The 111,245-nt window shown below is 69.1% G+C and carries 113 protein-coding genes (1 of these 113 running past the window's edge); 77 read left to right on the plus strand and 36 right to left on the minus strand.

Features of this window, described 5'->3' with window-relative positions:
* Window positions 1-512: 512 nt before the first annotated feature.
* Window positions 513-995, plus strand: a complete 483-nt coding sequence (locus ACIBL3_RS36450; RefSeq protein ID WP_396358453.1) for a GNAT family N-acetyltransferase — start codon at window positions 513-515, stop codon at window positions 993-995.
* A gap of 4 nt (window positions 996-999) precedes the next feature.
* On the opposite strand, the gene ACIBL3_RS36455 is transcribed toward ACIBL3_RS36450, so the two are convergent.
* Window positions 1,000-2,574, minus strand: coding sequence for a GxGYxYP domain-containing protein (locus ACIBL3_RS36455; RefSeq protein WP_396358454.1), 1,575 nt, complete (start codon window positions 2,572-2,574; stop codon window positions 1,000-1,002).
* A 76-nt stretch (window positions 2,575-2,650) separates the two neighbouring features.
* Complete coding sequence (locus ACIBL3_RS36460; protein ID WP_396358455.1) at window positions 2,651-3,250, minus strand: HAD family hydrolase; 600 nt, start codon at window positions 3,248-3,250, stop codon at window positions 2,651-2,653.
* A 152-nt stretch (window positions 3,251-3,402) separates the two neighbouring features.
* Here ACIBL3_RS36460 and ACIBL3_RS36465 point away from each other — a divergent pair, with 152 nt between their 5' ends.
* The 5 genes from ACIBL3_RS36465 to rpmB all read left to right on the plus strand — a co-directional run bounded on the left by ACIBL3_RS36465 (window position 3,403) and on the right by rpmB (window position 8,828).
* Complete coding sequence (locus ACIBL3_RS36465) at window positions 3,403-4,680, plus strand: ABC transporter substrate-binding protein (RefSeq protein WP_396358456.1); 1,278 nt, start codon at window positions 3,403-3,405, stop codon at window positions 4,678-4,680.
* A 1-nt stretch (window position 4,681) separates the two neighbouring features.
* Window positions 4,682-5,674: a carbohydrate ABC transporter permease gene (locus ACIBL3_RS36470; protein ID WP_396358457.1), complete on the plus strand. Its 993-nt coding sequence runs from the start codon at window positions 4,682-4,684 to the stop codon at window positions 5,672-5,674.
* Window positions 5,664-6,491: a carbohydrate ABC transporter permease gene (locus tag ACIBL3_RS36475; protein ID WP_396358458.1), complete on the plus strand. Its 828-nt coding sequence runs from the start codon at window positions 5,664-5,666 to the stop codon at window positions 6,489-6,491. Before ACIBL3_RS36470 ends, ACIBL3_RS36475 begins: the two co-directional genes overlap by 11 nt.
* Window positions 6,492-6,515: 24 nt before the next feature.
* The gene (locus ACIBL3_RS36480) at window positions 6,516-8,498 is read left to right on the plus strand and encodes an aldo/keto reductase (RefSeq protein ID WP_396358459.1); all 1,983 of its coding nucleotides are present in this window, start codon (window positions 6,516-6,518) and stop codon (window positions 8,496-8,498) included.
* Window positions 8,499-8,606: 108 nt separating this feature from the next.
* The gene (rpmB, locus tag ACIBL3_RS36485) at window positions 8,607-8,828 is read left to right on the plus strand and encodes a 50S ribosomal protein L28 (RefSeq protein ID WP_131355194.1); all 222 of its coding nucleotides are present in this window, start codon (window positions 8,607-8,609) and stop codon (window positions 8,826-8,828) included.
* A 55-nt stretch (window positions 8,829-8,883) separates the two neighbouring features.
* On the opposite strand, the gene ACIBL3_RS36490 is transcribed toward rpmB, so the two are convergent.
* Window positions 8,884-9,879: an SAM-dependent methyltransferase gene (locus tag ACIBL3_RS36490; RefSeq protein WP_396358460.1), complete on the minus strand. Its 996-nt coding sequence runs from the start codon at window positions 9,877-9,879 to the stop codon at window positions 8,884-8,886.
* A 35-nt stretch (window positions 9,880-9,914) separates the two neighbouring features.
* Here ACIBL3_RS36490 and ACIBL3_RS36495 point away from each other — a divergent pair, with 35 nt between their 5' ends.
* The 10 genes from ACIBL3_RS36495 (at window position 9,915) to smc (ending at window position 21,488) form a co-directional block, all read left to right on the plus strand.
* A complete protein-coding gene (locus ACIBL3_RS36495) occupies window positions 9,915-11,537 on the plus strand; it encodes a DAK2 domain-containing protein (protein ID WP_396358462.1) in 1,623 nt (540 codons plus the stop codon).
* Window positions 11,534-13,780 carry an ATP-dependent DNA helicase RecG gene (gene recG / locus ACIBL3_RS36500; protein WP_396358463.1) on the plus strand — a complete coding sequence of 749 codons (2,247 nt, stop codon included), beginning with the start codon at window positions 11,534-11,536 and terminating at the stop codon, window positions 13,778-13,780. The genes ACIBL3_RS36495 and recG overlap by 4 nt, the downstream gene beginning before the upstream one ends.
* Entirely contained in the window at window positions 13,777-14,361 is a 585-nt protein-coding gene (gene rsmD / locus ACIBL3_RS36505) for a 16S rRNA (guanine(966)-N(2))-methyltransferase RsmD (RefSeq protein WP_396358464.1), read from the plus strand. The genes recG and rsmD overlap by 4 nt, the downstream gene beginning before the upstream one ends.
* The gene (gene coaD / locus ACIBL3_RS36510) at window positions 14,330-14,800 is read left to right on the plus strand and encodes a pantetheine-phosphate adenylyltransferase (RefSeq protein ID WP_396358465.1); all 471 of its coding nucleotides are present in this window, start codon (window positions 14,330-14,332) and stop codon (window positions 14,798-14,800) included. The genes rsmD and coaD overlap by 32 nt, the downstream gene beginning before the upstream one ends.
* A gap of 130 nt (window positions 14,801-14,930) precedes the next feature.
* Window positions 14,931-15,452 (plus strand): YceD family protein, encoded by a 522-nt coding sequence (locus ACIBL3_RS36515; protein WP_396358466.1) that lies wholly within the window; start codon window positions 14,931-14,933, stop codon window positions 15,450-15,452.
* 68 nt (window positions 15,453-15,520) lie between these two features.
* Complete coding sequence (gene rpmF / locus ACIBL3_RS36520) at window positions 15,521-15,712, plus strand: 50S ribosomal protein L32 (protein ID WP_396358467.1); 192 nt, start codon at window positions 15,521-15,523, stop codon at window positions 15,710-15,712.
* A gap of 14 nt (window positions 15,713-15,726) precedes the next feature.
* Window positions 15,727-16,455 (plus strand): ribonuclease III, encoded by a 729-nt coding sequence (gene rnc, locus ACIBL3_RS36525; protein WP_396358468.1) that lies wholly within the window; start codon window positions 15,727-15,729, stop codon window positions 16,453-16,455.
* A gap of 1 nt (window position 16,456) precedes the next feature.
* Window positions 16,457-17,311: a bifunctional DNA-formamidopyrimidine glycosylase/DNA-(apurinic or apyrimidinic site) lyase gene (gene mutM, locus ACIBL3_RS36530; protein WP_396358469.1), complete on the plus strand. Its 855-nt coding sequence runs from the start codon at window positions 16,457-16,459 to the stop codon at window positions 17,309-17,311.
* Between the two features lie 188 nt (window positions 17,312-17,499).
* Window positions 17,500-17,655 carry a hypothetical protein gene (locus tag ACIBL3_RS36535; protein ID WP_233712037.1) on the plus strand — a complete coding sequence of 52 codons (156 nt, stop codon included), beginning with the start codon at window positions 17,500-17,502 and terminating at the stop codon, window positions 17,653-17,655.
* A 272-nt stretch (window positions 17,656-17,927) separates the two neighbouring features.
* Window positions 17,928-21,488 carry a chromosome segregation protein SMC gene (gene smc, locus ACIBL3_RS36540; protein WP_396358616.1) on the plus strand — a complete coding sequence of 1,187 codons (3,561 nt, stop codon included), beginning with the start codon at window positions 17,928-17,930 and terminating at the stop codon, window positions 21,486-21,488.
* A gap of 4 nt (window positions 21,489-21,492) precedes the next feature.
* On the opposite strand, the gene ACIBL3_RS36545 is transcribed toward smc, so the two are convergent.
* Window positions 21,493-22,365, minus strand: coding sequence for a hypothetical protein (locus ACIBL3_RS36545; protein ID WP_396358470.1), 873 nt, complete (start codon window positions 22,363-22,365; stop codon window positions 21,493-21,495).
* 99 nt (window positions 22,366-22,464) lie between these two features.
* Here ACIBL3_RS36545 and ACIBL3_RS36550 point away from each other — a divergent pair, with 99 nt between their 5' ends.
* The 6 genes from ACIBL3_RS36550 to ACIBL3_RS36575 all read left to right on the plus strand — a co-directional run bounded on the left by ACIBL3_RS36550 (window position 22,465) and on the right by ACIBL3_RS36575 (window position 26,202).
* Complete coding sequence (locus ACIBL3_RS36550; RefSeq protein WP_396358471.1) at window positions 22,465-22,614, plus strand: hypothetical protein; 150 nt, start codon at window positions 22,465-22,467, stop codon at window positions 22,612-22,614.
* On the plus strand, window positions 22,611-23,117 hold the full coding sequence (locus tag ACIBL3_RS36555) for a hypothetical protein (protein WP_396358472.1): 507 nt from the start codon (window positions 22,611-22,613) through the stop codon (window positions 23,115-23,117). The genes ACIBL3_RS36550 and ACIBL3_RS36555 overlap by 4 nt, the downstream gene beginning before the upstream one ends.
* A 46-nt stretch (window positions 23,118-23,163) precedes the next feature.
* Window positions 23,164-23,697, plus strand: a complete 534-nt coding sequence (locus ACIBL3_RS36560; RefSeq protein ID WP_396358473.1) for a sigma-70 family RNA polymerase sigma factor — start codon at window positions 23,164-23,166, stop codon at window positions 23,695-23,697.
* Window positions 23,694-24,368: an anti-sigma factor family protein gene (locus tag ACIBL3_RS36565; RefSeq protein ID WP_396358474.1), complete on the plus strand. Its 675-nt coding sequence runs from the start codon at window positions 23,694-23,696 to the stop codon at window positions 24,366-24,368. Before ACIBL3_RS36560 ends, ACIBL3_RS36565 begins: the two co-directional genes overlap by 4 nt.
* Before the next feature lie 30 nt (window positions 24,369-24,398).
* Window positions 24,399-25,487, plus strand: coding sequence for a threonine aldolase family protein (locus ACIBL3_RS36570; protein WP_396358475.1), 1,089 nt, complete (start codon window positions 24,399-24,401; stop codon window positions 25,485-25,487).
* A 154-nt stretch (window positions 25,488-25,641) separates the two neighbouring features.
* On the plus strand, window positions 25,642-26,202 hold the full coding sequence (locus ACIBL3_RS36575) for a dihydrofolate reductase family protein (protein ID WP_396358476.1): 561 nt from the start codon (window positions 25,642-25,644) through the stop codon (window positions 26,200-26,202).
* Here the strand turns inward: ACIBL3_RS36575 and ACIBL3_RS36580 are convergent.
* Together ACIBL3_RS36580 and ACIBL3_RS36585 are read right to left on the minus strand one after the other, a co-directional pair.
* Entirely contained in the window at window positions 26,195-27,100 is a 906-nt protein-coding gene (locus ACIBL3_RS36580; protein WP_396358477.1) for a M56 family metallopeptidase, read from the minus strand. The two genes, ACIBL3_RS36575 and ACIBL3_RS36580, sit on opposite strands and share 8 nt — an antisense overlap.
* Complete coding sequence (locus ACIBL3_RS36585) at window positions 27,097-27,483, minus strand: BlaI/MecI/CopY family transcriptional regulator (protein ID WP_396358478.1); 387 nt, start codon at window positions 27,481-27,483, stop codon at window positions 27,097-27,099. Before ACIBL3_RS36585 ends, ACIBL3_RS36580 begins: the two co-directional genes overlap by 4 nt.
* A gap of 83 nt (window positions 27,484-27,566) precedes the next feature.
* Here ACIBL3_RS36585 and ACIBL3_RS36590 point away from each other — a divergent pair, with 83 nt between their 5' ends.
* From ACIBL3_RS36590 to ACIBL3_RS36620, 7 genes are read left to right on the plus strand one after another with little or no spacing between them, the layout of a single operon-like run.
* The gene (locus ACIBL3_RS36590; protein WP_396358480.1) at window positions 27,567-28,988 is read left to right on the plus strand and encodes a cytochrome ubiquinol oxidase subunit I; all 1,422 of its coding nucleotides are present in this window, start codon (window positions 27,567-27,569) and stop codon (window positions 28,986-28,988) included.
* 13 nt (window positions 28,989-29,001) lie between these two features.
* Complete coding sequence (cydB, locus tag ACIBL3_RS36595; protein ID WP_396358481.1) at window positions 29,002-30,012, plus strand: cytochrome d ubiquinol oxidase subunit II; 1,011 nt, start codon at window positions 29,002-29,004, stop codon at window positions 30,010-30,012.
* Window positions 30,009-31,634, plus strand: coding sequence for a thiol reductant ABC exporter subunit CydD (cydD, locus tag ACIBL3_RS36600; protein ID WP_396358482.1), 1,626 nt, complete (start codon window positions 30,009-30,011; stop codon window positions 31,632-31,634). The genes cydB and cydD overlap by 4 nt, the downstream gene beginning before the upstream one ends.
* Window positions 31,631-33,253 (plus strand): thiol reductant ABC exporter subunit CydC, encoded by a 1,623-nt coding sequence (cydC, locus tag ACIBL3_RS36605; protein WP_396358483.1) that lies wholly within the window; start codon window positions 31,631-31,633, stop codon window positions 33,251-33,253. Before cydD ends, cydC begins: the two co-directional genes overlap by 4 nt.
* 43 nt (window positions 33,254-33,296) lie before the next feature.
* Entirely contained in the window at window positions 33,297-34,466 is a 1,170-nt protein-coding gene (gene ftsY, locus ACIBL3_RS36610; RefSeq protein WP_396358484.1) for a signal recognition particle-docking protein FtsY, read from the plus strand.
* A 31-nt stretch (window positions 34,467-34,497) separates the two neighbouring features.
* On the plus strand, window positions 34,498-34,908 hold the full coding sequence (locus ACIBL3_RS36615; protein ID WP_396358485.1) for a YciI family protein: 411 nt from the start codon (window positions 34,498-34,500) through the stop codon (window positions 34,906-34,908).
* Complete coding sequence (locus ACIBL3_RS36620) at window positions 34,905-36,134, plus strand: RNA polymerase sigma factor (RefSeq protein WP_396358486.1); 1,230 nt, start codon at window positions 34,905-34,907, stop codon at window positions 36,132-36,134. The genes ACIBL3_RS36615 and ACIBL3_RS36620 overlap by 4 nt, the downstream gene beginning before the upstream one ends.
* On the opposite strand, the gene ACIBL3_RS36625 is transcribed toward ACIBL3_RS36620, so the two are convergent.
* From ACIBL3_RS36625 to ACIBL3_RS36645, 5 genes are all read right to left on the minus strand, one after another.
* Entirely contained in the window at window positions 36,088-36,732 is a 645-nt protein-coding gene (locus ACIBL3_RS36625) for a DivIVA domain-containing protein (RefSeq protein ID WP_396358488.1), read from the minus strand. The two genes, ACIBL3_RS36620 and ACIBL3_RS36625, sit on opposite strands and share 47 nt — an antisense overlap.
* Window positions 36,729-37,865 (minus strand): globin domain-containing protein, encoded by a 1,137-nt coding sequence (locus ACIBL3_RS36630; protein ID WP_396358489.1) that lies wholly within the window; start codon window positions 37,863-37,865, stop codon window positions 36,729-36,731. The genes ACIBL3_RS36625 and ACIBL3_RS36630 overlap by 4 nt, the downstream gene beginning before the upstream one ends.
* Window positions 37,866-37,872: 7 nt before the next feature.
* Window positions 37,873-38,262 (minus strand): group 1 truncated hemoglobin, encoded by a 390-nt coding sequence (locus ACIBL3_RS36635; protein WP_396358490.1) that lies wholly within the window; start codon window positions 38,260-38,262, stop codon window positions 37,873-37,875.
* A 188-nt stretch (window positions 38,263-38,450) separates the two neighbouring features.
* Window positions 38,451-39,410: an asparaginase gene (locus ACIBL3_RS36640; RefSeq protein WP_396358491.1), complete on the minus strand. Its 960-nt coding sequence runs from the start codon at window positions 39,408-39,410 to the stop codon at window positions 38,451-38,453.
* 38 nt (window positions 39,411-39,448) lie between these two features.
* A complete protein-coding gene (locus ACIBL3_RS36645; protein ID WP_396358492.1) occupies window positions 39,449-40,024 on the minus strand; it encodes a helix-turn-helix domain-containing protein in 576 nt (191 codons plus the stop codon).
* A gap of 80 nt (window positions 40,025-40,104) precedes the next feature.
* On the opposite strand from ACIBL3_RS36645, the gene ACIBL3_RS36650 reads away from it, so the two are divergent.
* From ACIBL3_RS36650 to ACIBL3_RS36660, 3 genes are read left to right on the plus strand one after another with little or no spacing between them, the layout of a single operon-like run.
* Complete coding sequence (locus ACIBL3_RS36650; RefSeq protein WP_396358493.1) at window positions 40,105-41,049, plus strand: NAD(P)/FAD-dependent oxidoreductase; 945 nt, start codon at window positions 40,105-40,107, stop codon at window positions 41,047-41,049.
* Window positions 41,050-41,075: 26 nt separating this feature from the next.
* Window positions 41,076-41,528: a sigma factor-like helix-turn-helix DNA-binding protein gene (locus ACIBL3_RS36655; protein WP_396358494.1), complete on the plus strand. Its 453-nt coding sequence runs from the start codon at window positions 41,076-41,078 to the stop codon at window positions 41,526-41,528.
* Window positions 41,525-42,757 carry a hypothetical protein gene (locus ACIBL3_RS36660; RefSeq protein ID WP_396358495.1) on the plus strand — a complete coding sequence of 411 codons (1,233 nt, stop codon included), beginning with the start codon at window positions 41,525-41,527 and terminating at the stop codon, window positions 42,755-42,757. Before ACIBL3_RS36655 ends, ACIBL3_RS36660 begins: the two co-directional genes overlap by 4 nt.
* On the opposite strand, the gene ACIBL3_RS36665 is transcribed toward ACIBL3_RS36660, so the two are convergent.
* Window positions 42,758-43,357, minus strand: a complete 600-nt coding sequence (locus ACIBL3_RS36665; RefSeq protein ID WP_396358496.1) for a TetR/AcrR family transcriptional regulator — start codon at window positions 43,355-43,357, stop codon at window positions 42,758-42,760.
* 256 nt (window positions 43,358-43,613) lie between these two features.
* Here ACIBL3_RS36665 and ACIBL3_RS36670 point away from each other — a divergent pair, with 256 nt between their 5' ends.
* From ACIBL3_RS36670 to ACIBL3_RS36685, 4 genes are read left to right on the plus strand one after another with little or no spacing between them, the layout of a single operon-like run.
* The gene (locus ACIBL3_RS36670) at window positions 43,614-44,960 is read left to right on the plus strand and encodes an ammonium transporter (protein ID WP_396358498.1); all 1,347 of its coding nucleotides are present in this window, start codon (window positions 43,614-43,616) and stop codon (window positions 44,958-44,960) included.
* Entirely contained in the window at window positions 44,957-45,295 is a 339-nt protein-coding gene (locus ACIBL3_RS36675) for a P-II family nitrogen regulator (protein ID WP_396358499.1), read from the plus strand. Before ACIBL3_RS36670 ends, ACIBL3_RS36675 begins: the two co-directional genes overlap by 4 nt.
* Before the next feature lie 13 nt (window positions 45,296-45,308).
* The gene (locus ACIBL3_RS36680; RefSeq protein WP_396358500.1) at window positions 45,309-47,576 is read left to right on the plus strand and encodes a [protein-PII] uridylyltransferase; all 2,268 of its coding nucleotides are present in this window, start codon (window positions 45,309-45,311) and stop codon (window positions 47,574-47,576) included.
* A 10-nt stretch (window positions 47,577-47,586) separates the two neighbouring features.
* Window positions 47,587-48,633 (plus strand): DUF2332 domain-containing protein, encoded by a 1,047-nt coding sequence (locus tag ACIBL3_RS36685; protein WP_396358501.1) that lies wholly within the window; start codon window positions 47,587-47,589, stop codon window positions 48,631-48,633.
* On the opposite strand, the gene ACIBL3_RS36690 is transcribed toward ACIBL3_RS36685, so the two are convergent.
* Window positions 48,626-49,516 carry an arginase family protein gene (locus tag ACIBL3_RS36690; protein WP_396358502.1) on the minus strand — a complete coding sequence of 297 codons (891 nt, stop codon included), beginning with the start codon at window positions 49,514-49,516 and terminating at the stop codon, window positions 48,626-48,628. The two genes, ACIBL3_RS36685 and ACIBL3_RS36690, sit on opposite strands and share 8 nt — an antisense overlap.
* A gap of 124 nt (window positions 49,517-49,640) precedes the next feature.
* Between ACIBL3_RS36690 and ffh the strand changes: the two genes are divergently transcribed.
* The 8 genes from ffh to ACIBL3_RS36730 all read left to right on the plus strand — a co-directional run bounded on the left by ffh (window position 49,641) and on the right by ACIBL3_RS36730 (window position 59,844).
* On the plus strand, window positions 49,641-51,212 hold the full coding sequence (gene ffh, locus ACIBL3_RS36695; protein ID WP_396358503.1) for a signal recognition particle protein: 1,572 nt from the start codon (window positions 49,641-49,643) through the stop codon (window positions 51,210-51,212).
* A gap of 203 nt (window positions 51,213-51,415) precedes the next feature.
* Window positions 51,416-52,771, plus strand: a complete 1,356-nt coding sequence (locus ACIBL3_RS36700; protein ID WP_396358504.1) for a lytic transglycosylase domain-containing protein — start codon at window positions 51,416-51,418, stop codon at window positions 52,769-52,771.
* A 256-nt stretch (window positions 52,772-53,027) separates the two neighbouring features.
* A complete protein-coding gene (locus ACIBL3_RS36705; protein ID WP_396358505.1) occupies window positions 53,028-54,173 on the plus strand; it encodes a lytic transglycosylase domain-containing protein in 1,146 nt (381 codons plus the stop codon).
* Between the two features lie 24 nt (window positions 54,174-54,197).
* Window positions 54,198-55,286, plus strand: coding sequence for an amidohydrolase family protein (locus ACIBL3_RS36710; protein ID WP_396358506.1), 1,089 nt, complete (start codon window positions 54,198-54,200; stop codon window positions 55,284-55,286).
* Between the two features lie 146 nt (window positions 55,287-55,432).
* Window positions 55,433-56,770 carry an N-acetylmuramoyl-L-alanine amidase gene (locus ACIBL3_RS36715; RefSeq protein ID WP_396358508.1) on the plus strand — a complete coding sequence of 446 codons (1,338 nt, stop codon included), beginning with the start codon at window positions 55,433-55,435 and terminating at the stop codon, window positions 56,768-56,770.
* A 76-nt stretch (window positions 56,771-56,846) separates the two neighbouring features.
* Complete coding sequence (locus ACIBL3_RS36720) at window positions 56,847-58,016, plus strand: histidine kinase (protein WP_396358509.1); 1,170 nt, start codon at window positions 56,847-56,849, stop codon at window positions 58,014-58,016.
* The gene (locus tag ACIBL3_RS36725; RefSeq protein ID WP_396358510.1) at window positions 58,004-58,642 is read left to right on the plus strand and encodes a LuxR C-terminal-related transcriptional regulator; all 639 of its coding nucleotides are present in this window, start codon (window positions 58,004-58,006) and stop codon (window positions 58,640-58,642) included. Before ACIBL3_RS36720 ends, ACIBL3_RS36725 begins: the two co-directional genes overlap by 13 nt.
* Before the next feature lie 86 nt (window positions 58,643-58,728).
* Window positions 58,729-59,844, plus strand: coding sequence for an alpha-lytic protease prodomain-containing protein (locus tag ACIBL3_RS36730; RefSeq protein ID WP_396358511.1), 1,116 nt, complete (start codon window positions 58,729-58,731; stop codon window positions 59,842-59,844).
* 70 nt (window positions 59,845-59,914) lie between these two features.
* On the opposite strand, the gene ACIBL3_RS36735 is transcribed toward ACIBL3_RS36730, so the two are convergent.
* A complete protein-coding gene (locus ACIBL3_RS36735) occupies window positions 59,915-61,267 on the minus strand; it encodes an SPFH domain-containing protein (protein ID WP_396358512.1) in 1,353 nt (450 codons plus the stop codon).
* A 25-nt stretch (window positions 61,268-61,292) separates the two neighbouring features.
* Window positions 61,293-61,487 carry a hypothetical protein gene (locus ACIBL3_RS36740; protein ID WP_337008445.1) on the minus strand — a complete coding sequence of 65 codons (195 nt, stop codon included), beginning with the start codon at window positions 61,485-61,487 and terminating at the stop codon, window positions 61,293-61,295.
* 126 nt (window positions 61,488-61,613) lie between these two features.
* Between ACIBL3_RS36740 and ACIBL3_RS36745 the strand changes: the two genes are divergently transcribed.
* On the plus strand, window positions 61,614-61,994 hold the full coding sequence (locus ACIBL3_RS36745; protein ID WP_396358513.1) for a hypothetical protein: 381 nt from the start codon (window positions 61,614-61,616) through the stop codon (window positions 61,992-61,994).
* A gap of 1 nt (window position 61,995) precedes the next feature.
* Entirely contained in the window at window positions 61,996-64,200 is a 2,205-nt protein-coding gene (locus ACIBL3_RS36750) for a caspase domain-containing protein (RefSeq protein WP_396358514.1), read from the plus strand.
* On the opposite strand, the gene ACIBL3_RS36755 is transcribed toward ACIBL3_RS36750, so the two are convergent.
* The 4 genes from ACIBL3_RS36755 to ACIBL3_RS36770 are packed head-to-tail and all read right to left on the minus strand — an operon-like array spanning window position 64,166 to window position 68,182.
* A complete protein-coding gene (locus ACIBL3_RS36755; RefSeq protein ID WP_396358617.1) occupies window positions 64,166-64,990 on the minus strand; it encodes a carbohydrate ABC transporter permease in 825 nt (274 codons plus the stop codon). The two genes, ACIBL3_RS36750 and ACIBL3_RS36755, sit on opposite strands and share 35 nt — an antisense overlap.
* Window positions 64,990-65,940: a carbohydrate ABC transporter permease gene (locus tag ACIBL3_RS36760; protein ID WP_396358515.1), complete on the minus strand. Its 951-nt coding sequence runs from the start codon at window positions 65,938-65,940 to the stop codon at window positions 64,990-64,992. The genes ACIBL3_RS36755 and ACIBL3_RS36760 overlap by 1 nt, the downstream gene beginning before the upstream one ends.
* Window positions 65,937-67,226, minus strand: coding sequence for an ABC transporter substrate-binding protein (locus tag ACIBL3_RS36765; protein ID WP_396358516.1), 1,290 nt, complete (start codon window positions 67,224-67,226; stop codon window positions 65,937-65,939). Before ACIBL3_RS36765 ends, ACIBL3_RS36760 begins: the two co-directional genes overlap by 4 nt.
* 5 nt (window positions 67,227-67,231) lie before the next feature.
* A complete protein-coding gene (locus ACIBL3_RS36770) occupies window positions 67,232-68,182 on the minus strand; it encodes a carbohydrate kinase family protein (RefSeq protein ID WP_396358517.1) in 951 nt (316 codons plus the stop codon).
* Between the two features lie 126 nt (window positions 68,183-68,308).
* On the opposite strand from ACIBL3_RS36770, the gene ACIBL3_RS36775 reads away from it, so the two are divergent.
* The 13 genes from ACIBL3_RS36775 (at window position 68,309) to ACIBL3_RS36835 (ending at window position 78,329) form a co-directional block, all read left to right on the plus strand.
* Entirely contained in the window at window positions 68,309-69,061 is a 753-nt protein-coding gene (locus ACIBL3_RS36775) for a DeoR/GlpR family DNA-binding transcription regulator (RefSeq protein WP_396358518.1), read from the plus strand.
* Window positions 69,058-70,401: a 6-phospho-beta-glucosidase gene (locus ACIBL3_RS36780; protein WP_396358519.1), complete on the plus strand. Its 1,344-nt coding sequence runs from the start codon at window positions 69,058-69,060 to the stop codon at window positions 70,399-70,401. Before ACIBL3_RS36775 ends, ACIBL3_RS36780 begins: the two co-directional genes overlap by 4 nt.
* Window positions 70,402-70,574: 173 nt before the next feature.
* Window positions 70,575-71,081 carry a 30S ribosomal protein S16 gene (gene rpsP / locus ACIBL3_RS36785; RefSeq protein WP_396358520.1) on the plus strand — a complete coding sequence of 169 codons (507 nt, stop codon included), beginning with the start codon at window positions 70,575-70,577 and terminating at the stop codon, window positions 71,079-71,081.
* A 5-nt stretch (window positions 71,082-71,086) separates the two neighbouring features.
* Window positions 71,087-71,341, plus strand: coding sequence for an RNA-binding protein (locus ACIBL3_RS36790; RefSeq protein ID WP_396358618.1), 255 nt, complete (start codon window positions 71,087-71,089; stop codon window positions 71,339-71,341).
* Window positions 71,342-71,433: 92 nt separating this feature from the next.
* Complete coding sequence (gene rimM, locus ACIBL3_RS36795; RefSeq protein WP_396358521.1) at window positions 71,434-71,982, plus strand: ribosome maturation factor RimM; 549 nt, start codon at window positions 71,434-71,436, stop codon at window positions 71,980-71,982.
* Window positions 71,982-73,181, plus strand: coding sequence for a tRNA (guanosine(37)-N1)-methyltransferase TrmD (gene trmD / locus ACIBL3_RS36800; RefSeq protein WP_396358522.1), 1,200 nt, complete (start codon window positions 71,982-71,984; stop codon window positions 73,179-73,181). Before rimM ends, trmD begins: the two co-directional genes overlap by 1 nt.
* A 156-nt stretch (window positions 73,182-73,337) precedes the next feature.
* Window positions 73,338-73,697, plus strand: a complete 360-nt coding sequence (gene rplS / locus ACIBL3_RS36805) for a 50S ribosomal protein L19 (protein WP_360526380.1) — start codon at window positions 73,338-73,340, stop codon at window positions 73,695-73,697.
* Window positions 73,698-73,797: 100 nt separating this feature from the next.
* Window positions 73,798-74,466 carry a signal peptidase I gene (gene lepB, locus ACIBL3_RS36810; RefSeq protein ID WP_396358523.1) on the plus strand — a complete coding sequence of 223 codons (669 nt, stop codon included), beginning with the start codon at window positions 73,798-73,800 and terminating at the stop codon, window positions 74,464-74,466.
* Window positions 74,463-75,230 (plus strand): signal peptidase I, encoded by a 768-nt coding sequence (gene lepB, locus ACIBL3_RS36815; protein WP_396358524.1) that lies wholly within the window; start codon window positions 74,463-74,465, stop codon window positions 75,228-75,230. The genes lepB (ACIBL3_RS36810) and lepB (ACIBL3_RS36815) overlap by 4 nt, the downstream gene beginning before the upstream one ends.
* A gap of 279 nt (window positions 75,231-75,509) precedes the next feature.
* On the plus strand, window positions 75,510-76,208 hold the full coding sequence (locus ACIBL3_RS36820) for a ribonuclease HII (protein WP_396358525.1): 699 nt from the start codon (window positions 75,510-75,512) through the stop codon (window positions 76,206-76,208).
* Between the two features lie 76 nt (window positions 76,209-76,284).
* Window positions 76,285-76,608, plus strand: a complete 324-nt coding sequence (locus ACIBL3_RS36825; RefSeq protein ID WP_012922325.1) for a DUF2469 domain-containing protein — start codon at window positions 76,285-76,287, stop codon at window positions 76,606-76,608.
* Window positions 76,609-76,663: 55 nt separating this feature from the next.
* Complete coding sequence (locus ACIBL3_RS36830) at window positions 76,664-77,290, plus strand: RNA polymerase sigma factor (RefSeq protein ID WP_396358527.1); 627 nt, start codon at window positions 76,664-76,666, stop codon at window positions 77,288-77,290.
* Window positions 77,283-78,329, plus strand: a complete 1,047-nt coding sequence (locus tag ACIBL3_RS36835) for a CU044_5270 family protein (RefSeq protein WP_396358529.1) — start codon at window positions 77,283-77,285, stop codon at window positions 78,327-78,329. The genes ACIBL3_RS36830 and ACIBL3_RS36835 overlap by 8 nt, the downstream gene beginning before the upstream one ends.
* A 63-nt stretch (window positions 78,330-78,392) precedes the next feature.
* Here the strand turns inward: ACIBL3_RS36835 and dprA are convergent, their stop codons facing one another.
* The 4 genes from dprA to ACIBL3_RS36855 form a co-directional block, all read right to left on the minus strand.
* Window positions 78,393-79,622: a DNA-processing protein DprA gene (gene dprA / locus ACIBL3_RS36840; protein WP_396358530.1), complete on the minus strand. Its 1,230-nt coding sequence runs from the start codon at window positions 79,620-79,622 to the stop codon at window positions 78,393-78,395.
* Window positions 79,619-81,196, minus strand: a complete 1,578-nt coding sequence (locus ACIBL3_RS36845; RefSeq protein WP_396358531.1) for a YifB family Mg chelatase-like AAA ATPase — start codon at window positions 81,194-81,196, stop codon at window positions 79,619-79,621. The genes dprA and ACIBL3_RS36845 overlap by 4 nt, the downstream gene beginning before the upstream one ends.
* Window positions 81,196-81,552 (minus strand): YraN family protein, encoded by a 357-nt coding sequence (locus ACIBL3_RS36850; protein ID WP_396358532.1) that lies wholly within the window; start codon window positions 81,550-81,552, stop codon window positions 81,196-81,198. Before ACIBL3_RS36850 ends, ACIBL3_RS36845 begins: the two co-directional genes overlap by 1 nt.
* Before the next feature lie 75 nt (window positions 81,553-81,627).
* Window positions 81,628-83,238, minus strand: coding sequence for an APC family permease (locus ACIBL3_RS36855; protein WP_396358533.1), 1,611 nt, complete (start codon window positions 83,236-83,238; stop codon window positions 81,628-81,630).
* Window positions 83,239-83,375: 137 nt separating this feature from the next.
* Here ACIBL3_RS36855 and ACIBL3_RS36860 point away from each other — a divergent pair, with 137 nt between their 5' ends.
* The 3 genes from ACIBL3_RS36860 (at window position 83,376) to ACIBL3_RS36870 (ending at window position 85,308) form a co-directional block, all read left to right on the plus strand.
* Window positions 83,376-84,317, plus strand: coding sequence for a tyrosine recombinase XerC (locus ACIBL3_RS36860; RefSeq protein ID WP_396358534.1), 942 nt, complete (start codon window positions 83,376-83,378; stop codon window positions 84,315-84,317).
* 61 nt (window positions 84,318-84,378) lie between these two features.
* Window positions 84,379-84,858 carry an RrF2 family transcriptional regulator gene (locus ACIBL3_RS36865; protein WP_396358535.1) on the plus strand — a complete coding sequence of 160 codons (480 nt, stop codon included), beginning with the start codon at window positions 84,379-84,381 and terminating at the stop codon, window positions 84,856-84,858.
* A 51-nt stretch (window positions 84,859-84,909) separates the two neighbouring features.
* Window positions 84,910-85,308, plus strand: coding sequence for a VOC family protein (locus tag ACIBL3_RS36870; RefSeq protein ID WP_396358536.1), 399 nt, complete (start codon window positions 84,910-84,912; stop codon window positions 85,306-85,308).
* On the opposite strand, the gene ACIBL3_RS36875 is transcribed toward ACIBL3_RS36870, so the two are convergent.
* Window positions 85,305-85,925: a M23 family metallopeptidase gene (locus tag ACIBL3_RS36875; protein WP_396358537.1), complete on the minus strand. Its 621-nt coding sequence runs from the start codon at window positions 85,923-85,925 to the stop codon at window positions 85,305-85,307. The genes ACIBL3_RS36870 and ACIBL3_RS36875 overlap by 4 nt on opposite strands.
* 316 nt (window positions 85,926-86,241) lie before the next feature.
* Between ACIBL3_RS36875 and rpsB the strand changes: the two genes are divergently transcribed.
* The 6 genes from rpsB (at window position 86,242) to ACIBL3_RS36905 (ending at window position 91,121) form a co-directional block, all read left to right on the plus strand.
* Complete coding sequence (gene rpsB / locus ACIBL3_RS36880; protein WP_396358538.1) at window positions 86,242-87,177, plus strand: 30S ribosomal protein S2; 936 nt, start codon at window positions 86,242-86,244, stop codon at window positions 87,175-87,177.
* A 133-nt stretch (window positions 87,178-87,310) separates the two neighbouring features.
* Window positions 87,311-88,129, plus strand: a complete 819-nt coding sequence (gene tsf / locus ACIBL3_RS36885) for a translation elongation factor Ts (protein WP_396358539.1) — start codon at window positions 87,311-87,313, stop codon at window positions 88,127-88,129.
* Window positions 88,130-88,181: 52 nt separating this feature from the next.
* Window positions 88,182-88,943: a UMP kinase gene (pyrH, locus tag ACIBL3_RS36890; RefSeq protein WP_360526336.1), complete on the plus strand. Its 762-nt coding sequence runs from the start codon at window positions 88,182-88,184 to the stop codon at window positions 88,941-88,943.
* A gap of 191 nt (window positions 88,944-89,134) precedes the next feature.
* On the plus strand, window positions 89,135-89,689 hold the full coding sequence (frr, locus tag ACIBL3_RS36895; RefSeq protein ID WP_360526410.1) for a ribosome recycling factor: 555 nt from the start codon (window positions 89,135-89,137) through the stop codon (window positions 89,687-89,689).
* On the plus strand, window positions 89,689-90,537 hold the full coding sequence (locus ACIBL3_RS36900) for a phosphatidate cytidylyltransferase (RefSeq protein WP_396358540.1): 849 nt from the start codon (window positions 89,689-89,691) through the stop codon (window positions 90,535-90,537). Before frr ends, ACIBL3_RS36900 begins: the two co-directional genes overlap by 1 nt.
* Entirely contained in the window at window positions 90,534-91,121 is a 588-nt protein-coding gene (locus tag ACIBL3_RS36905; RefSeq protein WP_396358541.1) for a GNAT family N-acetyltransferase, read from the plus strand. Before ACIBL3_RS36900 ends, ACIBL3_RS36905 begins: the two co-directional genes overlap by 4 nt.
* Here the strand turns inward: ACIBL3_RS36905 and ACIBL3_RS36910 are convergent.
* Window positions 91,114-92,115: an LLM class flavin-dependent oxidoreductase gene (locus tag ACIBL3_RS36910; protein ID WP_396358542.1), complete on the minus strand. Its 1,002-nt coding sequence runs from the start codon at window positions 92,113-92,115 to the stop codon at window positions 91,114-91,116. The two genes, ACIBL3_RS36905 and ACIBL3_RS36910, sit on opposite strands and share 8 nt — an antisense overlap.
* Before the next feature lie 28 nt (window positions 92,116-92,143).
* Complete coding sequence (locus ACIBL3_RS36915) at window positions 92,144-92,713, minus strand: TetR/AcrR family transcriptional regulator (RefSeq protein WP_396358543.1); 570 nt, start codon at window positions 92,711-92,713, stop codon at window positions 92,144-92,146.
* A 52-nt stretch (window positions 92,714-92,765) separates the two neighbouring features.
* Between ACIBL3_RS36915 and ACIBL3_RS36920 the strand changes: the two genes are divergently transcribed.
* On the plus strand, window positions 92,766-93,734 hold the full coding sequence (locus ACIBL3_RS36920) for a saccharopine dehydrogenase (RefSeq protein WP_396358544.1): 969 nt from the start codon (window positions 92,766-92,768) through the stop codon (window positions 93,732-93,734).
* Here ACIBL3_RS36920 and ACIBL3_RS36925 read toward each other — a convergent pair.
* Window positions 93,731-94,129: a MarR family winged helix-turn-helix transcriptional regulator gene (locus tag ACIBL3_RS36925; RefSeq protein ID WP_396358545.1), complete on the minus strand. Its 399-nt coding sequence runs from the start codon at window positions 94,127-94,129 to the stop codon at window positions 93,731-93,733. The two genes, ACIBL3_RS36920 and ACIBL3_RS36925, sit on opposite strands and share 4 nt — an antisense overlap.
* Window positions 94,130-94,190: 61 nt before the next feature.
* Between ACIBL3_RS36925 and ACIBL3_RS36930 the strand changes: the two genes are divergently transcribed.
* Together ACIBL3_RS36930 and rlmN are read left to right on the plus strand one after the other, a co-directional pair.
* The gene (locus tag ACIBL3_RS36930) at window positions 94,191-95,087 is read left to right on the plus strand and encodes an LLM class flavin-dependent oxidoreductase (protein WP_396358546.1); all 897 of its coding nucleotides are present in this window, start codon (window positions 94,191-94,193) and stop codon (window positions 95,085-95,087) included.
* Between the two features lie 74 nt (window positions 95,088-95,161).
* Entirely contained in the window at window positions 95,162-96,283 is a 1,122-nt protein-coding gene (gene rlmN / locus ACIBL3_RS36935; protein ID WP_396358547.1) for a 23S rRNA (adenine(2503)-C(2))-methyltransferase RlmN, read from the plus strand.
* Window positions 96,284-96,286: 3 nt separating this feature from the next.
* On the opposite strand, the gene ACIBL3_RS36940 is transcribed toward rlmN, so the two are convergent.
* Window positions 96,287-96,991 carry an alpha/beta fold hydrolase gene (locus ACIBL3_RS36940; RefSeq protein WP_396358548.1) on the minus strand — a complete coding sequence of 235 codons (705 nt, stop codon included), beginning with the start codon at window positions 96,989-96,991 and terminating at the stop codon, window positions 96,287-96,289.
* A gap of 40 nt (window positions 96,992-97,031) precedes the next feature.
* On the opposite strand from ACIBL3_RS36940, the gene ACIBL3_RS36945 reads away from it, so the two are divergent.
* Window positions 97,032-97,493: a GNAT family N-acetyltransferase gene (locus ACIBL3_RS36945; protein WP_396358549.1), complete on the plus strand. Its 462-nt coding sequence runs from the start codon at window positions 97,032-97,034 to the stop codon at window positions 97,491-97,493.
* On the opposite strand, the gene ACIBL3_RS36950 is transcribed toward ACIBL3_RS36945, so the two are convergent.
* Window positions 97,486-98,580, minus strand: coding sequence for an LOG family protein (locus ACIBL3_RS36950; protein WP_396358550.1), 1,095 nt, complete (start codon window positions 98,578-98,580; stop codon window positions 97,486-97,488). The genes ACIBL3_RS36945 and ACIBL3_RS36950 overlap by 8 nt on opposite strands.
* A 67-nt stretch (window positions 98,581-98,647) precedes the next feature.
* On the opposite strand from ACIBL3_RS36950, the gene ACIBL3_RS36955 reads away from it, so the two are divergent.
* On the plus strand, window positions 98,648-99,937 hold the full coding sequence (locus ACIBL3_RS36955) for an aspartate aminotransferase family protein (protein ID WP_396358551.1): 1,290 nt from the start codon (window positions 98,648-98,650) through the stop codon (window positions 99,935-99,937).
* A gap of 45 nt (window positions 99,938-99,982) precedes the next feature.
* On the opposite strand, the gene ACIBL3_RS36960 is transcribed toward ACIBL3_RS36955, so the two are convergent.
* The 5 genes from ACIBL3_RS36960 to ACIBL3_RS36980 all read right to left on the minus strand — a co-directional run bounded on the left by ACIBL3_RS36960 (window position 99,983) and on the right by ACIBL3_RS36980 (window position 104,974).
* Window positions 99,983-100,852, minus strand: a complete 870-nt coding sequence (locus tag ACIBL3_RS36960) for an amino acid ABC transporter permease (protein WP_396358552.1) — start codon at window positions 100,850-100,852, stop codon at window positions 99,983-99,985.
* Complete coding sequence (locus ACIBL3_RS36965) at window positions 100,852-101,499, minus strand: amino acid ABC transporter permease (RefSeq protein WP_396358553.1); 648 nt, start codon at window positions 101,497-101,499, stop codon at window positions 100,852-100,854. The genes ACIBL3_RS36960 and ACIBL3_RS36965 overlap by 1 nt, the downstream gene beginning before the upstream one ends.
* A gap of 94 nt (window positions 101,500-101,593) precedes the next feature.
* On the minus strand, window positions 101,594-102,523 hold the full coding sequence (locus ACIBL3_RS36970) for a glutamate ABC transporter substrate-binding protein (protein ID WP_396358554.1): 930 nt from the start codon (window positions 102,521-102,523) through the stop codon (window positions 101,594-101,596).
* A 47-nt stretch (window positions 102,524-102,570) separates the two neighbouring features.
* Window positions 102,571-103,299: an amino acid ABC transporter ATP-binding protein gene (locus tag ACIBL3_RS36975; protein WP_396358619.1), complete on the minus strand. Its 729-nt coding sequence runs from the start codon at window positions 103,297-103,299 to the stop codon at window positions 102,571-102,573.
* Window positions 103,300-103,468: 169 nt separating this feature from the next.
* Complete coding sequence (locus ACIBL3_RS36980; protein WP_396358555.1) at window positions 103,469-104,974, minus strand: amidohydrolase family protein; 1,506 nt, start codon at window positions 104,972-104,974, stop codon at window positions 103,469-103,471.
* Window positions 104,975-105,074: 100 nt separating this feature from the next.
* On the opposite strand from ACIBL3_RS36980, the gene miaB reads away from it, so the two are divergent.
* Both miaB and ACIBL3_RS36990 read left to right on the plus strand, forming a co-directional pair.
* Window positions 105,075-106,553, plus strand: coding sequence for a tRNA (N6-isopentenyl adenosine(37)-C2)-methylthiotransferase MiaB (gene miaB / locus ACIBL3_RS36985; protein ID WP_396358556.1), 1,479 nt, complete (start codon window positions 105,075-105,077; stop codon window positions 106,551-106,553).
* A gap of 80 nt (window positions 106,554-106,633) precedes the next feature.
* Window positions 106,634-107,305 carry a phosphotransferase gene (locus ACIBL3_RS36990; RefSeq protein WP_396358620.1) on the plus strand — a complete coding sequence of 224 codons (672 nt, stop codon included), beginning with the start codon at window positions 106,634-106,636 and terminating at the stop codon, window positions 107,303-107,305.
* Window positions 107,306-107,369: 64 nt separating this feature from the next.
* Here the strand turns inward: ACIBL3_RS36990 and ACIBL3_RS36995 are convergent, their stop codons facing one another.
* Together ACIBL3_RS36995 and ACIBL3_RS37000 are read right to left on the minus strand one after the other, a co-directional pair.
* Complete coding sequence (locus ACIBL3_RS36995) at window positions 107,370-109,214, minus strand: LamG-like jellyroll fold domain-containing protein (protein WP_396358557.1); 1,845 nt, start codon at window positions 109,212-109,214, stop codon at window positions 107,370-107,372.
* Between the two features lie 100 nt (window positions 109,215-109,314).
* On the minus strand, window positions 109,315-109,764 hold the full coding sequence (locus ACIBL3_RS37000; protein ID WP_396358558.1) for an NUDIX domain-containing protein: 450 nt from the start codon (window positions 109,762-109,764) through the stop codon (window positions 109,315-109,317).
* A 275-nt stretch (window positions 109,765-110,039) separates the two neighbouring features.
* Between ACIBL3_RS37000 and ACIBL3_RS37005 the strand changes: the two genes are divergently transcribed.
* Together ACIBL3_RS37005 and ACIBL3_RS37010 are read left to right on the plus strand one after the other, a co-directional pair.
* Window positions 110,040-110,891: an alpha/beta fold hydrolase gene (locus tag ACIBL3_RS37005; protein WP_396358559.1), complete on the plus strand. Its 852-nt coding sequence runs from the start codon at window positions 110,040-110,042 to the stop codon at window positions 110,889-110,891.
* Window positions 110,892-110,908: 17 nt separating this feature from the next.
* A protein-coding gene (locus tag ACIBL3_RS37010) for a phosphotransferase (protein WP_396358560.1) crosses the window boundary here: on the plus strand, window positions 110,909-111,245 show its start. 608 nt of this gene lie beyond the right edge of the window; the window shows 337 of its 945 coding nt (coding positions 1-337); the start codon lies at window positions 110,909-110,911; its stop codon lies off the right edge, out of view.

Here is a 111,245-nt window from a genome sequence, read left to right on the forward strand (position 1 = left end):
GTCACTCTCCCGCCCGCAGGTCCTACGCCCGTGTCACCCGCAGGTCCTACGGCCATGTCAGCTGAAGCCGAAGCTCGTCCAACCGCTCGATCACATGGGTACAGCCAGATGGGTGCGATGGCGGCGGCGGCAGCGACTGCTCCACGCCTCCGCCACGTCAGGCACGAACGGGTGTCTGCTGACCGATGAGCTGACCGGTGGAGCCCGAAGTTTCGAACTGGGAGCCGGCGGCAGTTGCCTCCGCATGCCAACGTCGGTGGCGATGTCGGTGCTGGTGCTGGTGTCGGCCGTCTGTCGAGCCCCAGCTCGGCGAGCAGGAGCGCCTGGCTGCAAGGTCCGGCGAGTGGGAGACGTCGGGCGAGCTGATCGACGACGTTGGCGCCCGTAGCATGGGGCGCATGGAGTGTTTCGCTGCCTGGCGTATTCGCCGCTGAAGGTGACCCGCCGCTGCATTGTCAGCGCGGACGGGTCAGGTCCTGCCCGATTCCCCTTCAGTGCGAGAGGCACACTTCATGCTCATTCGTTCGTACGTTCATGCTGACCTCGCTCGGCTCACCGAGCTGACTATCGAGACCTTCGGGCCGTTCTACGAGCAGTCGTTCCGGCCGTTGGTCGGCGAGGTGATCTTCGCCAACCAGCACGGTGACTGGCGCGGCGACTACCGCCGGCAGGTCGCCGGGCTCCACGATCCCGGTCAACACAAGTACGTCGCGGTTGCCGAAGAAGGCGACGTACTGGCCGGGTACGTCGCGTGGAGCGTCGACCCGGCTCGCCGGAACGGCACCGTCACGATCCTGGCTGTCGCAGCCGAGCAGCGGCGAGGATCAGTTGGCACCGCGCTGTGTGAGCACGCGTTCGGTGCGATGCGAGAGCTGGACGCCGAGGTCGTTGAGATCGGCGCCGGTGGCGATGACTTCCACGCACCGGCCCGAGCCCTCTACGAAAGCCTCGGTTGCGTCCAGCTCCCGGTCGCCGTCTACTACCGCGAGCTCTGACCGCCTAGGGCTTGGCGTACTCGCCGACCATCTTCACCAAGGTGTCTGGCGGGATGATCTTCACGTGAGGAGCAAGGCCGTTGACGACAGTCATCACGTTGTCGACGGACTTGCTCCACGCGTGCCACAACACGACCGAGTAGCCGGCGGTGGAGCGAGGGTTGCGGGTGGCGGTGTTGAGTTCGGTGGTGACCGAGGCCTCGTCAGCCCCTTCGAGGCCTTCCCAGAGCATGGTGCGCGCCGAGATGACGGGTTTGCCTTCGGACCAGACGACCTTGCCCTTGTGGCTGTCGTAGCGGGAGTACTCGAGGTAGATGAGGCCGTCGATCTGAGGGTGCTTCAGGTACGACGACCAGAGTCGCTTGTCCTGGAAGGAGTCGAAGTCGATGATCTGGACGGCGGACAGGTCGGCGCGTTCCATGGAGCTCGCCAAGGAGGACGTGTGCTTGTCGAGGGCGGCTGCCGGGTAGCGGCTCGGGTACATGTAGCCGCCACCTGAGGGGCCTACGACCCAGCGGTCCTTGACGGACTGGTCGTAGTACCAGCGCATCACCGACGGGGCCAGGTCGATGAGTGAGGGGGAGATGCCCCAGCCGAGATCCACCTGGCCGCGCAGCGGGCTGCCGAACCAGCGTTTGTCGGTGGGGAAGTCGCCCAGCATCCACTGGATGTTGTCGCCGTCGGTGATCAGGAAGGTCACGTAGTGGGCGTTCGGATCCGGTTCGGGGACCCTCCCCCCACCCCCTCCGCCCTGACTCAACCGGTCTTCGCGGATACCGGACAACACCGACAGGTTGCGCGCGTGGTCGGCAGGGATCGCCTTGACGCCGGCGTCGGAGTTGGGACCGATGAACTTGTCCTCGCCCTGCGACGCATCGCCCCAGCCGATCACCGTCGCGTCGTCGTCGAGCGCGTCGACCACCTCGGCCCGGAAGGCCGAGTTGCCGTCGAAGAAGGCGAGCGTCCCCGCCATCGTGACGTAGTCCCGCAGTCGTTCCGGAATGTCTGCTCGCTGCTCGATCGCGACGTCGTGCCGCAACCGGGGCCAGTAGTTGTCCAGGACCCAACGGTCGTCCTTGTCCCGCACGTCCAGGACCTTGCGCAACCCGTTCCGGATCGCGAGTGCCTCCAAGCTCTCCTCGACAGCCACAGCACCTGTCAGCCCGGCGAGCGTGGTCGCCACATTGACCGACGGGGTGCCCGTTCGAAAGAGAACATATCCGTCGACGCGCGACCGGCCGACGGTTTTCCACAGGTCACCGGCGCGGGCTTGGACGCCGTACCGGGAGACCAGGTCGTCGAGCCAGAACTGGTAGCCGAGCGAGGGGATGTTCAGGTACAGCGTCTCGCTGCCGCCCCGAGCCAGCAGGCCCTGCAGCGTGGTCGCGAGTGTGCGCTCGGCAAGGCTCAGGGTCGACTCGTCCAGAACGTTCAGCAGCCGTGGCCGCTGGCCTTTCGGGTACGACGACACCGGGCCGGCGAACGAGGGAAGTGTGAAGGACGGAGCTAGTGAGCCAAGACCGACGCCGGCGGTCAGGCCGAGGGCATGGCGGCGGGTGAGACGTCGTCGATCGGACATGCGGTGCCTCCAGGAGCGGCTGGTGACTGTCCTACGTTGTCATCTGCCGGGCGACGATGCCACAACCGCGGAGACATCACAAGAGTTCGTACTGGCGAAGCAGCGCAGTCAGCGTGTCCACGCCGGACGACAGGTCGTACACCTCGGCGTGCAGTCCGACGCTCCGAGCACCTGCCACGTTGCTTTCGTTGTCGTCGATGAACAGCACCGACGACGCGGGGATCTCCAGGGTGCCGAGGATGGACCGGAAGTACGCCGGATCGGGCTTGGCCAGCCCGAGATCGCACGAGTAGAAGGTCTGGTCGAACCACTCGCCGTACCCGCGTTCGTCCTGCATGATCGCCCGCCGGTACGCCTGCTGGTTGGTGGCGAGGTGGCAACCAATGCCCAAAGCGCGCAGCTCGGCAATCAACGAGACGACCAACGGCTCGGCCGCGAACCAGGTCCACGGCTCCAGCGCGTCCTCCAGGGACACCGGCGAGTCCCACCGCCGCAGGACCTCGGCCACCGCCTCCCGGAAGTCGCCCTTCCCGACCAGGCTCGGCTTCTCCGCCGCCATCAGGTCGGCGACGAACGCGGCGCCGTCGGCGGGGACGAACGAGGTCAGCCGGGACCACCAGTCGATGGTCGGGCGCTGGATGACGCCGTCGGCGTCGAAGAGTACGGCGGAGATCATGCCGCCATCCTGTCAGTCCCGCGCCTGGTGACCGGAGGCGGCAACGATGGGGCCTTGACCGGTTCAGCGGTATGCGCTTACCTAGTCGGTGCCTGAACAATTATGGACAACTTCCGGCGGAAATGAACACAGAAAGCGCCAGGTGAAGGCGTATGACAGTGAGCAGAAGGAAGTTCCTGGCGCTAGGCGCCGCCGCGAGCACCGCCGGCCTCACCGGCTGCGGGGGCCGAAGTTCGCTCGGCGGGTCCGACGAGCTCAGCATGTGGACCTGGGTCGGCTCGGTGAACGACGACCTGATCGGCCAGGCCGAGCAGGCGATTCCCGGGTACGACGGCATGCGCCTGGCGATGACCCGGATCGGCACCAGCTACAAGACCAAGGTGCTCACCTCGCTGGCCGGCAAGTCGCTGGTCCCGGACATCGTCGCCATCAACGACGACGTCGCGACCTACTTCCCGAACGCCGACCAGTTCGTCGACCTCAAGAGCCTCGGCGCCGACGAGCACGAGTCCGACTTCCTGGCCTGGAAGTGGAAGCTCGGGATCACCCCCGACGGCAAGATGATGGCCTACCCCATGGACACCGGGCCGACCGCGCTGTTCTACCGCACGGACATGCTCCAGAAGGCCGGGATCGACACCGATCCCGCCGCGGTCGCCGAGCTGGCGCCGACCTGGGACGCCTACATCGAGCTCGGCAAGAAGCTGAAGGCTGCCGTGCCCGGCTCGGCGATCACCGACAACATCACCGGCATCTACAGCTACGCGCTCGCGCAGCAGTCCAAGCGCTACATGACCGAGGACGGCCAGTACATCGGGGACCAGGACCACATCCGCGAACAGTTCGACCTCGCGATCCGGGTGGTCAAGGAAGGGCTGTCCGCGAACGCGCAGCAGGACACGACCGACGCCGACGCAGTCGTCACCAACGGCAAGCTCGTCGCCTACAACGCGGCCGTCTGGTGGGCCCAGCTCGGGCCGAAGAACGCGGCCCCGAAGACCAAGGGACTCTGGCGGGTCACGGCAGCTCCTGGTGGTGCCGGCAACCGCGGCGGATCCTTCCTGGCGATCACGAAGTACTGCAAGAACCCCGAAGCCGCGTTCGCCTTCATCAGCTGGCTGGAGTCGTCGAAGAACCAGGCCCAGGCGTTCCTGGACCCGGTGCTGTTCCCGTCCACGCCGGCCAGCTACACCGACGAGCGGATGACCGCGCCGGACCCGTTCTTCGGCGGCCAGCGGATCGTCGACGTCTTCGGCGAGTCCGCCAAGAAGTACCCGGGCGCCTACTTCAGCCCGTACGACTCGATCATCGGCTCGCCGATCGCCGCCGAGCTCGTCAACGTCGAGACCGCCGGCAAGTCGCCCGACCAGGCGTGGGCCGACGCGCAGCGGTCGGTCGAACGCGAACTCACCCGAGCGGGGGCGATCTGAGATGGCAGTGACCAGCAAGACACTCCCGGCCACGATCAGCACCACCAAGGAGCCCGGTCAGAAGCCACCGGGCAAGTACCGCCAGGCACTGCCGCAGTACGCCGCGATCTCGCCGTTCTTCATCCTGTTCGCGGTGTTCGGCGCGTTCCCGATCCTGTTCTCGATCTGGATCTCGTTCCACTCCTGGGACGGCATCGGCGAGATGAAATGGGTCGGGCTGGAGCAGTACAACTACCTGCTCGCCGACCCGAAGTTCTGGCAGTCGATCGGGAACACGCTCATCATCTGGGTGCTCTCGACCGTGCCGATGCTGCTGCTGGCGCTGGTGATCGCCAACGCGCTGCACAACGCGACCCGGTTCCGCAGCTTCTACCGGATCGCGTACTTCATCCCGAACGTCACCTCGATCGTCGCCGTCACGATGGTGTTCGGCTCGATCTTCAGCAACAACTTCGGCCTGCTGAACGCGTTCCTGCAGTCGATCGGGCTGACCAAGATCGAGTGGCTCACCCAGCCCTGGGGGATCAAGATCGCGATCGCCACCATCGTCACCTGGCGCTGGGTCGGCTACAACGCGATCATCTTCCTGGCCGGCCTGCAGGCGATCTCGAACGACGTCTACGAAGCCGCCAAGGTCGACGGCGCCTCACCGCGGCAGACGTTCTGGCGGATCACGGTCCCGCTGCTGCGCCCGGTGATCCTGTTCACCGCGGTCACCTCGACCATCGGCGGCCTGCAGATCTTCACCGAGTCCCAGGTGCTGCTCGGTGACACCGGCGGCCCGGGTGGGGCTGGGATGACGATCGTGTCGTACCTGTACGAGAGCGCGTTCCTGGACAACCAGTTCGGGTACGGCGCCGCGATCGGCTGGGCCCTGTTCATCCTGATCGTGCTGTTCAGCATCATCAACTGGAGGCTGATCGGCGGTGGCGAGGACCGGATCGGCCGGCGCGCCGCCCGCCGCAACGTGAAGGAGACCGCCGATGCGAGCTGACCGGACCCGCAACCTGATCAGCCACGTGGTGCTGATGTTCGGCGTCGTACTGTCGATCTTCCCCTTCTACTGGATGGTGGTGATGGCCTCCAACACCACCCCGGACATCTTCAGCTACCCGCCGAAACTGGTGATCGGCTCGCACCTGTTCGAGAACATGGGCAAGGTGCTCGACAACATCGACTTCTTCGGCTCGATGCTGGTCACCCTGATCGTCTCGGTCGCGGTCACCGTGCTGGTGCTGTTCTTCGACTCACTGGCCGCGTTCGCGTTCGCCAAGTACGAGTTCCCCGGCCGCAACTGGCTCTTCGGGTTGCTGCTGGCAACGTTCATGATCCCGGCGCAGCTGTCGCTGGTGCCGCAGTTCGTGACGCTGGCCGAGTTCGGCTGGATCGGGTCGCTGAAGGCGCTCATCATTCCCGGTGCCGCGAACGCGTTCGGCATCTTCTGGATGCGCCAGTACGCCCGCGGCGCCATCCCCGACGAGCTCATCGCGGCCGCCAAGGTCGACGGCGCCGGCTTCTTCCGCCAGTACCTCACCGTCGGCATCCCGGTGCTGCGGCCCGGTCTGGCGTTCCTGGGCATCTTCACTTTCATCAACGTCTGGAACGACTACCTGTGGCCGTTGATCGTGATGACCGACCCGAACAAGCTCCCGCTCCAGGTCGCGCTGCAGCAGCTGAACGGCATTTACGGAACCGACTACTCCATGGTGATGGCAGGTGCTTTGATGAGTGTGATCCCACTCATCGGCGTCTTCATCATCGGTGGACGCCACTTCATCGCCGACATCGCCGCCGGCGCGATGAAATTCTGACCCCTCAACCGAACGGGACACCTCTTGACTGACACCAGGCTCCGCTGGGGAATCATCGGCACCGGGAACATCGCGTCCCGGTTCGCCGGCCAGGTGCCGACGTCGGCGGCCAACACGGTCGTCGCCGTCGGCAGCCGGTCGATCGACTCGGCCAACACCTTCGCGGACAAGTACGACATCCAGAACCGGCACGGCTCGTACGACGACCTGCTGGCCGACGAGACCGTGGACGCGGTCTACATCGCCACCCCACATCCGATGCACCCGGAGTGGGCGATCAAGGCCGCCGAAGCCGGCAAGCACGTGCTGTGCGAGAAGCCGCTCGCGATCAACAAGGCCTGGGCCGAGGCGATGATCGAGGCCGCGGTCGCCAACAACGTCTTCCTGATGGAGGCGTACATGTACCGCTGCCTGCCGCAGACCAAGCTGGTCGCCCAGCTGGTCCGTGACGGCGAGCTCGGCACCGTCCACCAGATCCAGGCCACGTTCGCGTTCGCCGCCGGGTTCCGGCCGGAGAGCCGGATCTTCGCCGACGAACTCGCCGGTGGCGGGATCCTCGACGTCGGCGGGTACCCGGTGTCGTACGCCCGGTTGATCGCCGGCGCCGCGACCGGGCAGCCGTACGCCGACCCCGCCGCGGTGACCGCGGTCGGTCACGTCGGCGAGACCGGCGCCGACGAGTGGTCGGTGGCGACGCTGTTCTTCGACGGTGGCGTGACCGCTCAGGTCAGCACCGGCGTGCGGCTGCAGGACCAGAACCAGGTCCGCATCTTCGGCAGCGAGGGCTACCTGGTCATCGAGGACCCGTGGTTCGGCGGCGACGGCAAGCCGACCCACGTCACCCTGCACAAGGTGGGGGAGGAGCCGCGCGACATCTCCGCCGACCCCGCCCTCATCTACGCCGCCGAAGCCGAGGCGGTCGCGGCCGCGATCGAGCAGCGGCAGGCGCCCGAGATGAGCTGGGCCGACACCCTCGGCAACCTGACCGTCCAGGACGAGTGGCGCAAGGCGATCGGGCAGCAGTACGCGAGCGAGCGGGACGACGCGATCATCCCGACCGCGACCGGACGGCCGCTGGCCAAGCGCGCTGACGCCCCGATGAAGTACGGCCGCGTGCCCGGTCTGGACAAGGACGTGTCCAGGCTCGTCATGGGCGTGGACAACCAGCAGACGCTCACCCACGCGGCGGCGATCTTCGACGACTTCGTCGAGCGCGGCGGCACCACGTTCGACACCGCCTACATCTACGGCGGCGGACGTGGCGAGAAGCTGCTCGGCCAGTGGATCACCTCCCGCGGCAACCGCGACCAGGTCGTTGTCATCGGCAAGGGCGCGCACACCCCGCACTGCGACCCCGAGTCGATCACCCGGCAGCTGCACGAGAGCCTCGAGCGGCTGCAGACCGACCACGTCGACCTCTACCTGATGCACCGCGACAACGAGGACATCGCCGTCGGTGAGTTCGTCGACGTCCTGGACGAGCACTTCAAGGCCGGCCGGATCAAGGCGTACGGCGGTTCCAACTGGTCCACCTCGCGGTTCGACGAGGCAGGAGCGTACGCCGAGGCCAACGGCAAGCAGCCGTTCACCCTGCTGAGCAACCACCTCAGCCTCGCCCGGGCGTACGACGTACCGTGGAAGGGCTGCCGGCACGTCGCCGACGACGAGTCGCAGGCGTGGCTGCGGGACCGGCAGGTCGCGCTGTTCCCATGGTCGAGCCAGGCGCGCGGGTTCTTCACCGGACGGGCCAAGCCGGAGGACCGCTCGGACGAGGAACTGGTCCGCTGCTTCTACTCCGACGAGAACTTCCAGCGGCTCGACCGCGCCCGGGAGCTCGCCGCCGCCAAGGGCGTCGAGCCGACGGCGATCGCGCTGGCCTGGTTGCTGCACCAGCCGTACCCGGTGTTCCCGCTGATCGGGCCACGGCACATCAGCGAGACCAGGACCTCGATGCCGGGGCTGTCGGTGGACCTCACCGACGAGGAAGTGGCTTGGCTCACAGCCTGAACGCACAGCCTGAACACACAGCCGAACCACGTCTCGAGCCGAATTGGTCGTGCGCAGACGCCCATGTAACATGGTCTGTCGGTGTCACGACCCTGAACACGGAGAATCATGTCTAAGAAGTGCGATGTCTGCGGCAAGCAGCCGACGTTCGGCAACAACGTTGCCCGCCTGGGTAAGGGCGCGATGATCCGCCGGGTCAAGGCTCGCACGCCCCGGCGGTTCAACCCCAACATCCAGCCGGTCCGGGCGCTCATCAAGGGCACCCCGACCCGCCTGAAGGTCTGCACGTCCTGCATCAAGGCCGGCAAGGTCCAGCGCGTCGTCGGCTGACCCCAGCTTTCTCCGTTGTAGGGCCTGAAGAGGCGCCCGGGATCATCCCGGGCGCCTATTCACGTTTGCCGATGACGGTGATCTCGTTCCGGTTGTGATGCAGCTGCCGCGCGTGCAGTACGGCGTACTCCTGCCGCAGCACGTCCATCCCGCGCCGGGCGCCCTCCAGCGGGTTCTTCCCGCCACCCTTGAGCGTCACCACCGCCAGCCCGCCCCGGCGCAGGTGCGCCGCCGCGTCGACCATCATCCGGGCGCTCATGACCTGATCCATCCGCATGTCGTTCACCACCACGTCGAAGCGGACCCGGTTCTCCGCGAAGAACCGCCCGGCCGTCGTCGCCGCGTGGTGGATCCGGCGGTCACCGCGCAGCCGCGGGTCCAGCGCGCCAGGATCCACCGACCAGACCTCCTGCCCGTGCAGCCGCAGGATCCGGGTCCAGCCGCCCGGCGAGGCGCCCAGATCCACCGCCTTCCCGCCGGCGGGCAACTCCAGCCCGAAGGTGGCGATCGCCTCCTCCAGCTTGAACTCCGAGCGGGACACCCGGTCCTCCGACCGAGCCAGCCGCATCCGCCCACCCGGCCAGTCCGACAGGCTGTGCTCGAGGCGATTGATGCCGAGCAGGATGCCCCGGCGCCCGACGAAGCAGGAGACGACAACCTCCTGGCCGGATCGCGTGACCGTCACCCCACGGCCCGCGAGCGCGTCGTGCAGCCGGTGGTAGTACGAGCCGCCGGTGCCCGCTCCGTCGGTCCAGGCCTGAACGGCGAGTGCCTTCGGGTAGTCGGGCAGCTCGCCCAGCACCAGATCTGCGAGCTCGTAGTCGGGCGGCAGTTCGTCGAAGCTCGCGACCTCCGTGGTCAGGTGCCGGACGAAGATGATCCGCCCGGCGTCACACACCGCGGCCAGCTCCTCGACCGGCGGACCGGCGACCCGCCCGAGGTCGCCGCTGACCCGCTCGATCCGCACCTCCCGGCCGAACTCGGCCCGGATCTCCCGCACCGCCCACTCGTAACTGTCGGCAGCAACCGAGAACAAGATCGGGGAGAGCACAGCACATGGTAAGCGGACCGGTTAGCCTTCCGGGCGTGGAGGAACTGACCGTCGAGGTGTTGCGGGCCTGGGCTCGGACCGCGCTGGCCGAGCTGGGCCGGGCGCGGACCGAGATCGACGAGCTGAACGTGTACCCGGTGCCGGACGGCGACACCGGGACCAACCTCTACCTCACCTGGGAGGCCGCCTGCGACGCGCTGCCCGCGGGTGAGCTGACCTTCGTCGAGGCGGTCCAGGCGTTCGGCCGCGGCGCTCTGCTCGGCGCCCGCGGCAACTCCGGCGTCATCACCTCCCAGCTCGTCCGCGCCTTCGGCCTCCGGCTGGCCGAGAACCTGCCGCGACACCCCGACGCCGACGAGAACGCCGTACTGGCCGATCCCCGGATGAGCGAGGCCGTCGCCTTCGCCGACGCCCTCCGGTACGCCGCAGACGCCGCGTACGGCGCGGTCGCGCAGCCGGTCGAGGGCACCATGCTCACCGTCGCCCGGGCCGCCGCGAGCGGGGCGATGACAGTCGCCAACGACAGCAAGAGCCTCGCCGACGTCTGCCTGGCCGCGGTCGCGTCTGCCCGCCAGGCGCTCACCAAGACGACCGAGCAGCTCGACGTACTGCGGCGCGCGGGGGTCGTGGACGCCGGGGGAGCCGGCCTGGTCGTAATCCTCGGCGCGATGGAGTCAGTGCTGACCGGCCGGCACGTGCGGGTCGACGTACCGGCTCGAGTGGAGCCGCAAGGGGAGAGCGCCGAGAGCCAGGACGGCCCGGCGTACGAGGTGATGTACCTGCTGGACGCGCCGGACGACAAGGTCGGCGACTTCCGGCAGACCCTGGCCGGGCTGGGCGACTCCGTCGTGGTCGTCGGCGGTGACGGCCTGTGGAACGTGCACGTCCACACCGACGACGTGGGCGCGGCGATCGAGCAGGGCATCGACATCGGCCGGCCGCACCGGATCCGGGTCACCCACTTCGCCGATCAGGCGCACCAGCACGAGCCCGCTCCGGGCCGCGCGGTGATCGCGGTCGTGGCCGGCGAGGGGCTGGCCGCGCTGTTCGCCGAGGCGGGCGCGCACACGATCACCGGCGGGCCTGGCCGGCGGTGCTCGACCGGTGAGCTGCTCCAGGCGATCGAGCAGTCGCAGGCGCCGGAGATCGTGCTGCTGCCGAACGACAAGGACTCGATCGCGGTCGCCGAGGCCGCCGCGACCGCGGCCCGGCAGGACGGGATCCGGGTCGCCGTCATCCCGACCCGGGCCCAGGTCCAGGGGCTGGCGGCGATCGCCGTCCACGACCCCGGGCGCAGCTTCGACGACGACGTCGTCCACCAGTCCGCCGCGGCCGGGCAGACCCGGCACGGCGCGGTCACGATCGCGGTCAAGGACGCCTGGACGATGGCCGGGATGTGCCGCACCGGCGACGCCCTGGGCGTGGTCGACGGCGACTTCGCGCTGATCACCGAGGACCTGGAGGACGCCGCGATCGGCGTGGTCGACCGGCTGCTCGGCGGCGGTGGCGAGCTGCTCACGATCGTCACCGGGCGGGACGCGGAGCCCGCTCTGGTCGAAGCGGTGGAGCGGCACGTACGGCGGAACCGCAAAGATGTCGATGTCGTGGTGTACGACGGAGGTCAGGAAAGGTACCCGTTGCTGATCGGGGTGGAATGAAGACGGATATGGACCGGAAGCTCCGCGACTTCCTGGGTGCCAGGACGGCCAAGACCTTCGCGGAAGTGCTCGGCCTGGAGGCGGTCGGGGAGCTGCTGCGGCACTACCCGCGCCGCTACCTGAAGAAGGGTGAACTGACCCCGTTCGACGAGCTCGAGGTCGGCGACCAGGCCACCGTGAACGGCCGGGTCAAGCGGGTCAACGTCCGCTCGCTGGACACCAAGGCCGAGATCCCGCTCGCCGACGTCCAGAAGTGGGCCCGGCGCCGGACGCTGACGAAGGTCGTCGTCACCGACGGCCGCCGCGACCTGGAGCTGGCCTTCTTCAACCAGCCCTGGCTGGCGACCAAGCTGACGCCCGGCACCGCCGCCCTGTTCTGGGGCGAGGTGACGATGTTCCGCGACATCATGCAGCTGAAGAGCCCGGGCACCGAGATCCTCGACGACGAGGACCTGACCGAGGCCGAGATCGAGCGCCGGGCCCGGCCGTTCCGGCCGCTCTACCCGGCCACCGCCAAGTTGCCGACCGCAACGATCGAGCGGTCGGTCAAGATCGTCCTGGACAGCCTGGACGACAACCTCGACGACCCGGTCCCGGACCTGATCCGGCGCAACGAGAAGCTGCTCGGGCTGCGCGAGGCGCTGCAGAAGGTGCACCTGCCGGACACCGAGAAGGACATCCGCGACGCCCAGCACCGGTTCCGGTTCGAGGAAGCGCTGGTGATGCAGACGATCCTGGCCCAGCGCCGGGCGGTCACCGACGCGCTGAGCGCCGTACCGCGGCCGCGGACCGCCGGTGGCATGCTCGACGAGTTCGACCAGCGGCTGCCGTTCACGCTCACCGAGGGGCAGTCCGAGGTGTGCGAGGAGATCTTCGCGGACCTGGCCCGGCCGCACCCGATGCACCGGCTGCTGCAGGGCGAGGTCGGTTCCGGCAAGACCGTCGTCGCGCTGCGGGCGATGCTGTCCGTGGTCGACTCCGGCGGCCAAGCCGTCCTGCTCGCGCCGACCGAGGTCCTGGCCACCCAGCACCACAAGACGCTCACCAAGATGCTCGGCGACCTCGCCGAGGAGGGCATGCTCGGCGGCGCGGAGCGGGCGACTCGCGTTGGCCTGCTGACTGGGTCGCTGGGCGCGGCAGCCCGCCGTACGGCGATGCTCGACGCGGCCAGCGGGGCAGCGGGGATCGTGGTCGGCACGCACGCCCTCCTCGAGGACAAGGTGCAGTTCGCCGACCTCGGGCTCGTGGTCGTGGACGAGCAGCACCGGTTCGGCGTGGAGCAGCGGGCGGCGCTGAGCACGAAGTCCGGCGACAACACGCCGCACGTGCTGGTGATGACCGCGACCCCGATCCCACGGACCGTCGCGATGACCGTGTTCGGCGATCTCGCCGTGTCGACGCTGACCGAGCTGCCCGCCGGGCGGTCGCCGATCCAGTCGTCCGTGGTCCCGGCCAAGGAGAAGCCGGACTGGCTGCAGCGGGCCTGGCAGCGGGTCCGTGAGGAGGTCGGCAAGGGCCACCAGGCGTACGTCGTCTGCCCGCGGATCGGCGACGACGTGAAGAACGCCGCCGACGAGGAAGGCGAGTTCGTCGCCGGCGACGAGGACGGCGACGGGCCGAAGAAGCAGGCCCGCCCGCCGATCTCGGTGCTGCAGGTGTCCGAGGCGCTGGCCGAGATCCTGCACGACCTGCGGGTGGACATCCTGCACGGGCGGCTGCCGGCCGACGAGAAGGACGCGGTGATGTCGCGGTTCGCGGCCGGCGAGGTCGACGTGCTGATCGCGACCACGGTGATCGAGGTCGGCGTCGACGTACCGAACGCCTCGACGATGGTGATCATGGACGCCGACCGGTTCGGCATCTCTCAGTTGCACCAGCTGCGCGGGCGGGTCGGCCGGGGCCGGGTGCCCGGGCTGTGCCTGCTGGTGACCGATCAGTGGGCCGGCTCGAAGTCGTACGGGCGCCTGGATGCCGTCGCGTCGACGACGGACGGGTTCGAGCTGTCCCGGATCGACCTCGAGACCCGTCGGGAGGGCGACGTGCTCGGCGTGGCGCAGTCCGGGCGGCGGAGCAGCCTGAAGCTGCTCAGCGTGCTGCGGGACGAAGACGTCATCTTCGCCGCGCGGCAGGTGGCCAACTCGATCGTCTCGGTGGACGCGGAGCTGGCCGAGTACCCGGCCCTCAGGTCGTTCGTGCGCAACGCGCTGGAGTCCGAGACCACCGAGTACCTGGAGAAGACGTGACGCGCATCGTCGGAGGCGCGGCCGGTGGGCGGCGGATCGCCGTACCGCCGGGGACCGGGACGCGGCCGACGGCGGATCGGGTCCGGGAGGCGCTGTTCTCGTCGCTGGAGTCGGAGTTCGGCAGCTTCGACGGTCTGGCGGTGCTCGATCTGTACGCCGGATCCGGGGCGATCGGGCTCGAGGCGTTGTCTCGTGGAGCGTCGCGGGTCGTGCTCGTCGAGTCGGACCGCAGGGCCGCCGAGGTGATCACGGCGAACGTCCGGACGGTCGGGCTGCCCGGGGCGACCGTGCTCACCCGGCCGGTGGAGAAGCTGGTCACCGGGGCCGGTCCGGCGGTGTTCGATCTGGTGTACGCCGACCCGCCGTACAAGCTGGAGACCGGCGACCTCCAGGACATCCTGGTCGCGCTGGCGGGGAACGGATGGCTGGCCGACGACGCGGTGGTCGTGGTCGAGCGCGGGAAACGGGAGCCGTGGGAGTGGCCGGCCGGGTTTGCCGCGCTGCGGGACCGCAAGTACGGCGAGGCCCGGCTTTGGTACGGTCACCGCCATGAGCACGGCGGTCTTTCCGGGGACATTTGACCCGCCCACCAACGGGCACCTCGACGTCATCGCCCGGGCGTCGGCCGCCTTCGGCGAGGTGATCGTCGCCGCCGGGGTGAACCTGTCCAAGCAACGGATGTTCGAGGTGGACGAGCGGATCGCGATGCTGACCGAGGTCGCCGCGCCGTACCCGAACGTCCGGATCGACACCTTCGAGGGCCTGCTGGTCGAGTACTGCCGGGCCCAGGGCGCCGGCGTGATCGTCAAGGGGCTGCGCTCGGCCGCGGACTACGACTACGAGCTGCAGATGGCGCAGCTGAACCACGCCATGACCGGGGTGGACACGATGTTCCTGCCGACCCGCTCGGAGAACGCTTTCATCTCCTCCAGCTGGGTCAAGGAGATCGCCCGGCTCGGTGGCGAGGTCGCCTCCTTCGTGCCGCCGGGTGTTCACGCGCGGTTACTGCAGAAACTCTAGAATCGCCCCGAATTGGGCACTCGGGCGCCGGCTTGGTAATGTTGACCACCGGTCTCGACGAGACCGAGATCCTGCCTGCCCACGCCTTGAAAGGGATGTCCTGAGCGTCTTGGACCCGCGGTCCCCACTCGTGATCGACACGCACGAGCTGACACGCCGCGCCGGGTCCCAGCGCGAAGTCACCTTCACGGCACCGGCTCCGGCAGATCTCGGAATCGACGTGATCGGCGTCCCCGAAGGCGATCCGATCCAGTTCGATCTACGGCTGGAATCGGTGGTCGAGGGGGTGCTCGTCACCGGAACGGCCCGCGGTCGTCTGGTCGGGGAGTGCGCGCGGTGCCTGGTCGATATCGAGGACGAGTTCCTCGCTGACGTCCAGGAGCTGTACGTCTACCCGGAGAGCGAAGCCGAAGCGGACGAGGCCAGCCGGATGGAGGGCGATCTGATCGACCTCGAGCCGGTGCTGAGGGACCAGGTGGTGCTTGCGCTGCCCTTCCAGCCCTTGTGTACGGACGACTGTCCGGGACTGTGCCCCGACTGCGGGGTGCGCCTGGCGGACGAGCCCGGCCACAAGCACGAGGAGGCAGTCGACCCGCGCTGGGCCGCGCTCAGCGGCCTGCTCCAGCAGGACGAACGACCGCAGGACAACTAGATACCGATCATCACGTCAGCCAGCCGGCCGGGTTCACCAGCCCCCGGCCGAACCGAGGAGTCATAACCGTGGCCGTTCCGAAGCGGAAGATGTCGCGCAGCAACACCCGCAGCCGCCGGGCCCAGTGGAAGACCACTGCCCCGTCGCTGGTCACCTGCGTGAACCCCGCCTGCCGCGCGAAGCACCTGCCGCACACCCTTTGCCCGACCTGCGGCCAGTACGGCGCCAAGGGCGAGCGTCGCCAGGTCGTCGAGAGCTAAACGGCACCAACCCAGTGAACTCTGCCAACGAAACGGGGCTCTACGCCGAGCTGAACCAGCGGCTCGGCGTATCGCTGGCTGACAACTTACTGGAGCACGCCTTCACCCACCGCTCGTACGCGTACGAGAACGGCGGGTTGCCGACGAACGAGCGACTGGAGTTCCTGGGGGACTCCGTGCTCGGCGTCATCGTCACGGAGTCGTTGTTCCGCAACCATCCGGACCTGTCCGAGGGCCGGCTGGCCAAGCTGCGTGCCGCCGTGGTCAACATGCGCGCGCTGGCGGGTGTCGCCCGCGAGCTCAAGCTGGGCAAGTACCTGCGGCTCGGCCGGGGCGAGGAAGCGACCGGCGGGCGGGACAAGTCGTCCATCCTGGCCGACTGCGTCGAGGCGCTGATCGGCGCCGTCTACCTGGACCGCGGGTTCGAGACCGCCGGCCGGGTCGTGCACAAGCTGTTCGACGACCTGATGGAGTCCTCGGCCCGGCTCGGCGCCGGCCTGGACTGGAAGACGTCGCTGCAGGAGCTGGTCGCCCAGCTCGGCGTCGGCGTCCCGGAGTACGTGATCGCCGAGTCCGGCCCGGACCACGCCAAGACCTTCGAGGCGCGGGTCCGGATCGGCTCCGACACCTACGGCCACGGCATCGGGCGGAGCAAGAAGGAAGCCGAGCAGCAGGCCGCCGAGACCGCCTGGAAGGCCCTGCGCGCCGCGCACCCGGACAGCCCGGACCCCTCGCAGTCCTGAGGTGCCCGAGCTTCCTGAGGTAGAGGTCGTCCGCCGCGGTCTGGCGCAGTTCACCACCGGCCGGACCATCGACGCCGTCGAGGTCCTGCACCCCCGCCCGGTACGGCGTCACGCCGCCGGGCCGGACGACTTCGTGGCCCGGCTCAAGGGCCAGGTGTTCGCCGAACCGGCCCGGCGCGGCAAGTACCTGTGGCTGCCGCTGGAGTCCGGGGACGCGGTGCTCACCCACCTCGGCATGAGCGGCCAGCTCCGGGTCCAGCCGGTCGGCGCGCCGGACGAGCCACACCTGCGGGTCCGGTTCCGGTTCGCCGACGACGGCGGAGAGGTCCGTTTTGTGGACCAGCGGATGTTCGGTGGTCTGTCCTACTCCGACGGTGGCGCTGAGTTACCGGCCGAGATCGCCCACATCGCCCGGGACCCGTTCGATCCTCTGTTCGATCCGGACGCCGCGGTGGCCGCGATCCGGCGCCGCAAGACCGGGCTGAAGCGGGCCCTGCTCGACCAGAACGTGGTCAGCGGGATCGGCAACATCTACGCCGACGAAGCGTTGTGGCGCGCCAAGCTGCACTACGCCCGGGCCACCGACACACTGAAACCCGTGCAAGCAAAGGAGATTCTCCGCCACGCCCACGAGGTGATGGCCGCCGCGCTCGACGTCGGCGGGACCAGCTTCGACGCTCTGTACGTCAACGTGAACGGGGAGTCCGGGTACTTCGAACGGGGCCTGAACGTCTACGGACAAGAGGGTTCGCCGTGCCCGCGGGACGGCCGGCCGATCCGTCGCGAGCCGTTCATGAACCGTTCGTCGTACCGGTGTCCCAAATGCCAGCCGGTGCCTCGCCACGCCCGCTGGTAAGAGAGGTATCGTTAAAGAGTGTGGGCCCAGGTTGACCGTCGGGCCCACCGGTGTCACCCTGAAAGACGGCACACATTATTTGTTTTAGGCGCTCCGGGGATCAGGGGCGCTCACAGGCCAGAACCCTTCCGGAGGACAGCACAATGGCCAAGGCTCTTCTAGGGCACCTTGGAGGCACTGACCCGCGCATGCTCGAGCAGGTTCGACTGCTCAACCGGCGTGTCGCCGATCTGGAGGCGCACGTGATGCGCCTGCAGGCAGAGAACGACCACCTCGTCGCACAGGTCCACGAGGGCCGGCTGCTGACAGTCGACGAGGCTCTGCGCGCCCCCGCTTCGGTCTGAGGACCCGAGCCGCAGACACCAGAGTTCCATCTCTACCGTCCGCACAACCACGGCGGTGGCCCCCGTCCGGGCCCCCGCCGGTTCTATGTCCACTGAATGTTGAGCTCCCACACCGTTGCCGATCAATCTGTCGGTCGGCCTCCAACGGTTCGCTGAAATGTCTTTGTAGACTGCGAAGCGGAACTACTTCCCCCGGGTAGCGGCAGCGTCACGAGCAGTTACGACGGTTCCTTGGGTATCGTCTGTCCTTTCACGGGTTGGAGAGCTTCGCTTTGTACCTGAAGAGCATGACGCTCCGAGGCTTCAAGTCGTTCGCGTCGGCCACGACGATGAACTTCGAACCGGGCATCACCTGCATCGTCGGCCCGAACGGCTCCGGTAAGTCCAACGTCGTCGACGCCCTCGCCTGGGTGATGGGCGAGCAGGGCGCGAAGTCGCTGCGTGGCGGCAAGATGGAAGACGTCATCTTCGCCGGCACCTCCGGCCGCGCCCCGCTGGGCCGCGCCGAGGTGGTGCTGACGATCGACAACACCGACGGCGCGCTGCCGATCGAGTACGCCGAGGTGACGATCAGCCGGACGATGTTCCGCAACGGCGGGTCCGACTACCAGATCAACGGCCAGAGCTGCCGGCTGCTCGACGTCCAGGAGTTGCTCAGCGACTCCGGGATCGGCCGCGAGATGCACGTCATCGTCGGCCAGGGCCAGCTCGACTCGATCCTGCGCGCCACGCCGGAGGGCCGGCGCGGGTTCGTCGAGGAGGCGGCCGGTGTCCTGAAGCACCGCAAGCGCAAGGAAAAGGCGATCCGGAAGCTGGAGGCCACCGAGGGCAACCTGAACCGGCTCGGGGACCTGATCACCGAGATCCGCCGCCAGCTCAAACCGCTCGGGCGCCAGGCGGAGGTGGCGCGCCGCGCGGTGACGATCCAGGCGGAGGTCCGGGACGGCCGGGCCCGACTGCTGGCCGACGACATCGTCCAGGCGCAGTCCGTGCTGGAGGCCGAGCTCAAGGACGAGGCGCGGCTGACCGAGCGCCGGTCCGAGACCGAGGCCAAGCTGCGCGAGGCCCGGGAACTCGAGGCCGAGCTGGAGGACGCGCTGCGCGAGGACGCGCCGGCCCTGCAGGCGGCCCAGGACACCTGGTACCAGTTGTCCGGCTTCGGCGAGAAGGTCAAGGGTACGGCGCGGATCGCGGCAGACCGGATCCGGTCGCTGAACGACGAGGCCGAGGAGCCGCGGGCCGGGCGGGACCCTGAGGAGCTCGAGCTGGAGGCGGCCCGGGTCCGCGAGACCGAGGCCCAGATCGAGGCCGAGGTCGAGGCGCACTCGGAGCTGCTCGCCGAGGCGGTCGAGCGGCGCCAGCAGCTGGAGTCGCAGGAGGCCGAGGAGGAGCGCCGGATTGCGGCGCTGATCCGGGCCGCGGCGGACCGGCGCGAGGGCCTGGCCCGGCTGACCGGCCAGGTGAACGCGCTGAAGAGCCGCGCGGCCGCCGCCGAGTCCGAGATCGGCCGGCTGGCGAGCAACATGCGGGAGGCGGAGGCCCGGGCGGGCAAGGCCCAGCACGACTTCACCGCGCTGGAGACTCAGGTGGCCGGCCTCGACGCCGGTGAGCGGGGTCTCGACGAGGAGTACGAGGCGGCCCAGGCGGTCCTCGACGAGATGGACGAGCGGCTGGCCAAGGTGCGCGCCGAGGAGCGTGACGCCGAGCGCGAGCGCACCGGTCTGGCGGCCCGTAAGGAAGCCCTCGAGCTCGGCCTGAACCGCAAGGACGGCGCCGGCGCCCTCCTGGCCGCCTCCGAGCAGGTCAACGGCCTGATGGGGTCGGTGGCGGCGCTGCTGAGCGTGCGCTCCGGCTACGAGACCGCGATCGCGGCCGCTCTGGGTGAGGCTGCGGACGCCGTCGCGGTCACTCACACCGATGCTGCTCTCCAGGCCGTCGGTCACCTGAAGCAGCACGACCTCGGCCGGGCCGGGATGCTGCTGGGTGACGCGCCGGCCGACGACTACAGGACCTGGCCCCAGCTGCCGTACGGGGCGTCGTACGCCGTTGACGTCGTGGACTGCCCGGACGGCCTGCGCCCTGCGCTGCGGCGGCTGCTGCGGAAGGTGGCCGTGGTGGACGACGTACCGGCGGCTCAGTCGCTGGTCCGGCATCTGCCCGACGTCACCTGCACCACCCGCGCCGGCGACGTACTGGGAGCACACTTCGCGTACGGCGGATCGGACGCGGCGCCCAGCCTGATCGAGGTGCAGTCCGCGGTCGACGAGGCGGCGGAGAAGCTGACCGAGGCCACGGCGCGGAGCGAGCGGCTGGGGTTCGAGCTGCAGACTCTTGAGGACGAGCGGACGCGGCAGAAGGACACGGTCGAGATCACACTGGCCCGGCTGCACGAGTCGGACGCGGCGATGGCCGCAGTGGCCGAGCAGCTCGCGCACTTCGGGTCACTGGCCAAGGCGTCCCGCGGCGAGGCGCAGCGGATGGCCGAGGCGATCGCGGCGGCCGAGGAGGAGCGCGACCGGAACCTGTCCGGCCTGGCCGAGCTGGAGGAGCGCCTCACCGACGCCGAGCAGTTCGACGACGACGGCGACGAGCCGGACACCGGCGAGCGCGACCGCCTGGCGGACGCGGCCAAGGCGGGCCGGGCGGCCGAGATGGAAGCGCGGCTGGCGCTGCGGACCACCGAGGAGCGGGCGCGGGCGCTGGCCGGCCGTGCGGACTCGCTGGAGCGTGCGGCGCGGCAGGAGCGCGAGGCGCGGGCACGGGCGATCGCTCGGGCTGCCCGTCGGGCGCGGCAGGCGGAGGCGGCTCAGGCTGTTCACCTGGCCGCCGGTCACGTGCTGGCTCGACTGGAGTCCTCGCTGCAGTTGGCTGCGTCCGAGCGCGCCGCAATCCAGGCTCAGCGGGCGGACCGCGAGCAGGCGCTGGCGCAGGCCCGGTCGGCGACGCGGAACCTGAGCTCCGAGCTGGAGCAGCTGACCAACACCGTGCACCGGGACGCGCTGGCGCGGGCCGAGCAGAAGATGCGGCTCGAGGCGTTGTACGAGAAGGCGCTGGGCGAGCTCGGGATCGAGGTCGACGCGCTGGTCGCGGAGTACGGCCCGGACCAGCTGGTGCCGCCGCTGCCGAAGGACGGCGAGGAGAACACCCTCGAGCTCGAGGGCGAGCCGTTCAACCGGACCAAGGTGGAGAAGCGGCTCAAGCAGGCCGAGCGGGCGCTGAACCAGCTCGGGCGGATCAACCCGCTCGCGCTGGAGGAGTTCGAGGCGATGGAGGAGCGGCACCGCTTCCTGTCCGAGCAGCTCGACGACCTGAAGAAGTCCCGGCGCGACCTGATGGACATCGTCAAGGAGGTCGACGAGCGGGTCGAGCAGGTCTTCACCGAGGCCTACCGGGACGTCGAAGTCGCCTTCCAGCACGTGTTCAGCCGGCTGTTCCCCGGCGGTGAGGGCCGGCTGGTGCTCACCGACCCGGACGACATGCTTGCCACCGGCATCGATGTCGAGGCGCGTCCGCCGGGCAAGAAGGTGAAACGGCTGTCGCTGCTGTCCGGTGGCGAGCGGTCACTGGTCGCCGTCGCGTTCCTGGTCGCGCTGTTCAAGGCCCGGCCGTCGCCGTTCTACATCCTCGACGAGGTCGAGGCGGCGCTGGACGACACCAACCTCGGCCGGCTGCTGGAGCTCTACGAGGAGCTGCGGGAGAACAGCCAGCTGCTCGTCATCACGCACCAGAAGCGCACCATGGAGGTCGCCGACGCGCTGTACGGCGTGACCATGCGCGGCGACGGTGTGTCGTCGGTGATCTCCCAGCGGATCCGCGAGCCCGAGCCGGTCTGACCGTTCACCAGCTGTTGTCGCCACCACCGCTGCCGTGGTCGCCACTGCTGCCGTGGTCGGAGCCACCGCCCCAGCCGCCGTCGAAGTACACGTCGCCCTGGGCGTCGTAGTAGTCCCAGAGGCCGTAGCTGTACTTCGTGTCCTCGGCGGCTCGGAGCGTCGCGGCGTCGGCGAACGCGGCCAGCCCACGCCGGAACGGGCCGAGCCGGAACATCCCGGTGGCGCTCCACCAGCTGACCGGTTCGTCGTCATCGGTGGGCAGACCGGCTGCGAGCTGCTCCCAGCGATGGTGCAACCCCAGCGCGAGCGCCCACGGGAGGAACCGGATCAGCTCGGCCTGCCGGATCTGGCCGGCTTCGAGCGTGCCGACGTACCTCCGGAAGCCGAGAACGTTGTCCACCATCGCGTGACCGGCCGGCGTGAGGATGCCCCACCCGAGCAGTCTGGTCCGGCGCAGGAGCCGCCCGATGCTTCCGGGGACTGGCGTCCGGTAGTACCAGCTTTGCTCGACTACCCGCGTTTCGACGGCCTGCCGCAGCTTGTCGTGCGCGCCGAGCATCCGGACGTTGTCCTTGCGGCCGCGGCGCAGCATCCGGCTGTCGCCCGGCTTGAGCAGCGGGAACATGCCCTTCAGCAGCACCTGGTGGTGCTCCTCGACGGCGGCGCCGGGGTCGACCAGGACGACGGTCTGCGGCGAGCCCTCGACCGGCCCTTCGTCGAGCCGTACGGCGCCGAGCTGAGCGAGCTCGAGGATCGTGCCGCCGGTGGCTGCCGGGCCGACCTCGCCGAAGACGAGCAGGGCCGCCTCGGCGACCGACAGGTCCGGCGGGGTCGCCCGCTTCGGCAACCGTAGGTAGCGGCGCGCTGACAGCCTCATGAACCGAGAATAGGTCCAGACCGGATCTGTCGAGCGTTTGAACGATCAAGCGGTGATCGTCATCGAGGCGATCAGGTCGCCGTCGACGTCGAAGGTGAAGTGCGACGGGCCGTTGTAGCCGTCGCCGCCGACCTGGGTGACGATCGTCAGCGGGTTGCCCGGGGTGGACTCCTGCCGGAGTTGAACCGGTCCGGGACCGCGGACGTGTGGGTGGTGTCGATCACCGACTTCGAGGGGACACCATCATGAAGCGTCTGGGCAGTGTCGTCGCTGTGCTCGTACTCGGCCTGGCCGGGCTGACCGCCTGCGGTGACGAGAGTGACACACCGGCGAGCGGGCCGGCCGCCAGTACGGCGAGCAGCGGGACGAAGCTGGCCGTCGCGGAGGTCGGCGACCTCGGCAAGATCGTTGTCGACGGCAATGGGCGGACCGTGTACGTGTTCGACAAGGACACCTCCGGCAAGTCCAACTGCGAAGGCGACTGCCTCGCCAAGTGGCCGGCAGTGCCCGCCGGCGAGGGCACTCCGCAGCTCGACGGCATCACCGCCTCCCTGGTCGGCACCGTGACCCGCAGCGACGGCAGCAAGCAGCTGACCCTGGGCGGACTGCCGCTGTACCTGTTCGCCAGCGACAGCAAGTCCGGCGAGGCCAAGGGTCAGGCGGTCGGTGGTGTCTGGTGGGTTGTGGGCTCTGACGGCAAGAAGGTCACCAAGCAGCCGTCGTCCGGTAGTGGCGATGGCTACGGCTACTGATGTCGTCCCGGTGTGGTCGCCCACTGTTCCCGGTATCGTGCGGACGGTGGGTGACTACCGGGGTCCGGAGACCGGCGAGGCGCTGGTCCGCTCCTTGTACGCCGAACACGGCCGCAGCCTGCTCGCGTACGCGACCCGGCTCACCGGTGACCGTGCAGCCGCGGAGGACGTCGTACAGGAGACGCTGCTCCGGGCGTGGAAGCATGCGGACGACCTGACGGCGGGCAAGGGATCAGTGCGTGGATGGCTGCTCACCGTGGCCCGCAACATCGTCACCGACCGGGCGAGGGCGCGGGCTGTCCGGCCGACGGAGGTCGGCGACGTGGAGGACCGGCCGCCGGTCGAGGCGGACCACTCCGAGTCGGTGGTGAACACCATGGTGGTGCTGGACGCGCTGGACCAGGTGTCACCGGAGCATCGTGAGGTGCTGGTGCAGCTGTACTACCGCGGCCGGTCGGTGGCCGAGGCAGCCAAGGAACTGGGTGTGCCGCCCGGTACCGTGAAATCGAGATCGTATTACGCCCTCCGAGCTCTACGCGCGGTGATGGCGCCCGGACCAGGAGCGGAGGTGTCCCGATGACTGAGCACGACCGCTCACAGCTTGGCGCCTACGCCCTTGGCGCCCTGGAGCCCGACGAGGCCCGCGAGGTCGACGAGCACCTGGCCACCTGTGCGGAGTGCCGCACGGAGCTGGCCGAGCTGGAGGAGATGAAGGAGTTCCTCGGCGAGGTACCGCCGGAGGCCTTCCTCGATGGTCCGCCACCGGACGGCGACCTGCTGCTGCAGCGCACCTTGCGAGAGGTGCGGACTGCTGCCGCGCCGCCTGCCAAGCGGCGCTCGCCCTGGCTACTGGTCGCTGCTGCGGTTGTCGTAGTCGCCGGTGCGCTCGCTGGCGGCGTGCTGATCGGCAGGCAGAGCGTGGACCCTGCTGACCAACCGGTGGCCGGGTCGAAGCACGCGGTGGCGACCGACAGCACCACAGGTACGAGGATGGCGACCACAGTGGAGCCGCGCGCCGGGTGGAGCTGGATCCAGGTGCAGGTCAACGGTCTGAAGGCCGGAGCCGAGTGCGAGATGGTCGTGACCGACAAGGCCGGCAAGACGTGGGTAGCGGGCACCTGGCTGATCTCGGAGAAGGCAGCCCGGGAAGGCAGCCGGTTCGGTGGCGGTGTGCTGGTGCCGATCGATCAGGTGAAGTCGGTGGAGGTCAGGACGCTCCAGGGCCAGCACGTGGTGACCACCACCATCTAAGTCGCTTGCGGCGCACGAGAGGATGAGGGCGTGGCTACCTCCGACGACCTCCGGGCCCGCCGCAAGGCTGCGGCCGACAACTGCGACCGCTGGCTGTCCGTGCGGAGGTTGCCGCCCGCGGACAGCCTGCAGCGTCTCGCGGACGCCGCCGGCGAGGAGAGCGTTGACACGTACGGCGACGGCGGTCACGTCGCCGTACTGGAGCAGCAGGTGGCCGAGCTGCTCGGCAAGCCGGCGGCTGTGTTCGTGCCGACCGGCATCATGGCCCAGCAAGCCGTCCTACGGGTGTACGCCGACCGCGCCGGGACCAGCCGGGTCGCGGTGCACGGGCTGTCGCACCTCCTGCAGCACGAGCTGAACGCGTTGGAGGAAGTGCACGCTCTGCGGATCGAGCGGCTGACCTCAGAGCCGCGGCAGCCCCGACCGGACGAGCTGGCCGCGATTCCGGGCAAGCTGGCCGCGGTGACGCTTGAGCTGCCGTTGCGCGAGGCCGGGTTCGTGCTGCCGACGTGGGACGAGCTTGTGGTGTTCGCCGAGTCCTGTGCGGAGCGCGGCGTACCACTGCATCTCGACGGCGCTCGGTTGTGGGAGAGCACGCCGTACCTGGAGCACAGCCTGGCTGAGGTGGCTGCGCTGGCTTCGAGCGTCTACGTGTCGTTCTACAAGGTGCTGGGCGGGCTGAGTGGTGCGGCGCTGGCCGGGCCCGAGGACGTCATCGCCGAGGTACGGCGCTGGCAGCGTCGACTGGGTGGCAACCTCTTCACCCTGTTCCCGTACGCCGTGTCCGCGCGCGAGGGACTCGAGACCGTGCTGCCGCAGATGGGGCAGTTGTACGAGCGGTCCGTGGAGCTCTCGATGGCCTTGCAGAGCGAGGGTTTCCGGGTCTTCCCGGAGCCGCCGCACACCAACTCGTTCCGGGTCTACGCGCCGCGGCCGGCCGACGCGATCGACCGGGCGGCGATCGAGCGGATGGAACGGACCCGCGAGGCGATCTGCTTCACCTGGCACCCGGCCGACGTACCGGGCTGGTCGTGGGTGGAGCTGGTGGTGACTCCGAACACGTTGGCCTGGGAGATCGACGAAGTGGCCAAGGCGTACGGGGAACTTCTGGAACAATGAGCAGTGAAAGCTCAGTGAGGCAAGGCGTGGGGATACGGGGAGAGAAGTGCTGACATTCGTTGTCACGATGGTTGTTCTGCTGGTCCTGTCCGGACTGGTGCTGCTGGCGGTCGCGCGGGGAGAAGGCAAGCACTTCGGGTAGTACCTTGCCGTCATGAGACGGCTGATTTTCCAGGAGTACGTGACGCTCGATCTGTACGCGGCCGACTCGGACGGCGGGCTGGACTTCTCCAGCACGATCGCCGAGGAGGCCGACGTCGACAACCTGGCCTTGCTCGACTCCGTCGACACCATGCTGCTCGGCGCCGAGACGTACCGGCTGTTCGCGGCTTTCTGGCCGACCGACGCCGCGGCTGACGACCCGATCGCGCCGAAGCTCAACGCGCTGCGCAAGGTGGTCGTGTCGAGGACGCTCGACAACGCGCCCTGGGGTTCGGACGACTTCGCGCTGGTGATCCGCGACGCGGTCGAGGACGTGCGGGAGCTGAAGAGCGAGGAAGGCAAGGACATCATCTTGTGGGGCAGCATCTCGCTGTTCCACACGTTGCTGATCGCCGGACTCGTCGACGAGGTCCAGCTGCGCGTCTGCCCGGTGCTGATCGGCGCGGGGAAGAGCGTGTTCCCCGTCAGTGGCGAGACTCGGGTGCTGGAGCTGATCGAGGCCCGGCCGTGGGCGAACGGCGGGGCGCTGCTCCGCTACCAGCCAGCTAGCTGACCGCGTCGACGATCGCCTTGACGATCGGCGCTGCCACAGTGACCGTCGGCAGGACGAGCAGTCCGACGGCGACGGCGTACGTGCCTGCCGCGAGCAAGGGGTAGCGCGGCTCGGGGTCGGCCAGTCGCTGGACGCGCAGCACGGTGGCTGACTTCGCTGCGGCCAGTCCGGCCTCAGGTGCGGGTGCGCCGGCCAGTGCGACGAGGGCACGGGCCAGCGGGCGCGGACCATTGCGGCGGCGGGCGTCGTCGTCGGCCAGGAGCTCTACCAACGTGCGTGCCTGCTCCAGCGCCACCTCGCTGCGCACCCAGCGCGGGAAGGCCTGGTGCAGTGCAGTGAATGCCTCCAGCACCAGGTCATGTCGTGCGCGCAGGTGCGCCTGCTCATGCGCGAGTACGGCGTGCAGCTCGCTCTCGTCGAGTCGTTCAAGAGCACCGACTGACACGACCACCCGCGCGCCACGGAGCGCAGGCAGGCAGTAGGCCAGGGGAGTCTGCTCGGACAGCACCCGCAGTCCGGGGATCAGGCCGTCCGGTGTCGCGAGTACGTCGACCAGGTCGCGGTGCCGCTTGCGACGGGCGCGCGTACCGACGGCTACTCGTCCGAAGACCCAGATCAGCTTCACGAGGACCAGTGCGGTCATGGCCAGGATCGCTGCGGCCACGAGGTCTCGGATCGACGACGGGTTGAAGCTGGGCTCGCCGGGCTGGCCGGCGGTCGAGTAGGACAGCGAAATGCCTGCGCCGAGCGCTGCCAGGACTGCCGCGATGGCGATCGCCTGCCAGAGCGCCACGGCGGCTCGGGGGATCCGGTAGGGCCACTGTGAGCGCGCCAGGAGCGCCGGCGCGGGTCCGGTCAGCACCAGGGCCAGGGCGGCGAGGAGAACCGGGGTGATCACCCCGCCTGCTCCTCCAGTCGCGCGAGCGCCTCGCGCAGGAGTTCGGCCTCCTCGTCGCTGACCTGGCCGACGAAGCGGACGAGCGCCTCGCGGCGGTCGCCGGCCCGGTCGAGGGCGTCGCGCATCAGGTCGGCGGCCAGCTCCTCGCGGGGCGCGGCGGCCCGGTAGCGCCAGGCCTTCCCGTCCCGCTCCCGCTCGGTCAGCTTCTTCTTGGCCAGCCGGTCCAGCACAGTCATCACGGTGGTGTAGGCGAGCTCGCGGGTCGTCGACAGCTGTTCGTGGACCTCGCGGACGGTCAGCGCTCCGGGCGCGGCCCAAAGCTGTTCCATGACCACTCGCTCGAGGTCGCCCAGGGGCCTCGGTGCCTTCTCGTCACTCGCCACGTGACCAGTATAACTACGCGTTGTAGTAGATCCACGCTACGATCTACTACGTCATGTCGTAGATGGAGTGGAGGACGGGCGCTGTGGACACCCTGGACCTGGCCCGCTGGCAGTTCGCGATCACCACCGTGTACCACTTCTTCTTCGTCCCGGTGACGATCTCGCTGGTCGCGATCACGGCCGGGCTGCAGACCGCGTGGTACCGCACCGGCAAGGAGAAGTACCTGCGGCTGACCAAGTTCTACGGGAAGCTGTTCCTGATCAACATCGCGATGGGTGTGGTCACCGGCATCGTCCAGGAGTTCCAGTTCGGGATGAACTGGAGCGACTACTCGCGCTTCGTCGGCGACGTGTTCGGCGCCCCGCTGGCGCTGGAGGGCCTGCTCGCGTTCTTCCTCGAGTCGACATTCATCGGCCTGTGGATCTTCGGCTGGGACCGGCTGCCCAAGCTCGTCCACCTGGCCTGCATCTGGATGGTGGTGCTCGGCACGCAACTGTCGGCGTACTTCATCCTGGCGGCCAACTCCTGGATGCAGAACCCGGTCGGCTTCCGCTACAACGCCGACCGTGGCCGGGCCGAGCTGACCGACCTGTGGGCGGTGCTGACCAACAAGGTCGTGCTGGTCACCTACCCGCACACGATCTTCGCCGCGTTCCTGGTCGGCGGCGGCTTCGTCGCCGGCGTGGCCCTGTGGCACCTGGTACGGCGTCCGGACGTCGATCGTGACGTGTTCCGGACGGCGCTGCGGCTGGGCGCGGTGATCGTGCTCGCGTCCGGTGTCGGGGTCGCGCTGACCGGTGACCAGCAGGGCAAGGTGATGACCGAGGTGCAGCCGATGAAGATGGCCGCGGCCGAGGCGCTGTACGAGACCGAGAAGCCGGCCGCGTTCTCGGCCTTCACCGTCGGGACCCTGGACGGCTCGCGGGAGATCTTCTCGGTCAAGGTCCCGTACCTGCTGTCCTTCCTGGCCACCGGTGACTTCCAGGGCGAGGTGAAGGGCATCAACTCGCTGCAGGACGCCTACGAGCAGCTCTACGGGCCGGGGTCGTACAAGCCGAACATCCCGCTGACCTACTGGACCTTCCGGCTGATGATCGGGGTCGGGATGACGTCCGTGGCGCTGGCGGCCTGGCTGCTGTGGACGACCCGCCGGGGCCGGGCGCCGAACCGGCGGCTGATCTGGCTGGTGCTTCCGCTGCCCCTGCTGCCGCTGGCCGCGAACGCCTTCGGCTGGATCTTCACCGAGACCGGCCGGCAGCCCTGGCTGGTGTTCGGATTGTTGCCGACGGCATCGGGTGTGTCACCGGGCACGACCAGCGCCGAGGTGATCACCTCGCTGGCCGGTTTCACCCTGCTGTACGGCGTACTGGCCGTCGTCGAGGCCAAGCTGCTGTTCCGCACCGTCCGGGGTGGGCTGGCCGGGACCGACGGACCCACGTCCGGGCCGGAGCCGCCGGACGACTCGCAGGACGAGGCCGCCAAGCCACTGTCGTTCGCCTACTGAGAGGGCTGGGGAGATGGAGCTCACGACTGTTTGGTTCCTCGCCATCGCGGCGCTGTGGGTCGGGTACTTCGTGCTCGAGGGGTTCGACTTCGGGGTCGGCATGCTGCTGCGGGTACTCGGCCGCGACGAGCCCGAGCGGCGGGCGGTGATCACCACGATCGGTCCGGTCTGGGACGGCAACGAGGTGTGGCTGATCGTGGCCGGCGGCGCGACGTTCGCCGCATTCCCGGAGTGGTACGCGACGCTGTTCAGCGGGTTCTACCTGCCGCTGTTCGCGATCCTGGTGGGGCTGATCGTGCGCGGGGTGGCGCTGGAGTACCGCGGGAAGCGCGACGACCTGCAGTGGCGCGGGCGGATGGACACGATGATCCTGATCGGGTCGGTCGCTCCCGCGTTCCTGTGGGGGCTGACCTTCGCGAACCTGGTTCGCGGTGTGCCGTTGGATGCTTCGTACGAGTACGTCGGCAACCTCGGCGACCTGTTCAGCCCGTTCGCCCTGCTCGGTGCTGTCGCCTTCACCGCGGTGTTCGTCGCCCATGGCGCGATCTTCCTGGCGCTGCGGACCACCGACGACCTTCGGCGCCGGGCCAACCGGCTGGCGTCCCGCACAGGTCTGGTCGCCGCCGTCCTGGTGATCGCCTTCCTCGCCTGGGCGCAGGGGATCCGGGGCGACACCGGCTCGGTGATCGTCGCCGTCGTCGCAGTACTCGCCTTCGCAGCCGGTCTGCTGGCGAACCGGCTGCGCCGCGAAGGCTGGGCCTTCCTGGGGACGACGCTCGCGATCGGGCTGGCCGTGACCTCGTTGTTCGCCGCGATGTTCCCGGCGGTGATGCCGTCAACACTTGATCCCGGATCAACATTGACAACAGTTGATGCCGCGTCAACGCCGTACACGTTGAAAGTGTTGACGATCATTGCCGCGATCTTCCTGCCGCTGGTGCTGCTGTACCAGGCCTGGACGTACTGGGTGTTCCGCAAGCGCATCACGGTCGAGCCGGTCGCAGTGTCGGTGCCGACCTCATGAAGCCGCTCGACCCGCGGTTGCTGCGCAGGGCGCGCGCTGCTCGGGTCTTCCTGGCCGCGTCCGTGGTGATCGGCGTCGCCAGTGGGCTGCTGATCATCGTGCAGGCCGTCCTGCTGGCACGCGGTATCGCCGGCGTCGTCCTGCACGGTGACCCGGTCGCAGGGATCGCCTGGGGACTGGGGGTCGTCATCGCGGCTCGTGCGCTGCTGGTGTGGGCTCAGGAGGTGGTCGCGCAGCGTGCCGCGGCTGCGGTGAAGTCCACGCTGCGCAGGCAAGTGCTGGAGCACTCGCTGAAGCTCGGACCGGTCTGGTTGAGCGGTGAGCGCAGCAGCGCACTGACAACCTTGCTGACCAAGGGTCTCGACGACCTGGACCCGTACTTCGCCCGCTACCTCCCACAGTTGGTGCTGGCGGCAACTGTCCCCGCGGCGGTCATCGGCTGGATGGCTACCGGTGACCTGATCGCTGCGGGGACAGTGGTCGTCACTCTGCCGCTGATCCCGATCTTCATGGCCCTGATCGGCTGGGCGACTCAGGCGCACAGCAGGCGTCGTCAGCGCGCCCTGTCCGTCCTGGCGCACCACTTCGCGGACGTCGTCGGCGGACTGCCTACGCTGAAGCTGTTCGGCCGCGCGAAGGCACAGGAGGCCGCCGTACGGCGGGTAACCGACAAGCACCGGGCAGCGTCGATGAGCAGTCTGCGGCTGGCGTTCCTGTCGTCGTTCGCACTGGAGTTGCTGGCGAGCATCTCGGTCGCCCTTGTCGCGGTCGGTGTCGGGCTCCGGCTGGTCGAGGGACAGCTCGGACTCGAGACAGCGTTGATGGTGCTGATCCTCGCGCCCGAGGCCTACCTCCCGCTGCGGCAGGTCGGCATGCACTTCCACGCCAGCGCCGACGGGGTCGCCGCAAGTGAAGAGGTGTTCCGCGTGCTGGAGACGTCACTGCCCGAGCGTGGCGACCGCACCGACGTACCAGACCTGCGCGAGACCTCACTGCACCTGTACGACGTGACAGCGCGGTACCCGGGTCGCGACGAGCCGGCGCTGGACGGCTTCGACCTGGATGTCCGGCCGGGTGAAGTGGTCGCCATCACTGGGCCGAGTGGGGCGGGCAAGTCGACCGTCTTCGCTGTGCTGCTTGGGTTTGTCGAGCCTGAGCGTGGTGTGGTGGTTGCCGGTGGGAGTGCGGCGGACGAGTTCGAGCCGGCGGCTTGGCGACGGCAGTTCGCGTGGGTGCCGCAGCGGCCTGGGCTCCGGATGGGAACGGTTGCGGACAACGTGCGGCTGGGGCGACCCGAGGCCTCAAATGACGACGTGCGGTTGGCATTGCTGGTCGCTGGGGCGAGCGAGCTCGAGCTGGAAAAGGCTGTGGGGGAGCAGGGGCAGTTGTTGTCCGGTGGGCAGCAACGGCGGGTGGCGCTGGCCAGAGCGTTGATCACGGACGCGCCGGTGTTGCTGCTGGACGAGCCGACCGCGGGGCTGGATGCCGACACCGAGGCAGATGTTGTTGCAGGGCTGCGGGCCAGTGGTCGGACGGTCCTGATGATCGCGCACCGGCCGGCCCTCATCGCCGCCGCAGACCGAACAGTCACCGTAGGCGCGAGGGAGCTGGTGAACGCATGACGACCGTCTGGCGGTTGGTGATGCCGGAGCGCCGCATCTGGTGGCGGCTGGGGTTGGCGCTCCTGGCTGGCGTGCTTGCAGCCGGGTCCGCGGTGGCCTTGCTGGCGACCTCGGCCTGGTTGATCACGACGGCGGCGGCTCAGCCCCCGGTGTTGATCCTGATGGTCGCAATCGTGGCCGTGCGAGCGTTCGGTGTCGGCCGGGGCGTGTTCCGGTACGTCGAGCGGCTGGTCGGACATGACGCGGCCTACCGAGTGCTCGGTGAGACCCGGGCGCGCATCACCGGTCGCTTGGAGAAGCTCGCACCGGGCGGACTGAGCTCTCGACGCAAGGGCGACCTACTGGCACGACTCGTGCTCGACGTCGACGCAGTCCTCGACCTGTGGCTGCGGGTCGTCCTCCCCATCGCAGCCGCCGCCGTGACTGCAACAGCAACAGTTGCCCTGCTGACTCTCCTGCTTCCGGCAGCAGGTGCAGCCGTCGCGCTGGCGGTCCTCGTCGCGTGCACCGTCGTACCGTGGCTGACGGCGCAAACTGCTGCACGCGCCGAGCGGAAGATCGCCGGCTCGCGAGGTGAGGTAGCCGCTGCTGCGACCGAGACACTGCTGACCGCCGGCGACGTGGTCGCGTTCAACGCGGTCGACGACGTACTCGACTCCTTCAGCGCGAGCGACGCGAAGCTCGCCAAGGCGGAGCGGCGCTCGGCCTGGAGTGCAGGGCTCGGCGGTGCGCTGCTCATGCTGTGCATCGGCGGCGCGAGCGTGGCCGGACTGGTGCTCGGCAATACGGCGAACATCACCGGCGCGGTGTTCGCCGTACTCGTCCTGACGCCGCTCGCGCTCGCCGACGTACTCGGTGGCATCCCAGCCGCCGCACAGCTCGCGATCCGAGTGCGGGCAGCACTGGGCCGCGTGCAGGAGCTCCTGGACAGCCCGGAGCCGGTGACCGAGCCCGCAGCACCACAGCCGCTGCCGACCGGGCGAGACCTGGAGGTGAAGCTCCTACGGGTCGGGTACGACGGTGCCGACGTACTGAACGGGTTGAGCCTGGACATGCCCACTGGGAGCCGAGTCGTCGTCACTGGGCCGAGTGGCTCGGGCAAGAGCACGCTGGCCGCAGTGCTGCTGCGATTCCTTGAGCCACGGGCCGGTGAGGTCCGGTTGGACGGCGTTGATCTGTCCCAGCTCGAAGGTGATCAGGTGCGGTCTGTGGTTGGGCTGCTGACGCAGGAGAGCCACGTGTTCGACACGACTATCCGGGAGAACCTGCTGCTCGCCAGGCCGGGTGCCAGCGATCTGATGCTGTGGAAGGCGCTCTACCGGGCCCGTCTCGGGCTGTTCGTCGAGAAGCTGCCGGACGGGCTGGACACGATGGTGGGCGAGCACGGTGCCCGGTTGTCGGGCGGTGAGCGTCAGCGGCTCGCGTTCGCGCGGCTGCTCCTGGCGGATCGCGACGTACTCGTGCTCGACGAGCCGACCGAGCACCTGGACGAGGAGACCGGTCGCGCGCTGCTGGAGGACCTTTTCGCCGCGGCCGGCCACCGGACGGTGGTCCTCCTGACCCACCGGCCCGAACTGGTGCCTGCTCACGTACCGCAACAGCTGGTGTGCCTGACGTGACGGATGCGGGCGGCGGGCTGGGTGTCTGTCAAGATGGGGAACCGTGACTCCTCTGCTCGCCGACTCCGTTCTGATCGCCATCATCGTGGCCGCCGTCGTCCTGGTCGCCGGTACGGCCGGACTAGTGGTGACCCGCCGCCGCAGGGCCGAGCTGCCGGCTCCCACCCCGCCGGCGCCGCTGGACACCGCCGAGCCGAAGCTCGGTGAGGACGCGGAGGAACCTCGCGACACGCCGACCCGGACACTGGAGGACACCGAGCTCCCCGAGGAGCCGGTGGCGACGATCGAGAAGCCCGAGTCCGCACAGGGCCGGCTGATCCGGCTGCGCGCCCGGCTGGCGCGGTCCCAGGGGTCGCTGGGCAAGGGCCTGCTCGCGCTGCTGTCCCGCGACAAGCTGGACGAGGAGGCGTGGGAGGACATCGAGACCACGCTGATCACCGCTGATGTCGGCGTGACGCCCACGCAGGAGCTGGTCGAGCGACTGCGGACCCGGATGCGGGTCGAGGGCGTCGGCGGTGAGCAGGCCCGGCAGATCCTCCGCGAGGAGCTGGTGGAGCTGGTCAACCCGTCGCTGGACCGGTCGCTCAAGGTCAGCCGCAAGGAGACCCAGCCGGCCGTCGTCCTGGTGGTCGGGGTGAACGGCACTGGCAAGACCACCACAGTGGGCAAGCTGGCGCGCGTCCTCGTCGCCGAGGACAAGCATGTCGTCCTGGGCGCCGCGGACACGTTCCGCGCGGCCGCGGCGGACCAGTTGCAGACCTGGGGTGAGCGGGTCGGCGTGCGGACCGTGCGCGGTCCCGAGGGCGGCGACCCGGCCAGCATCGCGTTCGACTCCGTCAAGCAGGGCATCGAGGAGGAGGCCGACGTCGTCCTCGTCGACACCGCCGGCCGGCTGCACACCAAGACCGGCCTGATGGACGAGCTCGGCAAGGTGAAGCGGGTGATCGAGAAGTCCGCCGAGGTGGACGAGGTGCTGCTCGTCATCGACGCCACCACCGGCCAGAACGGCCTCACCCAGGCCCGGGTGTTCGCCGAGGTCATCGACGTCACCGGCCTGGTGCTGACCAAGCTCGACGGTACGGCGAAGGGCGGCATCGTGATCGCCGTCCAGCGCGAGCTCGGGGTCCCGGTCAAGCTGGTCGGCCTCGGCGAGGGCGCGGACGACCTGGCGCCGTTCGATCCCGAGCAGTTCGTCGACGCGTTGCTCGACTGAGCTGCCAAGATGGGCCGGTGGAGGAGATGACATGACCAGGTTCTTGCTGCTGGTGAACATGGACGGCGGGAACGTCGACACTCCGATGCTGGAGTGGGACGAGCCGGACATGCAGGCGCACATGCAGTACCTGAGCGACCACCTGGATCGGCTGCGGGACAGCGGCGAGCTGGTGGACCACCAGGCGCTGACGTGGCCCAAGCACGCCAAGGTGGTCCGCGCGGCGAGCGTGAACGCCCCGGTGGTCACCGACGGGCCGTACGCCGAGGCAAAGGAGATCCTGGCCGGCTGGGAGCTGATTGACGTCGAGTCCGAGCAGCGGGCGCTCGAGATCGCCGCCGACCTCTCGTGCGTGCCGGGACCGGGTGGCGTGCCGACCGAACAGCCGATCGAGGTTCGCCGGGTGATGGACGTCGGCGACGCTGACCTCTACGACGTGTGACCGGTCGGCAACTCGAGGACCTGCTGCGTGCGCTGACGCCGCAGGTTCTCGGCACGGTCGTCCGGTGGTCCGGTGACTTCGCCGCCGCCGAGGACGCCGTACAGGAGGCGCTGCTGGCTGCGGCGACCACCTGGCCGCGGGACGGCACGCCGGACAACCCGAAGGCGTGGCTGATCCAGACTGCCTCGCGGCGCCTGATCGACGAGGTCAGGCAGGAGCAGGCCCGGCGGCGACGCGAGGAGCGGGCCGCACTGCGCGATGTGCCGCCTGAGGACGTCGAGGAGCAGGACGACACGCTTCGCCTGCTGTTCCTGTGCTGCCATCCGGCGCTCACGCCGGCGTCGGCGATCGCGTTGACGCTGCGCGCCGTCGGCGGCCTCACCACCGCCGAGATCGCGACCGCCTACCTGGTGCCTGAGGCAACGATGGCGCAGCGGATCAGCCGGGCCAAGGGGAAGCTCAAGGGTGCGGCGTTCGAACTGGACGCCAGCGAGGAACGGCTGCACAACGTGCTGCACGTGCTCTACCTGATGTTCAACGAGGGCTACGCGACCAGCAGCGGTCCGGAACTGCAGCGCAGCGACCTGTCGAGTGAAGCGATCCGGCTGACTCGCACTGTGCATGCGCTGCTCCCTGAGAACGGTCAGGTGACCGGTCTGCTCGCCTTGATGCTGCTCAGCGACGCACGTCGCGCGGCCCGCACTGGCTCGGCGGGCGAGCTGATCCCACTCGCAGAGCAGGATCGCACGCTGTGGAACAAGGACTACATCACCGAAGGCCTCGCACTGGCAGTGGAAGGCTTCAGTACGCCGCCAATGGGCGAGTACCAGCTGCAAGCCGCGATAGCCGCCCTGCACGACGAGGTGGACCGGCCGGAGGACACTGACTGGCCGCAGATCCTGGCGTTGTACGGCCTGCTGGAGGACCTGTCCGGCAACCCGATGGTGAAGCTCAACCGGGCCGTCGCAGCAGCCATGGTGCACGGCCCTGACGCCGGGCTGGAGCTCCTGGAGCCACTGGACAAGGAGTTGGAGGGCCACTACCGCCTGGACGCCGTACGCGGGCACCTGTACGAGATGCGCGGCGATACCGAGATCGCCGCGCACCACTTCCGCGAGGCCGCCCGTCGTACGACGAGCAAGCCGGAACGGGACTACCTCACCTCGAAAGCAGCCGCGGTCAGATCGGGCGGCGATGGTTGGCCTGCGGCCGGGACTCGCGGATAGCGTCCGCCGTTCCGTTCGACAGGTCCGTCCACCACTCCACCTCCTCGTGCGCGGCGGCCGGCTCCTGCGGTACCTGCGGAAGGTGACCGAGTCGCTCCACTTGCTCCGCCAGCGCGTCGAGGACCGACCGCAGTTGGACCCGGGCCACCTGGGTGAACGTGCGGACGTACTCCAGCTCGGCCACCACCTGCGCGTCGGTGGGCGGTAGCCGCTTCACCGCACTCTCCACCGTGTCACGGGCCTGCTCCAGCGCGTCCCGCTGCTGGCCGCGGGCAGAATCCACCAGGTCCTTCGCGTACTGCTCGGCCTCGGCGACGAGGTTGTCCGCGATCTGCTGGGCCTGGCTGAGCAAACCGACCGCGTGGGCGGTGATATGGGCGCGCTGGTCGGCGTCGGGTGAGCTGCTGCGGCGACGTTCGACCTCGGCCCGGAGCTCGGCCCGGTCCGCGTCGGCATACTCGATCTGCTCGGCCAGGTCGTTCAGGTACGCCGCGACCTCGTCCGGGTCCAGCCCCCTGCGCCGGGACCGGAACGTCTGGTGCCGGATCGAGTACGGCGATTGCGCGGGTCTGCGGGCGAACGGATCTTCAGGCGTCACTGCTGGCCCCCTGCCGAGGTCGTGGTCCCGAGGGACTCGGTGCGGATGTCGGCTGCCGGGAGACCGGCTCCGGTGAGTTCCTCCAAAGTCTGCCGCACCATGGCTGGCGAACCGCAGACCAGGGCGGTGCGGCCGGCCCAGGGCCCGTGGTCGGCCGCGACCGTCCCCACCGGACCGCGCGGGCCCGGGTACGACCCGTCGTCGGAGACGACACCGGTGTAGCTGAACCACGGCCGCTGGGTGAGGCTGTTGAGCCGCTTGTGCTCGTATAGGTTCCACGGCATGCGGGCACCGTGGAACAGGTGCACCCGCGGCACCTGGGCCGGATTCGTCCGCCGGTCGAGCTGCTCGAGCATCGCCCGGAACGGCGCGAGCCCCGTTCCGCCGGCCACCATGAGGATGTCCTGGCCGTTCTCGGGCAGCTTCAGGCTGTCCCCGACCGGGGCGCCGAGACGGACCGAGTCACCGCGCTTGAGTGAACGCACCGCGGGCCCGCTGACCTGTCCGCCTGGCACCAGACCGATGTGCAGCTCGAACGAGCCGTCGTCGCGTGGCGCACTGGCCGGGCTGTAGTAGCGCCAGCGCCGCGGCCGGTACGGAATCTCCAACGCGACGGACTGCCCGGGCTGGTAGTCCAGCGGACGTTCCGGACGGATCTGCACGATCGTCACGTCCATCGTGCGCCGGTCGACCCCGAGGACCTCCCCGGACCACCAGGCCGGGGTGTCCTCGGCCGACTCCTCGGCGGCCTGCACCATCACCGAAGACACCAGGCCGTACGCCTCGGCCCAGTCGGCTGCCAGGTCGGCGGTCCAGGCGGCGCCGAGGAAGTGCTGCAACGTTGCGAGCAGCGACGCCCCGACCGCCGAGTAGTGCTCGGCGACCGCCCCGAACCGGCGGTGGTCCCGGCCGAGCTGCTGCAGGAACGGCACCACCTGCTCGAGCTGGGTCGCGTTGCTGACCACAGCACCAAGCGCGCCGACCAGCTTGTCCCGCTGAGCGGCCATGGAGACCGGGAACATCTCCCGGACCTCGGGGTGGGAGAGGAACAGGTGTGAGTAGAAGAACAGCGGCACTTCGTCGCCCGACTTCGCGACCAGCGCCCAGCTGCTCTTCAGCGCTGCCGGATCCATTCCCGGGTCAGCTGGCGGTGACGATGTCGGCCTGGGTCGCACCCAGTGCCGTCACGACCCGCCCGACGATGTCGGCGGGCACCTCGTGTTCCTCCAGCGAGTGGACCAGGTGCACGACCACCTGTCCGAAGTCCTCGTCGGTGATCCCGCGGCCCTTGTGCGCCTCCGCCAGGTCGGCGCCCTCGTAGGTCACCGGGCCACCCATCACCTGCGAGACCAGCTGCACCTGGTGCCGCTTGAGCCGGGTCAGGTCGGTGTCCACGAAGTAGCCGGCGAGCTGCGGATCGCCGAGCACCTTCCGGTAGAAGAGGTCCACCACCGAGGCGACCGCCGCACCACCGCCGACCGCGTCGTAATCGCTGTTTCCCCCCACACTGCCCTGTGCCTGCTCGACCACGGCGCAACCATCTCCAAGTTCTCGAAATCATCCCCGAGCGGTGACGATCCGAGCACCCTCCGGCGCACAGGTCAAGCCTGTGGCGGAGATTTGTCACGATCCGTCCGATCTTCGTTCGAACCGTTGACACGACGGCCCAAATGGGGGATGTTATGCGCTCTATGTCTCACGAAAGTTGCCTAAGGCAATCAGTGGTACTGCGCGAAAGCCGCAGTGATGTCGTCATCGGTTGCCAGCAGCAGCCGGAGCAGCACGCGCGCCTTGTAGGGGTCCAGGAATCCGCCGTCGATCAGGCCACGCTGCAGCAGGTCGCTCTCCGACCCCACTGACTTGTAGGTGTTCCGCAGTACCGAGCCACCACCAGTCCGCGACGTCAGTACGACGGGCATGACTGCTGCCAGCTCACCCAGCACGGGGGCGAGTGCGGCCGGCACGTGGCCCACACCGAACCCGGCGACCACCAGACCCTGATGAGTGCCCGACAACCCCTGCAAAAGCAGGCCGTCGTCATCCATCGTCACCGTGTACAGCGCTACTCGCGTTGCATCGAGCTGAGCCGGCTCAGCCATTCCGTGTACGCCGTCCAGCCGCATCGGACGCGTGAGGACGCGGACTCGGTCCTCCACCACGTGACCGATCGGCCCGGTGTTGGGTGACACGAAGGTCGCCGTACTGGTGCTGTGGGTCTTGCGCACCCACCGCGCCGCGTGGATCTCCTCCTTGAACACCACCAAGGCACCGAGGTCACGGGCAGCGGGCGAGCAGGCGACGCATGCAGCGGCCAGCAGATTGGCCGGACCGTCCGGACCGGCGAGCGTCGGGTTGCGCATCGCACCGGTCAGGACGAACGGCTGCGGATGCGGCCACACCTGGTCGACCAGGAACGCGGTCTCCTCGAGGTTGTCCGTGCCCTGGGTGACCACGATGCCGGTAGCGCCGTTCGCCACCGCCTTGGACGCGGCATCGACCACTTCGAGCATCTTCGACGCCGTCAGGTTGGCGCTGGGCACTTTCTCGACGTCCTGGATCTCGACCGGGTGACCGAGCTCGGCCAAGCCCGGTACGGCGGCGGTCAGGTCGTCACCGGTGAGCCGGTGCGTGCCGGCCATCGAGATGGTGCCGCCCAGAGTGAACAACGCGACGCTCACAACCAGCTCCTCAGCGCTACGGACCGAACTGGCGCAGGCTACCGGGTGCGGGCCCGGACGTGCATCCGTTCACCCTGTGGGCCGTACAGGCACAGCACCTCGGTCGGTCCGGGTCCGGGGTTGCTGAACCAGTGCGGCACTCGACAGTCGAACTCAGCCGCTTCACCCTCGCCAAGCACGAAGTCCTGGTCGCCCAGCACCAGCCGGATCCGCCCCGACAGGATGTACACCCAGTCGTAGCCCTCATGTGTCCGCTGGCTCACCTCACCGCCCGGCCACCCCTCCGGCAGGATCTGCTTGAACGCCTGCAGCCCGCCGGGGCGCCTGGACAGCGGGATATGCACCGTGCCGTGCCGCTTGATCGGCTTGGCGTGGATCCGCGGGTCACCGGTAGGCGGTGCGTCCACCAGCTCGTCCAACTGCACCTGGTGTGCACGCGCGAGTGGCAGCAGCAGCTCCAGCGTCGGTCTGCGCTGCCCGGACTCCAGCCGAGACAGCGTGCTCACCGAGATCCCGGTCGACTCGGACAGCTGGGCCAGCGTCGTGCCACGCTCGGCGCGCAGGCTCTTCAGCCGCGGTCCGACCGCCTCGAGTACCTCGTCGAAAGCCTCCATGCTTGCCATTCTGGCAAAGAAAGTTGTCGAAAACGAAAACCATCGCGGATCCTCGCTGTACCGAGAGAGGAGTCCAGGAGATGAAGAAGTACGACGTGATCGTGGTCGGCGGGGGCGCCGCCGGGCTGAGCGGGGCGCTGGCACTGGCGCGGTCGCGCCGGTCGGTGCTGGTCGTCGACGACGGCACCCCGCGGAACGCCCCGTCCGAAGGCGTGCACAACTACCTCACCCGCGACGGCGTCCCACCAGCCGAGCTGTACGCCCTCGGTCGCGACGAGGTCGCCGGGTACGGCGGTGAGTTCGCTACCGGCACCGTGACCCGGGTGCGCCGCGACGAACTGTTCACGGTCGAGCTTGCCGACGGTGCGACGTACCAGGGCCGGCGGCTGCTGGTGACGACCGGGCTGACCGATGTGCTGCCTGACGTGGGCGGACTGGCCGAGCGGTGGGGCCGTGACGTGCTGCACTGCCCGTACTGCCACGGGTGGGAGGTGCGCGACCAGGCGATCGGCATTCTGGCGACCACTGGGATGGCGACGTTCCAGGCCTTGCTGTTCCGGCAGCTGAGCGACGACGTCACGCTGTTCCTGCACACCGCGCCGGAGCTGTCCGACGAGCAGTGGGAGCAGCTCGCTGCCCGCGGAATCTCCGTAGTACAAGGGAAAGTCGAGCAGCTGGAGGTGGAGAACGACAAGCTCACCGGTATCCGGCTGGAGGGCGGCAAGGTGATCCCGCGCGACGCGCTGGCCGTGCAGACCGGCATGCGTGCCCGTGCGGACTTCCTGGCCGACCTGGGCCTGGAGATCGTCGTACAGGAGGCCAACGGCCTGGAGGTGGGCACCATCGTCGCAGCCGACCCGCAGGGCACGACGGCTGTGCCCGGCGTCTTCGTGGCCGGCAACGTGACCGACGCGCGGGCGACCGTCATGCCGGCTGCCGCGTCCGGCCTGATGGCAGCCGGCGGGATCAATGCGGACCTGATCACCGAAGAGACTCGCTTGGCTGTGGCCGCGCGCAGTAGTTGAGGAGTTGAATAGAGGCGGGAGGGTGGATGCAGGAATCGGTCGACCCGGACTTCGCCTCGTATGTCGACGCGCGGCAGGGTAGATGGCTCCGTACGGCGTACCTCGTGTACGGCGATCTGGAGCGAGCAGAGGACGCGCTGCTGCACGCCTTCACCCGCTTGTCGATGCGCTGGGACAAGGTGGACGACCCGGACGTCTTCGTCCAGCGGCTGCTCTACCAACCGGCCCTGGTGCGCTGGAACCGGGTGAAGGCGTTCCCGGACGAGGACGACCCGGTCAAACGCGCATTGGCCGAGCTGACGCCCACACAGCGCGCCGTGTTCGTGTTGCTGCACCTGGAGGAGCTCACCGAGTTCGAGGTGGCCGACGTACTCGGAATGTCCAACACCTCCGTGCACAACCACGGCCTCACCGCCTTCAGCCGCTTCCGTACGGCACTCGGCGCTGGTGACTGGCGGGACGCGGGAGAACCGCGATGAGACGCGAGGAGATCCAGCCGCTGCTCTACAACGCGGCGGATCTGCTGCCGGAGCCGGACCTGGCCGACGCTGCCTGGGCCGAGGGGCTGGCAACCCGCCGTCGCCGTCGCCGCAGTGTCCTGATCGGCTTGCTGGCTGTGCTTCTCGTCGCTGCGGCTGCCGGTATCGGCGCCGGCGTCAGTGGGAGCAGGAGCAGCGAGCTCGTCCCGCCGCCGACCACACCGACGCACCCACCCGGTTACGTCTCGCCGAGCGGGCAGATCGCCGGGATCGACTTCTGGATCGCGCCACCGGCCGGCAGCGAGCGCTTCCTGGACCGGGTGTACACCCCGCTCGGCGATCGGCTGAACCTGCCGGACGACCCCGAACCGCTCAGTGAGCACCCGATCGAGAACCTCGCCGCCGTGGTGCTCGAGGAGCGCAACGGCCGGTACGACGCACTGCTGCTGGGCTCCGACGCGAGCTGGGCACGCTCCGACCTGCAACTGCAGCCGATCCGGATCGGTTCGCCGCTGAGCTCCGGAGCGATCTCGCCGGACGGGCGGTTCGCTGCCTTCCCACAGCCGGGCGAACTGGTCGTGCTCGACGCCACGACCAGTGAGGTCTTCCGCTATCCCTTGCCCAGCAGGGATGTCAGCAGCGTGTCCTGGCTGCCCAACGCCGCGCGCGTCCTGGTGAGTGGGCCTGGCGTGGCCTACCGGGTGCTTGTCGGCGAGAGCGACGGTGATCGGGATCCGGTCATCCCGATCACCGCGGCTGCGAACCCGGCGTCGGTCACAGCGCCGTACCGGATCGACAGTGGTGCGGTGCTGCGCTACATGGTCACCGGGCGATGGGCCTTGGACAGTCAGCTGCAACTGCCGGTGCGGACCTGGGTCGGGCAGACGTTCTCGACGTACACCATGGCGGCCCGGCTGTTCGTCTCCGACGACCTTCAGCAGGTGCCGACCAAGCGCTCGCAGCCACAGGTGGTAGCTGCCATCTCGACGCTGCGTGCAGTGCCCAGCCACCTGCTCGTGCTGGGGGAGACGGACCGCTCCACACCCGCCATGGACCCCCAGGGCGTGCGTGAGCCGGGCTGCTGCGCCGTACTGGGCTGGTACGGCGACCGGCCGCTGATCCAGGTCAGTGGTTGGGTGCTCGCCTGGGACATCGACACCGGCCAGGTACAGCGCGTGACCGAGTTGGACGTGGACGCCGTCGCTCTCGGCCCCGGCCTTCAGCCCTGATTACTCCTCCAGGATGCAACGCATCGTGAACTTCAGCAGCCGGTCGGCGTCCTGCGGTGTCGGCATCTGCTCACCGGTCAGCGCCCGGATGACGAACACCCCGGCCAGCCACTGCACCATCAGCGTCGTGTCCACCGTGCTGCGGATCGGTTCGCCGCGAGCCCTGGCTCGGTCCAGCGCGGCTTCGGTCAGCTGGATCCGCCGTTCCAGGAAGCCCCGGTAGATCGCGGCGGACCGCTCGTCGCGGTTCGCCTCCGACACCGCCAGGCGGATCAGTGCCAGTCCTTCCCGGCTGTTCACGAACGTCAGAGCGTCGGTGTAGACCTGGCGCAGATCACCCTCGATCGACCCGGTGTCGGCATCGGGGATCTCGATGTCGAACAGGTCGGCCAAGGCGTCGTTGGCCAGGTGCTCCTTGCTCGCCCAGCGCCGGTAGATCGTCGCCTTGCCGACTCCCGCGGCCTCGGCGACGTCGTCCACCGTCATTCCGTCGAATCCACGCTCCAGCAGCAGCTGTACGGCGTTCCGGCGGATTCTCGGCTCCGCGTCCGGGTCCCGTGGCCTGCCTCGGCGCGGCCTCACCCCGTGGTTGGTCCCCATTTCGTGTTCCCCAGCATCGGACGGGCGCAGTGGCGCGGCTGCGTACCCGTGTGGTCCAGGCCAGAGTGCCACAACTTCGGCGATGTCACGCCGATGTCACCTGAAAGCCCTCTTTGTCACATGCCTGAAACAAATGGACCGATCGGCTGAAACGGCGCGCCGACACCGTTTGCGGTGTGGCCGTGCGCGGGCTCCCCGGCGAAGTGGAGTTCTTCCCGACTGAGGACGGCGGTCACCCCCCAGATCGATGGAAGGGATGACGTTGATGGAGATCAACGCCGGCGATACCGCCTGGGTCTTGGTCAGTGCCGCCCTGGTGATGCTGATGACACCGGGCCTGGCTTTCTTCTACGGCGGCATGGTGCGCGTCAAGAGCGTGCTGAACATGATGATGATGAGCGCCATCACCATCGCCGTCGTCACCGTGTTGTGGGTGCTGGTCGGCTACTCGCTGACGTTCGCCGGTGACACCGGGCACGTGATCGGAAACTTCTCCGAAGTCGGCCTGAAGGGCCTGCTGGCGCCGGAGGCGGTCAGCGGCACGATCCCGACGCTCGCGTTCGTGGCCTTCCAGCTGATGTTCGCGATCATCACCCCGGCGCTGATCTCGGGCGCCATCGCCGACCGCGCCACGTTCCGGGGCTGGATCGTGTTCGTCGTCGGCTGGACGACGCTGGTGTACTTCCCGGTCGCGCACTCGGTCTGGTTCCTCGACGAGGGCAACGGCGGCTGGATCGGCGACAAGCTGGGCGCGATCGACTTCGCCGGTGGTACGGCGGTGCACGTGAACGCCGGTGCGGCCGCGCTGGCCCTGGCGATCGTGCTGGGCAAGCGGATCGGCTGGCGCAAGGACCCGATGCGGCCGCACAGCCTGCCGCTGGTCGTGCTCGGCGCCGCGCTGCTGTGGTTCGGCTGGTTCGGCTTCAACGCCGGCTCGGCGCTGAGCGCCGGCACCACCGCCGCGATCACCTTCGTCAACACCCAGGTCGCCACCGCCGCCGCCGTCATCGGCTGGCTGATCGTGGAGCGGATCCGGCACGGCAAGGCCACCACGCTGGGCATGGCCTCCGGTGCGGTCGCCGGTCTGGTCGCGATCACCCCGGCGTGTGGCGCGCTCACCCCGGTCGGCTCGCTCATCCTCGGTGTCATCGCCGGTGGTATCTGTGCCTTCGCGGTCTCGCTGAAGTACAAGCTCGGCTTCGACGACTCGCTCGACGTGGTCGGCGTGCACCTGGTCGGCGGTCTGATCGGCTCGCTGGCGATCGGCTTCCTGGGTACGGCGGCGGCGCCGTCGGCCGTGGACGGCCTGTTCTACGGCGGCGGTGCCTCGCAGCTGGGCAAGCAGGCGCTGGCCAACGTGGTGGTCGCGCTGTACTCCTTCACGGTCGCCTTCCTGCTCGGCAAGATCATCGACAAGACGATCGGCTTCCGGGTCAAGGAGGACGACGAAGTCACCGGTGTCGACCAGGTCGAGCACGCGGAGACGGCGTACGACTTCCTCGGCGCGGCCGGGCTGCGCGGGCACTCCGCTGTCGCCCGCCCGCAGGCGAGCACCGAGAATGAGTCCACCGAGGCTTCCGAGAAGGAAGGTGCCAACGCATGAAGCTGATCAGCGCGGTGGTCAAGCCGCACAAGCTGGAGGACGTCCGGGCCGCCCTGGAGACGTTCGGCGTCACCGGCATGACGGTGACCGAGGCGAGCGGCTACGGCCGGCAGAAGGGCCACACCGAGGTCTACCGCGGCGCCGAGTACGAGGTGGACCTGGTCCCCAAGGTCCGGGTCGAGGTCGTCGTCGAGGACGGCGACAGCGCGGACGTGGTGGACGTGATCGTCAAGGCCGCGCAGACCGGCAAGATCGGCGACGGCAAGGTCTGGGTCACCCCGGTCGAGACGATCGTCCGGGTGCGCACCGGAGAGCTCGACGGCGATGCACTCTAGGGACGCGCTGTAGATGGTCGATCGAGCAGAACAGCGGCGCGTGCGTGCCGAGGAGGCCGACGCGCTGCTGTACCTGCTCCTCTCCAAGGCCTGTGACGCCCTCGGTGTGCCCACCGAGGGCGTCGCGCTGGTCGCCGTCGGCGGCTACGGCCGGGAGGAGCTGTCGCCGTACAGCGACCTCGATGTGATGCTCGTGCACGTCGAGGGGTACCCACGGGTGGACGAGCTGGCCGCACAGATCTGGTACCCGCTGTGGGACTCCCGGACGAAGCTGGACCACAGTGTCCGGACCGTCGAGGAGGCCCGCAAGGCGGCTGCCGACGACCTCCGGGTCGCCCTCGGCCTGCTGGATGCACGGCACGTCGCGGGGGACTCGCACCTCACACTGCAGCTGCGGTCCGTGCTGATGGCGGATTGGCGCCGTACGGCGAAGGAGCGGCTGCCTGCCTTGGCCGAGGCGTGCAAGGAGCGCGCGTCGACGGTCGGCGAGCTCGCACACCTCGCCGAGCCCGACCTCAAGGAGGCGTATGGCGGCCTGCGCGATGCCGTCGTACTGCGTGGCTTGGTGGCGTCGTGGTTGGTCGACGTACCGCATCCGGTGGTGGAGCGGGCGCGGCTGGACCTGCTGAACATCCGGGACGAGCTGCACACTGTTGCGGGGCGTTCGACCGACCGTCTGGTCGCTGACGTGGCCGGTGAGGTCGCCGCTGGGCTAGGTATGGCCGGTGGTCGCGACGAGCTGCTGCGGCACGTGTACTCGACCGGACGGACGCTTGCACACGTCTGCGACGTGTCCTGGCGGCGGATCGAGAGCCTGATGACCCGGCCACCGCGGTCGCGGCGTCGTCAGCGCACCGGAGGTCCGTTGCTGCTGGCACTCGACGAAGGAGTCGGCCAGCACGAGGGTGAAGTCGTACTGATGCCGGACGCCCGGCCCGAGCGTGACGCAGTGCTGGGGCTGCGCGCTGCTGCTGTGGCTGCCGACCGGGAGCTGGTCCTCTCACCTGCTGTCTGCGCACGCCTGGCCAATCGTGGTCTGGCGCTGCCAGAGCCGTGGCCTGGCGAGGCCCAGCGACTGCTGTGCGCTCTGCTGGGTGCGGGCAGCGGTCTGCTCGAGGTGTGGGAGGCGCTGGACCAGGCCGGCTACATCTCGCGGATCCTGCCCGAGTGGGACGCGGTGCGCTTCCGACCGCCGCAGTCGGCCATCCATCGGTTCACTGTCGACCGGCACCTGCTGGAGACCTGTGTCGAGGCCGCCAAGATGGTCCGCGATGTACGGCGGCCCGACCTGCTGCTCGTGTCCGCCTTGCTACACGACCTCGGCAAGGCAGTCGAGGGCGACCACAGCGTCACAGGCGCGGCGATCGCGGCGACCGTGGCCCGTCGGCTTGGTTTCGACCCGACGGACGCAGACACGATCACGCTGCTGGTCCGCCAGCACCTGATGCTCGCCCAAGTCGCCACCAGGCGGGACCTGGATGACCCGATGACCGTGGAGCTGGTGGCCGGGATCGTCCGCAACACGGAGACGCTGGACCTGCTCGAAGCACTCACGTACGCCGACGCGCGGGCTGCCGGGCCCGCTGCCGCTTCACCGTGGAGGATGCGGCTCGTCGGTGAGCTGTGCCGCCGGGTCCGGGGTGAGCTGTCCGGCGGTGGCGAGAGCATGTGGACCGAGGCGCCGCCGATCCCTGTGCCCACCCTGCACCAGGTCGTCGGTGTGGGGCGACTTGGCGTGACAGTGTCCGAGCATCTCGGTGACATGCGGGTCAATGTCGCCGTACCCGATCAGGTGGGCACGCTGTCGACGGTTGCGGCTGTGCTGGCTGTTGAGCGGCTCGCCGTACGGTCTGCGGTCATCACGTCGGTCGAGAGCCTGGGCATCTCGCAGTGGACCGTAGCCGGCTCGCCACCGGACCCAGTCCGGTTGCGTGACCGCCTTGGGGTGGCCCTGCGCGACCCCACTGACCTCGTACGGCGCCTGGCCGCGCGGGACTCCTCTGCCCTGAAGGCACGAGTGGCCAGCCGGGTGGATCTGTTGCCTGATGCATCGGAAACGGCCACTGTGCTGCAGGTGCGCGCCCACGACCGCCCGGGGCTGCTGTACGACGTCACGTCGGCGATCGCGTCCACTGGCGCTGACATCCGCTCTGCGCACGTGAGTACGCTCGGCGCCGAGTGTGTGGACGTCTTCTACCTCACCGACAGCCACGGCTCGCCGCTCGACGACGAAGACGCGCGCACGACGGCAAAGACGGTCCTGGATCGCCTGACCTTCTAGGGTCTGCTGTGTGCACGTTGTAGAGACGCTTCAGCGTCAGGCAGTCGCCTGTGAGGAACTCGGGTCCCCGATGTACGCCGAGCTGTGCCGGCTCCTCGTGGACGACTACGAGGTCGGTGGTGTGTCCACCGGCGTACTGGCCGGCTACGAGGACCGTCCGTTCGGTGACGCGATCGCACTGCGGTTGCTGGGCTCTGTGCACCGGCAGGTGCTGGCGGGGGTGCTGCCCGAGCTCGCTGCGTTCTATCCGAGCGTGGGCGGGTCGTGGGACCCGGTGCTCGGCTGGGAGGCGTTCGAGCAGGTGCTGCAGTCCCGGTCTGCCGAGCTGCGGTCGCTGCTGACCCAGCCGCCACAGACGAACGAGGTCGGCCGGGCTGCGGCGTTGTACGGCGGTCTGCTGCAGTTGGCCGCGGACGTGCCGCTGCCGGTGCGGCTGTTCGAGATCGGCGCGAGCGGCGGACTCAACCTGCGGGCGGATCACTTCCGGTACAACCTCGCGGACGGGACCGGATATGGCCCGGCCGAGAGCCCTGTGGTGTTCGACGGGGCGTGGTCGGGCCGGACGCTGAAGCCGGTGCCACTGCGGATCGCCGAGCGCGTGGGCAGCGACATCGCACCGGTGAACCCACTGACGGACGACGGTGCCCGCACGCTCACGTCGTACGTGTGGCCGGACATGCCAGTGCGGCTGGGCCGGCTGCGTGGCGCCTTGGCGATCGCCCGTGAGGTGCCGGCCGACGTACACCGGGAGGACGCGGTCTCGTTCGTGCGCGGGCTCGAGCTGTCGCGCGGCCACGTGACTGTGCTGTGGCATTCGATCATGTGGCAGTACCTGACCCGCTTCGACCGCGCCGCGGTGGAGTCACACCTGGCTGAGCTCGGCGCCCAAGCGGACGAGTCGTCCCCGCTGGCCCGGCTGCGGCTCGAACCACTCCAACGAACCCCAACCGGCGCCTTCGAGTTCCTGGTGGAGCTACAGCTGTGGCCAGGCGGCGTACGCCGAGTCCTGGGCCGAGCCGACCCGCACGGCCAGGGATTGGTCTGGGAACTCAGCTGAGGGCCGCCACCAGGGTGTCGGTCAATGCGGCCGCGTAGCTGCCGTCCGGGTCCAGGTCTGGGTCGAAGATGCCGATGTCGATGCCCACGCACTTCGGTGCCGAGAGCAACGGCTGGAGCAGCTCGACGAGTTGGGCGTGGTCGATGCCGCCCGGGTCCGGGCTGTCCACCGCCGGCATGATCGCCGCGTCGAGGATGTCGACGTCGAGGTGCACCCAGAAGCCGTCGAGCTCCTGCAGGTGCTCGAGCACTCCGGTCGCCGCCTTGCCCGGGTCCTCGGCGATCTTCAGCGCCGGCCAGACCGGGATCCCGGCCGCGCGGACGTCGTCGACGTACTCGTCGTCCCCCCGGATCCCGAGCAGCGCAGCGTCGGTGTCCCTCGTGTACGGCGCCAGTCCTTCGAGGTCGGTCAGATCGGCCTGGCCGCGGCCGGTGGTCAGTGCGAGTGCCTCACCGCCGGCGGCTCCGACGTACGGGGAGTTGTCGATCGTCCGGAAGTCCGAGTGGCCGTCGAGGTAGACGACGCCGTACCGGCCGCGTCGCTTCAGCGCCAGCGCCGGCCCGAGCAGGATGCTGCACTCACCGCCGAGCAAGACCACGAACCGGTCCTCGTCGAACAGCTTCGTCAGCCGGTCCGCCAATTTGACCGTGTACGACGCCATCGCCGCGGCATTGAACACGCCGTCGCCCGGCTTCCACCCCGCCCGGTCGTACCGCGGCGGCGTCACGCACCCCGCGTCGGCAGCCCCGATCCGTTGCACGAACCCCTGGTCCCGAATCGCCCCCGCCAGCTTGTAACACCCCGGCACCGTCCCCTCCACCGGTGGCCGCAACCCCAGGTTGGACGGCCCGTCCAGCACGACCCGGCTCCGACTCACAGTCATCCCCTAACCGTTGGATCAACATCTACCGGTTAGATCGTGAAGGTCCGGCGGACACCCTGTCAATCACCGTCGGTAGACTCGGTGAGGTTGTACCTGGGTTGTCTCTGGAGAAACGGACTGTTTCGTGTTCGATACGCTTTCCGATCGGTTGTCGGCCACCTTCAAGAACCTGCGCGGTAAGGGCAAGCTGACCGATGCGGATATCGACGCGACCACGCGGGAGATCCGGATCGCGCTGCTGGAGGCCGACGTCGCGCTGCCGGTGGTGAAGGAGTTCATCGCCGCGGTCCGGGATCGGGCCGGCGGGGCCGAGGTGCGCGGCGGGCTGAACCCGGCGCAGCAGGTGATCAAGATCGTCAACGAGGAACTGGTCACCATCCTCGGCGGCGAGACCCGCGAGCTGCGGATGGCGAAGCGCCCGCCGACGGTGATCATGCTGGCCGGTCTGCAAGGCGCCGGTAAGACCACCCTGGCCGGGAAGCTGGCCAAGTGGCTGAAGGAGACCAAGCACCAGACGCCGATGCTGGTCGCGGCCGACCTGCAGCGGCCGAACGCCGTGACGCAGCTCCAGGTGGTCGGTGAGCGGGCCGGTGTGCCGGTGTTCGCGCCCGAGCCCGGCAACGGCGTCGGCGACCCGGTGGACGTCGCCCGCAAGGCGATGGACGAGGCCCGCACCAAGCAGCACAGCGTGGTGATCGTCGACACGGCCGGCCGGCTGGGTGTCGACGAGGAGCTGATGAAGCAGGCCGCCGACATCCGCGACGCGGTCACGCCGGACGAGATCCTGTTCGTGGTCGACGCGATGATCGGCCAGGACGCGGTCACCACCGCCCAGGCCTTCCTGGACGGGGTCGGCTTCGACGGCGTCGTGCTGGCCAAGCTGGACGGTGACGCCCGCGGTGGCGCCGCGCTGTCGATCGCGCAGGTCACCGGCCGCCAGGTGATGTTCGCCTCGAACGGCGAGAAGCTCGAGGACTTCGACGTCTTCCACCCCGAGCGGATGGCCTCGCGCATCCTCGGGATGGGCGACATCATGACCCTGATCGAGCAGGCCGAGCGCACCTTCGACGCCGAGCAGGCCGCCAAGACCGCCGCCAAGCTGCAGAAGAAGGGCGGCAAGGACTTCACCCTGGACGACTTCCTCGCCCAGATGCAGTCGGTGCGCAAGATGGGCCCGCTGACCAAGATCTTCGGCATGCTGCCCGGCGCGTCGCAGTTCAAGGACCAGCTGGAGAACTTCGACGAGCGCGAGATCGACCGGATCGAGGCGGTCATCCACTCGATGACGCCGGCCGAGCGGGCCGACCCGAACATCATCAACGGCTCCCGCCGGGCCCGGATCGCGAAGGGCTCCGGGACCGAGGTCGCGACCGTCAGCGGGCTGGTCGAGCGGTTCTTCGAGGCCCGCAAGATGATGAACGCGATGGCGACCGGCAAGGGCCTGCCGGGGATGCCGGGCATGCCCGGGATGCCGGGGATGGGCGGTGGCGGTGGCGGCGCCCGGAAGGCCAAGCAGCAGGCCAAGAAGGGCAAGAAGCGCGGCTCCGGGAACCCGGCCAAGCGGGCCAACCAGGGCAACCCGCAGCCGTCCGCGCCGCAGCCGGGCCAGTTGCCGGCCGCGTTCGGCGGCGGCCAGAACGGCGGCGACTTCGAGCTGCCGGACGACCTGAAGAAGATGCTCGGCGGCGGACAGTAGGTGAATCTTGCCCACCGTCCACCCATCGCGCTGGTGGACGGTGACGGCCTACGGTAGGTGATGTGCGGCGCGTGGGGCGACCGGCACTTGGTCACTGCGTGAAGTGGCGCACCGTTACCGGTTGTCCGCGACCCTGTGACGGCTAAGATCGTGCCTACGCCCGATGCACCACACGTACTGCGAAGACGTCGAAGGACGGTCGGATGAGGCAGCAGTTCAAGAACCTGGACACGTGGCGGGGCAAGTTGACCGCTACCTGGGTCATCTTGGCTCCGCCCACCGCGATGGTCGCCGTGTTCGTGGCCGGCGGTGTCACCTCGAACACGTTCATCGTCGACGCGCACGCGCTGGCCCAGCCGCGCCAGGACGCCCAGTTCGACGAGCTCGCCGAGAACCTGCCGACCCAGCCGGGCGCCGACGGCAGCCTGCCGACCCAGGCGAAGTCGCAGATCCAGGTCCCGGTGACCGGTGCGGTCGACGGCCCGGTGCAGCCGATCCAGGGCATCACCGGCAACCCGTCGGGTATCCCGGGCACCGTCTTGGCGGCGTACCAGAAGGCGGCCAACGAGATCGCCGTGGCGATGCCCGGCTGCAAGCTCACCTGGCCGCTGCTGGCCGGCATCGGCAAGGTCGAGTCCGCGCACGCCAGCGGCGGGCGGGTCGAGCCCAACGGCAACACCCGCGGCAAGATCCTCGGCCCGGTCCTCGACGGCGGCCCCGGCATGGCCGCGATCACCGACACCGACCAGGGCCAGTACGACGGGAACACCTCGTGGGACCGCGCGGTCGGGCCGATGCAGTTCATCCCGGGCACCTGGAAGGTATACGGCGCGGACGGCAACGGTGACGGGGTCAAGGACCCGCACAACGTGTTCGACGCGGCCCGGGCGGCCGGCGACTACCTGTGCTCGGGCGGGGCGAACCTGTCCGACCCGCAGGGCCTGGTGCAGGCGGTGCTGCGCTACAACCACTCGATGGACTACGTGTCCACGGTGCTGCGCTGGATGCAGTCCTACGCCAACCAGACCGTGACGATCCCGGACACCGAGGGTGTGATCACCCCGCCCGTCGACGACAACGGCAACGTGGACAGTTCGAACGACCCGACCCGGACCGAGACGACCACGACGCCTCCGACCACACCGACGCCCGCGGTGACCCCGACGACGGCGCAGCCGAGCACGCCGGTCCCGACCACGGCGCAGCCGACCTCCAAGCCGCCGACGACGACGAACCCGCCGATGACGGCCAGTCCGAAGCCGTCGCCGACGCCGACGAACACCCAGGGCACGCCGACGGAGACGCCGACGACCACGACGCCCACCCCGACGCCGACGCCCACCCCCACGCCCACCCCCACGCCCACCCCCACGCCGACGCCCACCCCCACGCCGACGCCCACCCCCACGCCGACCCCCACGCCGACGCCGACGCCGGACCCGACCTGCACGCCGACGCCGACCGCCACTCCGACCCCGGAGCCGTGCGCGACCACGACCCCGCAGGGCGACCCGACGTCCGAGTCCACCCCGGATCAGGCGTCGCAGTCCGGTAGCTAGGGGTTTCGACCCGGGGTAGCCGGGGAGATTACCTGCGGTCCCAGCGGCGTCGAGGCCCGGATTTCACGCTCGGCGCACCCCGTCGTGGTGCCCGTTTTCGGGGTGTTGGCGGGTCAGGTAACTTTGCGTCGTCTTGAGGTAACTTTCTGGCGTATGGATCGTTGAGCCGACTATGCGCCTAACCCGTAGTGGTAACCGTCGGGTCAAAATCATCATCGCTTCACTGTGCACAGCCCCGCTCCTGGTCGGGGCCATCGTGACAGTCGCCTCGGGCGGGGCCGGTGCCTCCGGTCAGCTCGCGGCGGACAGCCCGGTTGCTCCATCGCCTGGAGCCGGGCTGAACAGCGGTGAGTTCGACGAACTGACGATGATCGTCCCGCAGCGTCCCGGAGTGGACGGCCGGCTTGGGTCCGACCAGCCTGCCCGCGCCGACGTGCCCGTGCAGGGTGCGACCGACGGGCGGTCCGTGGTCCGGCCGGGACGACCCGATGCCGTCAACGGCATCCCGCGCGGGGTATTCCCCGCCTACCGCCGCGCCACCGCGAACCTCGCCGTGGTCCGGCCGAACTGTGGGCTCACCTGGCCGTTGCTGGCCGGGATCGGCAAGGTCGAGTCCGACCACGCCAGCGGCGGCCGGGTCGACGTGGCCGGCACCACACGCGGCAAGATCCTCGGCCCGGTGCTGAACGGGCGCCGCGGCAACGGCCGGATCACCGACTCCGACGAGGGCCGGTACGACGGCGACCTGACCTGGGACCGTGCGGTCGGCCCGATGCAGATCATCCCGCAGGTGTGGACCACCTTCGGCGCCGACGGCAACGGTGATGGCTTCCGCAACCCGAACAACGTGTACGACGCGGTCACCACCGTCGCGGTGTACCTGTGCTCGGAGGGCGACGACCTGAAGCGGCCGCGGGACCTGGTCGCGGCCCTGCTGCGCTACCAGCACTCCAAGGACTTCGTCGCGACTGTGCTGCGGTGGATGCGGGTCTACAGCAAGAACGCGGTGCTGATCCCGAACGAGAAGGGCAGCCTCTCGGTCCCGAAGGCGACCGGCAACGCCGAGCGCAAGGTGGACCCGCGCGAGGTGCCGGACGTTTCGGACGACTCCAAGCCGACCACGAGCACGTCCGCCACGCCGACGACGAAGCCGACCGCACCCGAGACGACCGACGAGCCCTCGGTGCCGGACCCGGCGGACACGCCGACCAAGTCGCCGACGCACAAGCCGACGAAGCCGACGCCGAGCCCGACGCCGACTCCGACGCCGACCCCGACCCCGACGCCGACCCCCACTCCGACGCCGACGCCGACCCCGACGGACACGCCGACCAGCTCGCCGTGCTCGTCGACCGAGCCGACCACCCCCACCTGCACGCCGGGCGGCGGCTCGCACGGCTGACACCCGGCCGGTTAACGTCGCGGTATGACGCAAACCGGCGTACTCAGGCTCGTCGGCACGGTGTTGCCGGCCGGCGAGCGGCAGGAGGTCCATCTCAGCGGTGGGCAGGTCGTGGACCGGCCCACCGCTGCCGATGTCAGCACCGTGCACACCGGCGGGTGGATCGTGCCCGGCCTGGTCGACGCGCACTGCCATATCGGGCTGGACCAGCACGGCGCCGTCGACCGGGAGACTCAGGAGGAGCAGGCGATCGCCGACCGGGCGGCCGGTGCGCTGCTGGTCCGGGACGCGGGATCGGCCGCGGACACCCGCTGGATCGACGACCGCGCGGACCTGCCGAAGATCATCCGGGCCGGCCGGCACATCGCCCGCTCGAAGCGCTACATCCGCAACTACGGCTGGGAGATCGAGCCGGAGGAGCTGGTCGCGTACGTCGAGCAGGAGGCGCGACGTGGTGACGGCTGGGTCAAACTGGTCGGTGACTGGATCGACCGCGACGCCGGCGACCTGACGCCGAGCTGGCCCGCCGAGGCGTTGAACGCCGCGATCGCCCGCGCCCACGAGCTGGGCGCCCGGGTCACCGCCCACGTCTTCGGTGAGCACGCCCTGCCGGATCTGCTTGCCGCCGGCATCGACTGCCTCGAGCACGGCACCGGTCTGCTCCCGGACATGCTCGACCGGATGGCCGAGCACGGGGTCGCGGTCGTCCCGACCCTGATCCAGCTCGAGAACTTCCCGCAGTACGCCGACGCGGCCGCCGCGAAGTTCCCGGTGTACTCGGCCCACATGCGCGACCTGTACGAGCGCCGCCTGGAGCGACTCCGGGACGCTTACGAGGCCGGCGTACCCGTGTATGCCGGGACCGACGCGGGTGGTGTGCTCGGGCACGGCCTGGTGGCGCAGGAGATCCAGGCGCTGACCTCGATCGGCCTGTCGGGGGAACAGGCGCTGGCGGCCGGGTCGTGGGCAGCCCGCGAGTGGCTGGGTGCCCCGAGCAACCTTCAGCCGGGCGACCCGGCCGACCTGGTGGTGTACGACGAGGATCCGCGCGCGAACCCCGCCGTACTGAGTCACCCGCGGCTGATCGTGTTGCGTGGCAGGGTGGTGACTTGACCGCAAAATGTTTCCCGAACCACTGGTCGGAGCGGAAGATCTTGGCCTAGCGTGAACTTCCGGGACCGCCGACGCCCCTCGGCGGACCGAATCAGGAAGGAACCGCCATGGGTCCAACATTTCTTCCTCTGGCCGCCCGAGTACCCGTGTCCAGATTCTCCGCACTCCTCGCCACCGCAGCCGCCGGCGCGCTGGCCCTGGGTGCCGTGCCGAGCAACGCCGCCGAACCGGCCGAACCGGTCAAGAGCGAGCTCGCCACCGCGTTCGAGACCGCTGCCGCCAAGTACGACGTACCGCGTGAAGTCCTGGTCGGCGTCGGGTACGCCGAGTCGCATCTCGACGGCCACAACGGTCTGCCCAGCCAGGCCAACGGTTACGGCGTGATGCACCTGGTCAGCAACAACGAGAACCCGACGATGTCCGAGGCGAGCAAGCTCACCGGACTGCCGGTCGAGAAGCTGGCCAAGGACACCGCGTCCAACATCCTCGGCGCTGCCGCGGTCCTCGACGCCTACGCCGATGCCGCGGGGCTGGCCGACCGGTCGAACCTCGGCAAGTGGTACGAGGTCGTCGCGAAGTACTCGCACTCCGCCGACGGGCCGACCGCGCGGCTCTACACCGACGAGGTCTACAAGATCATCGGCCAGGGCGTGCACGCCGCCGGCGTGAGCACCGCGCCGAAGGCCGTCACCCCGGACCGGGGCGCCTACGCGAAGGTCGCCCCGCTCGGCACCCGGACACCGGCGTCAGTCGCGGCCGCCGACTACCCGGGCGCGATCTGGAACCCGGCCAGCACCAGCAACTACCGGGTCGGCCGGACCGCGGCCATCTCGACGATCGTGATCCATGTCACCCAGGGCTCGTACTCCGGCACGATCAGCTGGTTCAAGAACCCGTCGTCGCAGGTGAGCGCGCACTACGTGGTCCGGTCCAGTGACGGGCAGATCACCCAGATGGTGGCCGAGAAGGACACCGCCTGGCACGTCCGCAGCGCGAACCCTTACTCGATCGGCATCGAGCACGAGGGCTGGGTCGACCAGCCGTCCTGGTTCACCGACGCGATGTACCGGGCGTCGGCAGCGCTGACCAAGAACATCGCCGACCGGCGGGGCATCCCGAAGGACCGGGTCCACATCAAGGGCCACAACGAGATGCCGGACAACGACCACACCGACCCAGGGCCGCACTGGAACTGGAACTACTACATGCAGCTGGTGAACGACGGCAACCCGCCGCAGTACAACTTCACCACCTACGGCGCCGGGGTCCGGGTCCGCTCGGCGCCGAGGCTGTCCGCGTCCATCGTCACCACGCTGCCCGGCCCGACCCAGGTGTTCGTCGAGTGCCAGGTCAAGGGCGACCCGGTCACCGCCGAGGGCACCACCAACGACTGGTGGGCCAAGCTCCGTGACCAGGGCGGCTACATGACCAACATCTACATCGACCACCCCGACCCGAAGCTCCCCGGCGTCCCCGAGTGCTGAGGATCCCGCTGACACCCTGGTAAAAGGTAGAGCCTGCTGTACCGACCCAGGCCGGGAGGTGCCGGAGGATTGAGGCATGTTGACCACGATCCTGTCGCGCGGCCTCCCGGCCTCTGGGTATTTGGCGCTCCGCTTCCTGACGGGCCTGGGGGTCCTGGTCGCGATGCCGCTGGGCCTGGTCTTGTCCTGGCTTCCAGCTGTGCGGGCGGGCCTGGTCCGGCTGGCGAACGTCGAGCGGTCCCAAGCGTCCAGATACCTCGGCTTACCGGTTGCGCCCGGCAGCATGTCGTTCAAGCGCAGCCTGTGGCTGCTGTGGATGCCGCTCGTCGCGGTGCCCGAGCTGTTCGTGGCAGTCATCGCAGTTGTCGGTGCACCGGCCGCGCTCGCCGGCATGGTGCTGTGGAAGCTTGACCCAGGCAACTTCAGCCTGATGGGCCTCGACGTCGACAGCTGGCTCGAGGCGTTGACTCTTGGCCCACTGCAGATCCTGGTCGCGCTAGGAGTGCTGGGCTGGGGAGCGCCCGCACTGGCGCATCGCCACGCTCGAGCAGTACGCAACATGCTCGCACCCAGTGAAGCTGAGCAACTGACGTTGCGAGTGGAGGAGCTCACCAAGAGCCGGGCAGGCGCGGTCGACTCTCATGGCGCCGAGTTGCGGCGCATCGAACGCGACCTGCACGACGGCACGCAGGCACAGCTGGTGTCGCTGGCCATGCGTATCGGCGTTGCCAAGCAGATGATGGCCAACGACCCGGAGAAGGCCGCCAAGCTGCTCGACGATGCTCGTGACGGTGCAGAGCAGGCCATGAATGAGCTACGCGGCGTACTGCGGACCATGTACCCGCCGATCCTCGCCGACCGCGGCCTGGCCGGGGCCGTGTCCGCACTCTGCGCCCGCTGCCCACTGCCCGTGGAGCTGAGGCTCGGTGAGCTCGGCGACGTACCGGCTGCAGTAGAGGCGGCTGCCTACTTCGTCGTCGCGGAGTCGCTCACCAACGTCACCAAGCATTCCGCCGCCGGGCATGTCGACGTACTGATGGAACGGCGTGGCACGGAGCTCTACCTGGCGGTCACGGACGACGGGATCGGTGGCGCGCGGATCGGTGAGCAGGCTGACCTGCTGGGCCGGGGGAGTGGCCTGCATGGCATGCTCCACCGCGTGGAGGCAATCGACGGACGGCTGGAGCTGCAGAGCCCGATCGGTGGGCCAACCACGGTCGAGGTGATGCTGCCGTGCGGGTCGTGATCCTGGAGGACAACCCGATCCTGGCCGAGGGCCTCGGCCTTCTGCTCGGGAATTCCGGCTTCGAGGTCGCCGCCGTGGCCCGGGACGCGGACGAGTTCGCCAAGGTGATGGCCGACGACGCCCCGGACATCGCGATCGTCGACGTACGGCTGCCGCCCACCTTCACCGACGAAGGCCTGCGCGCCGCCATCGAGGCCCGCCGGATCCGCCCGGGTCTTCCGGTGCTGGTCTTCTCGCAGTACGTCGAAGAGGTGTACGCCGCCGAGCTGCTGGCCGCCGGTAGTGAAGGCGTCGGCTACCTGCTCAAGGACCGGGTCTCCCGCGTGGACGAGTTCCTGGAAGCGGTACGGCGAGTGGCCGCCGGAGGGACCGTGCTCGACCCGGAAGTGGTCAGCCAGCTGATGGTGAAGCGCAGCAGCCCGCTGGACCGGCTGACCCCACGAGAGCGCGAGGTGCTCGCGCTGATGGCCGAAGGCCTGGGCAACACGGCGATCGCGGAGAAGCTGGTGATCTCCGAAGGCGCTGTGCACAAACACGTGGGCAATGTCTTCCTCAAACTCGACCTGCCCCCGACCGACTCCGGACACCGCCGCGTGCTGGCCGTCCTCGCGCATCTCGGCCTCTGACCCTTGACGAGCTGTGCTCAGTAGGACACTCTCAGGTGCGAGAGCGCTCTCACGCACCGATCCGCCCCTAGGTGAGGAGAGTCCGGATGAAGGTCCTACTAGCTGCCGTGCTCGTGGTGAGCGCGGTGACCGTTCCCAGCCAGGCTGTTGCGGCCGAGCCGCTCGCAGTGCCCGGGCAGGCAACTGCCATGCAACGAGACTTCGGTCTGACCGAAGCGCAGGTCCAGCAGCGGCTGGCGGCCGAGACGTCGGCGGCCAAGCTGTTGCCCGCGGCCCAGAAAGCCGCCGGCGCCCACTACGGCGGCGCCTGGTACGACGAGAACACCAAGAAGCTCGTGATCGGCCTGACCCAGCAGACACATGCGGTTGCTGTGCAGGCCACCGGTGCGCGCACGGTCGTCGTACCGGTGACAGCCGCCGCGCTCGACCGCCGCAAGGCCGCTGTCGACAAGCTGGCAGGCAAGGCGGTGCCGGATGCGGTCAGCGGTTGGGCCGCCGACCCGCGGACGGGGACCGTCGTCGTCAACGTGCAGTCAGGTAAGCGCTCCGCGGCCGTGGACGCCTTCGTGGCGCGGGTTGCCCGGGCGGGTGCGGTGACGGTTCGGGAGGTGGCTGCCCAGGCACCGCGGACGTACGCAGCCGGCACGGTCGGCGGTGACCCGTACTACGTCAGCAACATCCGCTGCTCGATCGGGTTCTCCGTGCACGGCGGGTTCGTCACCGCCGGCCACTGTGGTCGCAGCGGCACGGTCCGCGGCTGGGACGGCTCGGACATCGGAACCTTCCGCGGTTGGTCGTTCCCGGGCAACGACTACGGCTGGGTCTCGGTCGGCAACGGCTGGTGGACCGTGCCGGTGGTGCTCGGCTGGGGACAGACGAGCGACAAGCTGGTGCGCGGCTCCTGGGAGGCGCCGATCGGCTCGTCGGTGTGCCGCAGCGGGTCGACCACCCACTGGCACTGCGGCCAGATCCTGGCCAAGAACGAGACAGTCAACTACGGCAACGGCCAGCTGTTCTACGGTGCGACAAAGACCAGCGTCTGCGCCGAGGGCGGTGACTCCGGTGGCTCGTACATCACCGGTGACCAGGCCCAGGGCGTCACGTCGGGTGGCTGGGGCAACTGCAGCAGCGGCGGCGAGACCTGGTTCCAGCCGGTCAACGAGATCCTCTCGGCCTACGGCCTCACCTTGCACACCGCCTGACAAAGCACACAGCCTGAAAAGGGCTGCGGCTCCCCTTGGCGTTGCAAGGGGAGCCGCAGCGAGGTGTTCGTCAGGCCGGCTCGCTCGGCACCGGCTCCAGCGTCGGCTTGTCGCCGTTCTTCGTGACCGCGAGCGAGTCGATCATCTGCTTGGCCAGCGCGAAACCGGAACCACCCATCGTGATGGCCTTCACCAGGGTGTCCTCGATGCCCTGGGCACCGTTCAGGACGACCATGTTGCCGACCTTCTCGAACGAGGTGGCCGCCGCGGCGACGATCTCCGGGTACGCCTCGGCCAGCTGCTGGGCCACGACCGCGTCGGTGTTGGTGGCCAGCGCCTCGGCCCGGGCCTTGATACCGGCCGCCTCGGCCATCGCCTTGGCCTGCACCGCGGCCGCCTCGGCCTTACCGGTCAGCTCGGTCGCCTTCGCCTCGGCCTCACCGCGCAGCGCGACCTCACGGGCCTGCGCCTCGGCGGCGGCGATCTGCGCGTCCCGGGCGGCCTGGGCCAGCGTGCGCTGCCGGTACGCCTCGGCGTCGGCCGGCTTCAGCACCGTCGACTCCAGCTGCTTCTCGGCCAGCGACGCGTTCAGCTTCGCGGTCTCGGTCTCGGCGACCACGACCTCCTGGCGGGCCAGCGCCTCGGCCAACGGGCCGGACTGGGACGCCTTGGAGTTCGCCTGGTCCACCTCGGCCTGGTAACCGGCCTGGGCGATCGAGCTCTGCCGGACCGCGGCCGCCTTGGCCGCCGCGGCGACCTGCTCGCGCTCGGTCGCCTCCCGGTCCCGCTCGGCCTGCGCGATCCGGGCGGCCGCCTCGACCGCCGCGGCCTGCGGGCGGCCCAGGTTCTTGATGTAGCCGGACTCGTCGTCGATCTCCTGGATCTGGAGCGAGTCGACCACCAGGCCGAGCTTCTCCATGTCCCCGGCCAGCGAGCCGCGGATGTTCGTGGTCAGCGTCTCCCGGTCGTGCAGCATCTCCTCGACCGTGGTGGAGCCGACGATCGCCCGCAGGTGACCGGCGAACAGCTCGTGGATCGTGCTCATCACCTGCTCGTCGCTCTGCTCCAGGAACCGCCGGGCCGCGTTCGCGATCGAACCGTAGTCGTCACCGACCTTGTACGCCGTGACGCCCTTGATGTGCAGCGGGATGCCCTGGCTGGACACACACGTCACGGTCAGCGGCGTGGCGCGGATGTCCAGCGGCAATCGCCGTACGGTCTGGAAACCGGGCAGCACCGCGGTGCCGCGGCCGACCACGATCTTGAACCCGAGCGTCTCGTTCACCTGGTCCTGGCTGGAGTGCGCGCCGAGACCGGAGATGATCAGCGCCTCGTTCGGTTCGGCCACCCGCCAGACCATCCGGAACAGGATGAGCAGGACCAGCAGCGCGACCGCGCCGATGATCAGGTACGTCCAGAGCATTTCCCCTCCAAGGGAACAGAATGTTTCAGAAGGCGCGAGCGACGTAGACCGTGCGGGGCGGGTCGAACTCGACCACCACCACCTGGGTGCCCACCTCGATCACTTCGTCGGTTGCCGGGTAAGCGTAGAAGGCCTCGGTGGCACCCCGGACCGGCAGCATCACCTCGCCGACGGTTCCCGGTGCGATCCGGCCGATCACGCGTCCCCGCTTCCCCACCATGACGCCCCTCCGACGCAACTCAGCCAGCTTCAGTTCCGGGAAGCTTAGTGCCATCACCGGTTGTGGCCGTGACGGTACAGGCGCATGGTTGAGATGCCGGCCTGGGGGTGTTGGGGGAGAGGGCTGATGGGCGCAGAGGTTCGGGTGGGAGTTGTCGAGGAGGGGTCCGATGACGCGCGGCTCGAGGAGCTGGCTTTGCTGCTGCGGCAGGAGTTGCTGGCTCTCGACGTCCGCGCGGTCGAGCCCTTGCACGAAGGTGAGGCTCCCGAGGGGTCGCGGGCCGGCCTGGCCGCCATCGCCGGGGTGCTGAGCGTGACGCTCCAGCCCGGGCTGCAGGTGCTCGGCTCGGTCGTTGCCGTGGTGCGCGACTGGCTGCGCAGGTCCGGCAGCGGACGGACGGTGAAGGTCACGATCGACGGCGACACGATCGAGCTGAGCGGTGCCAGCGACGCGGTCCAGCAACAGTTGGTCGACGCCTGGGTCCGCAAGCACGCAGCGGCGGCGTGAGATGGACGGCGCGCGCGTCGCCCTGGTGATCGCGAACGACCAGTACGACGACCCTGGCCTGCGTCGCCTGGTCGCGCCGGCCCAGGACGCGGCCGCGTTGGCCGAGGTTCTCGCGGATCCGTCGGTCGGCGGCTTCGAGGTGGAGGTACTGCGCAACGCGGCGGCCCAGGAGATCAGGTTCGCCGTCGAGGACTTCTTCGCCGACCGGGCGCCCGAGGACCTGCTGATGCTGCACTTCTCCTGCCACGGTCTGAAGAACGCGGCGGGCGAACTGTTCCTGGCGGTCGCGGACACCAAGCCGACCCGGTTGGCGTCGACCGCCGTGGCCGCGGACTTCGTGAACCGGCAGATGGCCGACAGCCGCGCGCAACGGATCGCCCTGTTCCTGGATTGTTGCTACGGCGGCGCGTTCCCGCGCGGCATGGTGGTCCGGGCGGCCGGTGAGGCGCAGGTGCGGGACGCGTTCGCCGGCCAGGAGGAGGTGGGTGGCGGACGTGGGCGCGTTGTCGTGACCGCCTCCAGTGCGATGGAGTACGCCTTCGAGGGTGGGCAGCTCGCGACGGATGCGTCCGCGCCGTCGGTGTTCACGAGTGCTGTGGTCGACGGGCTGACCACGGGCGAGGCGGATCGCGACGGCGACGGCTGGGTCGGGCTCACCGAGCTGGTCGGCTACGTGACCGACCGGGTCCACCGGATCACCCCGAACCAGAACCCGCAGATGTGGACGTTCGGCTCCCAGGGGGAGCTGCTGATCGCGCGCAGCCGGGTCCGCCGGATCACTCCGGCCCAGCTCGCACCGGAACTGGTGCAGGCGATGGAGAGTCCGTTGCCGGCGGCAAGGTACGGCGTGGTCGACTACCTGCGCGAGCGGTTGCTCGGCGACGACCTGAGTCAGGCGTACGCCGCCTGGCAGGCGCTGGAGCCGATGGTGAACGACGACAGCCGCCGGGTCGGCCTGGCTGCCGCGGAGGCGCGCGAAGTGGGCGTGCCACGGGTGACCCCTGCCGCCATCGACCTCGACGCTTCGGGGGATGGCGAACTGCGGCTGGAAGGTCCGCCGATCGCGTTGGCCGCGGTCGCGTCGTCGACCGCCGACTGGCTCCGGGTCGAGCAGGACGGAGAGATCATCCGGCTGCACGCCGACGCAGGCCAGACCGGCGAAGCCTCGGTGGTCGTCACCGGCCCGACCGGAGAGCTGGCGATCCCAGTCCGCGTGACCACGCCAGTCGCCGCCACCCCACCGGCCCCTGTCCCCACTCCGGCGCCTGTTCCCACGCCGGAGCCTGTCTCCGCGCCGGTCGCTCAGACCACGCCGGACACTCTCACCATGCCGGACACCGAGTCCGAGCCCCCACCGCCGCCACCGGAACCGGAGCCCGGGCCCCCGCAACCACAGCCCCAGCCCGAGCCGCCACACCGGGAGCCCCCGTCCGGACAGGTGCCCTGGTGGCTGATCGCCGTACTGGTCGTCGGCGCTGCCGTCCTCGTCTACGTGAACTGGCCGGGCGAGACCGAGTCCCGCAAGCTCTGGTACGACGAGGCCAACACCGGCTGGTACGTGTACCGGAGCTCAGGGGATCCGGTGATCCTGTCGTCGGTCGCGGCCCTGCTCGCCGGACTCGTCGCCCGCTGGGCCGGCCCCGTTGCCCTCGGCATCGTGGCGGGGTGCGTCGCTTCGCTGCTCGGCGATGCTCTGCTGATCCTGGTCGGCGGGATCGCGTCCGAGGAGAGCGTCAAGTTGTTCGGGGCCTGGACCGACGAGACCACCGCGTGGCTGCTGACGGGGGCGATCACCGCCGCGATGGCCGCCGTACTGCTGAAGGTGCTGTGGCCTGGCACCTGGCCGCTCTGGCCGGTCCGACTCGTGCCCGCGGTGCTGGCTGTTGCCGGCGGCATCCTTTGGCTGGTCAGCTCGCTGATCCGGCACCCGGACGGCATCTCCTTCTTCACCGTCACCAGGCTCGCCGCGGTGGAGCCGTTCATCGCGGCCGCCCTGGTCTGGCTCGCGCTGGCCGCGACCCAGGCCCGGGCCCGGATCTGGCTCAGCGCGGCCGCGGCGACGTACGCGCTGATCGGCATGGTCGCGGTGATCCCCGCCCTGACCGAGGGCGACTCGCTGCCGGTCTTCCTGACCGCGGAGCTCGGCAGCGTGCTGCTCCTCGCCGCCCTGGTCAGCCGCGGATTGCGCCTTCCGTCGCGCCCTTGATGAACTGCCTCGCGAAGATCCCGAACACGATCACCAGCGGCACCATCGCCATCAGCGCGCCGGTCATCACCATGCTGTAGTCGACGCCGTGGCTGCGGTTCAGCGTGGACAGCGCCACCTGCAAGGTGAGGTGGTCGGGGTTGGTGAGCACGATCAGCGGCCACATGTAGTCGTTCCAGGACGCCACGAAGGTGAAGATGCCGAGGAACGCCAGTGCCGGTCGGGCCGACGGAAGTGCGACATGCCAGTACGTCCGGAGGAATCCGCAACCGTCCAGCGTCGCGGCCTCGACCAACTCGTCGTGGATCGAGTTCTGGAAGTACTGCCGCATCCAGAAGATGCCGAACGCGTTCGCCGCGCCGGGGATGATGAGCGCCTTGAGCGACCCGACCCAACCGAGCAGCGCCATCGTCTGGAACTGCGGTACGGCGGCCAGTTGCGCCGGCAGCAACATCGTCGCCAGCAGGATCACGAACAACGCGTTCCGCCCCGGGAACCGGAACTTGGCGAACGTGAAGGCGGCCAGCGAGTCGAAGAACAGCACCAGCAGCGTGGTCGCGACCGCCACGAACGCGGTGTTGGCCATCGACTGGAAGAACGCCACGTTCTCCAGCACCGCCCGGACGTTGTCGTCGAACTGCGAGCCGAAGGTGAACTTCGGCGGGAACCGGTAGATGTCCGCGGTGCTGTTCGACGCCATGATGATCGTCCACGCGAACGGGAACATGAACACCAGCAGGGCCACGACCAGGACGGCGTGCAGCGCGATGCCGCGCAGCCGGTAGCGCATCATTTCGCCTCACTCCTGCCGCGGAAGATCCGCCAGTTGATGGCCGTGAACAGCAGCACGAGCATGAAGATGCTGAGCGCGATCGCGGCGGCGTACCCGTAGTCGTTGTCCAGGAACGCGGCGCGGTAGAAGAACAGCACGACCGTCATCCCGCTCTGCCCGGTGCCGCCGCTGTTGCCGACCATCACCTGCGGCTCGGTGAACGTCTGCAGGCCGCCGATGGTCGAGATGACCACGGTGAACAGTACGACGGGACGCAGTTGCGGCAGCGTGATCGAGAAGAACGTCCGGACCGGTCCGGCGCCGTCGACCTTGGCCGCCTCGTACTGGTCCTTCGGGATCGCCTGCAGGCCGGCCAGGTAGATCAGCGTGTTGTAGCCGACCCACTGCCACACGATCATCGTCGAGATCGCGATCTTGATGCCCCACGGCTGGCCGAGCCAGTCCTGCTCGGGGATGCCGAGCGAGCGCAGTCCGGCGTTCACCAGGCCGAAGTTGGTGCTGAACACCGAGCCGAAGAAGATCGCCATCGCCACCAGCGAGGTGACGTTCGGGATGAAGTACGCGATCCGGTAGACGTTGGTGAACCGGATCGCGGACTGCAGCATCACCGCGAGCACCAGCGCGATCGCCAACGTCGGGATCGTCGACATGAAGAACAGCACCACGGTGTTCTTCAGCGACAGCCAGAACGTCGGGTCCTCGACCAGGAACCGGAAGTTGTCCAGCCCGGTGAACCGGCGGGCACTCAGGCCGTCCCAGCGCTGGAAGGCCAGCACGATCGTGGACAGCATCGGGTACAGCCCGAACACCGCGAACAGCAGGTAGAACGGTGACAGCGCCAGGTACAAGCGCCAGTACGACCAGACCGGCCGGCCGCGCCGCGGACCGGGGGAGGGCCCGGTCCGCGATTCGGCCGACGCGGTCGGCACAGTCGTCGTACTCGTCACTGCACTCCCTGTCGCTTGGCGATCGCCTTGGCCTTCGAGACCGCGGAGGCCCAGGCGGCGTCTGAGGTCTTGGCGCCGGACTGCACGGTCTTCAGCTCGTCCTTGAACGGCTGCGCGACCGCGCCGTCGGCCGGCGCCTCGTAGGCGACCGGGATGGCCTTGGCCGCCGGGCCGAACACGTCGATCGGCACCTGGCCGCCGAAGAACGGGTCCGCGACCTTCAGTTGCGGCTTGTCGTAGGCGGCCGGCGTGGCCGGGAAGATCTGCGCGTCGGCGAACGCCTTGGCCTGGTTGTCCGGGTTGAGCATGTACTTGATCACCTCGAACGCCTTGGCCGGGTCGGCCGCGTTCTTGGTGATGGTCAGGAACGAGCCGCCGAAGTTCGCCGGGCCGCTCGGGGTCGGCGCCAGCCGCCACTTGCCGACACTGGACTTGACCGCGGACTTGATGTCCAGCGCCACCCAGGCGGCGCCGACGTGCGCCGGGACCGTGCCCTGGTCGAGGCCGGCGTTCCAGTCCGGCGAACCGCTGGCGGTCTTGCCGTCGATCTTCAGGGTCATCGCCTTCACCACGGTGTCCCAGGCCTTGCGGATGTGGTCCTGGTCGCCGATGAAGGTGTTGTCCTTGGAGATGTAGCGCTCGGTGCCCTGGCCAACCACGATGTCGTACAGGTCGGTGGCGTCCCAGACGATCAGCGCCTTCGGGTTCGACTTCTTCAGCTCGACGCCCGCGGCGAAGAAGTCGTCCCAGGTCTTCAGCTCCTCGGCCACCTTGGCCGGGTCGCTCGGCAGACCGCCCTTGGCCCACACGTCCTCGCGGTAGAACAGCGCGGTCGGGCCGATGTCGATCGGCAGACCGATCACCTTGCCGTCCAGCGTGGTGGCCTGCTTCACCTTCCACTCGACGTAGTCGCCCAGGATCGAGTCCGCGCCGACCGTCTTCAGGTCCACGAACCGGTCCGCCTGCGGCAGCATCGAGGCGATGTCCTCGCCCTTGAGGCCGGTGATGTCCGGGATCGACGTACCGCCGTTGAAGGTGGTGATCAGCTTCTGCTTGAAGTCGCCGCCGATCTCGGAGTACTTGATCTTCGGGTCCGGGAAGTGCGCGATCGTGTCGTCCAGCACCGACTTGCCGAGGCCACCGGGCCAGCACCACAGCGTCAGCTCGGTGGCTGGGTTCGTCTTGGTCGTCGTACCCGCGTCCATCCCGGACGAGCAGCCGACGACCGTTCCGCCGAGCACGGCTGCGAAGCCCCCAGCGAGCAGCGTCCGACGTGAGAGCTCCATGGTTCTTACCTTCCTGAGTGGGCGCTGATCAGCGCTTGGAGGTGGTGGTTCTCGGGGTGGGCGGCCTGCCACGCGACCAGGTCGTCCCAGCGGGGCGCCGCGTCGGCGCCGCCGAGCCGGGTCACCGAGAGCGCGGCAACGAGTGCGGCGAAGCGGACCCGCTGCGCCAGCGGCAGGTCCCACAGGGTGGCGGCGATGAAGCCGGCGGCGAACACGTCACCCGCCCCGGTGGTGTCCGCCGCCTGCACTGGGTACGCCGGTACGACGACGCGCTCACCGGTGGCGGCGTCGAGCGCCAACGCACCGTCGGCGCCGTTCGACACGACGACTAGCGGGACAAACTCGGCCAGCCGGTCGAGGGCTTGCTCGGGGCCGTCCGTCCGGGTGTAGTTCATCGCCTCATCGGCGTTCGGCAGGAACACGTCGCAGTGCTCCAGTTGGTCGAGCACGCGCGGGTCCCACTGCTCCGACGGGTCCCAGCCGACATCGGCGAACACCACGCAGCCAGCCGCCTTCGCCTTCGCCAGCCACTCGTTCGGCCAGGGGCCGATGTGGGCGGCGACGGCTCGGGCGACCGGCGGCGCAGTGATCAGCTCGTCGGCCGACAGCAGGGGAGGGGTGCCCCGGGTGACCAAAGCCCTGTCGTTGTCATAGGCAAGGGCCACCGTCAGCGGGGTCTGCCAGCCGGCGAGCTTGCGGGAGAGAGTCAGATCGATGCCTTCACCGGCGGCGAGCCGGTCCCAGAGCCGGTCGCCGAGGTCGTCCGCGCCGAACGCCGCGGCCAGGCCGGTGCGCAGCCCGAGCCGGGACAGCGCGACGGCGAAGTTCGCGATGCCGCCCGGGCTCTCGAGCGAGTCGGTGGCCCAGACCTCGGTGCCGGGGCGGGGCGCAGTGGGCAGGCCGAGCACCAGGTCCTGGAAGACCAGGCCGGACACCACGACGTCCAGCTCCACCATGTCCCGCCACACTCCTGCACCGTCGATCAAACTCGTGCATGAATCTTGTGACGGTTGCTCAGGATGCGCAATACCTGGTCACAGGTTTGACTGAAAATGACGGAGTTTGCGTGATACGGTCTCCCTGTGTTGCCAAAGCAGCGGCAGGATCAGATCGTGCGTGCGCTCCGGGCCGATGGTGCCGGGGGCGTGAAGGTGCTGGCCGAGCGGCTCGGCGTGAGTGAGGCGACGATTCGCCGGGACCTGGAGGCGCTGCACGCCGAAGGCCGGCTGACCCGGGTGTACGGCGGTGCGCTCGCCGTCGACGGTGGAGACGAGCCGTTCGCGGACGTGAACGCCGTACATGCCGAGGAGAAGGACCGGATCGCGCGGCAGGCTGCCGAGCTGGTGAACGACGGTGAGTCGGTGCTGCTCGACATCGGGACGACTGCACTGCGGGTCGCGCAGCACTTGCATGGCCGCTCGCTGACGGTCGTGACGAGCAACCTCGCCGTACTGGAGGAGTTGCAGAACGACGAGCAGATCGAGCTGATCGTGCTCGGCGGGTTCGTCCGGCGGAGTTACCGCTCGCTGGTGGGGTATCTGACCGAGGAGAGCCTGCGGCAGATCCACGTGGACTGGCTGTTCCTCGGCACCAGCGGGGTCCGGCCCGACGGGCGGGTGATGGACAGCACGATGATCGAGGTCCCGGTGAAGCGGGCGATGATCCGCGCCGCCGACCGCGTGGTGCTGCTGGCGGACGCGACGAAGTTCCCCGGCCACGGTGTCGCGCGGGTCTGCGAACCGGGTGAGTTGAGCATGGTCGTGACGGAGTCCGGCGCCGACGAGGCGACCCGGGCGCAACTGACGGAAGCAGGCGTGCAGGTGGTGTTGGCGTGAGACTGACCATCCTCGGCGGCGGTGGGTTCCGGGTGCCGCTCGTGTACCAGGCGTTGCTCGGCGACCGCGGCGACGGCCGGATCACGTCGGTGGTGCTGTACGACACCGACCGGACCCGGCTGTCGTCGATCGGGGCGGTGCTGCGGCAGCAGGCTGCCCCGGTCCCGGACGCTCCGGCGGTGACCGAGACGACCGACCTGGACGAGGCACTGCGCGGCACGGACTTCGTGTTCTCCGCGATCCGCGTGGGTGGGCTCGAGGGCCGGACCGTCGACGAACGGGTCGCGCTCGATCTCGGTGTCCTGGGCCAGGAGACGGTCGGCGCCGGCGGGATCGCCTACGGGCTGCGCACGTTGCCGGTCGCGGCGGGGATCGCGCAGCGGATCGCGGCGCTGGCGCCGGAGGCGTGGGTCATCAACTTCACCAACCCGGCGGGCATGGTGACCGAGGCGATGATCCCGTACCTGGGTGACCGGGTGATCGGGATCTGTGACTCACCGTCCGGTCTGGGACGGCGGGCTGCGCTGGCGCTCGGCGTGGATCCGTCGACGGCCTTCTACGACTACGCGGGCCTGAACCACCTGGGGTGGTTGCGCGGGCTGCGGTCCGGTGGCGTCGACCGGCTGCCGGCGCTGCTGGAGTCGGGGGAGGCGCTGGCGTCCTTCGAGGAGGGCCGGCTGTTCGGGGCGGACTGGCTGCGGTCGCTTGGGTCGATCCCCAACGAGTACCTGCATTACTACTACTTCGCGCGCGAGACGCTGGCCGCCGTACAGGCTGTGCGGCAGACGCGGGGGACCTTCCTGCTGGAGCAGCAGTCCGCGTTCTACGCCGAGACGGCTCGGCATCCAGAGCAGGCGCTGGAGCTGTGGCAGAAGACCCGGGCCGAGCGCGAGTCGACGTACATGGTGGAGAGCCGTGAGGTCGCGGACGCGGGGGAGCGCGACGAGCGGGACATGGCGGCAGGTGGCTACGAGCAGGTGGCGCTGTCGCTGATGCGCGCGATCGCGCACAACGAGCGGGCGTCGCTGATCCTGAACGTGCGCAACCGGGGCGTACTGCGACACCTGGACGACGACGCGGTCGTCGAGATCCCCTGCACGGTCGACGCGAACGGCGCCCTGCCGGTCACTGTGTCCCAGCTCACGGACCACCAAGCCGGTCTGGTCTGCTCGGTCAAGGCGGTCGAGCGCGCCACGATCGAGGCAGCGGCGTCCGGCTCCCGCGACACCGCCCTGCGAGCCTTCGCCTGGCACCCGCTGATCGACTCGGTCACGGCCGCGGGGAAGCTGCTCGACGCGTATGCTCGACAGCTACCCGAGCTGGCCCCCTTCCGGGGCTGACCTCGGGTTGGTCGGTTTCGGCCGAATCTGGCACAATGGCCTGCTGAGTCCGTCCAGGTTTCGTGCAGCCCTCTAACTCCACTGCCTGGCCGGCCCATTCGAGTGGTCACCCGTTGTCCCCACGACGCTGTGCTGCTCACCCAGACATGTAATCCAAGGGAGACCCCACAAACGTGGCAGTCAAGATCCGTTTGAAGCGCATCGGCAAGAAGCGTGCGCCGCACTACCGCATCGTCGTGATGGACGCCCGGACCAAGCGGGACGGCCGGGCCATCGAGGAGATCGGCAAGTACAACCCGAAGGCCGAGCCGTCGTTCATCCACGTCGAGTCGGACCGGGCGCAGTACTGGCTGGGCGTCGGCGCGCAGCCGACCGAGGCCGTCGAGGCGATCTTCAAGGCCTCCGGTGACTGGCAGAAGTTCAAGGGTGAGGACGCGCCGGCGCCGCTGAAGGTCAAGGAGCCGAAGCGGGACAAGCAGGAGATCTTCAACGAGGCCCTCGCCGAGGCGCACGGCACGCTGAAGACCGAGGCCGTCACCGCGAAGAAGACCGCGGCGAAGAAGACCGCCCCGAAGGCCGACGACACCGCGAAGGACGACGCGCCGAAGGCTGACGAGGCCGCCGCCGAGGCTCCGGCCGAGGCCGCTGCCGACGCGCCCGCCGACGACGCCAAGGCCTGACCATGATGGAGACCGAGGCGCTCGAGCACCTGGTCCGAGGCATCGTGGACAACCCTGACGACGTCAGTGTCCGCTCCCGCAACCTGCGGCGCGGCCGCACCCTCGAGGTGCACGTGCACCCCGACGACATCGGCAAGGTGATCGGCCGCAACGGCCGGACCGCGACCGCGATCCGCACCGTCGTCGGCGCGCTCAGCTCCGAGTCGTCGCTGCGCATCGACTTCGTCGACGAGCTCAACCGGCGTGGTGGCCGGCGCTGACCTCGTAGTACTTCGGAAGGGCCGCACCCGTCGCGGGTGCGGCCCTTCGCCATATCCTCAGGTCATTCGTGAACAGCAGAAGGGTTGTACCGGTGTTGGTGACAGTCGGGCGGATCGGCCGGGCGCATGGGATCCGGGGCGAGGTCGGCGTGGACGTCCGGACGGACGAGCCGGACCGGCGGTTCGCCGACGGCGCGACGGTCGTCACTTCCTCGAAGACGCCCCGGACGCTCACCGTCCAGACCAGCCGCTGGCACAGCGGGCGGCTGCTGGTGAAGTTCGCCGAGGTGCCGGACCGGACCGCGGCCGAGCAGTTGCGCAACCTGTTCGTGCAGTCCGAGGTGGACGAGGACGCGCGCCCCGAGGACCCGGACGAGTACTACGACCGCGACCTGATCGGCCTCGCCGTCCGCACCGCTGACGGAGCCGAGGCGGGCGAGGTGATCGACGTCGTCCATCTGCCGTCGCAGGACCTCCTGGAGATCCGCCGGCCGGCCGGCAACGCCGTACTGGTGCCGCTGGTGGGGGAGCTGGTCCCGGAGCTCAACGTCGAGAAGGGGTACGTCGTCGTGGCGGACCGGCCCGGTCTGCTCGACCCGGAGGGCGCCGACGTGGTTCCGACCGAGCCAGGCGCGGACTGATGAGACTGGACGTCGTCACGATCTTCCCGGAGTACTTGGCCGCACTGGACCTGTCTCTGGTCGGCAAGGCGGCGAAGAGTGGCCTGCTGGACGTCAACCTGCACGACCTGCGCGAGTGGACCACCGACCGCCACCGGACCGTCGACGACACCCCGTACGGCGGTGGCGCGGGCATGGTGATGAAGCCGGAGCCGTGGGGCGAGGCCCTCGACGCGATCGCACCCCCGGACGGCCCTTCGCAGCCCAGGCTGATCGTGCCGACCCCGGCGGGCCGCCCGTTCACGCAGGAGCTCGCGTACGAGCTTGCTGCCGAGCCGTGGCTGGCGTTCGCGTGCGGCCGCTACGAGGGCATCGACGCACGGGTCGCGTCGTACGCGGGGGAGCGGATGCGGGTCGACGAGGTCTCGATCGGCGACTACGTGCTCAACGGCGGTGAGGTCGCCGTACTGGTCATGGTGGAGGCGGTCGCGCGGCTGCTGCCCGGCGTGATCGGCAACCCGGAGTCCCTGGCCGAGGAGTCCCACTCGGGTGACGGGCTGCTGGAGTACCCGGTCTACACGAAGCCGCCGACCTGGCGCGGGTACGACGTACCGGACGTGCTGTTGTCGGGTAACCACGGCCTGATCGCGAGCTGGCGTCACGAGGAGTCAGTACGGCGTACTGCTGAGCGTCGGCCCGATCTGCTCGCGGCGTGGGGCGATGTGGTCGCGGGGAAGGACGATGCGACGTCCCAGGTCCGCGTACTGCCCGCCACGGAGGCTGACGCGGGGGAGATCCACACGCTCCAGTTGGCTGCCTTCCTGTCGGAGGGGCGCGCGTACGACGACCTGTCCATTCCGCCACTGGTGGAGGACGCGGCGGCGAGCGTCGAGCGGCTGACGCAGGGCGGCGTACTGAAGGCTGTCGCGGGCACCCGGATCGTCGGCTCGGTGCAGATGACCGTGGACGGCGCCGTGGCCCGGATCGGCCGGCTTATCGTGGCGCCCGACTGGCAGGGCCGCGGTCTGGGCGGCCGGTTGCTCCGAGTGGCCGAACAACTCGCGCCCGCCGAGGTCACGTCGTACGAACTGTTCACGGGTGCGGAGAGTGACCGGAATCTTGGTCTGTACCAGAAAGCCGGTTACCGAGAGGTGCGACGGGAGCGGCAGACCGAGAAAGTCGAGCTGGTGCTGCTCGCCAAGCGTCGCAGGCGGCGCTGATTTCGTCCCGGCTGGGGCGGTGTGGCAAGATTGTTCGCTGCTGCCCTTCGGTGCTCCTGCCACAGGGGGTGACCATCGACCGGCAGCGTTTTGATGACTTCATCACCACTGACATTCGTGGGTGACCTGTGGCACGCGCGAGGAAGAGAACACCTGATGAGCAACGTCCTGAACGAGCTCGACAACTCGAGCAAGCGCGACGACATCCCCTCCTTCCGTCCCGGTGACACCGTCAAGGTGCACGTCAAGGTCGTCGAGGGCAACCGGTCCCGCGTCCAGGTGTTCCAGGGTGTCGTGATCCGGCGCCAGGGTGGTGGCCTGCAGGAGACCTTCACGGTCCGCAAGGTCAGCTTCGGTGTCGGCGTCGAGCGCACCTTCCCGCTGCACACCCCGATCGTCGAGAAGATCGAGGTCGTCACCCGCGGTGACGTCCGCCGGGCCAAGCTCTACTACCTGCGCGAACTGCGCGGCAAGGCGGCCAAGATCAAGGAGAAGCGCGAAGTACCGGCCTCCTGAGCTCGCCTCACGACGACGGTCAGGTATGGCGCCGAGCACTGCGACTCGCGCTCGCCCGGTAGCCAGGAGAGCACGTCGCAGCAAGGGTCGTCATCGCAGGATGAAGCAGCGGAATCCGCTGCTCAGCCTGCTCGTCGAGATGAGCACGGTGACCGTGCTCGCGCTCGTCATCACGGTCGTACTGCGCCTGTTCGTCGCCGAAGCGTTCTACGTGCCGTCGGAGTCGATGTACGACACGCTCACCACCAACGACCGGATCCTGGCCGAGAAGATCAGTTACATGCACCGCGACGTGGATCGCGGCGACATCATCGTCTTCAAGGACCCCGGCAACTGGCTGAACGAGGAACAGGCCGAACCCGGCCCGTTCCGCTCGCTCGGTGAGTTTGTCGGCATCCTGCCGCGCAGCGGTGAGGGCCACCTGGTCAAGCGGGTGATCGGCATCGGCGGCGACCGGGTGATCTGCTGCGACCGGGCCGGGCGGATCACGGTGAACGGCATCCCGCTGGACGAGCGCGAGTACCTGCTCCAGGACGCCAAGCCGTCGTTGATGCCCTTCAACGTGCAGGTGCCGGCCGGCCATCTGTGGGTGATGGGCGACAACCGCGCCGAGTCCGCCGACTCCCGCGCCCACATGGGCGGCCCCGGCGGCGGATTCGTCCCGGTCGAGAACGTGGTTGGCCGGGCCTGTTGCGTAATCTGGCCGTCTGACCGGATGACGATGCTGCGTCCTCCGGAAACCTTCAAGAAGCCGGGGCTCAAGAAGTGACCGATACACCGACGAAGACGCCGGAGAAACCCGCTCACCGCTCGGGTTTCGCCGCGGCCGCCCGTGAGTTCGTCCTGATCGTGGTCGGGGCGCTCATCGTCTCGTCGATCCTGCGCGCGTTCGTCGGGCAGATGTTCATCATCCCGAGCGAGTCGATGGAGAACACCCTGCTGGTCGGCGACCGGGTGGTGGTGGAGAAGCTCACCAGCGTCGAACGCGGCGACGTGGTCGTGTTCGAGGACCCGGGCGGCTGGCTCGGCCCGGAGGAGAGCGGCCAGAAGCGCGGCTCGGTCGGCCGGTTCTTCGAGGTCGTCGGCCTGCTGCCGGACTCCAGCCACGGTCACCTGATCAAGCGGCTGATCGGCATGCCGGGCGACAAGGTCGCCTGCTGCGACGAGAAGGGCCGGCTGCTGGTCAACGGCCAGCCGCTCGAGGAGACCGCCTACCTGTACCCGGGCGACGCGCCGTCGCAGATGGAGTTCCAGGTCACCGTCCCGGCCGGCCGGGTCTTCGTGATGGGCGACCACCGGTCCGCCTCCGGCGACTCCCGGGTGCACCTGAGCGACACCAGCGCCGACGGCGGCAGCACCGGCGACGCCGCCTTCGTCCCGATGGACAAGATCACCGGCCGCGCCGTCCTGGTCGTCTGGCCCGCCGGCCGCTGGTCCAAGCTCGGCGTCCCCGACACCTTCAAGTCCGTCCCGGCCGCCACCCAGCCGCCCCCGGACAAACCCTCCATCTCCCTCACCGCACCCCCGAAGTAATCGAGCCCCCGGTGCCCCAGACCCCCTCCCCGCTCCAGGCCCCGGCAGCCCGCTCGACGCAGCTCACCCCTGCCCACCCCACGCCTGCCCGCTTCGATCTGCCTCGCCCAGCGCAGCACCACGTCCTCGCGAGGCGGGACCTCACGCCTGCCCCGGCCGTCGCCCCGTGCTGCTCCGGCAGTGCGCTGAGCGTCCGGCTTCGTGCGATTCACCCCGGGTGCCGCAGAGTCTGCGTGGGATGCCTAGGGTTGGGGTTGTGGGTGGAGTTCGGAGGGCCGCATGAGCGTGATGCCTCGGGGGAGCACGGTGCGGCGGGACGCCGGGTTGTACGGGTACGAGCGCGCCTTGCGCCGTGTCGGCCTCGACCCCATTGCCGGCGTCGACGAGGCCGGTCGTGGACCTTGCGCCGGCCCGCTCGTCGCCGCCGCGGTGATCCTGCCGGACGGCAAGCGCGGCCAGATCCCCGAGCTCGCCGACTCCAAGCTGCTCACCGCCAAAGCCCGCGAGCGCTGCTACGACGAGATCCGCAAGCGCGCCCTGGCCTGGTCGGTCGTCTCCATCGAGGCAACCGAATGTGACCGCCTCGGCATGCACGTGGCGAACGTCGAGGCGCTCCGCCGTGCGCTGTTCCGGCTCGACGTCCGTCCGTCGTACGTGCTGACCGACGGCTTCGGCGTGGACGGTCTCGGCGTACCGGGCCTGGCGATCTGGAAGGGTGACCGCGTGGCGGCTTGTATCGCCGCGGCATCTGTGATTGCGAAAGTGACGCGTGACCGGGTGATGGAGCACTGGGATCAGGTGTACCCGCAGTACGGTTTCGGGGTTCACAAGGGCTACTGCACGCCTGAACACCAGGCGGCACTGGACGAATACGGCCCGTGCCCGCAACACAGACGGCGGTTCGAGAATGTCCGCCGCAGTCTGCGGCCCGATATGGGACAGAATGTGACCAGTCCCACCGGAGTGGAGAGCCTGTGAGTGAGCGTAGCGAGCGAACCGACAGCAGAGCCGCCCTCAGCGCTCATGCCGGAGCCGAGCGCAGCGAGGTAGAGGTATGAGCGCTGACGACCTCGAGAAGTACGAGACCGATATGGAGCTTCAGCTCTATCGGGAGTACAAGGACGTCGTCGGGATCTTCAAGTACGTCGTGGAGACCGAACGGCGCTTCTACCTGTGCAACGCGGTCGACCTGAAGGTCCGCACCGAGGGCGGTGACGTCTACTTCGAGGTGACGATGGCCGACGCCTGGGTCTGGGACGTCTACCGGTCCGCGCGGTTCGTGAAGAACGCCAAGGTCGTCACCTTCCGCGACGTGAACATCGAAGAACTCGCCAAGTCCGACCTGGAAGTCCCCAAGGACTCCGACTTCGGTCGCTGACCCCACCCGACCGCCCGGGCGTGAACGTCCGCGGCGTGTCCGGGCAATCAGGGGTATGACAGTGACCGATACCACCGGGTCCGTGGCGCGCGACCGGCCACCGCCCGACCCGACGGCTGACCCCACGGCTGACCGGCCCGACCTTGCCGGGCCGGCTATGGCCGACGAGTTCGCGCGCTTGTTCGACGAGCACGCCGTACCCATGCACAGGTACCTGGCGCGCCGGGTCGGCGCGGAGCAGGCGCACGACCTGGTCAGCGAGACGTTCCTGACCGCGTTCCGGCAGCGGGACACCTACAACCCGGCGACGGCTGCGGCGAAGGCCTGGCTGTACGGGATCGCGACCAACCTCGCCCGGCGATATGTCCGCCAGGAGGTCCGCGGGCTGCGGGCCACCGCCCGGGCCGGCCGCCGCGAACCCGACGACCTGGCAGCGCACGACGGCCGGGTCGCCGAACAGGTGGACGCCCAGCAGCTCGCCCGCCGGATCGCGCCGGCGATCGCGGATCTGTCCGAGGGCGATCGCGACGTCCTGCTGCTCACCTCGTGGGCCGGACTGTCCACGGTCGAGGTGGCCGACGCGCTGGGCATCCCGGTCGGGACCGTGCGCTCCCGCCTGCACCGCGTCCGCCGCCAACTGCGCATCCTGACCACGCCCGAGGAGGCACCCGACCATGACTGACCTTCGCCCCATCGACGACCTCGACCGCGCCCTGTCGACCCTCCACGCCGACATCGAAACCGACACCAACCGCATCAACCAGACCAGAACCGACTTCCTCAACGCGCTGAGGCACCCGACCGACCAGCACCAAACCCCCATGCCGGCCGTCAAGAGGCATGGGTCACGGCGCCGGTGGTTGGTCGCGGCCGCGGCGGCGATCGCGCTCGTGGCGGGTGGATCGCTCTACACGTCGACGCTGGATGGCAGTTCGGCGGAGGCCAAGGTCGAGCTGGACGGCGCCGCGCAGCGGATCGCCGCGACCCCCGACCCGGTCGTTGCGCCGGGCAAGTACCGCTACCTGGTCTGGCATGTCTGGAACAAGAACTACGCAGAGACGCCCGGCGGCGGCCTGGAGTACCTGGAAGAGGCCGTGCGGGAGGTCTGGGTGCCAGCAGACATCCGCGGCACCTGGTATCGGCGAGACACCAACACCGGACGCCACCAGTGGGTCAAGGGCTCTGACGAGGAAGCACGCAAGGCCGGCATCACGTTTGACCGGTCCTCCGAGACGGATACGGCCAAGTGCGGCGCCTTCGAAGGCGGCGGACCGTGCGCCGAGAACGGCGGCTGGCAGGACCCGTCGCTCGAGTGGATCGCAGGCCTGCCCCGGGACCCGAACGCGCTGTACGAGCAACTGAAGAAGGACGGCACGATCGACGGCAACGACCGTGGCGAAACCCAGCTACTCGTCACAGCCCAGGACGCCCTCCGGACCGGCATGCTCCCGGCTGACATCCGGGCCGGCCTCTACCGTGCCCTCGGCAACCTGAAGCACCTCAAGATCACTGACAAGGCAGCCAACCTCGACGGCCAGATCGGGATCGCCTACAGCAGTGACGACGGCTCCTCCCGCGAGGAGATCGTCATCGATCCCAAGACGGGCGCCTACATCGGCTCCCGCGAGGTAGCCACCTCCGGCCGCAACCGAGGCCAGGTCCTCTCCTACAGCTCCTTCACCACCTCCATCGCCCCAGCCCCCTGGAAAACCCCGCGCTGACACCAGCCCGATGGGCCCGGCACCCGCCGGGCCCATCGGGCGTCGGCGTGCTTTCGTGCGGTGTCAGGGGGTGGTTGGAGGTAAGCGCCAGCCGGTGGGGGTTTGGTGGATTAGGGCCAGGGCTTCGAGGGTTTGCAGGGATTGTTGGGTGGTTTCGAGGTCCAGGCCTGCGGTGGTGGCTATGCGGGTGGTGGGTGCTGGTGTGATGACGGGGACTGCGTCGAGGGTTCGGCGGAGGTCGTGGGACAGGTCGTCGGTGGGGTTTCTGGGGGCTTGGGGGTACGGCGTGAGGCGGGTGCCCAGCGGGGAGATGGCTTCGATGATGTCGGCGACGTTGGTAACGAGGATGGCGTCGCGTTCGCGGACCAAGAGATGTGCGCCCTCGGACATGCGGGACGTGATCGGCCCTGGTACGGCGAGCACGGGGCGGCCGCACTGCTCGGCCCAGCCGGCGCTGTTGAGTGCGCCGCTCCGAACGGCTGCTTCGATCACGACCGTCCCGAGGGTGACCGAGGCGATCAGCCGGTTGCGGGCGAGGAACCGCAACCTGGTCGGCGAACAGCCCGGCGGCAGCTCACTCACGACCAGCCCCTCTTCGACGATCCGGCTGAACAACGCCGAGTTGCGCCGTGGGTAGCTGACATCCGCCCCACAGGCGAGCACCGCCACCGTGACGCCCGAGCCGGCCAGCGCACCTCGATGAGATGCCGCGTCGATCCCGAAGGCGCCACCCGACACCACCGTGATCCCGTTCTCCGACAGCCCGAACGCCAGCTCGGCCGCGACGTGCTCGCCGTACGACGAACTCGCGCGAGCACCCACCATCGCGACCGATCGCTCGAGCACCTGGCGCAGATTCGCTGGACCTCGCACCCACAACCCGAACGGAACTCCGGCCCGGCGGGTCAGCTGCCCCGCTTCCGCAAGCACCTCCACCTGCTCAGGCCACTCGTCGTCGCCCGGGATCACGAACCGCACGCCCGCAGCGGTAGCGCGCTCCAGGTCGCGTTCCGGCGCTGCCTCAGCGAAGCGGGTCGTCCACCGCTCGAAGCCACGAGACCCCTGTCGCAGGACTTCCCAGATCTCCAGCACTTCCATCCCGTCGAACGCCTGCAACGCCGCCAGATCGCCCGGCTCGACCACTCGGGACAAGCCGACCCGGGCCAGTCGCTCGTCGTCGCCCGGCCCGCCGCCGGCCGAGTTTGGAGGGCCGCCCGTCCCGCCGGCTCCTGCTCTCGAGGCATCGGCAGTGTGGTCGGCGACGTCGGTGCTGGGAGGGCATTTGGTGGTCATGCGGCAGATCCTTTGAGGGGGCGGACGTCGGTCAGGTCGGTGAGCGGCTCACCGGTGCGGAGTTGGAAGGCTTGATGCGTGAGCTCGGCGGTGGGCAGGTCGATACCCAGCAGATCGGCCAAGGTCCAGGCCAGGCGGACGACTCGGTCGAACCCGCGGGCGGTGAGGCGACCGGCGGCGTACAGGTCTTCGAGCATCTTGTGGCTGGCGGCATCCAACGGGAAGTCGCGACGGAGAACCGGGCCGGGAATCTCGCTGTTGAGGATCCAGCCGGTGTCGCGGTAGCGGTGTGCCTGCCGATCACGGGCCGCCTTCACCCGCTCGGCCACGATGGCCGTCGACTCGGGCTTCTCCCCGTCGGTGATCGCTCGCGCGGCCGGCAGGATCTGGCGCTGGATGTCGAGCCGGTCCTTGATCGGTCCACTGATCCGCTGCCGGTAGCGCGCGAGCACCTGCGGCGTACAGGTGCAGATCCCACGTGTCGTGCCAGACAGGCCGCAGGGGCAGGGATTGGCCGCGAGCACGAGCATGAACCGCGCCGGAAACTTGGCGACCGCGGCCGATCGGTGCACCTCGATGAAGCCGGACTCGAGTGGCTGGCGCAGCGTGTCCAGGGTCAGCGGATGCATCTCCGGCGCCTCGTCGATGAACAGGATCCCGCGATGCGCGCAGCTGATCGCGCCTGGTCGAGGCATCCCCGAACCACCACCGACCAGACTCGACAGCGACGCCGTGTGGTGCGGCGCGATGAACGGCGGACGGACGACCAGCTCCGCATCGCTGGTGAGCAGGCCGGCGAGTGAATGCACCGCCGACACCTCGAGCGAGTCGTCCGTGCTCAGGTCCGGCATCAACCCCCCGAGTCGCTCCGCCAGCATCGTCTTGCCCGATCCGGGCGGACCGTGCAGGAACAAGTGATGACCGCCCGCCGCCGCGGCCTCGATCGCTTTCCGCCCTTCACGTTGACCGATCACGTCGTCCAAGTCGACGTCGGGCACCCGGGTCAGCGACTCGGACAACAGCCGCGGCTCGGCGCGTGGCGGCGCCTCGTCCGGGATCTCGTCCCCGCGCAACATCGCCAGCACCTGCCGCAACGACCGAACGCCGTACACGTCGATGCCAGGGACGAGCCGGGCTTCGCCGGCATTCAGCTCCGGTACGACGATGCGCGCGAAGCCGGACCGGGCCGCGGCCAGCGTCATCGCGAGCGCGCCACGGACCTCACGGACCCTGCCGTCGAGGCCGAGCTCGCCGATCATCGCGGAGTTGCGCAATGCCTCGATCTCGAGGACTCCGGCGGCCGCCAAGAGCGCGCAGGCGATCGCGATGTCGTAGTGCGAGCCGGTCTTGGGCAGGGTTGCCGGTGAGAGCCCGATCGTGACCTTGCGGTCGGGGAATCGCTCGCCGCTGTTCACCACCGCGGCCCGGACCCGGTCGCGGGCCTCGGACAGCGAAGCGTCGGGCAGCCCGATCAGTGTCGTCTTCGGCAGGCCTTGCGCGATGTCGGCCTCGACCTCGACGAGGTGCCCTTCGAGACCGACCAGCGCGACGGACCACGTCTGTGCGAGCGGCATCAGACCGCGCCCCTCACGTGGTCCACGCGCGGTGGGGTGTTGTGGTCCAAGAGCACGGCGACGACGTCGATCCGGATCGCCGCGGGCTTGAGCTGATGGGTCTGCAGCCAGCGCCCGGCCAGCTTCCGCAGAGTCGCCAGCTTCCGGTAGGTGATCGACTCCAGCGGGCTGCCGTAGTTGAGCCCGCGGCGGGTCTTCACCTCGCACACGACGAGCGCGTCGCCGTCTCGCGCGACGATGTCGATCTCGCCCAGCTCGCAGCGCCAGTTGCGCTCGAGGATGACGAAACCCTCGTCCGTCAGATACCTCGCGGCGAGATCTTCGCCGTACTGCCCGACTGTCTTCCTGGTCCGCATCGATGACCACCTCCGGCTAAGAACATGCCGGGATCGGGCACCGATTCAGCGGGTGACTTTCGGGCTGTGGACAACTCAGCTGCGCATGTGTTTACCGCGGGTCGGCTTCTGCGGCGGGGTCCGCACGGCGCGAAGCTCGCTCTCGTGGCGGATCGCCTGCAGGCCGCCCGTTCCGGGGTCGGTGTCGCCGAGGTCGTAGTCCCAGCTGTCCTCGTTCGCCAGCCGGCTGTGCCAGCGGCCGTACAGCCCGTAGATCAGGATGCCGACAAGCATCCAGATGCCGAACTTGGTCCAGGTGCTCGTCTTCAGGTTGAGCATCAGCCACACGGTCGAACCCAGCGACACCAGCGGGACCAGCGGAACCAGCGGCACGCGGAAGCCACGCTCGAGGTTCGGCTCGGACCGGCGCAGCGTGAGCACGCCGATCGCACAGAACGCGAAGCAGAACAGCGCACCGATGACCAGCAGCTCTTCCAACTCGAGCACTTGCGGGTACAGCGTGAGTGCCAACGCGGCGAAGCCGGCCGCGGCGGCCGCACGGGCGGGGGAGGAGTAGACCCGGCTGACTCGGCCGAGGCTCTTCGGCAGCAGGCCGTCACGACCCATGTTGAACAGGACGCGGCTCTGCGCGATGAGCACCACCATGATCACCGTCATCAGAGCGAGCAAAGCGCCTAGGTTGACCACCTTGGCGGCCCAGCCGACCCCGACCGCGGCCATCGCCTCCGACACCGGTGCGCTGCCGCCGAGCTCGCCGTACGGGCGCATGCCGACCAGGACGACCGCCATCGCGATGTACAGGATCGTGACTGCCCCGACGCCGAGCAGCATGCCCTGCGGGACCGTCTTGCGCGGGTTCCGGGCGTCCTCCGACGCGGTCGCGATCAGGTCGAAGCCGATGTAGGCGAAGACGATCGAGCTGGCCGCCGTGAAGATGCCCATCATGCCGAACGAGCCGAACGACGAGTCCAGGATCCAGCCGAGCAGGGTCGGACTGGCGGTCGCGGGCGCGGCCCGGGCCATCGGCACGAACGGCGAGTAGTTGTCGGTGTTGATGTGCATCGCGCCGACCACGATGACCAGCAGGATCACCGCGACCTTCGCGATCACCACGACCGTCAGCACCCGGGCCGACAGCTTCGTCCCGGTGACGACCATCGCCGTCAGGATCAGCAGCAGCAGTGGGGCGACGAGGTTGACCTTCGCGTCCGGCCCGAAGAACTGCGCGACTCCGGCGGGCAACGTCACGCCGAATCCGTCCAAGGTGGCCAGGAAGTACGCCGACCAGACGCGGGCCACGATCGCGGCAGCGGTGACGAGCTCGAGCACGAGCGCCCAGCCGACCAGCCAGGCCCACATCTCGCCGAACGTCACATAGCTGAAGGTGTACGCGCTACCCGAGACCGGGATCGTGGACGACAGCTCGGCGTAGCAGGCCGCGGCCAGCACACACACGATCGCGGCGATCACGAACGACAGGATCACGGCCGGACCGGCGACCTTGGCCGCCTGGTTGCCGCTGATGCTGAAGATGCCGGACCCGATCATCACGCCCAGGCCAAGTACGACCAGGTCGCGACGACCGAACAGGCGCGGCAGACGGTGCCGCGCGTCCTCGACTCGAGTGAACGCCGACTCGACCGGCAGGCGCCGGCCTACGGTCTGTCCGTTCGCTGAGGGGGCCATGGTCAGGGGTGCCTCCGTTGCTACTAGGGCAATCGGGCCGAACAGTAGTCGACCGTCGGGCTATCGACCAGACCCTCCTCTCTCCGGCGCCCGCGCGGTGGCTTGCGATGCCGGGTCTGCTCCCGCATGGTCGAGGCATGGCGCCGGACGATGTCGGTACGAACCCTTCCTGGCCGGAAGGTTTCACAGTGTTACTGACCGACTACGAACGGCATCTGGCGGCGGAAAGAGACCTCAGCAGACATTCGGTCAGAGCGTACCTTGGAGATGTCGAGAATTTACTCGAACATTTGATTCGGCTTGGTCACGATGATCTCGCCGGCCTGGACATCCGGGGGCTGCGGTCCTGGCTGGCCAAGCAGCAGAGCCTCGGGAAGTCGCGCAGCACGATGTCGCGCCGTGCGACCGCCGCGCGGGTCTTCACCGCGTGGGCGCAGCGGACCGGCCGGATCAGCACCGATCCAGGCGCTCTGCTCGCGAGTCCACGGCCGCACAAGAGTCTGCCCGGCGTACTCGGACAGGCGGACACTCGCGCAGTCCTGGACGCGGCGGCAGTAGCGGCCGACGACGGCAGCCCGATCGGTCTGCGCGACCTGGCGATCATGGAACTGCTGTACGCGACCGGGATCCGCGTCGGCGAACTCTGCGCACTCGACATCGACGACATCGACCCGTCGCGCCGCGTGGTCCGCGTCTTCGGCAAGGGCCGCAAAGAGCGCTCGGTCCCGTACGGCGTGCCGGCCGAACGAGCACTCCGCCGCTGGCTGGACGAGGCACGGCCGCAGTTGGCTCGGCAGGGGAGCGGGCCCGCGGTGTTCCTCGGCGCCCGTGGTGGCCGGATCGATCAGCGCGCGGTACGGCGTCTCGTCCACGAGCGGATCGGTGTCGTCGACGCCCCCGACCTGTCACCGCACGGCCTGCGTCACACTGCCGCAACGCACTTGCTCGAAGGCGGTGCGGATCTGCGCAGCGTCCAGGAACTCCTCGGTCACGCGTCGCTGGCGACGACGCAGATCTACACCCACATCTCCACCGACCGCCTTCGCAAGGCCTACGAACAGGCTCACCCACGGGCCTGAGCCCGAGTGTCGGCGGGTGGGGTACGGCGCGGGTGCGGGGGAATGCGGCAGACTGCGGGGCATGCGGGTTTCGGCGAAGTCTGACTATGCGTTGCGAGCGCTGATCGAGATCACTCAGCGCTGGGTGGCCAGCGACCCCTCGGTCGTGTCGGCCGAGGAGCTCAGTCGAGCCCAGGGGATCCCGCACGGCTTCCTCCAGGGGATCCTCGCCGACCTCCGGCGCGCGGGCATCCTGGCGAGTCAGCGCGGGCAGTCCGGCGGGTGGAAGCTGGCGGTGGATCCGAACGAGATCTCGGTTGCCGACGTGATGCGCGCGGTGGACGGGCCGATCGTCAGCATCTCCGGCGTCCGGCCCGAGAGTGTCGACTACAACGAGCGCGCCGTCGTGCTGCAGCGGGTCTGGATCGCTGCCCGCGCGAGCCTGCGGGACGTGCTCGAGCACACCACGCTGACCGACTTGGCCAAGGGCAAGCTCCCGGCGGGCGTCGAGCGCCGCTCCCGCGACGAAGACGCCTGGCAGGCTCGCGTCCCCGGAAGCTGACGAAGTGTTAAAGTGTGGGCTTATATAAGCCAACACTGAAGGAGGAGAGAGATGGCTGGGCAGAAGATCACCACGTTCCTGATGTTCGAGGGCGCGGCCGAAGAGGCGATGACCTTCTATCTCTCGCTCTTCGACGACGCGGAGGTCGTCTCGATCACCCGCTACGGCGCCGAAGGGCCGGGCCCCGAGGGGTCGGTGATGCATGCGCTGTTCAGGCTTGCCGGGCAGGAGTTCATGTGCATCGACAGCTTCGTCAAGCACGACTTCACGTTCACGCCGGCAGTCTCGCTGTACGTCGACTGCGCGGACGAGGGCGAGGTCGACCGCCTGTACGCCGCGCTGTCCGAGAAGGGCAGCGCGTTGATGGCGCTCGGCGACCACGGCTTCAGCCGCAAGTTCGGCTGGGTCAACGACCGGTTCGGAGTCTCCTGGCAGCTCAACCTGGCCTAGTGCCGCCTGATCATCAGGCCGGCGGCAAGGGTCAGCGCAGCCGCGGTCGCGACGACAGCCGCCCCGGCCCGCTCGCCACGCGCAGGCGGCGCTGAACCGTCGGCCACCGGTTGAGGCGGATGGGCATCGGGTGGCGCGAGCGCGGCCGGGGTGAGGGGTAGCAGGCGGACCGGTCGGTCGGGGAGCAGCGTCAACGGGTTGAGGTAGGTCCTGCCCTGGACGAGGCCCCAATGCAGGCAGGTTACCGGAGCGCAGTGCGACCCCGCGGCCGAGAGGCGACCGATGACCGTCCCCGGCGTGACGGTCGTGCCGACCTTGGCGCCGGACACGACCGGCTCGTACGTCGTCCGCCGTACCCCGGTGGACACGACGACGACACCACGGCCGGCGAGCTGGCCGGCGTACGTGATCGTGCCTGCGGTCGCCGCGCGTACGGGTTGACCGGGGGAGCCGGACAGGTCGACGCCGCGATGGCCGGGGAGCCACGGTTTGGCCGGCAGGTCGAAGCCGCGCACGACCGCCGGCCGCGGCGTCAACGGCCAGACGGCAGGATCCGGCGGCGCCGCGACCGGAGCGATCGGAGCGACAGGGGTCAGGAGGCTGAGGAGAATCTTCATGCCTGGAACATGCCGTGGAACGACCCGCTCACGGACGGTGAGTTCGGGGCCTGTGGACAACCCGTCCCCGGTTCGCTTCCACCCCCGGGCGTCCCGTACACTTCCGGTGGCGTCCCATGCGAGTGGGACGACTACGCATGCCCGCACAACAGTGCGTCCTCCTCGGTCCCGGCTGACCCCGGGATGAGGCCGTACGACGGGCATCAGGCGTGGTGGACCACCCGGCCCACCACGAGACAACCGAGTAGGCCCGGAACAGACGCCCGGGCCGAAAAAGGCCCGGATGAGCGCCCGGGCCGACAGGAGGAACCACCTCATGGCCGTCGTGACCATGAAGCAGCTGCTCGAGAGCGGCGTGCACTTCGGGCACCAGACCCGTCGCTGGAACCCGAAGATGAAGCGCTACATCCTCACCGAGCGCAACGGCATCTACATCATCGACCTGCAGCAGTCGCTGTCGTACATCGACCGCGCCTACGAGTTCGTCCGGAGCACTGTCGCCTCCGGTGGCTCGATCCTGTTCGTCGGCACCAAGAAGCAGGCCCAGGAAGCGATCGCCGAGCAGGCGACCCGGGTCGGCATGCCGTACGTGAACCAGCGCTGGCTGGGCGGCATGCTCACCAACTTCCAGACCGTGAACAAGCGGCTCCAGCGGCTCAAGGAGCTCGAGCTCATCGACTTCGACGACGTGGCCGCCTCCGGCGTCACCAAGAAGGAGCTGCTGCAGAAGCGGCGCGAGCACGACAAGCTGCTGAAGACCCTCGGCGGTATCCGCGACATGGCCCGGGTCCCGGCCGCCGTGTGGATCGTGGACACCAAGAAGGAGCACCTCGCCGTCGACGAGGCGCGCAAGCTGAAGCTGCCGATCATCGGCATCCTGGACACCAACTGCGACCCGGACGAGGTCGACTTCCCGATCCCGGGCAACGACGACGCGATCCGCTCGGTCGGCCTGCTGACCCGCGTGGTCGCCGACGCCGTCGCCGACGGCCTGATGTCGCGTGGCGGCCAGGGTGCTGCCGCAGCCGGTGAGGAGCTGGGCGCCGAGGAGCCGCTGGCTGCCTGGGAGCGCGAGCTGCTGGAGAGCCAGAACGGCACCGCCGAGGCGAAGACCGACGCGCCGGCCGAGGCCAAGGCCGAGACCCCGAAGGCTGACGAGGCCCCGAAGGCCGACGACGCCCCGAAGGCCGAGGAGACCCCGGCCGCCGAGGCTCCGAAGGCTGACGAGGCCCCGAAGGCCGACGAGGCCTGACAGCCCTGGATGCCGCCCGGCGCAGGCCGGGCGGCACCCACCCCCAAGCAGCAGCAGCCTGACTGGCGCGCGCTAGCCGGACCACCCCGCACGCCGCCCATCCAGCCGCACCGACAAGACGAGAGAACGAGGAATGGCGAACTACACCGCCGCTGACGTGAAGAAGCTCCGCGACGCGACCGGCGCGGGCATGATGGACGCGAAGAAGGCGCTCGAGGCGACCGACGGCGACTTCGAGAAGGCGATCGAGGAGCTGCGCATCAAGGGCGCGGCCAAGGCCGCCAAGCGTGGCGCCGAGCGCTCCGCCACCAACGGCCTGGTGGCCGCGGCGGAGAACGCCCTGGTCCAGCTCAACTGCGAGACCGACTTCGTCGCCAAGAACGAGCAGTTCCAGCAGCTGGCCGCCGACATCGTCGCGCACGCCGCCGCGAGCAAGGTGGGCGACATCGAGGGCCTGCTGGGCGAGAAGCTGGCCGACGGCAAGAGCGTCGCCGAGAACATCGAGGCGCTGGCCTCGGTCATCGGCGAGAAGCTCGAGCTCGGCAAGGTGGCCGTGTTCGACGGTCAGGTGACGGCGTACATGCACAAGCGCGCCGCGGACCTGCCGGCCCAGGTCGGCGTCCTGGTCGAGTTCGAGGGCGACAACGTCGAGGCCGCCCGGGGCGCCGCCATGCAGGCCGCCGCGATGCGCCCGCTGTACACCACCCGCGACGAGGTCCCGGCCGAGACGGTCGAGAACGAGAAGCGGATCGCCGAGGCGACCGCCCGCGAGGAGGGCAAGCCGGAGCAGGCGCTGCCGAAGATCGTCGAGGGCCGGGTGAACGGCTTCTTCAAGGAGGTCGTGCTGCTCGAGCAGGCGTCGGTCCAGGAGAGCAAGAAGACCGTGAAGGCCGTGCTCGACGAGGCCGGCGTGACCGTGAAGCGGTTCGCCCGCTTCGAGGTCGGCGCCTGAGGCCCTGGCCCACCGAGGACAGCACGAAGCAACGATCGAGGAGGCCGGAATCGTGACGGAAGCCCTGGGTACCGAGACGAGACCGGCCTCTTCGCCGTTCGATCCGGCCTACCACCGGGTGCTGCTCAAGCTGTCGGGTGAGGTGTTCGGCGGCGGCAAGCTCGGCGTCGACCCCGACGTGGTGAACTCGATCGCCAAGCAGGTCGCCGAGGTGGCCCGGGCCGGTGTCCAGGTCGCCGTGGTGGTCGGCGGCGGCAACTTCTTCCGCGGCGCCGAGTTGCAGCAGCGCGGCATGGAGCGGAACCGGGCCGACTACATGGGCATGCTCGGCACCGTGATGAACTGCCTGGCCCTGCAGGACTTCCTGGAGAAGCTCGGGATCGAGACCCGGGTGCAGACCGCGATCACGATGGGCCAGGTCGCCGAGCCGTACATCCCGCGCAAGGCCGAGCGGCACCTGGAGAAGGGCCGCGTGGTGATCTTCGGCGCCGGCTCCGGGATGCCGTACTTCTCCACCGACACGGTGGCCGCGCAGCGCGCGCTGGAGATCGGCGCCGAGGCGCTGCTGATGGGCAAGCAGGGCGTGGACGGGGTGTACGACTCCGACCCGAAGAAGAACCCGGACGCGGTCAAGTTCGACCAGCTCTCCTACGACGACTTCCTGGCCCGCGGGCTGCGGGTGGCCGACGCCACCGCGATCAGCCTGGCCCGGGACAACGCGCTGCCGATCGTCATCTTCGGCCTCGAGGAGGGCAACATCGCCCGGGTCGTGCGCGGCGAGAAGATCGGCACCGTGGTCTCGCTGGGCCAGTAGCCGGCGGGCGTCGCGCGTACGGCGTACGCCGTACACCAGGCCGGGATCGGCCTGGCGGCCGGCAAGCACTAGGATCGGTCGACACACGGGCATGACGTCCGTTGTCTGGTAAACCTGCGTTCGTAGGGTTGCTGTGTTGCTGGTTAGGGAGGCCGCGCCGAGGCGGCCCTGAGGAAGCGAGGAATGTCGTGATCGACGAAGCTCTCCGCGAAGCCGAGCAGAAGATGGCGAAGGCCGTGGAGGTCGCGAAGGACGACTTCGCCGCGATCCGCACCGGCCGGGCGCACCCGCAGATGTTCGCCAGCCTCCTGGCCGACTACTACGGCACGCCGACGCCGCTGCAGCAGCTGGCCGGCTTCCAGGTGCCGGAGCCGCGTACCGTGCTCATCTCGCCGTACGACAAGGGCGCGATGAACGCGATCGAGAAGGCGATCCGCGACTCCGACCTGGGTGTGAACCCGGGCAACGACGGCGCGGTGATCCGGGTCGTGATGCCGCAGCTGACCGAGGAGCGGCGCAAGGAGTACATCAAGGTCGCCAAGTCCAAGGCCGAGGAGGCCAGGGTCTCGGTGCGCAACATCCGCCGGCACGCCAAGGACTCGATGGAGAAGTCCATCAAGGACGGCGAGACCGGCGAGGACGAGGGCAAGAGTGCTGAGAAGCGGCTCGACGGGTTGACGAAGAAGTACGTCGACTCGATCGACGAGCTGCTCAAGCACAAGGAAGCCGAACTGCTCGAGGTGTGATGGGCGTCGAGAGCACGCCCGCGCCGAGTCCCAGCCCGAGCCGCGCCGGGCGGAACCTGCCCGCGGCGATCGGGGTCGGGGTAGGGCTCGGCGCGCTGATCCTCGGATCGCTGTTCTGGCAGAAGGTCCTGTTCACCTTCCTGGTGCTGGCCACCGTGCTGGTGGCCGTCGACGAGATGATCAAGGCCCTGCGCACCGGCGGGGCGGTCATCCCGCGGATCCCGCTGTTCGCGGGGACGACGGCGATGCTGCTGGCGGCGTACTTCGGTGGTCCGATGGCGCTGCTGGTCGCGCTGGCGATCACTGTGCTGGCCACGATCTTCTGGCGGATGCCGGGCGGTTCGGTCGGGTTCGTCCGTGACGCGAGCGCCGGTGTGTTCCTGATCGGCTACGTGCCGTTGCTGGCCGGGTTCGCGATCCTGCTGGTCCAGCCGGAGGCGGACGGACCGATGCGGGTGCTGACCTTCTTCCTGGTCGTGGTCGCGAGCGATGTCGGCGGGTACGCGGCGGGCGTGCTGTTCGGCAAGCACCCGATGGCGCCGACGATCAGCCCGAAGAAGTCCTGGGAGGGCTTCGCCGGCTCGACGCTGGCGTGTATCGGCGCCGGCATCGGGTCGGTCGTCTGGCTGCTCGACGGGGACTGGTGGGCCGGTGCGATCGTCGGCGCGGTGGCCGTCTGTACGGCGACCGTCGGCGATCTCGGCGAGTCCATGATCAAGCGGGACCTCGGCATCAAGGACATGTCGAACCTGCTGCCCGGTCACGGCGGCGTGATGGACCGGTTGGACTCCTTGCTGGCAACGGCTCCGGCGGTCTGGCTCGTGCTGCACCTGCTGGTGAAGTCATGACGATCGCCCCGGACGGACGGCCGCTGGCCGGCAACGTCGTACGACTGGACCGGCTCGTTGCCTCCGACATCGAGCCGCTGTACGACGCGATCGCCCACGAGCAGGTGTACGCGTCCGGCTTCGGTGGCGGCATCGCCGGACTGCCTGCCGATGCGGCCGAGATGGCCGCGCAGTGGGTGGACTCGTCGGCGAAGCGGGTGGCGTACGTCGTCCGGATGGTTGCCGACGGCACAGTCGTCGGCACGACGAGCCTCGGCGACGTCGACCTGGCCAACGAGTCGGCGCACCTCGGCTGGACCGGATACGCGCCGTCGGTGTGGGGTACCAAGGTCAACCCGGAGTGCAAGTTCCTGCTGCTGCGGCACGCGTTCGAGGACTGCGGGTTCGGCCGGGTGAAGATCCAGACCGGTACGGCGAACACCCGGTCGCAGGCCGCGATCGCCAAGCTGGGCGCGACCCGGGAGGGCGTGCTACGCCGGCACAAGCGGCTCGCGGACGGGTCGTTCCGCGACACCGTGGTGTTCTCGATCCTGGCCGACGAGTGGCCCGAGGTCCGCAAGCGGCTGGAGGACCGGCTCAGCTGACGGTGCTGCGCGTCCCGGCCAGCTCGGCGAGGGCGGCGTACGTGCGCAGCAGGTCGGACCGGTCGTAGGTGCTTGTCGTCAGCAACACCTCGTCCGCGGCCGTCCGGCGGACCAGTCCGCCGAGGGCGGAGTCGACCTCCTCCGGGGTGCCGTAGATCTGGCCGCGCAGCGACTGCTCGAAGAACCCGCGCTCCTTCTCGGTCATTGCCCGGTCCTGCGCCGGCTCCAACGGAGGAAACACCCCACGCGTGCGGGAGTAGGCGCTCGACCACGCCTCAGGCAGGAGCAGTTGCCTGGCCTCTTCAGTCGTCTCGGCCACGGCAGCAGTCGCAGCGAGTACGATGTACGGTCTCGGAGCCCACGTGGACGGCTGGAACTCGTTGCGGTAGCGGTCCAGGAGTTGCAGGAGGTCTGACTCCACCCGGACGCCCGCGATGACCAACGGCAGGCCGAGCGACGCCGCGATGAGCGCGCCTTCTCCTACGGCGAGGATGAACGGAGGAACGCGCAGGCCCTCACCAGGGCGGGCGTGGACCTGGTTCTGGTGCGTGCCCTCGAAGTAGCCGAGGAGCTTTTGCACCTGGACAGCGAAGTCCTCGGCCGCGTCCTTCTCGACGCCGAGCGCGCGGCGGATGCCATTGGTGAAGCCGACCGAGCGCCCCAGACCCATGTCGATGCGCCCCGGGAACAGCGACTCCAGCACGCCGAACTGCTCAGCCACCACGAGCGGCCGGTGGTTCGGCAGCATCACTCCGCCGGTGCCCACGCGGATCCGGCTGGTGTTCGCCGCGACAGCCGCCGCCAGCACGGTCGGCGCTGACCCGACCACACCGGGCACGCTGTGATGCTCGGACACCCAGAACCGCTTGTAGCCAAGCTCTTCCACCTGCCGAGCCAGTGCCACGGTCTGCCGCAGCGTCTCGGCCTCCGACTCACCGACCCGCGTCCGGGATCGATCCAGCACCGACAACGGAACACCTGTCAGCGCGGCCATACTTGGTCCAACCGCTACGCCGGCAAGCTCATTCCAGCTTCCCCACGATCAGATCAGCCAGCGCGGCGACTGCGTCTGTGGCCGTTGCCCGCTGCAGGGCCAGCTCAGCGGCGATCGCCTCAGCCGCACCTAGTACGCCGACACAGCGCAGCCGGAGCGCTTCCGCGGAGAGCTGGGAGTACGGCGCCAGTGCGTCGGCTATCACCTTCGTATAGGTGTCGAGCAACTCGTGCTGCATCGCTTCGGCCTCCGGGTTCCCCTTCAGCGCGGCCGAGACGGCGGAGAACTCGGGCATGTCGGTGGCGCACGCGAAGTAGGCGCTGCTCATGACGCGAGCGATCGCCGGAGCATTGGGCTCGGCGGCATCCAACGCCTCGATCAGCGCCGTCCGGTGTCGCTCGTCAAGTTGCCGGTAGACCTCGAGCAGAAGGCCGGCGCGGGTGCCGAAGTGGTCGTACACGATCGGCCGGCTCACGCCCGCCGCCTCGGCGAGGGTGACCAGCGTGAGGCCGTCGGTGCCGCGAGCCCGCACCAGCCCAGCCGCGGCGTCGAGCAACTGGTCCCGCCTGGCCTGCTTCGACAAGCGCACTTGCGTCATGCCGGGAGTCTAAGCTACAAAATGTAGCCTACAAAATGTAGCTTAGGAGGACATGGTGACATCAGTTCTGATCCTGGGTGGCTCGGGCCAGGCCGGTTCCGGGGCCGCGATGCTGCTGCGGCGCTGGTATCCGGACCTGCCGCTGACGATCGCGGGACGCAACCTGGACCGCGCGCAACGGGTCGCGGACGAGCTCGGCGGCGCGACAGCGGCGACCGTCGACCTGCAGAGGCCTGACCTCGGTCTGCAGACCGATCACTCGGCGGTGGTCGCGGCGATCTGGGACAGCCAACTGCACGGCCTGCGGTATGCGCAGGATCGCGGGCTGCCGTACCTCAGCATCTCCAGCGGCTTGATCGAGATCGCCCCGGAGGTCGTCGCGAATGCTCAGCGCCCGAACGCCGCGCCGGTCCTGGTGGCCAGTCACTTCTGTGCCGGCGTGCTGATCCCCGCGGTACTCGAGTTGGTCCGGGATTTCGGTCCCGTCGACACGGTTCGGATCGGTGCGGTGCTGGACGAGTCCGACATCGGTGGGCCGGCGGGACTGGCCGACCTCGAGCGCTGGGCTGCCGCCGCTCCGGCGGGATTGGTACGGCGTGACGGAGTCTTCCACTGGGTCAGGGACGAGCAGGCTTCCGTGACCACCCTGGACGGAACTGCCATGACGGGCGAGCGCATCGGCATCATCGACGTACCGAGCCTCGCCCTGGCCACGGGAGCGGCGAATGTCAGCTTCGACTTCGCGGTTGGTGAGTCCGCGGGCCGCCGCCGGGGTGTGGGTCCCTCGCTCGAGGTGCGGATCGATCTGGCGCGGGCGTGGGAGTCGGTCGGCAAGACACACTTCCTCGTCCACCCGGAGGGCCAGCGTCCGTTGACCGCGCTCGGTATCGCGCTCGGCGTCGAGCGGCTGCTCGGCCTCCGCGGGGAGCCCGTCTCGCCGGGCCTCCACACTCCGGAGGGCATCCTCGACCCGCCTTACGTGGTCGAGCGCCTGACCGAGATCGGCGCCGCCTTCGCCTAGAGCAGCTTGCGGAGATCTTCGCGGAAGCGGGTGCTGGAGGTGAGCGGCGCGAGGAACTCCCGTTCGACCTTGATGCGGACCTGCTCGGCCCTCTCGAGGGTGTCCTCGCCGTGCGGGGTGAGGGCGACCGTGTTGCGGCGGCGGTCGGTCGGGCTCCGGCGGCGCTCGACCAGGCCACGGTCCTCGAGGGAGTCGAGCAGGTCGCCTATGGAGGTGCGGTCGACGCCGAGCCGGGCGGCGACCTCCAACTGGGAGAGCGGCTCCTCCGACGCGACGGTCGACAGTACGGCGAGATCGCGGCCGGTGATGCCGAACGGCTCGAGCGCCTTCGCCTGCTCCTCGGTCAGTCGTGCTTGCACGTGCTTGAGCAGATACCCCAGCCGGTCGGACATCATGACCGCAATCTACCGGGGAACTGATCTTCAGGGAGACTGATCATCAGTTACACTGACGATTATGCCACTCACCTTCGGGCTGAAGACCACGCCCATGCACGTCCCGTACGCCGACATCCAGCGCGTCTGGCTGGAGGCGGACCAGATCCCCGAGTTCCGCGATGCCTGGCTGTGGGACCACTTCCTCCCGCTCGCCGGTCCCAAGGACGGTCCGGTGCTGGAGGGCTGGACGCTGCTCAGTGCGCTGGCCGCGCAGACCACGCGCCTCCGCCTCGGACTGCTGGTCACGAGCAACCGCGTCCGCCCGCCGGCCGTGCTCGGCAAGATCGCCAGCACGCTCGATGTCATCTCGGGTGGTCGCCTCACGGTGGGCATCGGCGCCGGCGGCACGCATCAGCCGCCGGGCGCCGGAGGCATCCCAGGCGACAACCCGGCCATCGCCGAGTATGCGGCGTACGGGCTGGACCTGGTGCCGCCGCGTGAGGGTGTCGACCGGCTGCGCGAGACCGTCGAGATCCTGCGTGGGATGTGGACCCAGGACGTCTTCGACTACCGCGGCCGCTACTTCACTCTCGAGGCGAACCAGAACGAGCCGAAGCCGCTCCAGCGCCCCGGTCCGCCACTGCTGATCGGGGGCTGGGGCAACCGGATGATCCACCTGATCGCCGAGCACGCCGACATCTGGAACATCAGCGGTCCGCCGCACAACGATCTGGACTTCCTCGCCGACCGGGTACGACGCCTGGACGCGGAGTGCGCCCGGATCGGCCGGGACCCCGCCGGCGTCAGCCGCTCACTCCAGCTGATCGTCTCGTACGACGACCCGGCGGCGACCAGGCGGACGGTCCAGAGCGCGGCCGAACTGGGGTTCGACCACATCGTCCTCTCGCTGCCTCGCCCGTACCCGGAGCACGCGGCGCACTGGCTGCGCGACGAGATCATCCACCCTTCGACCTGAGCGGCTGTGATCCTGCGCACGCTGGGGATGTGAATTTGTGAATGCTGTCGGCGGCGGGCGACAATGGGGCGGTTATGACTACCTCCCTTCCCCTTGTTTTCGATGAGCCGCGCCGTGCCAAGAAGCCGCCGCGGCATCTGGCCGACCTGTCCGGGGAGGAGCGGCGTACGGCGGTCGCCGCGCTGGGCGAGCCCGCGTTCCGGGCCAAGCAGTTGTCGAACCACTACTTCTCCCGGCTGGTGTCCGACCCGGCCGAGATGACCGACCTGCCGGCCGCGACCCGGGACAAGCTGGTCGCGGAGCTGATGCCGCCGTTGCTCACCCGGGTCCGCGACCTGGAGTGCGACAACGGCCAGACCCGCAAGACGCTGTGGAAGCTGCTCGACGGTTCACTCGTCGAGTCGGTCCTGATGCGGTACCCGGACCGCTCCACCATGTGCGTCTCCTCGCAGGCCGGCTGCGGGATGGCCTGCCCGTTCTGCGCGACCGGTCAGGCGGGGCTGACCCGCAACATGACCACGGCGGAGATCGTCGAGCAGGTCGTCGACGGCGCCCGCGCGCTGTCTCGCGGCGAAATCGCGGGCGGGCCCGGCCGGGTCAACAACATCGTGTTCATGGGCATGGGCGAGCCGATGGCCAACTACAAGGCCGTGATCGGCGCCGTCCGGCGGTTCACCGACCCGTCGCCGGAGGGGCTCGGGATCTCGGCCCGCGGGGTCACGGTGTCGACCGTCGGCCTGGTGCCGCGGATCAACCAGCTCGCCACCGAGGGCATCCCGGTCACGCTCGCGCTGTCGCTGCACGCGCCGGACGACGAGTTGCGCGACGAGCTGGTGCCGATCAACAACCGCTGGAAGGTCGACGAGGTGCTGGACGCTGCCTGGGGGTACGCGCAGCAGACCAAGCGCCGGGTCTCGATCGAGTACGCGATGATCCGCGACATCAACGACCACGCGTGGCGCGCGGACCTGCTGGCCGAGAAGCTGGCGGCGCGCGGCGACTGGGGCTGGGTGCACGTCAACCTGATCCCGCTCAACCCGACGCCCGGCTCGAAATGGACCGCGTCGGATCCGGCCGACGAGCGCGAGTTCGTCCGCCGGCTCCAGGCCGGTGGCATCCCGACCACGGTCCGCGACACCCGCGGCCAGGAGATCGACGGCGCCTGCGGCCAGCTCGCCGCCGCCAACAAGGCGTGACGGTCAGGCTGGGCCGGTCAGAAGCTTTGCCAGGGCCGCGGGTTGGGAGAACATCGGCCAGTGGCCGGTCGGTAGCTCGACCAGCTCCCACTCGGGCGACTTGAGTTGCTCGGCGACCTCGCGGGACGGTTCGGCGCCGTCCATCAGGCACTTGATGTAGGTGGTCGGCAGCTCGCCGATCGGCCGGACCAGGTGGGCCGGCTCGGAGATGGATCGCCCGGGGTGCGGCGTACTGCGGCTGACGATCAGCGCGATCGCCTCGTCGGACAGGTCCTGATCGGCGTAGTCCTCGGCGGCCAGCGGCGGCCAGAACCCGCCTGACTCGCCCAGCTGGCCTTCGACCCACGCGCGACCCTCCTGGGACCAGCCGTCGATGAACGACTTCCCGTCGGTCGGGATGTTCGAGTCGACGTACACCACCCGCCGCAGCCGATCCCCGATCCGCGCCGCCGCCTGCCCCACCGGAATGCCGGAGTAGCTGTGCCCGGCCAGCACGACGTCCCGCAGGTCATTGCTCTCCACCACCGACACGATGTCCTCGACATGCTGCGCCTGACCGACCTGAGCCGCATCCGCCCCATGCCGCTCCGCAAGCCCGGCCAACGTCACCGGATAGACGGAATGCCCTTCCTCCCGCAGGATCTCCGCCACCGCATCCCAGGCCCAACCACCCAACCAGGCCCCCGGCACCAACACGAAATTCACCATGCCGCGCACCGTAAACCACCCCACCGACATAACTTGAACCATGCACACAGAGGTACGACGGTACGCGGAGACGGATCGCGAAGCGGTTCTGGCGCTGGCACCACGACTCGCCGAGGGAGTCGCAGCTTGGCGCTCACCCGACCGTGTGCGCCAGGCGGTTACCCACTGGGTTGAGGACGCTCTCGCCAAGGCCACTGCGCCGGGCCGCTTCGTCTATGTTGCCGAGTTCCGCGGGCAGGTCGCTGGGTTCGTGGCGGGCGAGGAGCGGACCCACTGGAGCGGCCAGAACGACGTGTACGTCGGGGAACTCGTCGTGGACGCCGCCTGCGAGCGGGAGGGCGTCGGCCGGGCGCTGGTAGACGCTGTGGTCGAACATGCGGCTCGGGCGGACGTCGAGCGGGTCACTCTGGAGACGGGAGCCGCCAACGCGCAGGCGCGTCGGTTCTACGCCAGTCTGGGGTTCGAGGAGGAGGACGTGCGGCTCACCAGAGTCCTCAGCTGACCAGGGTGGCTGCTTCCTCGATGGTGTCTACGAGGTGGAGGGTGGCGGACATGGGGCGGTTGGTGGCCAGGGATTGGAGTAGGGGCCAGACGGGGAGTTTGGTGGTCCAGTGGTCGATGCCGACGAGGATGAGCGGGATCTGGGTCGCGGGGTCGCCGTAGTAGTTGGGGGTGACGGCCTGGAAGATCTCCTGGACGGTGCCGGCGGCGCCGGGCAGGTAGAGGATGCCGCCCCGGGCGCGGCTCAGCAGCACGTCCTCGCGCTGGGCGTTGGAGAAGTACTTCGCGATCGACGAAGCGAACACGTTCGGCGGCTCGTGCCCGTAGAACCAGGTCGGAATGGACACTCCACCGTTGCCAGGAAACTCCCGCCGTACGCCGAGTCCCGCAGCAGCCCACGCCGCCACCGACGGGCGAAACGACGGTACGGCGGCCAGCGTCCGGAGCACCGTGTCGACGACGGCTTCGTCGTACCCGGACAGTGACGCACCGAGGTTGGCCGCCTCCATCGCGCCCGGACCGCCGCCGGTGACGACGGTGTGGCCGGCCCGGGCGAGCGTGCGACCGAGCAGGACAGCCGACTGGTACGCCGTACTGCCGCGAGCGATCCCGTGTCCGCCCATGACGCCGATCCAGGGCCGGTCGTCGGGTAGCTCGGTCAGGGCGTCGGCGATGGCGTGGTCGTGCAGCGCCGCCGCGAGCGTGCGGCTCGTGTCGCCCTTCTCGTCGTGCTGCCGGGACCAGGCGTAGATCTTGGCGTCCGGAGTGGCGTCGTAGCCGTTGTCCAGGCCGGCGTAGAGCTCCTCGGCGTCGTACAGCGTGCCGCGGTAGGCGTCGAAGGGCAGCGACGGGATGGCCGGGAAGACCAGGCCGCCGCCGTCGCGGATCCAGGCCTCGGCCTTCTCCTCCAGGCCGCAGCCGAGGAACAGCGAGCCGCGCGGGTCCAGCCCGAGGAGCTCCGCCGTACGCGCGGACAGGTCGACGGACTGCACCCGCCAGCCCTCCATCGTCTGGGCCCCGGCGGCCACGATCCGGTCGAAGTGCGCCAGCGACTCGATGTCGACGTGCGGAATGCTCGGCAGTGTCACGCAGAGCACCCTAACCGCGATAGACCGCCACTATGAGCAAGCGCCGCGATGAGGTAATGCTTAGGACATGACACATGCGGAGCTCTGGGAGCGTCACAAGGCCGTCATGCCGGACTGGCTCGCGTTGTACTACGAGGAGCCGATCGAGATCGTGCAGGGGTCCGGCCGCCGGGTCACCGACGGTGAGGGCGCCACCTACCTCGACTTCTTCGCCGGCATCCTGACCAACGCGATCGGCTACGACATCGCCGAGATCTCCGACGCCGTACGCGAGCAGCTGTCCAGCGGGATCGCGCACACCTCCACCGTGTACCTGATCCGCAAGCAGATCGAGCTGGCCGAGCAGATCGCCGAGCTGTCCGGGATCCCGGACGCCAAGGTGTTCTTCGCCAACTCCGGCACCGAGGCGAACGAGACGGCGCTGCTGCTCGCCACCCAGAACCGCCGCTCCAACCAGGTGCTGGCGATGCGCAACTCCTACCACGGCCGCGCGTTCGGCACGGTCGCGATCACGGGCAACCGGGGCTGGTCCGCGAGCAGCCTGTCGCCGGTGAACGTGCAGTACGTGCAGGGTGCGTACCGGTACCGCAGCCCGTTCCGCGACCTGCCCGACGCCGACTACATCAAGGTGTGCGTCGAGGACCTGCGCAACGTCATCGAGACCACCACGTCCGGCGACGTCGCCTGCCTGATCGCCGAGCCGATCCAGGGCGTCGGCGGGTTCTCGTCGCCTCCGGACGGCCTGTACGGCGCCTTCAAGGAGGTGCTGGACGAGTTCGGCATCCTGTTCATCTCCGACGAGGTGCAGACCGGGTGGGGCCGGACCGGTGAGCACTTCTGGGGGATCCAGGCACACAACGTGGTGCCGGACGCGATGACGTTCGCGAAGGGCCTGGGCAACGGGTTCGCGATCGGCGGCGCGGTGGCCCGGCCGGACCTGATGGACAGCCTGAAGGCGAACTCGCTGTCCACCTTCGGCGGCAACCCGATCTCGACCAGCGCAGCGAAGGCGACCATCGACTACCTGCTGGACAAGGACCTGCAGGCGAACGCGGCCAAGCGTGGCGCCCAGCTGGCCGACGGGCTGCGTGGGATCTCCGAGGAGTTCCCGGAGCTCGGGGACGTGCGTGGCAAGGGCCTGATGCTGGCCGCCGAGATCGTCAAGCCCGAGGACCGCAGTCCCGACGCGGCCACCACCGCCAAACTCCAGCAGGAGACGAAGAACCGCGGCCTGCTCGTCGGCAAGGGCGGCCTCTACGGAAACGTCCTCCGGATGGCCCCACCCATGACCCTGACCGAAGCCGAGACCACCGAGGCCCTGGAGATCATCCGCGACTCCTTCAACACCTTGCGCTGAACAGCACAGTGCCCCCGGTACCGTCGTACCGGGGGCACTTGCTGGTCAGAGCGGGGCTTCCGCTGAGGTGGCGGCTTCCGCTGCGGAGGGTGGGGGAGTGCCGCGGGTCTTGCGCTGGCGGCGGGAGCGGGCCTCGAGCCGCTTGGCCAGCAGCGACAGCAGTGAGCACAGGCCGATGTAGATGACCGCGATCACGATGTACGTCGGGATGTACGGGAAGCCGTACTGGAGCCGGCCACCCATCTGCTTGCCCACGTACAGCAGCTCCGCGTAGGTGATGATGAAGCCGAGGGCGGTGTCCTTCAGCAGCACGACCAGCTGGCTGACGATGGCCGGCAGCATCGAAGTGATGGCCTGCGGCAACAGGATCAGCCGGACGACCTGGTTCTTCCGCAGCCCGGTCGCGTACGCGGCCTCACGCTGCCCCTTCGGTACGGCGGCGATACCGGCCCGGAAGATCTCCGCCAGCACCGAGCCGTTGTACAAGGTCAACCCGAACACGACCGCCCAGAACGGGCCCAGGCCGAGATCGAACTGCAGGTTGCCGTAGTAGAAGAAGAACATCAGGATCAGCAGCGGGATGGCGCGGAACAGCTCGACGACCAACGTCGCCGGCGCCCGGAACCACCAGTGGTCGCTGATCCGGGCCGCCGCGAACACGGCGCCGAACAGGAGTGCGAGCACTGTGGCCAGACCGGCCGCCTTGAGGGTGTTGAGCAGACCGTTCCACAGTTCCCGCTGGATCGAGTCGAAGGTGAACTGGATCCAGCGGCGTTCGGCGAACTGTCCGCTCTCGTTCAGCCGGTAGACCACCCAGCCGACGACGGCCAGCAGGGCCACGATGACGACCGCGTTCAGGATCCGGTTGCGCGCCTTCGCCCGCGGGCCGGGTACGTCGTACAGGACCGCACTCATCAGGCCACCGCCGTCCGTCGCTCGGCCCACCGCTGCAGGAAGACCAGGGGAATGATCAGGATCAGGAACCCGATGGTGATCCAGGTCAGCGTGGCGATCTGGTTCTCACCGCGTTCGGCCATCACCGCCGGGATCGCACCGGCCTCCGCGACGGAGAAACCGGCCGCGATCGTGGTGTTCTTCAGCAACGCGATCATCACGCTCATCAGCGGCGGCACGATCGCCCGGAAGGCCTGCGGCAGGACAACGATGTTCAGCACCTGCATGAACGTCATCCCGACCGAGCGGGCGGCTTCGGCCTGGCCGGCCGGGATGGTGTTGATCCCGGCGCGGACGACCTCGCAGACGAACGCCGACGTGTAGACCGTCAGCGCGACCACGGCGGACCAGAAGAACGTCGGCAGCGAGATCTGCATCTTCGGGGCGCCGAAGACCAGGAACGCGAACACCAGGGTCAGCGGGGTGTTCCGCAGGACGTTCACGTAGCCGGTGCCGACGCCGCGCAGGGCCGGTACCGGAGAGACCCGGAACCCGGCCAGGATGGTGCCGAACACCAGGCTCAGGATCCCGGCGATCAGGAACAGCCTGAGGGTGGTCCAGAACCCTTCGACGAACAGATCCCAGTTGTCGGTAAGGACCGAGAGCATCGCGACCTTCCAGAAATGAGTGGCGCGCAATCCCCAGAATCAGCGGAGCGCGGACCGGCCGCGACGCCCTGGCGGACGCCGCGGCCGGAGTGGATCAGTACTTCTCGAGCGGCGGCGGCGTCGAGTCCGAACCGGACTTGCCGAGCGTCTCGTCGTAGATCGCCTTCCAGGTGCCGTCGGACGCGGAGGTCTCCAGGATGGAGTTCACCTTGTCCCGCAGCGCCTTGTCGGCCAGCGGCAGGCCGATGCCGTACTTCTCGGTGCTGAACGGCTTGCCGACCACCCGCAGCTCGTCGGGCGCGGTCGCCGCGTAGCCCTTGAGGATCGCGTCGTCGGTGGTGACGGTGTCGACCTTGCTGTCCAGCAGCTGCGAGACGCACTCGGAGTAGGTCTTGAACTCGGAGATGTTGCTCGTCTCGGTCAGCTGCTCGTCCTTGACCCGCTGGATCGGGGTCGAGCCGGTCGCCGAGCAGACCTTCTTGCCCTTCAGGGCGGTCTTGCCGGCGTCCATCGAGGTGTCGTCCTTGCGGACCAGCAGGTCCTGGCCGGCGATGAAGTACGGACCGGCGAAGCTGACCTGGGTCTTGCGCTTGTCGGTGATCGAGTAGGTGCCGACGTAGTAGTCGATCTCGCCACCGGCGATCGCGGTCTCCCGGTTCGCCGACGGGATCTCCTTGTACTCGATCTTGTCCGGGTCGAAGCCCAGGTTCGCGGCCACCATCCGGGCGACCTCGATGTCGAAACCGCAGCGTTTGCCGTCGGCGTCCTTGTAGCCGAGGTTCGGCTGGTCGGCCTTCACACCGACGACCGGAGTGCCGCGGGACTTGATCTTCGTGAAGGTCGCGCTGCCGGCGACGTCCACGCCGGAGGCAGTCGTGAACTTGTGCAGTTCGCCGCACGCGTCGGACGCGGCGGCGTCGCCGGTGCCGCCGCCACCGGCCGCGGGCTCGTCGTCCCCGCAGGCGGCGACGCTCAGCGCGAGCGCCGCGACGCCGAGGCTGGCGACGAGGTTGCGCATTCTCATGGTCTCGTTCCCCTTCGTGTGGTTGCTGGTACGGCAGCGGGCGGACGTCAGTGCTTCAGGATCTTGCCGAGGAAGTCCTGGGCACGCCGCGAGGTGGGGTTGGTGAAGAACTGGTCCGGGGTGGCCTCCTCGACGATCTCGCCGTCGGCCATGAACACCACCCGGTTCGCCGCGGTCCGGGCGAACCCCATCTCGTGCGTGACCACGACCATCGTCATTCCCTGCTTGGCCAGGTCGATCATCACGTCGAGGACCTCCTTGATCATCTCCGGGTCGAGCGCCGAGGTGGGCTCGTCGAAGAGGATGACTTTCGGGTCCATCGCCAGCGCCCGCGCGATCGCGACGCGCTGTTGCTGGCCGCCGGACAGCTGAGCCGGGTACTTCGAGGCCTGGTTGGCCACCCCCACCCGTTCCAGCAGTTCCATCGCCCGCTGCTCGGCCGCCTTCGGATCCGCCTTGCGGACCTTGGTGGGTCCGAGCGTGACGTTCTGCAGGATCGTCTTGTGCGCGAACAGGTTGAACGACTGGAACACCATGCCCACGTCGGCACGCAGCCGGGCCAGGGCCCGGCCCTCGCTCGGCAGCGGCTGCCCGTCCAGCGTGATGGTGCCCTCGTCGATCGGTTCCAGCCGGTTGATCGCGCGGCAGAGCGTCGACTTGCCGGACCCGGACGGGCCGATCACCACGATGACCTCGCCCTTGTCGATGGACAGGTTGATGTCCTTCAGGACGTGCAGGTCACCGAAATGCTTGTTGACGCCGGTTAGTGCCACCAGACCGGCCGCCCGACTGGTGTCCTGCGTCGAGGTTCCGGAATCGCTCATGGCCAGAACCTAGCGGAGGCAGGGGTGCCGTCGCAGCGCTGGTCGGTTCCACGGTGGTAACGATCTGCAATATAGCCAAGCAGCCTGTGACCATCTGGTCACAGGCTGCTCGAAGACTGCGTCAGCAGCAACCGCCCGCGGGGATCGTCGCCGCCGTCGGAGGCTCTTTCACCGCTGCCTCGACCTCGGCGAGCATCCGCTGCCGGGCTGTGGGTGAGATCACCCGGCCACGCGTGATCACGGTGTGGATCCGGCGGGTGTTGCGGATGTCCCGCAGCGGATCGGCGTCCAGTACGACGAGATCCGCGACCTTGCGTGGTTCGACCGAACCCAGGTTGTCGCGCAAGCCGAGGAACCGGGCCGGCTCGACGGTGGCGGCGTACAGGGCCTGGCGTGGGGTCGCGCCGGCCGCGACGAGCAGCTCGAGCTCCTCGTGCAGGGCGAATCCGGGGACCGAGTACGGCGTTCCGGTGTCGGTGCCGGCCAGGATCGGGACGTCGTGGGCGAAGAGCTCGCGGACGAATCGTTGCCGCCACGCCCACATCTCGTGCTGCCGGGCGATCTCCTCCGCCGGGCGGTTGGCCTTGTAGAGGTTCTCGAGCACGTAGTCGTAGGTTCCGACGGTATCCGCGCTCAGGTACTTCGTCAGCGCCGGATCGAGGGCCGTGTAGTCGGGCTTGTCGAGCACGCTGTGCATGGTGAGCGTCGGCGTGACCCGGGTGCGGTTGCGGCGCAGCGTGCCGAACACGTCGGCGGCGCGGGCGCGGCTGAACGTGTGCGCCGCGAACCACTCGATCGGGTGCAGCTGGCGGAACCAGGCGTTGTAGTCGCCGGGTTTCACCGTGATCTCGCGGACCAACCGCCGTACCTCCACCTCGTACGTGGAGACGGCGAGACCGACCGAGTGGATGTGCTCGATGCTGCGCTGACCGGCGTTGCTGACCTCCTTCGTCGTGAGCTGGTCGGGCCCGTGGCCGTGCACGGTCAGTCCGGTCTTGCGGGCTTCGTCGAGGATGGCGGCGTACGACGCGGGGCTGAGGCGCGAGTAGACCTTGACGAAGTCTGCGCCTTCGGCCTTCACCCGTCGTACGGCGGCGCGCGCGGACGACTCGTCGTCGACCACGATCACCTGGATCAGGTTCGGGTCCCACAGGGTCGGGTCGCCGTCGATGATGTTGCTCGCGACCACCATTCGCGGGCCGGGCAGGGTGCCAGCCTCGATCCGGTCGCGCCAGTCGTACAGCGCCGGGTTGGTCCCTGCCATCTCGCGGACCGTGGTGATGCCGTTCGCCAGGTACAGCGGGGGAGACACCCGCTCGTCGCCGATGCTGTGGACGTGCATGTCGGCCAGCCCTGGGATGACGAACTTGCCGGTGCAGTCGAGCTCGACGGCGCCGCGCGGGACCGGGAGGTGGCGGCCGACTCCGATGATCCGGTCGCCGTCGATCAGCACGGTCTGATCGCGGTTCCGGCGGCCGGTCGCGACGTCGATCACGGTCACGTTGGTCAGGGCGGTGACGTGCTTCTTTGTGGCCAGGGCCTGGCCGGTCGTGAAGGTCGTGCCGCCGGCGATCACGGCGGCGCCGGCGGCGGTACGGGCGAGGAACTGACGGCGAGAACTGTTCATGCCCTTCACTATTCTCGCCGGGTGCGGCCCGGTCAGGGGTGCAGGCCGCCCATCCCAGGTAGGGATTTGTCTACCGCGGCACGTACTCTTGGTGGCTGTCATGCGTACTTATGAGGTCCGCACCTACGGGTGCCAGATGAACGTCCACGACTCCGAGCGGCTGCGCGGGCTGCTGGAGGACGCGGGCTATGTCCGCGCGCCCGAGGGTGACCAGGCCGACGTGGTCGTCTTCAACACTTGCGCGGTCCGGGAGAACGCCGACAACAAGCTGTACGGCAACCTCGGCCACCTGGCGCCGGTGAAGGCCAAGAAGCCCGGCATGCAGATCGCCGTCGGCGGCTGCCTGGCGCAGAAGGACAGGGCGTCGATCGTGCGCAAGGCGCCGTGGGTCGACGTCGTCTTCGGCACGCACAACATCGGCTCGCTGCCGGTGCTGCTGGAGCGCGCCCGGGTGCAGGAGGAGTCGCAGGTCGAGATCCTCGAGTCGCTCGAGGTGTTCCCGTCCACGCTGCCGACCCGGCGCGAGTCGCCGTACTCGGCCTGGGTGTCGGTCAGCGTCGGCTGCAACAACACCTGCACGTTCTGCATCGTCCCGGCGTTGCGCGGTCGCGAGAAGGACCGCCGGCCCGGCGACGTGCTGGCCGAGGTCGAGGCGCTGGTCGCCGAGGGCGTGCTCGAGGTGACGCTGCTCGGCCAGAACGTGAACTCGTACGGCGTCGAGTTCGGCGACCGCTACGCCTTCGGCAAGCTGCTGCGCGCCTGCGGCACGATCGACGGGCTGGAGCGGGTCCGGTTCACCTCGCCGCACCCACGGGACTTCACCGCGGACGTGATCGAGGCGATGGCCGAGACGCCGAACGTGATGCCCTCGCTGCACATGCCGCTGCAGTCCGGCTCGGACCGGGTGCTGAAGGCGATGCGGCGCTCGTACCGGCGCGACCGGTACCTGAAGATCATCGAGGACGTGCGGGCGGCGATGCCGGACGCGGCGATCACGACCGACATCATCGTCGGGTTCCCGGGGGAGACCGAGGAGGACTTCCAGGGCACGCTCGACGTGGTCCGGCAGGCGCGCTTCGCGGGTGCGTTCACCTTCCAGTACTCGAAGCGTCCTGGTACGCCGGCGGAGTCGATGGAGGATCAGATTCCGCGCGACGTCGTACAGGATCGGTACGAGCGGTTGGTCGCTCTGCAGGACGACCTGGCTTGGGAAGAGAACAAGCAGATCGTCGGACGGTCGCTCGAGGTGCTCGTGGCCGAGGGGGAGGGGCGCAAGGACGCCGCCACCCATCGGCTGAGCGGGCGGGCGCGCGACAACCGGCTGGTTCACTTCGCGCTTCCGGAGGGTGTCGAGGCGCCGCGACCGGGTGACGTGGCAACGGTCGAGGTCACGTACGGCGCGCCGCACCACCTGGTCGCCGACGTCTTCGGCTCCGTACGCCGCACCCGCGCCGGCGACGCGTGGGAACGCGCCCAGGATCAGCCGGCTGGCTCGGCGTCTCCCGGCGTGATGCTCGGCATGCCGACGATCGGCGCCAAGCCCCTCGAGCCCGCCGTCGGCGGCTGCCAAGTCGGGTGAGCGCTGAGCGCGACCCAGCCGACAACCGACCGGCCGATCGGCCTGCCTCGGCTCGGCCGGCTCCCGATCGGCCCGGGGCCCTGCCCTCGCCTCCTCTTCCCCCTGACGCCGAGCCGTTTGCGGCCGGGCGGGATGCTGACGTCTACGTTCTCGACGACTCCTGGGTGCTTCGGCGTTATCGCAACGGGCATCCGGTGCGCGACGAGGCCGACTTCATGCGGCACGTGGCGCAGTACGACTACCCGGTGCCCGCGGTCCGCGAGGTCGACGGTCCCGACATGGTCGTGCAGCGCCTCGACGGTCCGACTCTGGGCGATGCCGCGATCGCGGGTGACCTGACAGCGACGCAGGTCGGCGAGATCCACGCCGACCTGCACCGCCGCCTGCAGTCGATCCCAGCACCGAGCGGTACGCCGGGGCTGGTCGTCGTACACGGTGATCTGCACCCGCTGAACGTGATCTCGACCGCCGACGGACCGGTCGTCATCGACTGGCGGAACGCCGAGGAAGGCACCGCGGCGTTCGACGTCGCGATGACCGCGCTGATCTTCGCCCAGGTCGCACTCGACCCGTCGTTCGAGGCCTTGACCCCACTCCTGCACGAGGCACTCGGCGTCTACCTCGCCAACTCCATCGACCCGACCCCGGGCCTGCCCGACGCCCTCGCCGTACGCGGCCGCAACGTCACCCTCACCCCGGAGGAGTTGGCCCTGCTCCCCGCCCAAGAATCCCTGATCCGCTCCCACCTCTGACCGCCCGCTGGCGGGTTATGTCACCGCTGACGTGCTGTACCCCGCCAGCGGTGACACAACCCGGTCAGGCGTTGAGGAACTGCGACGGGGTGAGTGCGTGCGTGACGATCCTGAGCTCGCCGATGTGGCCGGCGAAGGCCTGCTCGATCACGTTGTCGTAGTGGTTCGCGCCGACCAGCCACGGCCGGCCCGCGGTCGCGAGTCCGTTGGACGGGGTCGCCGGGTTGCGGAGCAGCGGCGACGAGTCGACGTACAAGGTCGAGTGCCGTCCGTCGTTGACGACCGCGAGGTGGAACCACTGGCCGGCGACCTGCTCGTGACCCCAGTTGGTGAACGTGTCGTTGTTGTCGAGCGGGTACACCGCCCACTGGAGCTGGCGCCCGCCGGAGAACGCCAGGTTGACGACTGGCTCCAACGGATCGCTGCCGGTCTTGCCCGCGTCCTTGCCGGTGCCCATCCGGCTCAGCAGTCCCTGCCACGCGTGGTCGGCGCCGTCGTCGGTCAGCTTGACGAAGGCCTCGACCGTGTAGCCCTTGGTGAACGTCATCGCGTTGAGCGGCGCGTTGTCCGCCGTACGCAGGTAGCCTCCGCGCGCCGGTCGCTTGCCGCCGGCAAACAACCAGCTGGCGTGACCCGGCTGATCCGGGTGGAACTCGGTCGACGGGCGTGGGGCCTCGCCTGCGAGCTGGACCCTGGTCAGGTGGTTGCCCTGGCCGGAGTGGTCGGTCACCGTGTCCGCGAGCGGCCCGTCGAACCTCCAGTACGCCGCTGTGCCCGGGATCACGAGTTGCTTGGCCGGCCGGGCCGGGCGGACCGGGACCGGTGCGAATCCGGCGAACCGCTGCTCGAAGTCGATCGGCACGCTGAACCGGTTGGTGTCGTCGGTCAGCTCGATCTCGCCCTCGGCCAGCTCACTGCGCCGGGCCGGATCCTGGCCGAGAATCCACGGCGCGATCGTCTCGACGTCGATCGTGTTCCGAGCCAGGTCGAAGTGGTAGAGCCGGATCATCGCCGACCCGCCGTAGTACCGGTCCTGGTAGTTGGTCAGGTGCAGGTGCACGTCGTTGCCGGCGGCATTCTTCCGGGTGGTGCGGCCGGGCGGCCAGAAATGGCCGTTGAGGGTGAGGAAGATCTGGTCGTTGTCCTCGATCAGCTGGTCCCAGACCCGGTTGCCGTGGCCGGTGAAGTACGCGACCGGGTTGCCGTGGTCGGCGTTCACCAGCTCGTGCGTCGTCAGGATGACCGGGAGCCGCGGGTGCGCCGCGATCACCCCGCGGGCCCAGGCGAAGCTCGCGTCCGACGGCCGCCAGTCCATTGCCAGCAGCAACCACTGCCGCCCGGCCGCGCGGAACACGTGGTAGCTGTTGTACCCGTTCTGCGTGGAGCCGCCGTATGTCGCCATCCGCTTGAACCGCTGCGGACCGAAGATTCTGAGGTACGCCGAGTCGCCGCGGGTGTCGTCCTTCGACGCGTCGATGTCGTGGTTGCCGGCCAGCACGGAGTACGGCATCCGGGCCCGGTCGAGGATCTTGAACACTGGGTCGGCCTGCGCGAACTCGGACGCCTGCGCGTTCTCCACCACGTCCCCGAGATGCGCGACGAACACGATGTTCTCGTCCCGCCGCTGCTCGACCAGGTACTCGAAACTCGCTCTGAGCGGCGCCGAGTCGCCCCGATCCAGATCAAACAAGTACTGCGTATCCGGCACCACAGCCACCGTGAACCGCGGATCCTCGGCGTCGCCTCCTTGGCCCGCCTGGCCCGCCGCCGCTTGGGCCGCTTCGGCTGCCTGGGTTGTCGCCGCGGCCTCGTCCGCCCCGAACACGCCGGGCGCAATCACCGCACCTGCGCCGAGCGCCCCAGCCTGCAACAGCCGTCGCCGACTCGTCCCGTCGTACGTCTCGTCCATCCCGCCTCCAGAGCTCGCTGACACAGCAGCGAACTCTAAAGCGGTTCAGCTCATCGGTCGATGAACTCTGTCCAAACCGCGGGGGAGACTTGGGCTGCGGTCAGAAGCCCTGGGCGATCACCGCAGGCAGCCCACCGCCGGACAACCCGGCCAGCACCCGCGCCTCATGCGGCACCACCGGATCGGGCAGCTTGTCCAACGCAAACCAGTCGAGCCCATCAGCCTTCCCCGGCTCCATCAACCGCGCCTCCCCTCTCCACTTCGACGCCGTGAAGAAGAAGTCCACCCGCTCGTCGATCCACTCCCCGTTGCCCCCAGTCCGATGCATCGCGGTCACCGGCACCAGATCCTCCGGCTCGATCTCCACCCCAACCTCTTCCCGAACCTCCCGAATCGCCGCGTCGAACACCGACTCGTCCTTCTCCACATGTCCCGCCGGCACCGCCCAGTACCCATCCATGTAACCGGTGTTGGCCCGCAGCAACATCAACACCTCATCCCCCCGCCGCAACACCACATAAGCCGCCGGCACCACCCGAAACCGATCCATACCCCGACCCTAACCACCCCCACCGACACCACCCGAACCCGCTCCAACGACACCGCTCCGCGGCAGCTGTCTCCGGCGCGCCTGCGGCGTGGCGCGAATTGGCGTAGCGGATCGGAGTGACACGCGGACGTGCTGTGGGGCCATGCCGACACCTGCCGGCGCCGGCCCGGACTGTGGAGGGTTTTCCGGCAGACCCTGGAGGGTATTGCCGGGTATGTGCCGGAAACCCTCCAACGTTGCGCGCTGGAGTGAGTGAGGGGGCGGGGGCCACGAGTGTGTTTCGTGACGCGGGAGCCGATCGGGGGACGCGCGTGTTTGCGCTAGTGTCCGTAGCCATGTTCAGGGTGCGAGGCAGGGCGGGCCACCTGGCGTGGTATCGGACCGATGAGGCTCCGGCCGACGTCGCGTTTCTGCACGGCTTCTCTGACTCCGCGCAGTGCTGGGAGCCACTGATCAGTGCGATGCCGGGGATTCGGGCGCTTGCGATCGATGCGCGCGGGCATGGCGAGTCCGGGCTTCCAGAGGAACCCATCCGCCATGCCGCACATCGCGACGATGCCGCCCTCGTGCTGTCGAACCAGCCTGGTGACGGCGGGGTGGTCGTGGTCGGTCACTCGATGGGGGCGATGGCGGCGGCCCACTTGGCCGCGTCGAGGCCGGATCTGGTTCGTGCGGTTGTGCTGGAGGACCCGCCGACCGGAGCGGCGCCCGGCAACCAACGGGGTCGATCGTGGTCCGAACCGCGATGGCTCGCGGACCTCCGAGCACTTGATCTGCCGTCACGGATCGCGCGGGGTCGATCCGACGAGCCCGACTGGCCCGATGACGAGCTCGAGCCTTGGGCGGTGTCGAAGGCGCAAGTCAACCCGCATTTGTTCGATCTGCCGTTTGAGGAAGCGGCCCCGCTGACCGACCTGCTGGCCGCGACAACCTGCCCAGTACTGCTGATCCATGGGGACACTGAACGCGGCTCGCTGATCTCCGCCGAATACGCGGAGACCTGCGCCCGAGTGGCGGCCGGCGAGTTCCAGGCGGCACACATTGCCGGAGCTGGCCATTCGGTGCGCCGCGACAACCGCCCGCAGTACATCGCAGCACTCACCACATTCCTCGACCGGCACCGCTGAGCCAGGGTTGACGTGGGATGGACATCCTCGACGAGTTCGGACGGGTACAACGGACTCCCGAAGCTGTTGCGTACCTCGACGACTTGGTCAAGAGCGAACCATCGCTCGCAGAGTTCGTAGCGCCGATTCCGGAGCTGATCCCCTGGGGCAACTCAGCGATGTACTTCACCGGACGCTGGGCGCAGCTAGACGTCGAGGTCCTGCTGAAGGTCGGCGTGTCGGAAACCCAGCGATTCTGGAGCGAGATCGTTCCAGAGCGGGATCCCGAGCTGGCCCCACGAGTTCTTGCAATCGGCGATCGGCTGGGCGGGATCGAACTCGGATGGGTCCTGATGGAACGGCTGCCGAGTGGCC

Origin of the sequence: Kribbella sp. NPDC050124, assembly GCF_044460355.1 — a bacterium.
In the GTDB taxonomy this organism is placed as follows: domain Bacteria; phylum Actinomycetota; class Actinomycetes; order Propionibacteriales; family Kribbellaceae; genus Kribbella.

Coding starts and splice junctions, on each gene's coding strand:
- ACIBL3_RS36450 (WP_396358453.1), top strand. CDS start 513: ATGCTCATTCGTTCGTACGTTCATGCTGACCTCGCTCGGCTCACCGAG.
- ACIBL3_RS36455 (WP_396358454.1), bottom strand. CDS start 2,574: ATGTCCGATCGACGACGTCTCACCCGCCGCCATGCCCTCGGCCTGACC.
- ACIBL3_RS36460 (WP_396358455.1), bottom strand. CDS start 3,250: ATGATCTCCGCCGTACTCTTCGACGCCGACGGCGTCATCCAGCGCCCG.
- ACIBL3_RS36465 (WP_396358456.1), top strand. CDS start 3,403: ATGACAGTGAGCAGAAGGAAGTTCCTGGCGCTAGGCGCCGCCGCGAGC.
- ACIBL3_RS36470 (WP_396358457.1), top strand. CDS start 4,682: ATGGCAGTGACCAGCAAGACACTCCCGGCCACGATCAGCACCACCAAG.
- ACIBL3_RS36475 (WP_396358458.1), top strand. CDS start 5,664: ATGCGAGCTGACCGGACCCGCAACCTGATCAGCCACGTGGTGCTGATG.
- rpmB (WP_131355194.1), top strand. CDS start 8,607: ATGTCTAAGAAGTGCGATGTCTGCGGCAAGCAGCCGACGTTCGGCAAC.
- recG (WP_396358463.1), top strand. CDS start 11,534: ATGAAGACGGATATGGACCGGAAGCTCCGCGACTTCCTGGGTGCCAGG.
- coaD (WP_396358465.1), top strand. CDS start 14,330: ATGAGCACGGCGGTCTTTCCGGGGACATTTGACCCGCCCACCAACGGG.
- ACIBL3_RS36535 (WP_233712037.1), top strand. CDS start 17,500: ATGCTCGAGCAGGTTCGACTGCTCAACCGGCGTGTCGCCGATCTGGAG.
- ACIBL3_RS36545 (WP_396358470.1), bottom strand. CDS start 22,365: ATGAGGCTGTCAGCGCGCCGCTACCTACGGTTGCCGAAGCGGGCGACC.
- ACIBL3_RS36555 (WP_396358472.1), top strand. CDS start 22,611: ATGAAGCGTCTGGGCAGTGTCGTCGCTGTGCTCGTACTCGGCCTGGCC.
- ACIBL3_RS36565 (WP_396358474.1), top strand. CDS start 23,694: ATGACTGAGCACGACCGCTCACAGCTTGGCGCCTACGCCCTTGGCGCC.
- ACIBL3_RS36575 (WP_396358476.1), top strand. CDS start 25,642: ATGAGACGGCTGATTTTCCAGGAGTACGTGACGCTCGATCTGTACGCG.
- cydB (WP_396358481.1), top strand. CDS start 29,002: ATGGAGCTCACGACTGTTTGGTTCCTCGCCATCGCGGCGCTGTGGGTC.
- cydD (WP_396358482.1), top strand. CDS start 30,009: ATGAAGCCGCTCGACCCGCGGTTGCTGCGCAGGGCGCGCGCTGCTCGG.
- cydC (WP_396358483.1), top strand. CDS start 31,631: ATGACGACCGTCTGGCGGTTGGTGATGCCGGAGCGCCGCATCTGGTGG.
- ACIBL3_RS36615 (WP_396358485.1), top strand. CDS start 34,498: ATGACCAGGTTCTTGCTGCTGGTGAACATGGACGGCGGGAACGTCGAC.
- ACIBL3_RS36630 (WP_396358489.1), bottom strand. CDS start 37,865: ATGGATCCGGCAGCGCTGAAGAGCAGCTGGGCGCTGGTCGCGAAGTCG.
- ACIBL3_RS36645 (WP_396358492.1), bottom strand. CDS start 40,024: ATGGAGGCTTTCGACGAGGTACTCGAGGCGGTCGGACCGCGGCTGAAG.
- ACIBL3_RS36650 (WP_396358493.1), top strand. CDS start 40,105: ATGAAGAAGTACGACGTGATCGTGGTCGGCGGGGGCGCCGCCGGGCTG.
- ACIBL3_RS36655 (WP_396358494.1), top strand. CDS start 41,076: ATGCAGGAATCGGTCGACCCGGACTTCGCCTCGTATGTCGACGCGCGG.
- ACIBL3_RS36660 (WP_396358495.1), top strand. CDS start 41,525: ATGAGACGCGAGGAGATCCAGCCGCTGCTCTACAACGCGGCGGATCTG.
- ACIBL3_RS36665 (WP_396358496.1), bottom strand. CDS start 43,357: ATGGGGACCAACCACGGGGTGAGGCCGCGCCGAGGCAGGCCACGGGAC.
- ACIBL3_RS36670 (WP_396358498.1), top strand. CDS start 43,614: ATGACGTTGATGGAGATCAACGCCGGCGATACCGCCTGGGTCTTGGTC.
- ACIBL3_RS36675 (WP_396358499.1), top strand. CDS start 44,957: ATGAAGCTGATCAGCGCGGTGGTCAAGCCGCACAAGCTGGAGGACGTC.
- ACIBL3_RS36680 (WP_396358500.1), top strand. CDS start 45,309: ATGGTCGATCGAGCAGAACAGCGGCGCGTGCGTGCCGAGGAGGCCGAC.
- ACIBL3_RS36690 (WP_396358502.1), bottom strand. CDS start 49,516: ATGACTGTGAGTCGGAGCCGGGTCGTGCTGGACGGGCCGTCCAACCTG.
- ACIBL3_RS36700 (WP_396358504.1), top strand. CDS start 51,416: ATGAGGCAGCAGTTCAAGAACCTGGACACGTGGCGGGGCAAGTTGACC.
- ACIBL3_RS36710 (WP_396358506.1), top strand. CDS start 54,198: ATGACGCAAACCGGCGTACTCAGGCTCGTCGGCACGGTGTTGCCGGCC.
- ACIBL3_RS36720 (WP_396358509.1), top strand. CDS start 56,847: ATGTTGACCACGATCCTGTCGCGCGGCCTCCCGGCCTCTGGGTATTTG.
- ACIBL3_RS36730 (WP_396358511.1), top strand. CDS start 58,729: ATGAAGGTCCTACTAGCTGCCGTGCTCGTGGTGAGCGCGGTGACCGTT.
- ACIBL3_RS36735 (WP_396358512.1), bottom strand. CDS start 61,267: ATGCTCTGGACGTACCTGATCATCGGCGCGGTCGCGCTGCTGGTCCTG.
- ACIBL3_RS36740 (WP_337008445.1), bottom strand. CDS start 61,487: ATGGTGGGGAAGCGGGGACGCGTGATCGGCCGGATCGCACCGGGAACC.
- ACIBL3_RS36745 (WP_396358513.1), top strand. CDS start 61,614: ATGGGCGCAGAGGTTCGGGTGGGAGTTGTCGAGGAGGGGTCCGATGAC.
- ACIBL3_RS36750 (WP_396358514.1), top strand. CDS start 61,996: ATGGACGGCGCGCGCGTCGCCCTGGTGATCGCGAACGACCAGTACGAC.
- ACIBL3_RS36755 (WP_396358617.1), bottom strand. CDS start 64,990: ATGCGCTACCGGCTGCGCGGCATCGCGCTGCACGCCGTCCTGGTCGTG.
- ACIBL3_RS36765 (WP_396358516.1), bottom strand. CDS start 67,226: ATGGAGCTCTCACGTCGGACGCTGCTCGCTGGGGGCTTCGCAGCCGTG.
- ACIBL3_RS36770 (WP_396358517.1), bottom strand. CDS start 68,182: ATGGTGGAGCTGGACGTCGTGGTGTCCGGCCTGGTCTTCCAGGACCTG.
- ACIBL3_RS36790 (WP_396358618.1), top strand. CDS start 71,087: ATGGAGACCGAGGCGCTCGAGCACCTGGTCCGAGGCATCGTGGACAAC.
- trmD (WP_396358522.1), top strand. CDS start 71,982: ATGAGACTGGACGTCGTCACGATCTTCCCGGAGTACTTGGCCGCACTG.
- rplS (WP_360526380.1), top strand. CDS start 73,338: ATGAGCAACGTCCTGAACGAGCTCGACAACTCGAGCAAGCGCGACGAC.
- lepB (WP_396358523.1), top strand. CDS start 73,798: ATGAAGCAGCGGAATCCGCTGCTCAGCCTGCTCGTCGAGATGAGCACG.
- ACIBL3_RS36820 (WP_396358525.1), top strand. CDS start 75,510: ATGAGCGTGATGCCTCGGGGGAGCACGGTGCGGCGGGACGCCGGGTTG.
- ACIBL3_RS36825 (WP_012922325.1), top strand. CDS start 76,285: ATGAGCGCTGACGACCTCGAGAAGTACGAGACCGATATGGAGCTTCAG.
- ACIBL3_RS36830 (WP_396358527.1), top strand. CDS start 76,664: ATGACAGTGACCGATACCACCGGGTCCGTGGCGCGCGACCGGCCACCG.
- ACIBL3_RS36835 (WP_396358529.1), top strand. CDS start 77,283: ATGACTGACCTTCGCCCCATCGACGACCTCGACCGCGCCCTGTCGACC.
- dprA (WP_396358530.1), bottom strand. CDS start 79,622: ATGACCACCAAATGCCCTCCCAGCACCGACGTCGCCGACCACACTGCC.
- ACIBL3_RS36845 (WP_396358531.1), bottom strand. CDS start 81,196: ATGCCGCTCGCACAGACGTGGTCCGTCGCGCTGGTCGGTCTCGAAGGG.
- ACIBL3_RS36850 (WP_396358532.1), bottom strand. CDS start 81,552: ATGCGGACCAGGAAGACAGTCGGGCAGTACGGCGAAGATCTCGCCGCG.
- ACIBL3_RS36855 (WP_396358533.1), bottom strand. CDS start 83,238: ATGGCCCCCTCAGCGAACGGACAGACCGTAGGCCGGCGCCTGCCGGTC.
- ACIBL3_RS36860 (WP_396358534.1), top strand. CDS start 83,376: ATGGCGCCGGACGATGTCGGTACGAACCCTTCCTGGCCGGAAGGTTTC.
- ACIBL3_RS36865 (WP_396358535.1), top strand. CDS start 84,379: ATGCGGGTTTCGGCGAAGTCTGACTATGCGTTGCGAGCGCTGATCGAG.
- ACIBL3_RS36870 (WP_396358536.1), top strand. CDS start 84,910: ATGGCTGGGCAGAAGATCACCACGTTCCTGATGTTCGAGGGCGCGGCC.
- ACIBL3_RS36875 (WP_396358537.1), bottom strand. CDS start 85,925: ATGAAGATTCTCCTCAGCCTCCTGACCCCTGTCGCTCCGATCGCTCCG.
- rpsB (WP_396358538.1), top strand. CDS start 86,242: ATGGCCGTCGTGACCATGAAGCAGCTGCTCGAGAGCGGCGTGCACTTC.
- tsf (WP_396358539.1), top strand. CDS start 87,311: ATGGCGAACTACACCGCCGCTGACGTGAAGAAGCTCCGCGACGCGACC.
- ACIBL3_RS36900 (WP_396358540.1), top strand. CDS start 89,689: ATGGGCGTCGAGAGCACGCCCGCGCCGAGTCCCAGCCCGAGCCGCGCC.
- ACIBL3_RS36905 (WP_396358541.1), top strand. CDS start 90,534: ATGACGATCGCCCCGGACGGACGGCCGCTGGCCGGCAACGTCGTACGA.
- ACIBL3_RS36910 (WP_396358542.1), bottom strand. CDS start 92,115: ATGGCCGCGCTGACAGGTGTTCCGTTGTCGGTGCTGGATCGATCCCGG.
- ACIBL3_RS36915 (WP_396358543.1), bottom strand. CDS start 92,713: ATGACGCAAGTGCGCTTGTCGAAGCAGGCCAGGCGGGACCAGTTGCTC.
- ACIBL3_RS36920 (WP_396358544.1), top strand. CDS start 92,766: ATGGTGACATCAGTTCTGATCCTGGGTGGCTCGGGCCAGGCCGGTTCC.
- ACIBL3_RS36925 (WP_396358545.1), bottom strand. CDS start 94,129: ATGATGTCCGACCGGCTGGGGTATCTGCTCAAGCACGTGCAAGCACGA.
- ACIBL3_RS36930 (WP_396358546.1), top strand. CDS start 94,191: ATGCCACTCACCTTCGGGCTGAAGACCACGCCCATGCACGTCCCGTAC.
- rlmN (WP_396358547.1), top strand. CDS start 95,162: ATGACTACCTCCCTTCCCCTTGTTTTCGATGAGCCGCGCCGTGCCAAG.
- ACIBL3_RS36940 (WP_396358548.1), bottom strand. CDS start 96,991: ATGGTGAATTTCGTGTTGGTGCCGGGGGCCTGGTTGGGTGGTTGGGCC.
- ACIBL3_RS36945 (WP_396358549.1), top strand. CDS start 97,032: ATGCACACAGAGGTACGACGGTACGCGGAGACGGATCGCGAAGCGGTT.
- ACIBL3_RS36955 (WP_396358551.1), top strand. CDS start 98,648: ATGACACATGCGGAGCTCTGGGAGCGTCACAAGGCCGTCATGCCGGAC.
- ACIBL3_RS36960 (WP_396358552.1), bottom strand. CDS start 100,852: ATGAGTGCGGTCCTGTACGACGTACCCGGCCCGCGGGCGAAGGCGCGC.
- ACIBL3_RS36965 (WP_396358553.1), bottom strand. CDS start 101,499: ATGCTCTCGGTCCTTACCGACAACTGGGATCTGTTCGTCGAAGGGTTC.
- ACIBL3_RS36970 (WP_396358554.1), bottom strand. CDS start 102,523: ATGAGAATGCGCAACCTCGTCGCCAGCCTCGGCGTCGCGGCGCTCGCG.
- ACIBL3_RS36980 (WP_396358555.1), bottom strand. CDS start 104,974: ATGAACAGTTCTCGCCGTCAGTTCCTCGCCCGTACCGCCGCCGGCGCC.
- miaB (WP_396358556.1), top strand. CDS start 105,075: ATGCGTACTTATGAGGTCCGCACCTACGGGTGCCAGATGAACGTCCAC.
- ACIBL3_RS36995 (WP_396358557.1), bottom strand. CDS start 109,214: ATGGACGAGACGTACGACGGGACGAGTCGGCGACGGCTGTTGCAGGCT.
- ACIBL3_RS37000 (WP_396358558.1), bottom strand. CDS start 109,764: ATGGATCGGTTTCGGGTGGTGCCGGCGGCTTATGTGGTGTTGCGGCGG.